The sequence below is a fragment of the Paenibacillus sp. FSL R5-0908 genome (genome assembly GCF_038006245.1).
In the GTDB taxonomy this organism is placed as follows: Bacteria; Bacillota; Bacilli; order Paenibacillales; family Paenibacillaceae; genus Paenibacillus_AQ; species Paenibacillus_AQ odorifer.
The window spans coordinates 1614295-1729637 of sequence record NZ_JBBOUV010000001.1 but is presented as its reverse complement, the minus strand read 5'-3'; the positions used below and the strand labels follow the sequence as shown (position 1 = coordinate 1729637).

The window sequence follows — 115343 nt, the reverse complement described above, 5'->3', positions numbered from 1 at the left end:
TCCATTGGAAGGTGTCATGCGGCATGCGGTTGTACTGGCTCCAGCTGATCTTCGTGGTCATAAAGGTGTCGATTCCCGACTTGCGCAGAATCTGCGGCAGTGCCCAGCTGTAGCCGAACACATCCGGCAGCCATAAATACTTGCAGTCTACCCCGAATTCCTCACGGAAAAATTTCGTGCCGTAGAGAATCTGGCGGACCAGCGATTCCCCGCTGGTCAGATTGCAGTCAGCCTCCAGCCACATTGCGCCTCCGGCCTCCCAGCGGCCTTCTTCCACCCGCTGCTTAATCTCGGCGTAGATCTCCGGGTAGTCCTGCTTGAGATAGGCATAGAGCTGCGGCTGGGTCTGCAGAAAGACGTATTCCGGAAACTGCTCCATTAACCGGAGCACGGTGGAGAATGAACGGGCCGCCTTTTCCCTGGTATGGGTAAGCCGCCACAGCCAGGCAACGTCAATATGCGTGTGGCCGATGGCCGTTACAGTAACCGGATGCTTCTGCTCCAGCCGGGTTATAGCTTCCAGCAGGCACTGCTCGGCCGCCTGGACTGAAGCATAGAATTCCCCGCTGCCGGGTTTGGACCAGTCAAGTTTATTGAACGAACGGTTCAGCGCCATCAGCAGTTCATGCTTCTCTGCCTGGTTGTCCGCGAGCTGCTTGTAGGTATCCAGCGCCGCCCGGCCCGTATAATACAGGTTGTCGGCCGCTTCATCCAGATAGGCAAGCTCCGACCGCTTGATCCGGTGCTCCTGGGGAGTCTGCTGGCCGTCGCCGTTCAGGCCTGACCATAATCTGAAGGTGAAGTCCAGCTCTCTGCCGGCGGCGTCCGCCTCCAGGAATACCTCCTGATGGTTGGAATCCACCCCTTGATAAGGCTTGCCGTCCAGAAACAGCAGTGACTCGAAGCCGCTGGCGTTGCCTCCGCCAGTCCGTCCGAAGTCGAACAAGCCTACTACCCGTTTGCCCTGCCATGCCGCAGGCACCAGCACTTTTCGCTGCAGCCACAGGTATACGTCACTGCCCGTCCAGTCATCTCCTTGATGCAGCTTCTTGTCATCCGCAATCACAGCCGGATAGACCCCATTGTTCCCGTCCATATCGTCAGCCACCGACCATTCATTGAGCGGCAGAATCTCGCGGTACCGGTAAGTCTCCAGCTCCTCCAATCTTAAGGCAAGCTTCTCTTCCGTCCAGAACATCTTCATTCTCAATCTCCTCCTCATATATAACACGTGTTATTAGGCGAGGGCAACGGTCCCGTCCCATTAAGAGCGGTGCCGCGGCCCCGCAACTACAAGCTGAGCGAAAGCAAGGTTTCATTTGAAACCTTGCCCTTATGCGCTCTCCCCTGCCCTTAGCACAGCCGGCAGCCAAATCTTGTCTGCCTGTACCTCTTCCTTCTGCCCGTTCATCTGCCTCAGGACGCAGCGGACGGCTTCTTCCCCCATGCTGACATAGGGGATTTCTACACAGCTAAGGGAAGGCAGGCTGAGACGATGGCCTTGAATCGTATTGTCTGCAGCCATAATCCGCAGATCTTCGCCGATACGCAGGCCAAGCCTGTGAGCCGCCCGGTACAGATCCGGGACGGCGCTTGACCAGTTGACCAGCAGCGGCGGCAGAGACTGTCCGGTTTGCGTCAGTCTCTGCAGGCAATCCGTCCATTCTTCCCCCCGCTCATCCACCCGCACCACCGATGGCTTCATTCCATGTGCACTGCACCAGCCGGTATAGGCATCGCGGCGGTTTCGCTCCGCCCAGTTATCCGCACTGCCTCTGTGGTACACCTCGGCATAGACCGGACACTGCTGCGGAGTCCCTTCACGCAGCAGATAATTCAGCGCCGTCTCCACACTGCCGGAATAATCGGCCAGCACGGAATATACACCGGGTACCTCCGCATACCCTTCCACAGAAACATAGGGGATTCCGGCTGCGCCTATCTTCGCAGCCCATTCCTCATCACCATAGCTGGTGTGATCAAGCGTCACAATCCCGTCGATCTTCCGCTGGTGATAGAGCTCCAGAAGCTCCGCGCGGCCCTCGCTGTTCCCTCTGTGGCGCGGAGAGCACAGCAGGATGTGATATCCGCTGCTCTCGCATTCCCGCTGCATTCCCTCCAGCAGACGGGTAAACAACGGATGGCGGGTGTCTCCGAAAGCCGCCAGACTCATGCTTCTCCCGGTCTTCATGCTGCGTGCTCCGGCATCCACATGGTAATTCAGCTCACGGATGGCCTCCAGTACAGCCTCGCGTGTCTCCGGCCCAACCCCGATTCCGGGAGTATCATTCAGCACAGCGGAAACCACACTGCGGGATACCCCCGCCCGCTTGGCTACGTCAAAGCTGGTCACTCTTTTTTTTCCCATGTCAGCACCTCAACGACAGTATAACACGTGTTATGAATACGTGTACAACATTTTTTCGGAAATTTCGCTGCACCAGGCAGAGACGGCTGCGCCGTCCATAGATGGATGACGCAGCCGTCTCTGTGTTAAAGATATGGATAATTTATTGTGTGAAGCACAGAAATTTTTGGCTTTTGATAAATACATTGCCGTCAGCGTTTTACCAATACGGCCGCCAATCCTTGAGCAACCGGACAAGCGCCTCCAGATAGAAATAATCGCCCCACAGATTGCATTCATCGATACCCCAGCCCCGCGGCTTGTTGTATACAGCATGCTTCAGAATTCCGTTCGATTCCGGGTGGTCTTCCGTCGTGTACTTCAAAGACAGGGATTCCATCATGGCCAATGCCGCAGCCTCATAACGCTCTCTGTCCGGATCTTCCGGAGACAGCTGCTTGACCAGTTCCAGCAGACCGCAGACCGCGATGGCCGAAGCCGAGCTGTCCTTCTCCTGACCGGATTCTTCAGTGAAGATCAGATCCCAGTATACGATGCCGTCCCCGGGAAGCCGTGACAGGAAATAATCGCTCAATACTTTGGACACTTCGATGAACGAAGCCTCCTTGGTATAAAGGTAGCTCAGCAAAAATCCGTACATCCCCCAGGCCTGTCCTCTGGCCCAGCAGGAATCGTCGGAGTATCCCTGATGGGTATTTCCGTATTTTGGTCCTCCGGTCAGCACATCCATATAATAGGTATGATAGCTGGTGTGATCCGGCCGGACCAGATAAGCGGCCGACTGCTTGGCGTGGCTGCGGGCCATATCCGCATACCGGGCATCGCCCGTCACCTCGGTTGCCCAGTAGAGCAGCGGCAAATTCATCAGGCAATCCATGATCATCCGTCCGCATTCCTCCGGATCATTCAAATCTCCCCAGGCCTGGATAATGCCCGCTTTGGGGAAATAGCGCTCAGTCAGCAGGTCGGCAGCCTGAAGCGCCATCGCTTTTGCTTCTTCACTGCCTGTGAGCCGGTAAGCAGCTACAGCCGACAGGCTGTACAGAAACCCAAGATCATGGGTGTTCGTTTCAATCTGTTCCTCCACCCGCCGCTTGAAGCTTGCAAGCTGCGCCTCGGCAGCATTCCGGTACTTCTCATCTTCTGTCAGCTCATAGGCCAGCCAGAGCATACCGGTCCAGAATCCCGGAGTCCAGTCTACATTGCCGGTACCTTCATAGATCAGACCTCTGCTGGCCGCCGCCGGAAACTGGCCGTCCAGCATAATCAAGCTGCGGTCCATCCGCTCCAGCACGAACTCAGCCGCCCGTTTGAAGTGTTCCTGATTCATCTTGTAACCTCCATTCATGCTTTAATCCAGGATCAGAGACGGATAGATCCAGGCATAGGATAAATAATAGCCGCTGCCGGAGTTGCGGTTTCCCACGACCGGGCGGTACGGTGCGGCGAAGCGTTCATATTCCGCATCCTGATAGATGACCGCCATCGCATCATACAGTTCTACCGGCCAAGTATCTACAGCGAGCTCAGGGAAATTCTGATCAGGTGTGAAAGGCCATTCCTCCACACGGCCGTCCACATAGCGGAACAGGGCGTCCAGCGCCAGCTTGATGCTCTTACCATCAGATGAAGTATAGTGGAACAGATCCTCACCGATTGCTTCCTGCACCAGATAAGCGGCAGCCGTCAGAGGGGCGAGGGCAAAATAGTGATACCACATTCCGTTCTGCCCTCTTTCCGCTTCTTCCGGAATAAATCCCTCTGCGGAGATAGAATTTCCGATGTGTGTCTTCAGCTCCGCTGTGATCCGCTTAAGGTTCGCGTTGTCGTCTGCAAAATGATAAAACGCCGCCTGCGCATAAAGACTCCAGTTCCACCAGTTGTTCCGGCCCGGAATGCCCGCCCAGGCCGGCAGGCAGATGTCTGTTATCCAGCGGGTAAACCGCTCTCTCGCTTTCTGCTCCCACCCCGGGTAATCCTTGATCCATATCGCTGCCCGGATCAGGCCAACCCCCAGATAAGCGGACACCAGCGGACCGTCATTCTCGGTAAATTCCTGATTGATTGCGGCCCAGCCGTCGATCATTTCCACCGCCTTCTCGGCATAAGCCGTTTTGCCGGTATAGCGATAGGCCAGGGCGGCGGCATACGCCGCCTGCGCATCCGGTTCCATTAACCGCTTGGCCTCCAGATGGCCTTCGGCATCCATATAGAACCCGGGAATTCTCCAGGTTGCAACCGCATGGCAGGATACCGTCAAGCCATGCCCGGCATCCTGCAGAAGAAGCTCCAGTGCTTCTGTCATATGTTTCATCTTCCTTTTCTGTGATTTGGCTGATCTGTCCCCGCAGCGGCAGAGTCTATTTTACGGTCCTTGCGGTAAGCCATGGGACTGATATTGAACGTCTTTTTGAATGCCTTTGAGAAGTAGGACAGATTACTGTATCCCGCTACCTGGGCAATCTCGCTGATAGGCTTGCTGCTGCCCCGCAGAAGCTGCTTGCTCAGCTCCATCTTCCGGGACAATATATATTCGGTAAGCGGCTCGCCTGTCTCTTTTTTGAACAATCTTGACAAATAAGCCGGGTTTAGGTGAACCAATTCCGCCAGTTCCATGCGCTCAATCCGCTCATCCAGATGATAATTGATATATTCCTTCACCTGATGGACAATAGAATCTTCATCCGTCTTCACGGAACGGCCGACCGCTCCAGTCACCTTGATCGCCCATTCCTCCATTTGGCGGATGGTTTTGGGGAACGATGCCGGTTCCAACACTCCAGCTTCGGCAAAGACCTCCTGCACGGATTTCCCCCGCTTATGAAGCACCAGATAGATGGACTGGAGCACACTGTGATAATACATCAGCAGCGCTTCCGCGTTGCCTCCTTCGAATTTCAAGGCGGCGAGCGATTGATGAATCCGCTCATGCAGCACTTTCTCATCGCCTTTCTCTATCAAAGCGGGCCAGGCGGATAAATCAACGGCGTGCAGCTGGTGCGTTTCTTCATTTTTCAGTTTGTACAGATGGACAGCATGGGATTTGGTAATGTTGTCATATTCCATTTTGAGCAGCGCTTCATAACTTGCTTTCATCCGTTCAATCGCTGTTTGTTCTCCTATATAACAGGAAATTCTGCAGTAGAAATGCCGACGGCAATATTGGATGAAGGCTTCACACCGCCCCGCAAGCTCATTCAGGTCTGCCACCTTCGCGGCGTCGCAATATAGAATGACAAGATTTGCGCCGATGCGGTCCTGAACCGTACAGCCCGGATCTCCCGCCAGAATGATCTCTTCTGCAACCTTGCGGATCGCGTATTCCATCAGTTCCTCATCGCGTTCCGTGAAGACCTGGGTCCACTGCTCCACGCTGATCAGAACGGGCAGCACTTCCATCCGGTCCGGATTGAACGGAACCATAAATTCCTGCAGCGCCTTGCGCAGCTGATCTGCCGATGCCGGCAGACGGGAACCCAGCACATCCTGCCAGAAACGTTCGAACAGCAGCGGTTTTTTGATCTCCCAGAAAGCCTGGGCCACCTCTTGGGCCGCCTTCAAATCCCGGTCCTCCGAAACCATGGCGATCAGTCTTTGGACAACTTCTTTCAATTCGGAGAAATTTACCGGCTTGAGCAGATAATCCTGCGTTCCCAGTTGGATCGCACGCTGCGCATACTGAAAATCCGCATGGCAGGTCAGGAAAAGGCTGGCGATATCGGGATCATGGCCACGGATCCATTCCAGCAGCTCGAAGCCGTTGCCCTCCGGCATTTCAATATCGCAGATGACGATGTCAATCGGAACCTGCCGGATGATCTCTTGCGCATCCTTGACATTGTAGGCTTCATAGACACCGGTAAAGCCCAGAGATGACCATGCCACTCCCGTCTTAAGACCTTCAACAGCATAAATTTCGTCATCCACAATCAGCAGATTAAGCATTGCGGAATTCACCTCCCTCATGTTCTCGGCTGCGGATCGGAATCCGGATGGTCACGCAGGCTCCATGCGGTTCCAGGTTAGACAGCATCAATCGTGCTTCTTCCTGGTACACCATTTTTAGACGGTTGAAGACATTCCAGATGCCGATGTGCTCATTTGTAAAAGAACGGTCCTCCATCACTGCGGAAAAATGTTCGACGAGCTCTGCAGGGAATGCCTTACCGTTGTCTGCAATTCTAATTTCACAATAATCCTGTTCTTGTTCTCTCCGTCCATACACTTGAACGTGAACCCGGAAAACATCCTTCCCGGTCGCAAATCCGTGATTCAGGGCATTCTCAACGAATGGCTGAATGGTAAGAGGCGGAATCTGAAATTCTTCCAGCGTTTCTTCGTAGGCGTATTCATATTCCAGATGTTTGGGGAAGCGCAGCTTCTGAATTTCCATATAGTGTCCGATGTTGTCCATCTCATCCCGGATCGAAATCAGCGGTTCTCTCAGCCGGGCAAAAAAGCGCAAATAATCAACCAAATGGGAAGACATCTTCTGAATAAGCTGAAATCTTTTGGTTACGGCTAAATTGTAAATAATATTAAGCGAATTAAACAAAAAATGCGGATTGATCTGCAGCTGCAGCTGCTTCAGTTCGGCTTTGTGCGAACGGATTTCTTCTTCGTACACATGTATCTTCAAATCCTGAATCTGCGAAGCCATATTGTTGAACGTGCCGCTGATCAAAGAAAATTCATGGGAAAGATCAGTCGACAGCCGGGTATCCAAATTCCCTTTGCTGATCAGCCGCATGCCCTTGATCAAATGATGGATGGGCTTGATCACCAGCTTCTGGAAGTAGATCAGAAGAATGAGCAGAATGGCTCCGGCGGCAAAAGGAATCGCAAAGCTAATCCGCTGAAACAGCGGAACCTGCTGAAGCATTACCTTCTCCGGGATCATCGCGGCGAGACCGAGATCCGAAAGACGCATCTGATGATGAACGAGCAGATACTTGTCTTTCCCCACCACGGTTTGATACAGTCCTGTCTTCTTTTGAATCGCTGCCGTCACTTCTTCCCATGCATCAGGCGGCGTAGAGGTAAGCCAGCCTCCCTTGCTGTCCAGCATAAAAGTTTTCATATGGCGCTCTTCCGATATCAGCTGAAGGGGGACCATCAGATCGTCGCTTTTAATCAAGGCTCCGACATAGGTATTTGTATCCGTCTCCACAATGCGCAGCAGAAACTGTTCATCCCCGATCCGGCAATGCCTCCAGCTGTTTTCGAATAAGCTTAGGCTTGAATCCTTCGCTCTGAAGGAGAACAGATTGCTCAAATAATTCTGTATTTGAACAGATTCTTCATAGGACTTTTGGGTGATCTGAGCTGCAATCAAATCCTCATTGAACGGAATGTAGACAAAATTCAAATAAAAGCTGCTATTATAAGAAAAATCCGCGTACATCTTGTTAATTACGGCTACACGTGTGAGTGTATATTCATCCTCATTATCCAAATTGTACACGAGGGAGCGGATATCCGGCTCCTGGTTGGCCAGCCTGTAGAGATAGCTGTTGTCATTATCCAGCGTCTGATCAATTTGATCACCGTATAGGGTCAGCAATGCGGAATTGTAATTTGCAACCTGTTCCCTGACGACCTGACTGGAGTAATAGTTGGTATACAGCAAAAAACAAACAAGCGGGAGGGTTATTATGCAAAATGCAAGAATCATTTTTATCCGTAAGGTCATAACCTGTCCCCCTCTTTTGCCGCAATTCCGGATTATTCCTGTATCCATTATAAACTAAACAGGGAAGAGCATGAGCCAATTCAGGCTCACGCTCCAGGCGGATTTATAAGCTTAGTTTACTGATTCGTCTTGGCCCATTCATCCAGTTGTTTTTGCTTCTCGGCAATAATCTTATCCAGGCCGGCATCCTTCAGCTTCTGGATGTACTGTGACATGTATTTATCCGGGTCGATTGCCCCTGTAAACAATGAAGCGTTGAACTCTGCCTTCACATTGGCACAAGCTGCGACTTCGTTCTTGACATTGGTTGGATCCCATACAAAGCCGAGTGCAGGTGATTTGGTCGAGCTGTCGTTAAAGGCTTTGAATTTCTCCCATTTCTGCGGATCTTCATTGTCCCACAGGTAAGTGTTCATTTGATTACCGAACATCCAGGCAGTACCAGGATTATATCCGCTGGTCTGGGCAGTCACGCCTTCAGGATAGCTGAGGATATTATCCGCACTCTTCACATAATGTGTTCCTTCAATACCGAAGTCGAGCAAATTGATCAGCTCTTTATCTGTATACAGCAGGTTCAGGAACATCATGGCCCGCTCTGGGTTAGCCGAGGTTCTGGAGATCGCCAGCATAGCGCCGGTTGCTTCGCCTGTAGTGGTCTGTGGCTTCAGGAAATCCTTTTGAACCAGCTCCATACCAAGAGTTGTACTCATTTCGGCATCTTTACCAGGTTTCGTCGGTGCTGCAAAGGCAAAGCCTTTACCCGCTTTCATCAGATTATACAGCTGGTCATCCTTGATGGTTGCGGCATCCTTGTTGACATAACCGGCAAGGTTCCATTTCCGCATCAGATTGATCGTATTCTTCACCTTATCGGTTTCCAGCAGGCTGACTACCTTCATGTCGCCTTTATCCGGGTCCAGTACGCCTAAAGTGTCGCTGAGGTTATCCAGGGAATATCCGCCAACCATACCGGTCAGATTCAGGGATCCGGCAGCAACGAGCGGAGTCACACCAGGCTCGCCCTCTTTGATTTTTTGGAAGACAGGAGTCAATTCATCCAGAGTGTTAATGGAGTCCAGATCAATTTGGTATTTATCAACCAGATCTTTTCTGAAGAGTATACCGGCGGATCCGGCAAATTCCTTCAGTGTGGGGACTGCAAAGCTGTGACCGTCAATCTGGCTGCCCTTCAGCCAGTCAGGGCCGAGAGTATCCTTGATTCCCTGACCGTATTGGTCCAGGAGATCATCCAGCTGCAGATACTGTCCCTTGGTTGAATTGGAGTTATAGGCCAGGTAAGAAGCGGTGAAGATTACATCGAATTTCTCATTGGAGGTGAACATGAGATTGGTTTTATCATTCCATGCACCCCAATCAATCGGTTTCAATTCGATCGTTGCATTAATCTTTTCTGTCAGATATTTATTCAGTTCATCCTGGACAAGGCCCAGGTCCTTAGCTGTAGAGGCTGGATAGTACATCACCAGTTTATAAGGATCCAATTGGGGAGCTTCAGTAGCTTGTGCAGTCTCCGTTGTAGGGGAAGCGCTTTCGGCAGGCTCCGCAGAGGTTCCCTCCTTATTATTATTCCCTGAACTGCCGCATGCGGTCAAGACAGTCGCCGTGATCATAATCAAGCTTAATAGCGTACCAACCTTCTTTTTCATAAAACTAACCTCCAGCTATAATTTTCATTAATTGTTGCTGACAGACCCCAATTTAATCGTTTACCGCTTCATGCCAATGACTCCCGAATCACCCCCCCTTTCATACTCCTCTGTTAATGAACGCCTCTTAACCCTTCACAGCACCGACTGTCAAGCCCTGTACCAGATAACGCTGGAAGAAAGGGTAGGCTAGTATAATCGGACCGATACCAATGATCGCCATCGCCATTCTCACTGTTTCAGTAGGAATGGTAGCGAGCAGGCTTGAGGTGTTTCCTGCATTCGATTGCATGGAGATAAACTGGATGTCCATCAGTGTCTTCTGCATCACATACTGCAGACTGTACAGTCTGGAATCCGAGATATAGATCAGGGAATTGAACCAGTCATTCCAGTAAGCAAGTGTGCTGAACAACCCGATGGTGGCCAGAACAGGTAGGGACAGCGGCATAATAATCTGCCACCAGATCCGGAATTCACCCGCGCCGTCGATGGTAGCCGATTCATTCAAGGCCGACGGGATGTTCTGGAAAAAGGTCCGCATAATCAGTACATTAAAGCCGTTCATCAGCAGCCCCGGCAGAATCAGCCCCAGAATGCTGTCTTTGACATCGAGGATGTTCGTGTAAACCATGTACCACGGCACAAGCCCGCCCCCGAAGAGGATGGTGAAAAAGACAAAGAATGAAAACCCGTTCCGCAGCGGGAAATCCCGGCGGGAAATCGGATAGGCATACAAAGAGGTTATCAGCAGCCCTACCACGGCTCCAATGAGCGTCACCGAAAGCGTTATGCCGTAGGCATGGAGAATATTGGCTTTGTCATGCCACAAAAAGGTATAAGCCGCAAAGCTGAATTTCTCAGGTAAGAAGGAGTATCCGGAAATAAAGATGGAATTCTCATCCGATAACGATACCGTCAGCACCAGAACGAGCGGCACTAGGATCAGAATAACCGCAATGATGAACATAATATGAAGCATTACCTGAGTCATCGAATTTCTTTTTTTGAAATGAGCAACCTGACTCCTTGCCGGAGTCAAATTTGTATCCTGCATAACGTTTCTCTCTCCCATCAGAACAAAGCATTTTCCTTGCTTATTTTCCGCACAATCAGATTCACTGTCAAAACAAGGATGAATCCAACCACAGATTGGAACAATCCGGCGGCCGACGACATTCCGATATCGCCCAGGTTCATAAGCGCGCGGTATACGTAGGTATCAATGACATTCGTTGTCTGCAGTATCGAGCCCGAGTTCATGGTCACCTGGTAGAACAACCCAAAGTCGGAAGAGAAAATCCGGCCGATCTGCATCAGCGTCATGACAATGATGACCGGTGCGATCAAAGGGAGGGTGATTTTGCTGAACTGATGCCACTTATTCGCGCCGTCAATGACGGCCGCTTCATAATATTCTTTGTCCAGGCCAATAATCGCTGCCAGATAGATGATGCTTAAGTACCCGACACTCTTCCATGTGTTGACAATAATCAGAATATACGGCCACACTTTAGGTTCGTTATACCAGCTCAGCGGCTCAATTCCAAGCCAGGGCAGGACCTTGTTATTCAGATAGCCGTAATCCGCACTGAGAAAGGCGAACACGAGATAGCCGATAATAACGGCGGAGAACAAATGCGGCAGCAGGATCACGCTTTGATAGAAACGGGCAGCCAGCTTGTTCTTAAGCTCGTTCATCAAGGCAGCCAGGCCCACCGCACCGATCAGGTTGATGACGATAAATGAAAAATTATACAAAATCGTATTTCTCGTGATTATGTAAGCATCGCTGGTACTGAACAAAAACTCAAAGTTTTTGAAGCCGATCCAATCGCTGCCCCATATCCCTTTGGCGTAGTTGATATTCTTGAAAGCAATCATTACCCCAAACATCGGCAGATAATTGTTCAAGAGCAGGTAGAGAATCCCCGGTACCATCATTAACAGCAGCACTTTGTATTTTTTGAAAAACTTTCGGACAGGCGTATGCGTCATCGTGGTTGATCACATCCTCTTTTTCTTATTGGTTATGTACTAATGATAGTCCATTGAAAGATGCGCCACACACCGCATTGGTGACCTGAATTTGTACTTTGGTGACATCTAAGTCGAAACGACTACGCCGTCCTATAAGGACGGGGTGTTTCAGCGAGAAATAGAAGGAATCGAAGCAAGCTGCAAATGACCAAAACAAAGAGCAGCCCTTCTCCAGTGACGGGAGAATGGTTGCTCTTTTGATCTTTTTGCGGTTTTGAAAATGAGAAGGGTCTGTCTCTAATCGTAGATAGACTACTTTTGGGATAGCCTCTTCCCCTCTAAGCGCAATCAGCGAAAATTACTTCGCGAGCCAGTCGTCAAGAATCAGGCGGGCTACCGCCGCCAGCGCACGGATAGTAATTTCATGCTCGTCGTACATATCTGCCTTGCTGATCTCGCTCCAGTGCGCATCCTGCGGGGTGATGCCGAAGTACCGCGCAATAATGGAGAGATCCAGAAGAGTAACCTGGGTTGCGCCGTCCACCATGGTAATAATCGCCTTGGAGAACTGCTGCAGCCCGCTGCTTAGTGCCGTCTTCGCCTGTGCCACCTGCGCTTCCGTTGCACTAGGCTGATTCACCACAGCCTGCGCTGCCGTAATCGCCGTCTGCAGCGCCGCCTTGGAGCCAGGCGTATATTGTCCCACCTTGCTGCCTTCCACGCTTCGGGCCAGCTGGCCGTTTGCAGTGCCGATCAGCGCGGTCAGCTCCGTTTTGTCGGCACCCGGAACTTGCGGTATCACTTGGCCTCTGAAGGTGTTCATTGCGCTCTGCAGGCTGCCGACAGCCCCGCCGACCGCGGCTGCATTTGCATTCGCGTCATCTGCTACTGCCTGGGCTGCATCAACCGCGGTCTGCAGTGCATCCGCTGCCGCTTGCGGATATTGCCCCGGCTGCATGCCGACGGTGCTTGCTGAGAGCAGTGCTTTCGCTTCCGCAATCAGATTGTTCAGCGCCGTCTTGTCGGCAAGCACAATCTGGCTGGTCACTGCCGCTGCGCCCGTGTCCAGTACCGTTGTCTGTCCTTCGGACACGATACTGAATTCGCTCAGGCTGACGGTTGTGCTGCTGGCCGAGGCGTCCGCCTTGACCTTGCCCGACAATTGAAACAGGCTGCCGTTTTCTGCCGCCGGAGCTTCCCCTGTGCGGACCAGCATAATCCGGATCTGTCCGGCCTCCGGCTTCACCGCCGTGCCCACCACCTGGAAGCCGCTGCGTGTAATCTGCAGCGCCCCCTCCTTGAGCAGGAGATGGCCGTTCGCATCCGTATCCGTCTCAAATTCCAGCACGGCCGGATCATAATTCACGACCAGATCGGCCGTATTGAATCCGGCTTCCGCGCTGCCCAGTCCGGTCAATCCAACCGTCCACTCCGCGTTCTGTCCGGCGTGGAGGGTGGACGGCCCCGACAGCAGGGCCGCCGATACGTCCGGACCAGACGCTGTGCGTACAGTCAACGTGATGCTCTTCGAATCCGCAGCTCCGCTGTCCGTCCACGCCGTACCATTCCAAATCTCCTTCCGGAAAGAAGCTGTGACCGTGTGGCTGCCCGCTTCCGCCGGTGTGTACACCGCTTCCGATACATGGCTGCTTTCGTTAAATGTGAATATTCCTGTTATTCCGCCGTTTTCACCCGCAGACCAGCCTGCCGGCAGAAAACGCTCATCCCCAACGACTTCTCCCGCCGCCTGCTGGCGGTCGCCCAGTGCCCTGAGAGTCACGGCTGCCCCCGGCATTGTCTGCACATCGGACGCGCTCAGGCTGTTGTTCGCAGCCACTGCGGGAATTTTCGCCGCATAACTGAACCAGTCGATATCCCCCACTGCACCGGTGGTTCTGCGGAATACGACATAAATATTCTTGATCCCGCCCACTTCCATGCGGTTGCCGCTGCTGTCTCTGAATACAATATCCATCGTTTTAAAGGTCAGCCAATCCCCTGTTTTTGCAAGTGTCACGGTGCCAAGTAGCGGACCGGTCGCGCTGCCGTCATGCACTTCAATATTGCTGTCAGTGTATGGCGTCGCATAGCGGACCTTCAAGGAGGGGACACCTGCACCAAAATCCAGATCCTTGTAAAATAAATAATCATTATTGTCCGTGGAACCGACTTTACGGATAATTTCCGTATTATTTATAGTGACATTGGCCGTAGCAGTCCCGGATTGTCCGGCATAATCCTCCGCTTCGATGCGGATGCTTCTGGAGTCCGATGCTTCTGCAGCGCTGAACCAAATGCTGTACAGCTTGGTTGTAGTCCCGTTCTCTGCTGTAATTCTCACCCTGGCTACCCCGGGAAGAGACGCTGCCTGCTCAATTGAGAATGCCGCTTTGCTGTCAGCGACTGCAGCCGAAATCACTGGAACCGCAGCATCTGCCGGAATCTTCATGGTATAGGTCGTATTAGTGCGGACAAATTGCTCAAGCTGCACCCCGTTTACTGCCAGCCATACCAGATTCGCGTTGCTGCTCAGGAGAGGAGGTTCGTTGTCATCCGTTTTATAACTGAACCAGTTGATGTAGGCGACCGTGCCTGAAGATTGTTTGGTAAAGACCAGATAGATGTTCTTAATTCCGCTCGCTCCCGTCAGCGGCACCCGGATCGTCTCGAACTGGGTCCATGATCCTGTGGCCGGCAAATCCACATAACCTAATTCGGGACCCGCTTGGCTGCCGTAGCGTATCGAGATTGAGCCGTCTGTTTCGGGGGTTGCGTAGCGGAAATCAAAATAATTAACACCCTTCCCCAGATTCAGATAATTATAAAAAACATAATCCCCGTTATCCGTGGAATTGATCGCCTGCCCGCCGCCTTCATCCGCTGTGGCCACAACGCCGATTTTCTCCCTGCCCGTGTAATCCTCTGCTTCGACCTTGACGTATCCGGGGTCCGGCAGCTCGATAACCGAGGTGCGGAGCAGCGTTGGATACACCCAGGCATGATTATGATAGAACCCCGTATCCCCGTTAATATTGCCGCCAATCGGGCGGTACGGCGATACATAGATTTCGTATTGCGGATCCTGATAAATATCCGCCAGCGCTTCGTACATATTGAGCGGAAATGAATTATTATTTAAAAATGTACTGTATACCTGCTTGCCGCCATATTCATTGGGCCACTCCGAGACATGCCCGTTCGCATAATAGAGCAGATTATCGGATGCCTTCTTCAGGCTTTTGCCGGATGGAGATTCCCAGTGAAACAGATCCTCCCCGGTCGCATGAAGAACGATTTCCGCCGAAGCCGTCATTGGAGAGAGTGCAAAATAATGGTACCACATTGAATTGGAACCACGCGTTCCCTCGGCAGGCAGAAAGCTTCTGTCGTCAATCGCTTCGTCGATTTTATTTTTCAGCTTGACTACCTCATCGTTGAAGGCAGTTTCATTATCTGTGTAATGATAGAATGCGAGCTTGGCATAACGCATCCAGTCTCCCCAGTTGTTCTCATCCTTGTGCGCGATCCATTTCGGCAGCCAAACCGCACGGATCCAGCTCTGGAATTGCGCCTGTTCCGCTGCCCTCCAGCCGGAATAGTCCTTCAGCAGGTCAGCCGCATTAATCATGCCTACCCCTACATATGCCGAAGCGAGGGGCGCATCCGTCATCCCCATTGCTTTATTGGTAACGGCCCATGCATTCATCAGCTCCACCGCTTTATCGGCATACTTGGCATCGCCCGTAAACCGGTAGGCCAGCGCTCCGGCATAGGCTGCTTGCGTATCCTGTTCCAGACCGCCCTTGGCGGCAATATGGCCCGCGGGATCAGCATAAAAACCGGGGACATTCCACGTTGCTACCGCATGGTTCTGCACAAGCAATCCGTTGTCCGCATCCCTCATCATGACATTGTAAGCCTCTTTCCACGGTGAAAGATTGGCGTTGACCTTCGCCTTGATCACAGCAAATTCATCGGCTGTGACTATGCCTCCGGGATGAGAGTACGCCAATGCGCTAACAGCAAACGAAAATACCAGAATAACCGAACATATAGTACAGAACCAAACACGAACCTGTTTCAAATGATCCACTCCTCGTCTTGTCATTTTTTTAAGACGTCTTGCGTTTTATTGAAGTTGTTCGGTGTAAGTAACGTACAGTTCTCTAGTTGGGCTATTTCATTACAGACCGGATTTTTGCAGCAGTCTCTGCACGATTACCGCAGCTTCAGCCCGGGTCAGATTCTCTTTTGGAGCTAGTATGGTACCGCTTCTTCCCGATACGATCCCGGCCTGCAGGCAATCCGTAATGCCGCTCTCTGCCCATGAAGAGACCTTGCTCTTATCCGTATACGGAAGAAGGGCAGCGGCCGGCGATTGGACAGGAAGCTGGCCCTTTAATCCCGTCTTCTCCATGGCCCTTGCAATCATCACCATTGCCTGTTCCCGTGTAATCAGCAGATCCGCCCGGAAGGAGCGGTCTTCATATCCCGTCAGCAGGCCCGCCGCCTCAGCCGATGCAGCATAGGGACGTGCCCAGGCCGGGATCTTCTCCAGATCCGAGAAGCCCGGATGGACAGCTGCAGGGAGCGATAGCGCCCGGACAAGCATCGACGCGAACTCAGCCCGGCTTACCTGCCGGTCCGGCTTAAACGTTCCATCCCCGTAACCGTTAATAAAGCCCCTGGCTGCGGCTCCGAGAATGTTCATTTCCGCCCAATGATTTTTGATATCGGTAAACATGCTGGTCATTTGCCCCACTTGAATACTCTCCCGGATATCCACCGGATAAGCGGTCATTTCCAGTTTGGAATTGACCAGCTTTACCTCTGCCAGTGACAGCTCTGCAGCTCCGGCCCCAATCCGCTGAAAAAGAAGTGTGGCCAGATCGGCATCTCCGTTCGTACCGGCAACACTGCCGATTTTCGTATGTGCAAGACGAATCCTGCCCCCGTCCACGATAGGCTCGACGCTAAACCCGGACCCTTCGCTCCGGGAATCAATCAGCTTAAGACGGGCAGAATCATAAGTAAACTGAAGATCATACGCGAAGACATCTACTAAATTAACCCCTTTAACAATGACCTGGATATTGCCTTGGCTCTCCTTGACGCTGAGTGTAAAAGTATTTGCGGGGCTGGCGCTTCCGTCTGATTGTGCATAAGACGGACTGCCAAGTCCCAGCAGCAGTATCATCAACGCAAGCACGGATACAGCGTATTTCATTTTGAATTCATCCTCTTCTGAATAGAATGGGAAGAGGATGACAAGATCGTCCTCCTCTTCCCCTTTAAGCACAATCAGCCGAAATTACTTCGCGAGCCAGTCGTCGAGAATCAGGCGGGCTACCGCCCCCAGCGCACGGATAGTAATTTCATGCTCGTCGTACATATCTGCCTTGCTGACCTCGCTCCAGTGCGCATCCTGCGAGGTGATGCCGAAGTACCGCGCAATAATGGAGAGATCCAGAAGAGTAACCTGGGTTGCGCCGTCCACCATGGTAATAATCGCCTTGGAGAACTGCTGCAGCCCGCTGCTTAGTGCCGTCTTCGCCTGTGCCACCTGCGCTTCCGTTGCACTAGGCTGATTCACCACAGCCTGCGCTGCCGCAATCGCCGTCTGCAGCGCCGCCTTGGATCCAGGCGTATATTGTCCCACCTTGCTGCCTTCCACGCTTCGGGCCAGCTGGCCGTTTGCAGTGCCGATCAGCGCGGTCAGCTCCGTTTTGTCGGCACCCGGAACTTGCGGTATCACTTGGCTTCTGAAGGTGTTCATTGCGCTCTGCAGGCTGCCGACAGCCCCGCCGACCGCGGCTGCATTTGCATTCGCGTCATCTGCTACTGCCTGGGCTGCATCAACCGCGGTCTGCAGTGCATCCGCTGCCGCTTGCGGATATTGCCCCGGCTGCATGCCGACGGTGCTTGCTGAGAGCAGTGCTTTCGCTTCCGCAATTAGATTGTTCAGCGCCGTCTTGTCGGCAAGCACAATCTGGCTGGTCACTGCCGCTGCGCCCGTGTCCAGTACCGTTGTCTGTCCTTCGGACACGATACTGAATTCGCTCAGGCTGACGGTTGTGCTGCTGGCCGAGGCGTCCGCCTTGACCTTGCCCGACAATTGAAGCAGGCTGCCGTTTTCTGCCGCCGGAGCTTCCCCTGTGCGGACCAGCATAATCCGGATCTGTCCGGCCTCCGGCTTCACCGCTGTGCCCACCACCTGGAAGCCGCTGCGTGTAATCTGCAGTGCCCCCTCCTTGAGCAGGAGATGGCCGTTCGCATCCGTATCCGTCTCAAATTCCAGCACGGCCGGATCATAATTCACGACCAGATCGGCCGTATTGAATCCGGCTTCCGCGCTGCCCAGTCCGGTCAATCCAACCGTCCACTCCGCGTTCTGTCCGGCGTGGAGGGTGGACGGCCCCGACAGCAGGGCCGCCAGCTCGCCGGACTGCGGCGCCTCTTGAAGATTATCCACTGCCTGCTGCAGCGCTGCTATAGCATCATTCAGCTGCTGCTCCGTGGTAATTGTGGCAAGTGCCGCTTCTGCTGCTGCAATGGCTTGCTGCAGCGAGGCAAAGGATTCGGCTGTATAATGGCCGTTCGCGTTATCATACGCCCGGGCGCTTGTGATAAGTGCCTGCAATTCGCTTACATTAATAGTACTTCCCTGGGAAACCTTCAAGTTGATCGTCATAGGCGTTGCATCCGTATGCCCGTCATTGGCAGCGAAGGTAACGCTGTAGGTACCCGCCTTGGGATTATTCCAGGTGAATTGACCATTCTCCAGGGAATATTGGGCTCCTGCCGGCAGATCCTTATTGGAAATCGTAATATTCACTTCATCCGTCGGGCTGACCACTTTGACCGGGAAAGATACCGGTGCATCTGTCGTTACCGGCAGGGTATAGGTGGAAATGGAGAAATTGTCAAATTCGGCTGACCAGTTATTTCCTCTGACCTTGTCACCCGATACGGCCACACCGGCATATACTGGCGCGTCAGCAACCAGACCGCTGAAGGTTACCGTACGAAGCGCAGCCGTTCCTCCTTTGCCATTTCCCCAACTGCCGTTGCTGTTTTGGATATAGCTGCTGATTTGAGTGCCCGTACGGACCATTTTCACCCAAAACGGGGTTGTCCTGTTCTTGTACGGTTCATCTTGAGTGGACTCATGACGGTTTTTAAGCACAGCCGTCCCTTCCGTTCTGGCGAAGGAATGAATTTTGAGTGGTCCAAAAATAGGACTGTAACCGTCCGTTGTAAGACCGGTCATCAGTAAACGCGGAATATCATCGGTTATTCTGTCCGTAATCATCACACCCGCGTAGTTTGCCTGTGCTGCATCCGTCAGCCGGGCAATGACCTCTCCGTCCCCGTATAAAGGCACATAGTAGAATATCGGATGCTGCTCATGCGCTTTGGAAGCGCGTGCAAAATCCAGCGTCAATCTGATTTTACCTGTCGCCTCATCCATGCTTGCACTTGATGCTATCGTTCCTTCAGCGGTCGATGCCGATACCGTGTACTGGACCTGGCTGAAATCCACGACTGGCAGGAAGGACAGCGGCATGCTATCTGTCACAGCTGTAACCGAATTGCTGGCAGGCGACAGATTGCCGGCTTTGTCAAATGCCTTTACATAATAAGTATAAGTGGTTGAAGGACTCAGACCGGTGTCGCTGAAGGAAGGCGTTGCCGAAGTGCCCACTTCCGCCTCTCCGCAATAAATCTTGTAGCCTTCAACACCTAAATTATCTGTCGAATTTGTCCATTTCAGATTCAATTGACTGCTTGACACAGGGGTTACAGTGACATTGGACGGGGCGCTAGGCGCTACCGTATCCGGCGCTGCAACCTGCAGCACAACCGACATCGGCTCTGCCTGATCCAGCCCGTCGCTTGCTGCGAAGGTTACCTTATAGGTGCCGGCCTTAGGACTGTTCCAGGTGAACTGCCCGTTTGTGAAGCTGTAATCCGCATCCCCCGGCAAATTACTTTCAGTGATGCTGACAGCCACCGTTTGCCCATCCGGGTCGGCAGTTTTGACCGGGAAGGAGATTGCCTCGCCCTCCGTCGCAGGCACCGGATAGTTCGGAAGCGAGAAGCTGTCAAATTCAGCGGACCATTTACCGCCTCTGGCCTTGTCTCCTGTCATGCCCACACCGGCATAGACCGGGGCACTATTGGCCAGACCGCTGAAGGCAACTGTCCGGAGCGGTGTGCTTGCACCCTTGCCATTTCCCCAGCTGCCATCGCTGTTTTTGATATAGCTGGATATATTCTCTCCAGTGCGTACCAGCTTCGCCCAGAACGGGGTGTTGACCTGTTTGAACACTGCGTCGGTAGCGGCATCATGCCTGTTCTTGTCAGTAGCCGCATAGGCTTCTGTTCTGGCAAGGGACTGAACTTTGAAAGTTCCCCAATCTGCACTGTAGGCATCGGTGGTCAGCCCTGTCATTAACAATCTCGGAGCATCGTCTGTTACTTTCTCCGCGACCATAACACCCGCAAAGGAAGCCAGCTCTGCACTGGTCAGCCGTGCAATGACTTCACCGCCGTCATGCAGCGGTACATAGTAGAACAGCGGGTGCTGTTCATGCGCGATCCAGGCCGGGGATAAATCCATGGTCAGCGTAATTTTGCCCGTCTTTTCATCCAGAGCCGCTTTGGATACGATATTCCCGCCGACATTCGCTTTGGATACCGTATATTGAATCTGGTTAAAGTCTTCGATCGGTAAAAATACCGGAACCGTATTCACCGTCTTAATGGTTGCAGTTTCGCTGGCCGCAGAGAGATTCTGCCTGTCATACGCTTTAACCGTGAAGTCATGCGAGACAGAAGGGGTAACACCGTTATCGGTGAAATCGGTTGTTGTGGTTCTGCCGATCTCTGTGCCGTCACGGTAAATGATATAACCGACCACGCCCACATTATCTGTGGATTTATTCCATTTCACATTGACCTGACTAAGAGAAAGCGCCTTTAAGGTTACACCGGCTGGTGCAGACGGCGCCTGGGTATCCGGTGTCGGTACCGGTGCGGGACTAGGCACAGTACCGCTGAACGGGGATAGCTGAATATAATCAAGCGGAAGCTTGTATCCCGTTGCCGTTACGTTTTTGCCTGTGCTGGTAAACCGGATGAGCTTATCGCCTCCGCCGGCAAACTCAACGTAGCCCAGGTCATAAATCTTGTCATCATCCACGGTGAAATAATAAGCGTCAAATGCATTACCCTGATTGACCCCGTCTATCGACAGCTGATAGATCCCGTTGCTCAAGGATTTCGGCACTTTGGCCGTCACATGATAGGTTCCGGCCGCAGGCACATTGACTTTATACTCAATATAGTCACCCGCCTTGGTCGCATTGAACAAATCGTATTTTCCTCCGCTGGCCGTTCGCAGACTCCGGGCCTCATGCGTCGCGGTGGAGCTTATCGATTGCACGTTCAAGGCCTCCGCTTCATGAATCCCTGCCGGCAGCGGCGGCATTGAAGCAAGAGTTCCGGATAAATGATCGGTCAGCACGCGCATCTGGATCGCATCCGTCCCGTTCACGGGGTTGAGATTCAGGTTATAGGAATCACCGAATGCCCCTCCCGACCAATAGGTTGCGTCCATGCCGTAGTCATCCAATACTTGGAGGAAATTCTCCAGCACCGGATTCCAGCGCAGATCGTCTTTAGGTGTGCCGAATTCTCCGAAATAACCTCTGACATTATTCTTGTTGCACCAGACGAGAAAATCCATGGTCCGCTGGATGCCGATCATATTCAGATCCGGATTGATGGCGATCTCCTCATCATAGGTTTTTTGATAGGTGCCAGTACGGTCATAATCAAAGTAAATATGGGCCGAATACATAAAGTTGTCGGCCGGATCGGTAATCCAGCTCGTCGGCGAATTGTTGTTGGCCTCCCATTGATAGGAGCTGGACCAGGCCGTGCCTTCAACCATGATCAGTGAGTTGTCACCATTGGCCCGGATGGCTGTAACCGCCGCCTGGGAGATATCCTTCCAGTCCATGGTTCCCATATCATGGGGCTCATTCATCAAATCGTAGGCATAAACGGCCGGATTGGATTTGAATTCACTCGAAATTTTGGTCCATATATCTGTAAAATGCTCTGTGGTCACCCCTGAGTTTGCATCTCCGATGATTTTGTCATTGTATCTGCCGTAGTTGTGAAGATCGATAATCACTTTCATGCCGGCATTACTGATTCGTCCGACTTCCGCCTTCACATTATTTAAGTAAGTGGCATCAAGCGGACCTCCAAGCACGGGCTGAAGGCGCTCCCATTTAATTGAGGTGCGGACTGTTTCAAATCCCTTGGCACCATAGTAGTCAATCATTTCTTGTGAGTTCCAATAGGAAGCATTACCGAATCCCGGTCCTGCCAAATTCACTCCGCGGGAATAGTTTATCGGCGCTGCTTCCGCTGCTGCCGGTTTCGCCGGTACTATTACCATATTCAATCCATTAAGCAGCAAAACAAAGACTAAAGAAAGCACAAGACTTTTTTTCACTTTCAAAAATTAACACCTCCATCGATTTAGATACAGCAAGCTAATCCAGGGGGACAGGTGCCATTTGTTTGTTGGCCTCACCTCCTCATAAGAATACGCTTTCAAGTTTGCTTATTTTTGAAAGGATTTGCCTTAATCCTAAAGCACTGAAAAGTTCGTGACACCCCTCTCCGGTGACCCGATTTTGTACTTTGGTGACCTTTTGGCTTCTAAGCTGATTTTTGCTGACCGTATACAGGGCATCGTCTGGTCAACATTTACAAAAGAGGGCAGAAGCACTCGTAGGTGCTTCTGCCCTCTTTTGTAAATAGTAATCTCTCGCTGGTATGAACGCTTCGCCTTTTAAAATTCATGGTTCAGCTCTAACACTACCTAGACAGCAGGAACTTGGACTGTACGCGGTTGTGTCTTATTTTCATCCGGTAGCTGATTATGGTTACTGCGAATGCGGACAATGCGATACAGGCTGCTATCCAAGGTAAACCAGACAATCCCGCGCTTCCTACAACTAACCCGCCAAGTGCTGATCCGCCTGCTATGCCGATATTGGCCGCTACAGGGTTCAGGGAGGCAGCAAAATCTCTTGAAGCCGGTGATTGTTGAACAGACAGTTCAATTAAATACAATTGGGCGGTCACGTTCAGAATATTCGATACACATGCGCTGAGGATCAAAAAGACCAGCCCTAAGACAGGAACAGGTGCTGCAAAGAAGAAGAGGATATAAATGGCTGTCTGAATCAGAAATACAATCCGCAATCTGCCCAGAGCATTACCGGACGCAACTCGTCCGCCAATCCAGGTGCTGAAGATCGTCGCCAATCCATAGGCCAGAAGAACCCAGCTAACCGAGTTGGCCGGTATCGCCATAACTTTATCCATAATGGGTCTGATATAGGTATAGATGCTGAACACTGCCGCAGTTCCAAGCACTGGGATCATGAAGGCCAGCACAATACGCCCATTAGTCAGCAGGACGAGTTGTTCTTTAAGTGATCCTTTGGTGTTCGAAAGATGAGCTGGAATAAAGATGGCGTTGAGCACCAAAGCGGCAACTCCCATTAGCGCTGTCAAGATAAAGGAGGCTTGCCACTCCATGTGCTGCCCCACAAAAGTGCCGATTGGCACACCCAGCACGTTAGCAATGCCAAATCCCCCCAGAATGTACGAAACGGAGCTTCCTTGATTGGCCGGTGCCACAACCTCACTTACGGCTGAGAGTGAAAGGGAAATGGCTAATCCGCACAAGACGGCCGTTGCAATCCTGGTAAACATTAGTAAGCCAAAGGTGTCCGAGCCCGCACTGAATAAGTTAAACAAGATAATCAGGACGATGGTCCCCTGAATGGTTTTCTTTTTCGGAAGCCGGCTCGCTATGGTCATTAATATAGGCGTTCCTACGGCATAGGCGATTGCAAAACCGGAGACCAGACTGCCGGCAACAGCCAGCGTAATTTGCAGCGATTCAGCAATTTCTGATAACAAACCCACTATGATATATTCGGTGGTTCCAAGTAAAAAAGCCATAAATGTAAAAGAAAAGACCAAACCGCGTTCATTGACTGTTGTCATAGTTACATCTCCAAAAAATCATTATATATATTGCACAAATAACAGACTATGAGCGTTTTTTATCTGGGGGTTGTTGTGTAAAACCCACATTTTAACGCCTCCATTCTCTCTCCCCCATCTCAGTTCACCACTGATAGTATCCAAGCAATTGGTGGCCAAGTTCAGTAATCGCTCAATTTCTCTCCTTTTGCTCCTCTCAATTTTACAAATGAACCGATCGGGGAACAATAAAGGTTATTGTTGTCTTTTAAAAAAATGTGATATATCTTGTCATTAAGAAGTTCACCCAAAAAATCATGTTTGAAAGTAGGGGCCCCATGCCTGAGCGCAACGATTTATTATTAACCCATGCTTCTTCGGCCTTCAACAGCCAGCTGATTTATGCCGGCAAACTAAGTGATAACCCGGAGTGGAAATTTGCGCTTCATAAACATGAAGATTTGCATGAAGTTATTTTCATTGAAGACGGGGTGGGTTCATTTGTGATTGACGGCAAGGCCTATACTGCAACAAAAGGGGATGTGCTGATATATAACCGGGGAATATTGCATCAGGAACAGTCCGATCCTGACAAACCGTTATTTACCTATTACTGCGGATTTCGGTTCAACTCTCCTATTGCCGAGCAACGTGATTGGGTCATTCACCCTGACAAGGAACCGGTCATCCGTTCGAATCCATATTCTAACGAGCTGTCGCTATTGATGCGAACATTATTTGGCGAGTTTTCGCTGCGCAATAGTGGTTACGAACAGATCTCTCAGCATTTATTCGAAGTTATCCTGCTCCTGCTTGAGCGTATGATTCTCTCACAGCATCGCACTGCAAAGGAACAGAAGACTCCTCTTGCCAATCAAATCAAAGGATATTTAGATATAAACTACAGACGTAAGCTAAGCCTTATGGATCTGGCACAACTCTTCCATATCGATACCTATTATCTGGTTCACATATACAAGAATAACTTCGGGATATCACCCATTAATTATTTGATTCAGCGTCGTATGGGAGAAGCCATGAGACTGCTGCCTAGCACGAATAAGAAGGTCTGGGAGATTGCTAAAATGGTAGGATACGATAATCCCAATTATTTCTCCATTCTGTTTACCCGTGTGATCGGTGAATCCCCCCGTAGATTCCGTGAGAATAATCAAAAGGATTTGTATGAGAATACCTGAATGCAAAAGAGGACAGCAGGCGCTGTAAAGTGCCTTTGTCCTCTTTATTTTGATGATATGAAGCTTCTGTGACCTCAGTTTTATTTAAATTCCGGCATAAAGCTCCTTAGCGGTTTTAATGAAATATTTGACTGCACTCGTTGATTCATCTAGAGACAAAACGGCAATATTAATTTCGCGGTAGACTTCAGGCTCCAGGTTACAGATAATAACATTCTCCGGTAAAGAGATAATGGACCGTTCTGTCGTAAATGTTATTTCCAAGCCTTCCTGAACCATTCTCAGGGCCGTATCCAAATGACTGACTCTATACTTCACGCGTGTGTCCGGTTCAATTCCTGCATCTTTTAGGAGGGTGGAAATTTGGGTTTCATACCCCCCTTTGACAAGCAGCAGCTACTGCCTCCGGATATCCTCCACACGAATCTGTTCCCTATGGCTCAAAGGATGGTCTGAGCTCACGGCCGCAATCATTTTATCCCTGGCAAGGGGTATGCAATGGAAGTTTTCATTAGGCGGTATAATGATTCCCACATCAACCACACGGTTGTGCAGCCAGCTTTTCACTTCATCAACGCTTCCCTCAGATAAACTGATCTGAAGATTGGGATGCTCTTCCTCCATCCTGCGAATAATTTTCGGCAGAAAATAAGTGCAGGCCGTAGGATACGCGCCGATTCGGATTTGGCCGGTTTCCAGTCATCTTTTTGCGGCTACGAACTCTTCGATTTTAGTAAATTCACTCAGTATATTTCGAAAAGAAATCAAAATGAGTTCACCCAGTTCTGTGAAAACCAATTTGTTTTTACGGTTGCGCAGAATGAGAACCGTATTTAATTCCGTTTCAATAGCTGCTACTGCCCGGCTTATAGCCGGCTGTGTCATATTTAATTTTCCCCCTGCTTTAGAAAAGCTACCTTCCTCAGATATTCTCACAATCAGTTCAATCTGCGCCTTATTCATACCAAATCTGATATCCCCCATATAACAATAATTCATTTTATTTATACTTAAATAGAATGTATCATAACTAAGAACTTAATTTCAATGTATACAAGGAGGTACACGGATGAATTTCCGCAGGCTTTTATTAATTCTAGCCGTAATACTGGCATCATTAAATCTTAGACCCGCTATAACGTCTGTCAGCCCCATACTGCAATTGCTTACAGACCAGCTGCATTTGAATTCCGCTGCCGCCAGTCTCCTCACCTCCATTCCGCTGCTGTGCATCGGAATTTGCTCACTTTTCGCCGGACGCGTAAGCGGAAGGTTCGGATTGGAGCGGACAATCGCCTTTTTCCTGCTCCTGATTGGCCTGGCAACCTTCCTGCGTTTTTTCATGAACAATTATACGAATCTGCTGCTGACGGCTTTAATAGCCGGCTCCGGTGTCGGTATAGTCAGTCCTTTGATTTCGGGCTTTATCAAACAGCATTTTCCGAACTCCGTTTCACTGATGATCGGCATATATTCTACTTCCATGGTCATTGGTGCTTCCCTGGCCATCGGCCTAACGGTTCCGCTGCAGACCCGGTTTGCCGGCTTCTGGCAAGGGGCCTTGGGATTTTGGAGCCTATTCGCAATGCTGGCGGTTCCGGTCTGGTTGCTGCTAATACGGCGGCCAATGAATCCTCCCCATACCTCTGTACAGAATCAGAACTTTTCCCTTCCGCTGAAAAATAAGCAGGCATGGCTTTTGACGGCTTTTGTCGGTCTGATTACATTTTTATTCTACTGCTTCACCGCATGGATGCCGGCTATTGTGGAGGAAAAAGGCGGGTCAGCTGCCTTTGCCGGCCTTACCGGAACCGTGTTTATGCTTGCCCAGCTGCCGGCTACCCTATTATTACCCGTTTTGTTGAGGGTATTTCCCAGCAGACGGGTCTGGATTACGTTCTTCACGCTGAGCGAGATCGCAGGCTTGTCTATACTTTGTTCCTCCAGCATAACTCCAATCGCTGCTGCTGCATGTCTTGGACTTGGAGGCGGAGGCCTTGTATCTCTTGCACTGCTGCTGCCTATCGACAAAACAGCTACTCCCGCTGAAGCAAGCACCTGGTCAGCGATGACTCAGGCTATCGGCTATACCATTGGAGCCGTCGGCCCCTCATGGCAGGTTTGCTCCACGACCTGTCACACAGCTTTACACCAACCCTATACTTGCTTATTGCGGTCGCTTGCATTGTGATTGTATTAGGCTGGAGAATCACACAACTGCCGGCTGACGCTTCCGAAGGTAAGGGCAATGCATTGTTGGTAGACTCCTCTATACGCGGATGATGCTTCATGGCCTTCCTCCGCAGCATACGGCAAGACGCCCTCCCGCAAGCGGAGAATCCGCTTGCGGGAGGGCGTCATAAATTCCGCATGGCTATTTAATTATGCCGTTGCCGGAAGCTTCACGGTACAGCTCACTTCGCGGTGAAGCTGAACCAGTCGATATCTGCCACAGCCGAGCCGCCTGCACGTTTGAATACAAGATAAATATTCTTGCTTCCGCTGACTTCAAGCGTTCCGCCGCTCGCATTCTGAAAGTTGATATCTGCGGTAGAATAGGTTTCCCAGCCCCCTGTCCTCGGCAGGCTGGCCGAGCCAAGCAGGGTTCCGGTTGCACTTCCGTCGCGCACTTCAATTCTGCTGTCGGTATATGGAGTCGTATAACGCAGCTTGAGAGAGGAGACGCCAAGACCAAAGTTGAGCCCATTGTAGTACACATAGTCATTATTGTCCGTAGAACCCACCCTGCGGATAACCTCAGTACCTATTGTAATGTCTCCAACAGTGACACCGGATTGTCCGGTATAATTCTCCGCTTCCATCCGCACCGTATTGGGATTCGTTGTATAGCTGAACCAGTTAATGTTGGCAACGGAACCCGCAGTTGGTTTGCTGAACACCAAATAAATATTTTTGATGCCGCTCGCACCCGTAAGTGGAACGCGGATCGTCTCATATTTATCCCACCCGCCGGTAGAGGGAAGTTGCGTGGAACCAAGCACAGGTCCCGTTGGACTGCCATAGCGTATGGACATCGCCCCATCCGTGGCTGGAGTGGAGTAGCGGAAATCAAAGTACTGGACACCCTTGCCCAGGTTCAAATAATTGTAATACACATAGTCTCCGTTATCCGTAGAGTTGATCATCATACCGCCGCCGGTATCGGTAGTAGCGGCAGTGCCAACCTTCTCTCTGCCAGTGAAGTTCTCCGCTTCAACCTGCACAAAGCCGGGGTCCGGAATCTCAATAATGGAGGAACGGAGCAGGGTCGGATACACCCAGGCCTGATTATGGTAGAACCCCGTATCCTCGTTGATATTACCGCCGACCGGACGGTATGGCGACACATAAATCTCGAAGTCCTTATTCTGGTAAACTTCCGCCATCGCTTCATACATATTCAGCGGGAAGTAGTTGCTGTTAATAAAAGTATTGTACACCTGCTTGCCCCCATACTCATTGGGCCACTCTGTATAGCGGCCATTAGCATAATAGAACAGGTTGTCTACCGCTTTCTTAAGGCTCTTGCCGCTTGGAGAAACCCAGGTATACAAATTTTCTCCTGTCGCATGCAGAACGATTTCTGCCGAAGCCGTCATCGGAGACAGCGCAAAGAAGTGGTACCACATTGAATTGGAGCCCCGTGTTGCCTCCGCCGGCAGGAAGCCGAGACTGTCAATAGACTGGTCAATTTTCTGCTTCAGCTTAGTGACCAGGTCATTGAAAGCAGTCTCATTATTGGCGTAATGATAATAAGCTAGCTCGGCATACATCATCCAGTCTCCCCAGTTATTGGCATCGTTGAGACGGGCATTCCATTTGGGCATCAATACGGTTTCTACCCAGTTCTTGAATACGGTCTGATCCGCTGCGCTCCAGCCGGAATAATCTGCGAGCAGATCAGCTGCATTGAGCATGCCTACACCGATATAAGCCGAGGCAAGCGGAGCGTCCGTTCCGCCGTTTGACTTGTTGACCGTGGCCCACGAGTTCATTAACGCAACCGCTTTCTGCGCATACTTGGCGTCACCTGTGAAGCGGTAGGCCAGCGCAGCCGCATAAGCAGCCTGCGTATCCTGCTCGAAACCGCCTTTGGCTGCGATATGCCCTGCCGGATCCGCATAATATCCCGGCACATTCCAATTCGCTACCGCATGGCTGTTCACAAGCAAGCCTTGATTGGCATCGTTCATCATTACAGCATAGGCTTCCTTCCAGGGCGACAAGCCGGCCGTCACCTTCGCCTTGATCACCGTGAATTCACTTGCCGTCACCGTTCCTCCCGGATGGGAGTAGGCCATAACTTCCACTGCCGACGAGAATACCATGACCACCGCAAACAAAGCACAAAACCAGCTACGAATTTGCTTCAATACAATTCACTCCTTTTGGAATAATATAAAGCGATTACATAAAACTGGAAAAATAACTACCCAGCAACCTTTTCTCCGGTGAACTATGAAATGATAACCAACTCCTCAATTAAGCGGCAAGACTCCTCCCTTCTTGGTTAAATTTGAATTATCCGCTTAGTGCCGGATTCTTACACCAGGTACCGCCGGATAAAATAACTCGGTGTGCAGCTCCAGGCGTGACAATAGCTGTTTATCAGATGGCTTCCGTAAGGCGACAGCTTGTCATCCTCCGGATTGAACACTTCCCAGAAGGTGTCCGCACCTTGCTCCACCATCTTCCCCCAATAAGCATGCATTTGCTGCACGGCCAGTTCCTTGCAGCCCGCAACAAACAGGGCTTCTATTAAATGATGGAACATGTAGGGTGTATTGGGCCGGATCGCCGGTGATTCCGCGAGGAGTCTTTCCAGCAGTCTGTGGTTACCCTTCTGGCCGAGTATTTCCGCGAGTACCATCCATACCTGCGAAGCCCAGGAAATTTGGCGCTGCTCCCCGCTGGCAAACAAGCCTGTCTGTTCATCATACAGCTCCGTGATCGCCGCCTGCGACAGCCGTTCTATCCGCTCCGCGAGCAGATCTGCGGCCTCCTGAAGATCCAGATCCAGTGCCAGCCGGTGCCCTCTTTTCAGGCAATAAATGAATACTCCCTGCGCCGCCGCCTGCTTATCCAGTTCCCCATGCCAATCGATAAAGCTTCTTGCCGCTGCAGCCTCTTCAATGATCCCTGTACTCCCCACCTTCTTATAGGCAAGTTCAAGCTGCTCCCAGGCTAAAGGCCACAGTTCCTGCAGCGTCTCCATATCGCCGGTCGCCTTATAATAATCATGCAGAGTTGCAGTGAAGAACAAGGAATAGTCGAAGAAATACGTATCATCGACATGCGGCCTCGGCTGTTCAAAGATGCAGGCTCCGGCCTCGCCTCCGGCCAGTGTCATGCCTCCGAACAGATACAGGCAGCGTTTAACCAGTTCATTATTCCGAAATGTTTCATAATTCACCAGCGCCTGGAGCCGCAAATCCCCAATCCATAATCTCCGGTCCCGTTTGGGTCCATCCTCGAATACCGTCTGCATGCAGTTCTCCAAGGTCCTCAGCGCAATCCTGTCCATCCGGCGCAGCTCCTCCGGCACACTGCCCGGCAGCGGTTCAAGTACGGAAGGATCCGCAGAGGTAACCGCTTCACAGTGAATATCCGGGAACGCCACTTTATATTTGATCGAGGTTTCCAGAACGGTAACCTTCAGGTAGCGGAAGGTATATCTGCGGGGAAGCTTGATTTCACAGGGAAGCACATCAACATTGATGATCTCCTCCTGCAGCCAGGAACGGCTGAGCCAGCCCTCATAATCCTCGAAGCTCTCCCCGATCTCGCAGGGCATTTCCCCGAATACCAGCTTGAGCCGGAGCGGCGCATCCGGGGGGCTGCCGGTCGGTTTGACCGACAGCTGCAGATATCCCACCTGATGACCGCCGAAATCAAGCACAAAGCTGTCATTTTTGCCAAATGACTGTTCTTTCAGACCTTCAATGCTTCCCGCAGCTTGCGTGCTCCAGCCTTGAAAAGCATCCTTATCTTCCACCACTTCAATAACCCGCTCCGGGTATACAATTTGTCTATGCAGTGCTGGAATCCCTTGCTCTGCCTTTTCCACATATTTGGCTGTAACGCCCATCTTGTTCCCTCCCTGGCTTCTTGCCAAACCGGTTATCCTTTTACCGAGCCTGCTGTCATTCCCGACACAATCTGCTTGTTGAACAGGATGAACAACAACAGCATCGGAACAGTAATCAGCAGAATGTTGGTGAACAGCAGGTTCCACTGTGTGACAAATTGACTTTTGAAGTTATACAGTGTAAGCTGCACAGTCACATTCTTTGCGCCCGGGAAGAAATATAACGGGTTCGTAAAATCATTAAAGATAAATACAGACTGCGTAATAATGATCGTTGAGGTTACAGGCTTCAGCAAAGGCATAATGATCGAGAAGAACAGCCGGTACTTCCCGCAGCCGTCGATGATCGCCGCCTCGTCAATTTCCCGCGGAATGGCCGCGATGAAGCTTCTGTACAGCATTACGCAGAACGGAAATCCAAGAGCCACTTCGATCAGCACAATGCCGGTCATCGTCTTGAACAAGCCAAGCCCCTGCAGCAGCCAGATCGTCGGCACGATGGAAGGCGGAATAATCAGTCCGGCCAGGACGAAGAAATTAATCCATGGCGTAGCCTTGCCTACTCTTCGCTGCATTACGAAACCGGCCATCGCACAAATGACTATCAGCAGGACAATGGACAGGATCGTCATCACTGCACTGTTGTAGAACGCCCGCAGCAGGATATAATCGCGGAAGGAGATTACTTCTTTGATATTGCTCCATAAATGATTGACAGATGGCCACTTCATATTGAGCAGTGCTGACTCTTTCTTATCCTTCATCGCATTGACAATAATGAAATAGAACGGAACCCAAAACATCACAATCGATAGCAACACCGCTATTGTCTCTACAGCAAATCCCTTGATTCTGCCGGTCATAGGTCAACCTCTTTTCTGCTCAAATACGTGGACAGAGGATATACCAGCGCAGTTACAAAAATGAACAAAATCACATTCCCTGCAGTAGCCAGTCCATAAAATCCGCCTTGATATTGTTTATATATAATAGAAGCGATCACATCGGTGGTGAAGCCGGGACCTCCTCCGGTCATGGACCAGATCAGATCAAAGGAACGCAGGCCGCCAACCAGCGACAGGATAATAACCGTATTCATGGATGGACGGCTAAGCGGAACAATAATGCTCCAGAACTTGTTGTAGCCATTACCGCCGTCAATCTGCAGCGCTTCGTAATATTCCTCAGGAATAGACATGATACCCGCGATAAAGATTACAGTGGAGAAGCCGACACCCTTCCAGACATCAACCATTGCCACCGAAAGCAGCGCAATCCGTGTATCTCCGAGCCAGTCCGGGCCGGAAATTCCAATCATCGACAAGGCTTGGTTAATGATCCCGGTCGTCGGATGCATCATCATGCTGAAGGCGATGCCGACCGCGATGGTGCTGACCAGTGTAGGGAAAAAGAGCACGGATCTGAGATAATTCCGGGTCTTGATTTTGGATGTCAGGAATACCCCCAGAAAAAGTCCAAGCACGAGCTTGAGTACACAGGATACCACCGCATAGATCAGTGTATTTCTGAAACCGATATTCAGCGAAGACTCATTGAAAAAAGTAATATAGTTGTCAAACCCGATGAATTCATAGTCGAAAAGTGTCCATCTCGTCATACTGAAAAAGAAAGACAAAAGCGTCGGCAATATGAAGATTACCAGATAAATAATGGCTGCCGGCAGTAGAAAAGAATAGGAATAAATCCGCTTTTGCACCTTGGTCATCTCGAACACTCCTTGCTATCTCTCTAAATTATGCGGCCCTGCCGTTCTCGCACAGGGCCGCATCGTTACGTAATAAGTTTTACCAGCCTTCAAGACCCAGTTGCTGAGCTTGTTTCTTCACGTCTTTGTCATATTCTTCCGCACCCTGCTGGGCGTTTTTGATGCCGGAACCGACTTCAGTCGCGATTTGCGGCAGGTTCGGTCCTTTTACCGGACTGAGGAACTCCAGAGCCGGTGCTGTTATATTTGCATCGAAGTAAGGAAGCATGTCTCTCACAACCGGTGCCACATTATCCGGCAATGCTGCACCTTTAATCCCCCAAGGGCCGGTTGGCTTGGACTGGCTTCCCCATGCGGCAAGCCCTTCAGGCGTGGTCATGAATTCCAGGAACAGCTTGGCCTGCTCGGTATGCTCACTGTTTTTGTAAATAAATGCACCGCCCGGCATCCATACCGTCAGACCATTTTTGCTCGCATCGTCGCCTGGTTGAGCGAAGAAGCCAATGTCCTGCAGCTGATCCGGGAAGTTCTGTTCAAACACCGGGACTGCAAAGGTCAGCATCGGATAATGAGCGCCCTTGCCTTCCGCCAGCATCGCAATCCCCGCGTCATAGGTTGTGGCCAGGGAGTCGGAATTCATATAGCCCTTGTCATATACCTCCTGCAGCTTTTCAAATCCGCGCAAAGCAGCCGGTGTTGTGGCAAACTTCGCTTTGTTCGCTGTATAATCCTCGGCGAAGGTCGGATTGTCGAGCTGGAGGTTATAGTAATCCGCAAGCACGATCATTTGTGCGGTCCAGTTGTCTTTGTAAGTCCCGATGACTGGAACAATTCCGGCAGCCTTGATCTTTTCATTATTGGCCATCAGATCAGCCCAGGTTTTGGGTACAGACAGTCCCAGATCGGAATACACTTTCTTGTTGTAGAACCATCCGCCGCTGTAGGTAGAGCCGTTAGGCACACCATATACCTTTCCTTCAAAAGAAACGGTTGTCTTGAACGAATCGATTACATTATCCATAAACGGCTCACTGGTAATATCCAGAAAGTTCTGACTCGGATTCAGCGTCTGCATCTGCGAGCCGGAGTTGTAGAAGAATACGTCATTCATGTCTCCGGTTGCGAGCCGAGTTTTGACAAAATTGTCTCCTTCAGCACCGCTCGGGCGAGTTTCACTCTCGACGGTAATATTGGGATATTTGGCTTCGAAGGCTTCAATAAGCGCTTTGCTGGCATTGACCGCTTCTTGGGAATTGTCCGTAAGCAGCGAGATAGTCACTTTTTCATCGGCTGCATTGGAAACGGTTTCGTTAGAAGTGCCGGCTTTATTCCCAGTATTCGTTGAAGCGCTTTCGTTGTTATTCGAATTTCCACAACCGGCAAGCATTCCACTCAGCAGCAGGGCGCCAGCGAGCATTGATGAAACTTTTCTTACGTTTGACATTTAATATCCCCCTTGATCATTCGAAGTACAAATTAGTGCAGCTTGGATATCTTACAGAGCCCGGTTTCTCTATAGGTTTATTATATAGCCGGCGCCTGTCCGCCGATATTGCCTCATTTTATAGTTTACTGTCCGTTTTTTTTGGATCGCGGATCAAGAATTTCCTGACGTCTCCTTATATTGTCCAGGCGTTTGTCCTGTGAATTTCTTGAATACCTCCGAGAAATGCCTGTAGGTATGGTATCCTACCATTTCACTGACTTCATTTACCTTGAGTCCCTTGCCCAGCAGCTTCTTGGCCAGCTCCATCCGGCAGCGGGTCAGAAATTTGATATAGCTTTCGCCTATCACTTCTTTAAACAGCACACTTAAATAAGCAGGATTCATATTGACATGCTCCGCCACTTCGACAAGCGTCAAGTCGCGGGTAATGTTGCTTTCAATATAAGCCCGCGCCTCCTCGATCGAAACATGCTTGACCCGTTCCCTTGATTCTGCCAATTCATTGGCAAAACGCTTCATCTGCTCACGGAACCAGTCGAGCATCCTGCCTTCCGCGCTCATCTCACGAATCTGGATATGCGGCAGGTAGTGCTTCTCCAGCTCCGCAATCCGATCCGCTGCCCCATTCTCTTTGTAGGCCCGCAGAGCGAGATATATCAGCTTCAGAATTTGGCTTTCGGCAATTTCCGGGTCCAGCTTCTCGGACTTAAGCCAATCAATAAACTGATCGACCTGTTCCAGCAGCTCCGCTTTGTTGCCGGCGCGGACATTCAGAATAATCGCCTCTTCCCGCTCCGACAGCCCTTCCGGCACAACAAGGAAATCCCCGATTTCCTCAACATGCAGACTGCCTTTGATCTTCAGAAAACGGGCAGACCGGAGCGCTTTTTGCGCTTCCTTGTAGCTTTGTGAAGCAAGCAGCACCGCAGGATAGGTCCTTCCTATACCGGCCATCGATTCCTCAGACGGGTGTTCGATCATATCCCAGAACCCGCCGGCGGGAAGCTCAAAATGATACACAACCAATATCCGTTCCTGACCATAGCGGAGCGGAACCGACAAAAAATCGCCATTTGCAGGCAAAACAAGCTCTTCGGTACAGACAAGGACTGTAATCCCCTGCAGTCTGTTTGCATCAGCGCCGAAGCTGTCCTTCCATTTGGGCAGGGCTTCCTCCGCCGCCAGCAGCAGATCCAGTGTCGCCTGCTCCAGCCGTTCATGCTTGCTGGCATTCCATTTTTGCTGCAGGGTTTTGATTTCCTGCTGTGAATGAAGATGATTCTTCATCTTCCCGATGGCCTTCTCGATACTCTGAATGGTAATCGGCTTCTCGAGATAGTCCTTTACTCCGAGCTGAATCGCCCGCTTCACATAATCAAATTCGTTGAACCCGCTGAAGACAATACAATAAGTATCAGGTGCTTCCCTAAGCACGATTTCAACCAGTTGCAGCCCGTCCAGCCCCGGCATCCGGATATCGGTAAAAATAATGTCAGGCTTCAAGGCCTGAAACAAAGCAAGCGCCGAATGTCCGTCAGTCGCAGTCCCGCACAGTTCAATCCCGTGGCCCGACCAGTCGATCATCGTTTGCAGGCCTTGCAGGACGATATATTCATCATCAAATACAGCAGCTTTAAGCATGATCGTTCACCTCTTTCGGCTGGAAGTAAAACCGGAATTCAACCCGCGTTCCGCCGCCAACCTCGCTTGTAATCCTAAATGTGCTGGATTCCCCGTAATACATCTTCAGCCGCTCCTTTACATTGCGCAGTCCGAACCCTTGTTCAATGGCCGCCATATCCGCAATGCCTACTCCGTCATCCTCCACCACGAAGGTGATCCAGCCATCCTTCACCTTACCGTGAAGCATAATCTTTCCGGCGCCAACCTTTGGCTCCAGACCATGATAGATCGCATTCTCCACCAGCGGCTGAATGATCAGCTTCAGCATTTCCATCCCCATTATAGCGCTGTCTACATCCTGAATGTATTCGAAACGATTGTTATACCTGATGTTCTGGATCGTCAAATAGTGCTCGATGTGCTTCAATTCTTTGTAGACAGGAATCATTTCATTGCCTTTATTCAAACTGAGCTTGAAGCTCTCCGATAAAGAAATAGCCATCTGGGCGACTTCGTGATTATTCTTCAGGGTTGCCATCCAGTAAATCGAATCCAGGGTATTGTATAAAAAATGCGGCTTGATCTGCGCCTGCAGCGCCCTAAGTTCCGCCTCCCGCTCCTTCAGCTCTGTATGAATGAGCCGTTCATTCAGCTCTTCGTTCTCGGAAGCCATCCGTTTAAAGGTCTCACCGATCACACCCACCTCATCCTGGCCAAAGGGCTCGGCGAAATCTCTCCGCCCTTTGGTCCAGTCGATCATCATTTTTTTGAGCTTCAGGAGAGGCTGTGTAATGCTGCCCGAGATAAAGAAAGAGAAGATGATGGCAATGGCGGCAATGAATGACGCAATCACAGCGGTGGCGGTGCCGATTTTGGTGGACTCCTTCAGCAGTTCTTTGGCCTGAATAACATTCAGGAACATCCAACCGGTGGTTTCATTCTTGTAATTCACGATCAGGAAGCCCTGGTCTTCCAGGCGCTTATAAATATCCGGCAGCTTGCCGGTCAGGCTCTTGGCCACCTCTGCGGAGCCGGGGGGATGGATCACCCGAATGTCGCCCTCCGAAGCATCAAGCGCAATAAACTCCCCGCCTCCGGCTCTGTTATCCGCGAATATGGCGCTGAATATGGCCCGGGATACATTCACTACCAGAATACCGGTGGGTGCTCCATTAAGGTCATCGGAATTTCTGAATAATTTGAGCGTCGAGAACGTTTTGGCTGAATCGCCAAAAACATTGTCCGGCAGAAATCTGACCTTGCCCTGAGCCTTCACCACATCCTTATACCATTTGGTTTGCTCTATAATTGCCCGCTTGTCCTTCTGCTCATAAATCCCCAGATTGTCGGAGCGTCCCAGACAATAAGGTTCAAATTCCAGGTCAATCAGACATACTGAGTCAACGTACCTGGAGCTTATAAAATTGCTGTTCATCATTCGCTGCAGCTGCCTTACAATCTCGTCCCGGATTGTATATCTATCAGAGGACGCGACATCCCGAGCATTGCGCAGACTGTCGCGGACCCCGTTGTTCAGGACAATCGATTCATTCATATTCAGGATATTGCGGTACAGCAAGTCTGCGACTTCGCTGGATGTCCGGAGCTGATCCTGATTGTTCTGCGTGTTCGTGGCCATTAGAGTTTCTTTGGAAATATCAAACGAGATATAGCCCAAAATGAACAGTGGAGGGACCGCGAGCAGGATCATCGCGGCGAGAAAGCGATTTCTGATCTTTTGAAATGGTGTTTGCAAGGCAAGTTTGATTTTTATCCAGCTGTTCTTCACAATAGCCCCCAGTGGTCTGAAATGTTGTCAGCACCATGATACTCCATCCTTTGTCCGGATTGCCAGAGGAAGCGTAAAATAACCTCACAAAGTGAGGCTGCGCTTCGATGATTATTCAGGTGATTTGCGGAGACCTCAAAACATATAAATTCTTATGTTAAAAAAGCCGTTTACGGATAAACGCCTCCATAAACGGCTTTATTGGACCCGGATGAACAAATTAACGGATATTCACAGCATCAAGCCAGGCCTTGGTGATCAGCGCATGCCCGGCAGGAGTGGCATGGACCCCGTCATGAGACCAGTAAGCCGCCTCTGCCCTGACGCATGCCTGGGCAAACAAGCCGTCCATCGGGACGAATGCCGTCTTGAATTCGCGGGACAGCTCCCGGATGATGCCGATCTTGGGGTCCAGGTCTTCCCTCCACAGCTTGTACTCAGGATGATTGGGAAATAAGAACGGTTCAATCAGCACCATTTCAGCTCCCATAGCCTTCACTTCAGTCAAGAGGCTGTGGTACAGCGCGTGAAACTCCCCGGCGCTTGTCGGATCATTCTCCGTATAACGCCGCCAGGTGTCATTGACACCGATCAGGACAGATACCAGATTCGGTTGCAACTCTATACAATCTTCCTGCCAGCGTTCCCGGAGATTCCTCGCTCTATCTCCACTCTTGCCGCGGTTGAGGAAGGTGAATTGCCGCTCGGGATACTTCGCCAGCAAGGCAGCCGAGGTCATCAGCGCATAGCCTCTCCCCAGATCGGACAGCTCCTCCCTGCTGCGGCCGGCATCGGTAAGACTGTCGCCCTGGAACAGGACCAAGGCATTTTGTTTAAGACTAATAGACATGTTTAACTCTCTCCTTGTTCAAAAATAGATTTAATAACACGTGTTATAACGCGTGTTTATCCAATTTTGTCATACCTTAATACCTTAAGCCTGCCGGCCGGATCACAGAGGCCAAATATTCACCGGAAGACTCTTCCGCGTTAAGATAACACGTGTAATTCAGTTTGTAAAGGGCAAATTCGCTCCGGCATTAGGCTGCACTGTGAGGTGAAAGATACAAATGTACGGAGCGCAGCGTTGCCGCAATAGTTAGTTTTCGGAGGCCTGGGCGGTCTGCGGCTGCAGACGGCGCAGCGCATTTCCTGCGCCCGGCTGCAGCCGGGCTGCTCCAACCGCAGCCAGCGTTGCCATGACTGCGAGCAGAAAAAAAGCGATGGAATAAGCCCCCGCCTTGCTCACCGAGCCGAAGAAAAACCGGGATAACGGCTCTCCGGCACGCAGGGCGATGGTTGCGGCAGCGATGCCGAAGGCGGCGGCCAGATTCTGCGAGGTGGACGCAAAGGCATTGGCATGCCGCACCTGCTCCGGCGGAACATCGCTGTATGCGATCGTACTGAAGCCGGTGAGCGCGGTGGAACGCGCAATGCCGCTCACCAGGGCAAGCAGCGCAATCAGCGCAATAGGCGTCGCCGCCGTAATAATTCCGCTGAGCAGCATCGTGATGGCCCCGAGCAGTGTCGAAGCGATCAGAACATTGCGAAATCCGAAGCGGTTGAGCAGAGGAGTGGTCGCAGGCTTGATCGCGATGTTCCCTATGAAGATGAACAATACAATTCCGCCCGCAAGCGTAGGACTCCAGCCAAAGATGTTCTGGAACAAAAGTGTCATCAAAAACGGCGCAGAGCCGACCATAATCCAATACAATGAGCTGCTTAGCTGAGCGGTCCGGAAGGTGCGGATCTTCAGCACCCTTAAATTCACAATGGGATGGGCAGCGCGGTAGAGATGCAGGATGGCGGCTACCGTAAAGAGTAAAGACACCGCCGACATCATCAGCCCCGAGCTCCATGAGGCCGAAGAATCAGCAAGCATATGCGCCGCATACGTCAGTCCGCCGACGCCGACCCCCATCAGCACCACTCCCGTTCCATCGAGTTTTGGTGCAGAGGAATCCGGGGGGATTCTTATCAGCTTCCAGGCAGCGGCAAATCCGGCTGCCCCTATCGGAAGATTGATAAGAAACAGCCATTTCCACGAGCCATGGGTCACAATCAGCCCTCCGAGCAGCGGCGCAATGGCAGGTGAGATCAGCCCGGGCCATACCAGATAGGACATGATCTTCATAAGATCCTTCTTCTCCGTATGCTGAAGGACCACCACCCGTCCGACCGGAACCATCATTGCCCCGCCTGCACCCTGTAATACACGCATCGCGACGAGCCCGGGCAAGCTTGTGGACAGCGCGCATCCCAGGGAAGCGAGGGTAAAAACGGCAATTGCCGCAAGAAATACCCGGCGCGTGCCGAAGTATTCGGCAAGCCAGCCGCTCAGCGGGATTAGAACGGCCAGCGTAACCATGTATGAAGTAATAACCAGACCTATTGCCGAGGAAGAAACTGCAAATGCCCGGCTCATTGCTGGAACCGCTGTAGTAACAATCGTACTGTCCAAATTTTCCATAAAGTAGCATCCGGCCACAAGCAAGGCCATATTGCGAAGCTTGGGATTGATCATTTCATTCTGCTCCTCTGCGGGCCGTTCATTTTTTCCAGCCCATGCTTTTCAGTTTATCGAGATCAAGAGATTCCTGAATATGCTGGATATGATCCCTCATAGCCTGGTACGCAGCCGCTCCATCCTGATTCTGAATGGCAGCAAAAATATTCCGGTGATAAGCTACAGATTCTTCAAAATGACGAGGATTCGTCGTATGTTCGCTGCTGAAGATCCCTCTGCTCTGGCTTACATGGCGAATCGTATCAATAATTTGCAGGAAAAAGTTATTGTGGGCGGCGGCGGCAATTCCCAGATGCACATCGTTGTCATGCTTCAAAACCGTTTCTATAGCCGCCTCATTCCGGATATAGAGCTTTATGCATTCCTCATGCCTCCGGATCGCCTCGCCTATCTTCTCAAGATCGGCGGCCGTCCGGTTCGCTGCCGCTAACTGGGCAGCATCCGCTTCAAGAACTGTTCTGGCCTCGAAAATCTCCTCAATTAACGAGCGGTCGAACAGGCTGTAGGTTCGGATCACCTTGCCGATAGCGCCGGGATTATATCCGCTGACGAAGGTTCCGTCCCCTTGCCTTGCTTCAAGGATGCCCAGCGTGGACAATGCACAAATCGCTTCGCGCAGCGGCACCCGGCTGATCCCCAGCTTCTCGGACAAACTCCGTTCATTCATTAGCTTGTCCCCGGCTTTCAGCTCTCCGCGCTCAATCTCGGAGAGGATATATTCAATGACTTGCTCCCGTACATTAGGTCTGGCCGAAGGGCACATGGAATTCTCCTTAAAAAAATAGATTGGTAATACCAATATTGGTATTACCAATCTATTTTAGATTCGGTGATTTTTCAAGAGATTGTTCCAGCGGTCATTGTACCACCTGCAGGCTACACTGCTGAAAACTAAGAAGCCTTCCTGCAGCAGGAAAAACACAGCAAGATACTATTGTCTGCCGCTTGTGCATATTCTGTCTTGATCGGAATACACGATAGGTGGTGGATAACCCATGAACACTGCGGCAGCCGGTTGCCCAGATTTCAGAGACCCGTCTTTTTTGAAACAGCATATTCTTCATACGGTTAATTTCTATGCTCCCCGGTGCATTGACCATAAGCACGGGGGATATATCAACTGCTTTCTGGATGATGGAACGGTGTGTGATCCTCTAACCAGGCAGCTGGTGGGAATGGCAAGATTTATCTACATTTTCAGTGCTGCCAGCCTGATCGGCGGGACGGAGGCAGAGGGATACCGCGCCGCCGCCGAGCATGGCCTGCGCTTCCTTCAGGAGCATCAGCAGGATCGGGAGCACGGGGGATACAATTGGACTCTATGCGGACAGCAGGTCGTGGACTCCACCAAATTTGCATACGGACACGCTTTTGCCCTGCTGGCTGCAGCCACTGCCTTCAAAGCGGGAATTGCCTGGGCGCAGCCGGTCATCGGGGAAATCTATACAGTGCTTGAAGAACATTTCTGGAGAGAAAATGACGGGCTCTATGTAGACGAAATATCTGCCGATTGGGCTGTCGTATCCCCTTACCGTGGACAGAACGCAAATATGCATATGTGCGAAGCGATGATGGCGGCTTACGAGGCCACCGGCGAACGCCATTACCTGGACCGCGCCAGGCGCCTGGCGCACTCCGTCATGTTCAAGCTGCTGCCGCAGTCGGGCGAATTAATCTGGGAACATTATAATGAGCATTGGCAGATTGACTGGAACTACAACAAGGACAATACGAAAAGCGAGTACCGCCCGTACGGCTTTATCTTCGGCCACGATATTGAGTGGAGCAAGCTGCTTCAGCTGCTCTGTCGGCATGCTCCAGAGACCTGGCTGCTGCCGCAAGCGGAAGCTTTATTCCATGCAGCGCTTGCCAAGGGCACTGACCGCAGGCACGGCGGCATCTTCTATGCGCTGGCCGCCGACGGCTCAGCCATTATCGATTCGGATAAGCTGTATTGGGTTATGGCCGAGACCATCGGAGCCTCTGCTTTATTCAGCGCCCGGACCGGCCGGCCGGAGTACGGCAATGGGTACGAAGAGATCTTTGCGTATTGCTGGAATGTGTTCATCGATCATCAGTACGGCGGCTGGTATCATCTGCTGGATTGCAAGAACCGGCGATACAGCAATATCAAAAGCCCGCCGCCCAAGACCGACTATCATCCGGTAACGAATTGCATGACTGCCCTATTGGCTTTTGGCGGACCGGATACGGCAGCCGCTCTTAAGCTGTAAGCCTCTTGCCGCCTGCTGTCTACGTAGTGACCATTTGTCCGCCGTTCACGTGAATGGTCTGGCCCGTAATGTACGATCCGTCGCCGGAGGCGAGCAGAACATAGACGGGAGCCAGCTCATAAGGCTGCCCCGCACGCTTCATCGGCACATCCGAACCCAGGGTTCTTATGGCCTCCGGCGGCTGGGTTGCCGCATTAAGCGGAGTCCAGATCGGCCCCGGAGCAACCGCATTGACACGAATGCCCTGTGTGGCCAGATTGTTGGCCATCGCCCTGGTGAAGCTGACGATCGCCCCCTTCGTGGAGGAATAGTCGATCAGATCTTCCCGTCCGATATAGGCATTCACCGATGTTGTATTCACGATACTGCTGCCCCGGCGCAGATACGGGAGAACCGCCTTGGTAAGGTTGAACATTGCAATGATGTTCACCTCGAAGGTGGTACGCAGCTGCTGCAGACTGATCTCCAGCAGCGAAGGGAGGACGAACTGCACCCCGGCGTTATTGATCAGAATGTCAATGCGGCCGAAGGCTTGCAGGGTGGAATTCACAATGTGCGCAGGGGTATCTTCACATCTTAGATCAACCGGCAGCAGCAGGGCGCGTCTGCCCAGCCGGTTCACCGCTTCGCGGGTTTCCACGGCATCCTGGTGTTCGTTCAGATACACAATCACGATGTCCGCACCCTCCTTGGCGAAGGCGACAGCCACCGCACGGCCGATCCCGCTGTCGCCTCCGGTAATGATAGCCACCTTATCCTTCAGCTTGCCGGTGCCTATATATTCAGGATTGTCGAATAGGGGACGCGGTACCATTAAGTATTCCAGGCCTGGTTGTTGGAATTGATGCTGTGGAGGAAAGCTGATAGGGATCTCCTGGCATTTTAGTTCTGTTCCAAGGCACGGCTCATTTACATTCATAGGGGTCTTCCTTTCACTTTGGCATTCTAATGAAAGTATATTCCCTCTGGGCGGTTTGGTGCCTATGCCGGAGCCAGCTGCTTCTTTCAGTTCAAACTCAAACAGCGCGTACCGGTTGGAATACCGGTACGCGCTGTTCGTTTAGTTATGTCAGAAACGGAACCAGTTCACATCCGCGACACTTCCGCTTGCAGGTTTCTTGAAGACCAGATAAACATTCTTAACACCCGATGCTCCTGTAACCGGAATACTGACGGTATTGAAGACGGACCAGCTCCCTGTGGAAGGCAGAAGGATCGAGCCCAGCAGCGTGCCGGTCGGACTGCCGGAGCGGATCTCAAACGTTCCGTTTGTATTGACGGTAGCGTATCTGACCTCTATCGCGGACACACCCCCGGAACCGAAATTCACATTATTGTAGCCGGCATAATCATTGTTGTCCGTGGAGCCGATTTTGCTGCCGCCGCCCGCATCCGCTGTAGTCGATACGCTGAGGCCGGATTGCACGGAATAGTTCTCAGCTTCGATGAGGGTCTGTGTGGTATAGCTGAACCAGTTGATATCGGCCACGCTGCCGCTTGTCGCTTTTTTGAATACCATAAAGACATTCTTGATTCCACTTGCCCCCGTGAACGGGATGTTTACCGTATTATAGACAGACCAGCTTCCCGTTGACGGCAGCAGCAGTGATCCAAGCAGCGGACCGGTGGAACTGCCCGTAAACTCCCTTTTTCCGGTCATCCAGAATATCAAGGTTGCGGTAAATATTACTCTTTGCACTTCTTGATGATATCGTCCATCTCTGACCCGAGAAAATCGATTAACATGATTTCATCGAACATGTTAACTACCCTCTCTATTTTGAAAAAACTTAAATACTCAATCTTTATTTCAAAGCTTATCTTTCAGATTTGATTTTATTCGATTTTTCAAATGACCTATGTAGATTTGTTTTGGTTCAGATGGATCATTTTTTTTGATAACAGCTTTATGAATTGAATCTATTTCTTTAGCAAAATTGTAAGCATTGGGGCCAAACCCCAAACTTCTCTTTAGTGGTCTATAGTATTTGACTAGAATTTTGGTAGCCTCATCTTTCTCATATCCCAGAAGCTTAAGTTCACGAATCACATCTTTAACATAGGGTTTGTCCATCATATGTCCACTACTTGGATTATTCATTATTTTCCTCCTGCCTCTTATGGATTAGCTTGTGACTCAAAACTGTCCGTCATCATTTAAAATATTCTTCTGAACACCACTTTATCTTTACTTCTCTACTTTTTTCATGGATTTTCAATAGCTGATTTAGAACAAAAATACGTTGAACTATGTCTTCAGCTATAAAAAATTGCCTCTTGTAATAGTTTATTTGTGTCTGATATGGACTTTGGTACTTTTCGTTATTTTCATATACGTGTAGTAGTTTAACATGAAGATCATAAATTTCTTTGTATTTCATAATAACTCCCTTCAGCTGTTAAAAAGTTTATTTTTTTGAATATGCTCTTTTTAAATTTATTTAGTCGAACTACTTTCATTTACAAAAAAGCAACCCCCTTGTTGGCAAGTCGCTTCTAAATCACTCTTTTGAAATTAGTGTTTAAATATCTTACCGCTTCGCCTTATAAAACTCATGATACAGCTTCATCAGTGCCCTTTTCTCTATCCGCGAAACATAACTCCGCGAGATCCCCAACTCCTTTGCGATTTCCCGCTGCGTCCGCTCTTCCCCACCTGTATCTAATCCAAACCGACCAACCACAACTTCCTTTTCCCGATCATCTAGTATATCAAGGTTACGATAAATTTTACTCTTCTCAATCTTCAGATCCACTTCCTTAACAATATCATCTGCTTCAGAACCAAGGATATCGATCAATGTGATTTCATTACCTTCCTTGTCTGTCCCAATCGGATCGTGAAGAGATACGTCTTTTCGTGTTTTTTTCAGAGAGCGAAGGTGCATTAATATCTCATTCTCAATACAACGTGCGGCAAAAGTAGCGAGCTTTGTACCTTTGTTCGGTCGGTAACTCTCAATGGCTTTAATTAATCCGATGGTTCCTATGGAAATTAAATCTTCCATATCTTCCCCAGTATTGTCGAATTTTTTTACTATATGTGCGACGAGACGAAGATTATGTTCAATTAATAGATTTCTAGCTTTGGCATCTCCTTCAGCCATCATCCCTAAGTATTTACTCTCATCCTGTTCCGAGAGCGGTTGTGGAAAAGCGTTGTTTCTTACATAAGAAACAAGCAAGGTTAATTCTTTAATCAGTAACGCTATTGTGCTTATTATACCTGGCAATATATCGACACCTCCCGCACTTGTACAATGAAACCGGCCAGTAGTGTTCACTACGGGTTCATGGTCTCTTTATTGTATGTGGGGAGATGCCTAGAAGTGCATGTACGTCGAAAATCTAGATAACAAAAATCAAAGAGTATCCTCATTAACCACTTTTGTTACCTTTTTCTCGTGCTTGCATGTATAGTTTCTTATTTAGCGTAAAAGGAGTATCTGTTCCTTTTTCATTTTGTGTTCCCACAAGTTCGCTTAGGCTGCCAACTATGCTGATATTAAACCCTTCTTCATCTGATTTGATGATAACGTCATCGATAAGTGATTCAACTATAAATCTTTTATCATCAAAAGCTAATTCCGCTCCTTTGCTGCTGATAAACATATTTATCCGCTCAATCAGCTTAATATTTTCCTCATGGGAAAAATGCCGTTCTTTGTGTTTTTTGATTTGCTCTTCATATCGATCAAATTCAGTCTGTAGATCATTTATCTCCCGAGTTAATTTATGGGACTCAGTAGCCAGCTCATCCTCCGAAATAACATCCCTCCGAAACATAATTTTCAACTTGTCTGTCTCTTTTCTTTTATCCTCGATCTGACCTTGGACCTTGCCTGCGGTTAATAACAATTCATCGACGACTTCTGCTACTTGACCCTCCAGCCTCTTTATATAGTCTTCTGGATTAGACAAGGCCTCCATAACCATATCCCAGATAAACTCCTCGAGTACATCCGCACGAATACTGCGAGTAGGGCAGCGATCAGTTATACCGTAAACCCTAGGAAAAAGATACAGGCAACGGTAACATCTGTACTTCACTCTAGTACCTGTCTTCTTATCTTTACGCCCTGAGTATGTAGTCCCTCCCCATTTATGACCACAATCACCACATCGAATAAGAGATCTTAACAAATAATTATTGTGCATATTTCCCGATCGAGTGTTATTCTTAACACGCTGTTGCCGCACTTGAGCGAACAATTCCACTGACACAATAGGTTCAACTTCCACCATAATCCATTCACTTCGATCCCGAACTGAATAGGTCTTTTTAGGAGCACCTGTTTGAGTTCGCTGTCCTTTGATTTTTTTCACTTTTCTACGGTTGTAATAATACTTCCCTATATAGATTTCAGAACAAAGAATTCTGGCAATGGAGCTTGCTCCCCAATTTCCATTTGCTGAACGTTTTGGCGGGACTCCCAAATCAAAAAGTTTATTGCCAATTTGACGAATCGTCATATTTTCATTTAGATACCAGTGGTATACCTTTCTCACATAATCTGCTTCCATCTGGTTTATAAGCAACTTTCCTTCAACCCAATCGTAGCCAAAGGGGGGCACGCGCATGGGCATAATTTTTTTGTCTTTCTCTACGGCCTTCAATCTTCCCCGAACCGTTCTCTTCTTAATAAGTGAAAGCTCATATTGAGCGATGACACTCATTAAGTTGAAAAACAACTGTCCTTCAGGTGTATTCTGATACTCCGTATCAACAAATATCAGTTGAACATCACGTGACTCAAATTCCCGGCACAAAAACAACTTATCTGTTAAGTCACGCGACAGTCGATCCGGATGGGTAATGATAACCCTGTCAATCAAGTGATCATTAATTGCTTGACGCAGTTCATTCATTGCCGGCCGTTCAATGTCTTCGCCGCTAAAGCCTTCTTCACGGTAAACTTTAACAGAATCAGTGTGAATACCAAGCTCAATAGCTTTGATCATACAGAGCTCGATTTGGTTTTCAAGACTGTGTCCCTCTACTACTTGCATTCCCGTTGAGACCCGTCCGTAAATTGCAGTATACAAAGAATCCCTCCTATTCAATAACTCATTTTTTTCTCTCTTCAAAACATCCTTATAGCTTAAATAGGACTATTCACATTTTTTTCGTTTTTGTAGTATGAACATCATTGGTTTCCAAAAGAGCCATCTATCTATTTTCCATCAACAGAACATACGTTCGTATATCTTTATTCTGTCCAATTGAATTAAAAATAAACCGACTGCAATTAGTCGGTTATTTGATTATTTTTTTTAAGATATAATCGATGACTTTCTCCTTAGCATTCGCTGCTTGAGTTACTCTCAATGCATTCTTACTTGTTTCTAATTTGTTTATTTCTAGACGATTATTGTTCATTTTTTTCTTTACTTTTCGTAACTTCAATCGTTTTAATCCTTTCTTCTTCTTCCTTGATCCAATGCTTTATAATCTCTAATGCCCTATCTCTGTTTTTCTGGTCATCGTTAGACAAAATAAAAAACCTCCTGATAATCAAGTTATCAGAAGGTTTTACGCTAATAGCTACTGCTTTTCATTTGTATTTTCAAAAATCCAATTTTCTAAATTCTATGGGTACACTAAATAGCATTTGGCGGTTTGCTAAACATATAATTGCTGCATTCCTTTGGCTCGGAATGGCAGTCAGTACATCTCCAAGAATACAGTCAAAATTACTATTTAATGCAGCTAACAACTCATTATATTCCCTTATATCTCCTAACTGATTAAAGCTCTCCACGAGGAAATTCCCATTCCTACATTCAACTCTGAGGAATAAAGAGTTATCAGGATTAACTCCCTTAAGAATGAAATTCCGTATCCAGACCTCTGTATCCTTCACACTATTTAACATTTTCAAAAAAGATTTCAACTTATCCTTTTCAAGACCTAAATGATGAAAGTGATACGTTACCCATTCGTTATCCTTTATACTTTCTTCCACTAACCATTCAGGAGGGACACGGAAAAGTATCGCTAATTGAGCAATGAGTTTCTGGGTAATTTTTGTATCAAAAGAACCCGATCCCAAGAACTTTTGAATTGGTGTATGACTAGCATAACCAATAATTTTGGCAGTTTCTCTATATGTCATACCAGTGGATTTGAGTAGAAATTCACGTCGTATCTTTAAAGACAATCCCTTTAAAAACCTATTATAATCATCTGCCGATAATCTTAACAACGGATTACACACAAACTGCCCCTTATTAAGGAAGTTTTCTTCATAATACTTAACGGTCATTTTTCCTCTGCCAACATTTTTCCCGGCCTCTAACATCCTACTTAAATAAGAATACTCTTCGGTTGAACTACTCATTCCCATGCTATCACCAAATATAGTGTATAAGCTGTAGGGTATCGATGCTCATTTGTATTTTCAAAAATACAAATGAGCATATCAAGTATTACTCGTCTATAATACGTAATCAATTACAAAATGCATGCTTTAACAATACATTTGTCCCAAATTGGACCTGTAGTATGAAGTAAAAAAAGAGGGAACGAATGGATTAATCCAAATAAGATTATTAGTACTCTATTAATCTCTAAATATTTGTTTTCCATAGCCCCACCTCCTTTCGTAAGTTTCTTCTACTTATTTGATCGTTTTCCGAATTTAGGAAGTAATAAAATACATTTTAGTTAATTTTGGTTTTATAAAATAACAAAAAAAGGCAGAAATCTTGATTTCTTCTGTAACGAAGAAGCAAAGTTTCCACCTTCAAAAAAGAAGGTGGAAACTAATGTTTATTTTTACCATTATCGGTCAATAACTCAAAGTATAAATAAAAAAATCTTTTTCAACTTCTAATATTAGAAGCGAAAAAGATTTACCTAATGTTATTAATGAGTTCGAACCCAACCTGTAAGGTGAATTTCCACAACGCAAATAAGCTGAGGATCAAGCCATTCGGCAATTAAGAATTAAATTCTCCTTGAGGCGCTTGCCAGGAGAGCAATTTTAGACTGTTTTTATATAGGAAAATTATATCTAACATCTAGTAATCCGTCTACTATTTCTAAGGAGGATAAATTAATGCTAAATAATTTATCAAATATTGATTTAAATAGCCCCTCTGAGCATGAAACTAATCAAAAACTCAATCATTTCATTAGCGAAATTCGTTCATATTTGGAGACAATTCAACAGAAGAATAAAGGAATAATCAACCCCAATAAACTTTCTCATCTAAAAAAATTCAACGACTTCCTTGACTCCGTATCTTTTGATGAACAGTTGGCCAATTTGAACGAACGGTATCTTAAGGACTATAAAGAAAAAATATCACAATATTCAGTATCTTATCAGACTAACCTACTAATTGTAGTTAAAAGTGTCTTTCATTTTCATAGTATATATCAATTTGATCATTTACTTACTCTTCCATCTGGTAGATCCCTAAAAAAGAATCATAATCCAAACAAAAAGCTTGAAAATCTAAAGATTTTAGATTTTGTATCTTATCTAGATAACTTTAAAAAGTTCAGCCAAACTATCAATAACAAGAAACATCTGAAAACTTTTTATAAATATCTTCAAGAACACTTTCCACATTTAAAGTTGGACGAACAGTCAGACTTCTCAAATGTGAGATTGCACCATATCAAAGAATTTGAAAAATATCAATTAGAAAGAGCTTCATTTAAAAAAATATCAAAAAAATATGTTTATTCAATATCACGCTCATTGAGAATGTTTTTCGATTATTTGAGAAAAAAAGGAATATCGAATATTAAGTATGTTCCTCCCAGTTTCCTACAAAGAGATAGTAATCGGGCGAACGAGTACGTAGAAGAAATAGATATAAGATTAATGATTGATTCTTTCTTTAAAGAAATAAGTGCAACAAACAGAAACCCAAAATTCCTATATCGAAATTTAGCCATATTCCTGATTTTGTTGAATACAGGATGTCGTCCCATTGAAGTTTGCAATCTTAGTACCTCTGATATTTGGTTATCTGAAGGAGCAATTTTGCTAAGATCTAAAAAATCAGGAAAGAGAAAATTAAAATTAGACCGTGAAGTTGTATATTATCTTAAACATTACTGTGAAATACGTCACACTTTTAATCCCAAGAGCGACATTCTTTTTCTCAAAAAAGATGGTGACGGTATGTTTCAAAGAAACATCTATAAAGTCTTCCAGGGAGTAAATAAAAAAACTTTTAATAAGATGATTAATTCCCCCAAGTCTCTCAGGCATACTTATATAACAAATGCTTTGGATAGTCTAAATGACATAAGAAAAGTAGCAGAAGCCGCAGGTCACAAAATATGGAGTTCAACAGACTACTACAGATATAGAAGTACGGAACGCTTGAAAAATAATACTATTGAATATGACCCCACAGGGTTATATGAGAGGGAGTTTGAAGATGGCCATTCAAAAAAAAGTTAATGGTCTGAGAGAATTATGTGATGCTTTAAACATAGAATTTGAGCTTTTAAAGGCTGTTCAAGAGAATAAAGAATTTGTATCGCATCAACTGCTTTCATTGAATGCGCTAAAGACCATATCCGAAGTGATCCAAGAATTTATTGAATATTTAAGAAAAAATGTAAAGCTGGGGATCATTGAAGCGAAAACTGCTGAGAGTTACATCCACTTTCTTAGACCATTTCTTCAATTCATTGAGAAAAACTACAAAACATATGATATTAGTAAGCTTGATATAGTTATATTTAACGAATATCTAATTACATGCAAGTCTTTTAAAAATAAAGATGCCGTAACAGCAGGTACTAAAAATACCTACTTAAAATTCATTCGTAAAATGCTATATTTTGCAATGGATAATGGATATTTGTTTTTAAAAGATGGAGAATACCATATAAAAAATAAGTTTCGATGGGACCGCATACCTCGTGATCCAAGGTGTATACCAGATGAGTTGGTTAAGAGGATTCTACGAGCATCCACCTTTACCAAAAACCCTTATCGTAATCACGCCATACTCTGTACACTTCTTGCAACTGGTGCACGAGTAGAGGAACTTGTAAATATAAAAATCAACGATGTTAATTTTGAAAAAGATTTCATCAAACTCACAGGCAAGTATAGAAAAACAAGACTTGTGACACTGTATCCTTTACTAAAAAAAGTTTTACTTGCCTATCTTGATCTGCGTCAAATAAGCAATCTCACATCAAACCAATACCTATTTACGACTTCATATAGAAAAAAGGAGAATGGAATGACCAAATCTTCTGTTCAGAAAATGATTTTCAAACTATTTAAGGATATAGGCTATGCCAATGAATACTCAACCCACTGTTTTAGACATACGTTTGCAGTCAATTGCCTAAAAGCCGGCATGAAGATTGAGTACATTGCGGAATTAATGGGGCATGAACATATTGAGACAACGATGATTTATACTACTATGCTTTCTGAGGATTTATTAAAAGAAGTTCAAAAATACCCTATTCCCCTTGAGGAAGTTCTTTTTACTTTATTAGGAGTTGAAGACTAGATGAGACCGTTAATCGAAGAGATAGAAAGGTTTTTAAGCAGCGCAAACTATGTAAATATCACCAAACAAAGATATCGAAAACACCTCATTGCTTTTACTGAGTATCTCTCTAAATTAATTAATGAACCTGTAGAGCAAGTCACACTAACCAAGATATACTACATCTCAATGAACGATGCTGAAGCGAATTCTATTTTTTATCAAATCGATGCTCCGATTTTAGATGAATATTTTGAGTTACATCTAGCCAAAGGATATAGGTGGTTAGCAGCCTTCAAGTCAGCCATTAGCAGTCTTTTTAAATACCTAGGTGCAAATTATAATTTTCAAAACCCTATTTATGAAATTGAGTTTCGATTAGAAGATCATAAGCCAGAACCAAAAAACAAGCGTATTTTAAATAGACAAGAAATACTAAAATTGATGATGAGTATTGTCGAGTACAGCAAAGATGTTGAGAGAGACTGTCTTCTCTTCGTCACTTTACTTTCGACCGGAGGCAGAATTGACGAGGTACTTAGTTTAAAAAAGAAAGATATTCGTACAGAAAACCATGTTTTTTTTCTAGCCAAAACGAAGAACAAAAGAAGCAAATATGTGGTCACTAGAATTGGATTAACAAAAGCGATTGAAATTTACTGTCAAAAAAAACATTTAGATACTGAAGATTATATTTTCACTAACGGAAGTAACAGTAAACCAATATCACAGAGTAGTGTCAGAAAATTATTAAATTACTATCTTGAGAAAAAAAATATCCTTCCAGCAAGAATCCATGATACAAGACGTTCATTCGCTACCATCATGTATGAGAACGGCACAGATATCGATATTATTAGACAACTCATAAATCATGAAACCATAAACTCTACAAAAATCTATATTGGGGATGGTATCGTACGTAACGAAACCATAAATATTCCACTGTACGATTCAATATTTTCAGATATGAGAAAAAAACGATTGAATAAAACAGATCGTAGTTTATGAGCAAATCATAAAGGATCCCCGACTTCAGATGAAAATAATTAAAACTAGACATTAATAGAGTTTGAATAAGATAAATACATGACATTCCAGATTTCATCTGAATTACACTTGTAATTTGTACTATTTAGATCATTTTTCACTTTAAGTACAGTGAATAAATGTCAAGAATATTATCCAATCCATCCAATAATTCTTCAACTTGTGGATCTCTCTTTGAACCCACGCAATCATTTAAGCAAGTATACGTTGTTGGAGTTGTAGAAATAAGAGGGGCTATGAAATAGTTATCTGGTAAATCAAATGTTTTATTGATTTTTTCAATTTCTTTATTGTATTTCTCAGATTCAAGACCTTCACCTTTAATGATCCGATCAATATTACGCCGGGAGACGTCAGATAATTTCGATAAAGATAATTTCGAATAACCTTTCTTCCGAATAAAGATAACCAAGTTTTTAGCAATCTTTTCACGATGATCGAAAAAATTCAGGTTCATGTTATTACTCCTCTTTTACCACGTATTATAGTTAATCTCATACAAACAAAGAGAGGTATCCTAAGCAGCCATTAATTAGCTTTCGGGACACCTCTTAAGTATTAATCAGTTTATTGTTTAAATATTCATCTAAATACACTTGATGGAATTCATCTGTAGGAAGTAATCCCAGAACTTTATATTTCCAGATCGTTCGTTGTTTAGAAGGATTGAAAACAACCTCATCATAATTATAATCGATATTAAACTTACCTGAAGAATCCAAATTCATTGTCAGATTTGTCCAAGCTTGATCAAGTGTGCCTCTAGAGCCCTCATTTAATTCAACAAAATATTCTTGTAACTCCCTACATAACCGATCATATATAAGTTCATCTACTCCATAAACTTTAGGGATACTATGACTATAAATTAGCTCCTTTTTTGTATTAGATTCGAAGTAAAAATAGATAATTCTTGAACCAGGTAATATTTCTGCGTAAAGATAAATCTTACTCCACTCATCAGGGATTATTCCTATTAGCTTATTTCCGATAAGTTGATATAGTTCTTCCGTTTTATTCACTGACATGTTAACCTCCAACTTGATTTAAGGTTCGCAATTGTTAATAGTGTATTTCACTTGAAAATAAGATGGTCTTTGTGACACTCCAGAATATACTGGTTCTATCTTAACATTTACACTTTTGTGATTTTGAAGCGCGATTCCCCACACTTCCTCCATTTGATACCATTTCACGCCAGGTCCATTAATTTGAGGGTTCATAGCAACCAAATTATCTAAATCTACAGATCCATTAAATGAAGATGCTATTAAATGTCCACCAACATCTGGTTTTTGTAAGTCTCTAATACGATCTTGTCTACCTGCTATACCTTGAGCATATTCGTTTCTAGTCGCTGAATTTAAAACAAGGCTGCCTTCAACCCTATTAATCCTACCCATGTTATCAGTAGTATAAGTATAACCGTTTTTCTATAATAAACATTCTCGGTTAACACTTTAATTCTACCACTCTTCTTATAATGATCCCCAGTCATCGCGCCAGATCTGACCTGTAGAATGTATAAAAAAAGGGAACATACGGTTTAAAGCATATAAGATTAATAGTAACCTATTTATCTGTAAATATCGGTGCAGGGATCATTGACCACTATCTTATGAACCAAGTAAATAATGGTTTTTCTAATTTAGAATCATCTACCCTTGCTTTAAAGAGTTTTTTCAGGTTTTTAACAAACAACCGTAATTTCTCTAATATTGTGCCTCAAATGTGATTCAAACTCAACGATTATAACCCAGCTGCTAAGCCAATACGAATACTCAGCAGGCATGAATTGCTAAGGTTTTTACATAGTTTAATTTCCCATAGCGATAATATGATCCGTGATACTCTCTTATTCTCATTACTTTTAACTACAGGTTGTAGAATATCTGAAATAACAGAATTGAAGGTTTCTGATATAAATTTTGAGGATGAGATGATCACAATTCTCAAAAAAAAAAAAAAATAAAATTCAACTGGTTATAGTCCTTCGCAAGGGGTTTGGCGCTCTACTACGTAAGTACCAGTCTGTAAACGAGTTAAGAGACAACGAATGCCTTTTCCCTGGAAAGGCCAAAAACATCCCTATTACTAGACAGGTCGCAAGTAATCTCTTTAAAAAATATCTCCACTTGGCCAATTTACCTGATTTGAGAATTCATAGTCTCCGGCACTCCTTCGCTACTCACATGAGAGACGAAGGTATGGATTTATTAACCTTAATGGAACTTCTAGGTCATCAGAAACTTCAAACCACTCTAAATTATACGCAGTCATATTACAGGAGGAATGCACACATACGAATAAAAGAGCATGAAGAATTTTATCGAAAGTTTCGATCTCGAAAATAAAGTGCTCTTTAGCTGCTGTAATACTTGATTTAATCTCAGATCTATTGAAATGACTAATATTCAGTAGCTTACTGCGTAAAAAATTCATGTGTACTATTGCTCATAATCAAGTCTATCCATTCCTTATGTTCCCTCCAACCGTTTAAGACACGAATTCCTTGGCACGCAAGTTTTTTCACCCACTCTGTTTCTGAACGAAGTGAATCTGTTTTGGTGGGCTGGATATCAACGATCTGAAACTCTGGTTCTAGATTGTCCATCTGAATGTTGGAAATCATCTTTTTATATGCCCTATATTTATGCGAGTCTTTTAAGTGATTAATTTTCCTGTATTCTAAATTACGAGTTTGTCCTACATAAAAAGGTATATTAGTCCGTGGATCAATAATAAGATAAGTAAAATATGGCCCTGACTCCTCATCTTCCATGGGAGAAGAGTAATTTTGAACAGTATATTTTGCAGTATCAAAATGAAAGATCGGACTTTTTGATTCTGGTAACATTTTCCCCCACCACATTTCAGCCAATTCAATCTTAGAAAATGACTTGTATACAGCCCCTTTATATCCTTCTACGTATTGTTTGGCTCCTTCTTCCCAAATATCAAAAATTCCTATTTTCTTCCCTTTAATAACAACATAAAATTTACTTCTCATAAGAACCTCTCTCAAAAACCTTAATATTTTTTAGACTTGTACTTTCTGAAATATAATTTTTATAAGCATAATCCCCCAATTTGTTAGTACTCCTGTTCTAACTTCTTTTGACGTACATGCCAAGTCTCCCACTCTTTTTTCTCATGATCGTAGGCCACTTGATTAACAATTCTGGGATAAATCTCACTTATTTCATCTACAGGATTTAATCCAAATATATGACGATGCGAGTTCTCAGCAATAAATCGATTAAGGGTCTCAGCTAACTCTCTGGTAACATTATTCATTCTTACCTTATTTCCGACCTGAGTATATAGCAATAATCTAGGTGATAACGGAAAGATGATTTCTGCCCCCTTATTTCCCCAGCCACCCTTAAAATCATAAGTTCCATCTTCATAATAATTTAGCCGAACTAATGGATTGTCACTTGTAACCCAAAGCAATTCTCCAGGAGAACGAAGTATACTCCATGTATGCTCATTCAGAACCTTATAAGTAGTAGTAAGTAAGTGACGGATAGAAAATAACCAAACTCCACGCCCCAACAATACTTCTGTTTTCAACAGTCCCAACTCAGATGCAGTGCCAATTTGCTTAGTTACTTTCATTGGAATTAATTTGCTATCATTATATTCCTTGTCTGCGGGAATAAGCTCCTCATTAGGGACAGCTTTCATTTTACTGAGAGCTTTCTGCATTGCCTCTTCAATGATGGTTGGCATCTCTAACTTCCATCGCTCCAATTTTCTATATACCTTTCAGGATTACGAATATCTTGAAGTGCAACAAATCTGAGCAGATGCTCCCATTCTTGTTTACTCAAAGACTTACCAGAACGAGCTTTAAACAAAGCAATTTGCGCGGGTGTCTCTATTTCCTGATCCATCCATACTTCAATTTCATCTGAATCAGCCCCTAGAATACTACGTGTAAATAGATGGTGGTGATTAGCTATACTCTTAATGGAAGATTGAAACCACTCCGGGACTGAACTATGCGAAACTAGAGTTCGATAAGTCCATACTCTATTATGATTATTCGCCCAGGCCTTTAAATAGGATTGTGATACATAGTGATGATTCTTTCTAAGATTCTTCAATGGACGAACCCCCATATAACCACTAATTTCATACTATTAATTACCTCGCTATTACAGCCTTTCCGCACTACTCACGTCCTTCTAACCAATAACGGACCTTTTTTGTTGAACTCATACCACTAGGAGTATCTGATAAAATTTCGATCTCTACATCTTCAATACTGAGCATAGCACTACATACTGAAGGCATCCTATTCGACAAATTCATTTCTTTATGTATTTCGCCTGAGATAAAATCGATATAAGGCAAACCTTGTTCCGTTGCATTTACAATAGTCTCAAATATGTATAGCCTTATTTCATCAGTCAGACCTCTGCTATTTATAGCTGAAGCTTTATTATTTACAGTTGAAGGTTTTTTGCGACTGTTGTTAATAGCTGTTTGATTCTCCGCAAACTTACTGATCATATCAAGCTCATGTTGAGGGAATCTGTTTGGTTCACTCATCATGTATCCGACTTGCCAAAAATACATATCAACTAGTTTCATAGGGGTATATTCATTACCTTCACTTGTTAGTAACTCTCTACACTTATTAAATTCGACTTCATTATCCAGATAAAAATCTACTATAGTAACAAGTGACTCTTGGGTAAAGGATGTTTTGCTTAATCCATGCATCTTCATTGCACTCACAAAAAAACGATCGTAAGCGGGAACAATTCCAAATAGCCCTAACAGTATTTTTGAAGCAAGTGTGTCACTAACTGAGATACTCTCTTTATCACTGATGGATAAAACATTATATGAATATGCTTCTCTCACATCTTTTATAAGTATGTCGATTCCGTCATAATATTGATATGAAAGAACATTATCATACTCAGGAGAGTAAAGCTGTGTATACCTTTCTTCCCTAAATACCCTTTTAAGAAGATATTCATGTACTCTGTAATCCTTCTGGAGTAAAAACGTCCCTCCTCTAAGCATCCCCCAACTAGCCAAATAAAAAGCCAAATGTAAACAAGCGTGATCGAATACTCTTACTTCGTTGAACATCTCATGATTCCCTTTAAAAAATCGATAGCAGTGTTGCCAAGATAAGAATCTATGATGTTTATCCATTAGAGACTGCTTATGATACTCTGACACTATATTAAATATCATCTAAGTTCCACCTCACTTTTATTTATTACATTCTACATTCATAGATGTGGTGTTAGCCCCCCCCTTGTAATATTACGCAATACAACAAACTAAGGTTATGGAGTGAGAAGGCTAATAGTTTGATATCTTCTTGCTGTATAAGCAGATGTAGAGTACTGTGAACCACACCATCTACCGGTATGCTGTGTTCGAGAACCGTTACTGTAGTCCTGATAAATAAAATAAAGGTGCTCAAGGGAAGATTGAGCACCTTTATTTTAATCATGAATAACTAAAAAACTATACTACTTTATCACTTGTTGATAGTATATCTATATACTGATCTTCAGAAATAACAACAATTAAACACTTAATGCCTTCTTCTTTTTGCTTACTAATATACCTTAATGCAGAATTGAATCTTGCCCCTCTAGATGGTTCTCCTATTGAACGAGCAGCTCCATCAAGTATTATACCAAGACCAAAGCATTGACCGTATTGATCGACCATTATTGCACCATCAATATTAGAAACTAATTCAATGACTTCATTTTCTAAAAATGCAGCCTTTACTAAAGTACCGGAATAACTTAATCTTTCTGTTTCCTCGATTGCCTTTTCGGAAATTACTATCATCGTTCCATGTCTTTGAGCTGCTGCTCGCCCTACTAAATCATCTAGTCTTGCTTTATCCACATCAGATATATCATTTCCAATCATGATATCTAACTTTGAGTATAACTCATCTCTATAACTAATTTCTGTTGGTAAATACGGCCTAAGATTTAAAAAACCTAAAAACCTCTGTCCATTTTTATCCAGTTGCCAATGTAAGTATTCATTAAACCTCACCTTGAAATAATTACTTTCTTTATTAACAGAACCGATAGCATACGCTTCATAATTATCATTAATTAATAAAGATATAGAATCATTAGTCATCTGCAATAATTTTCTAATATGCTTGTGCTCTTTAATTTCAATATTATGTTCAAGTTCTACCAAAATTCTAACTTTATGCTCATCGTCACTAACTATATTTTTCTTTGAATTAATATAAATAATACTTCCATTATTTATTTGGTTTTCGTATTTAAGAGCAGATAATATATCAAAATGAGTATAATTATCCATTAAAAATTTCTCTGAATTAACTACAGCACGTTTAAATATTTCGTCATAATTATGATTATTGTAACCCAACTCCCAACCAATCTTTAGATGCTTAATAAATGGATGTACATCCCTTGTCCAGTTTAAGTATTTTAGAAACATTATTCTATCGAACTTTATTAATACTAATTCAAATGAATAATCACTACGCGGATCAAACATATATCTACCATATTCAGTAGCATTAGAGCACCAATATACAAACTCGTCATTTTTTCTATGTAAATTTTTCTCTATTGTAAAAGAAAAATGCATTGTTTTACTTTCTAGAGACTCAATCCTTTGAAATTCATTATTTATAAAAATTTCTACCGCATCTATTATTTTTGTTTTTTCTGAGTCTTCCGGCAATACACAAACATGATGGGATTCATTTTTTTTGAAATATATATCAACTTTGTATACTTCCTTAACGCAACATTCCAAGATTTTTCTTGGTAATATTTTTGAAAATTCATCAAGTATTTTTTGTTTATTTCTTTGATATTTTTGTTCATTTATTTTATCAAGTTCTTCTTTATAGTCAAAAATTCTATCATGTAGTTTTCTTTTGTCTAGTATTCTTTTTTCCAAATCCAAACTACACCTCTTCCTAATGTCTTCCTCTTCAATTAATCCTCTACTTCTGATTTTAATAGATACTATTTCTAGAAAGAAGTACTATCTGTCATTGGAAATTAAATATATTTTATAATGGTTTTCAGCCTTATGCTTCGTTCTAATTACATAAAAATTAAATTATATAACCCTATGCTTAATTACTTTCTACTTTAGGAACCACTAATTCAGTTAATGGAGAAAAGTTGCTCTCCTCCATCTTCTTAAATGGAATGCCTTTCCTATCTGCAAGCATTGAAGTAAATTCGTCTATATCAAATAAGATCTTTTTAACACTCTTTAATTCTTTAATAGGCTCAATTTGGTTTAGAGGGCTTTCAATACTTTCAATTAATTCTTGAAGCTTCTTCTCCTCTTGTGCCCAATATTTAGCATAACTTACTCTACCAGATATATCATAGACATTAGCACCTACTAAAAAATCATCATTTATGCCACTATACCGAATTCTTTCATTCTCAGAAAGAATCATAAACAGAATTTTATTTTCGTAATTTCTGTTTTTCATTGTCTCTAAAACTTCATACATACATGCCCTTGATTTTAAATAGGAATCACTAATAATCATTACAACAAAATCATGTTCATCTATGCTGTTCATGAAATCTCTAAAACTTTCCTTATACATAACGTCACGTTCATCTCTTGAAACATGTACACCATGTGGTGTTAATACCTCTTGTAGCTTTTTATCAACTATATCAGCTATCACTCCGTCTTTGCTGCAATAGGAAAGAAACACCCTTTTATTTTTTATATTATGAGTAATAGAATCTTCATCTTCAGCATCAATTAAACAAACCTCAAGATAACTTAGAATGTAATTAATGAAAGGAGCAACTGTTTTTCTAGTAAAAGCTTGGTATTTATCCTTATACGATTTTTCACTTGTATAAAACATAACCAAACCTCTCAACTTGTTCGGATTAAGTCTGAAGAAGCTGAGCAATTGATAAACGAAAGCCACTACCATTTCATCGCCGCTAGGCAGCAAAAGTGGCCCCCATGCATTTTTTTCACTTATTGCAGTCGGAATATCAAACTGATGTACATTGCACTTTTCTATATACTCAGATAAAACTGCATCTTTCTCAATGAAATTCAGCATATCCTCAAGAAAGTTAAATTCTTCTTCGCTATCCATTGACAGAAACTGAGCCGCTATTCTTCTAAATTGCGCTGATGTTTTCCTTAAATTTTTCTTATTCATATATGACAACCTCCACATTTAGGACAGTAAGCTCCAACTAAATGATCAATCTCTCTAATTTTTAAATCGATATTGCAACATTCTAAATTAACTTTAAGATAACAATTTGAAGCCTCATATAACTCGAGATTAGAATTAACTTTTGGAATTTTCATATCCACTTTTATAAACTTATTTTTATTTAATGACTTAATCGAAGCACCTAATGTTTTTTGTATTTGATCAATAGCCCATTGTGTTATTATTTCATGGCTCTTCTCAATAACTTCTGTAGTATAAAATGTATTCAAATGATTAGGAATACCACAAACAGGACAAAACATGTGTAGAAAATCCCCATTTTTGAATTCATCTCCAAGAACCATAAAACGATTTTTACAATAGTCGCACTCTAGTTCCATAAAGCCTTGAGTGTCTAAGGGAATTAAGATATCAAATGATATGAAACTCATAATCCCACCACCATTATTTTTTAGTCTAAACTTAATCTAATCTTAATCTTAATTAAGCATAATTATCAGCTATTTAATATATAAACAAAAGTAATTGAAATCGGAATAATATCAAAAAAAGCCAAAATATCCCTTTAAATTATTGATATCCTATTTTACATTTGACGACCAGACAATCTTACTACTTAACTCTGCATTTCATCGATCTCATTATCTTAACATTGCTATCACATTCTGCAGCCTACTATCGACAACTTGACTTTTTAATGTCAGAAGTATTAAATTTACTATTCTTAAATAAAAATAGTTTGGTATCATTCAAAGGCTCTTTATAATGCCCTCAGTTCATTATTTATGCCGACTGATGATTCTCCGACTATCATAGTAGTGATCTTTAAATAATCGTTTAAAAAAGCGATGACAAATAATAGCCTGTCACCACTTTTCACAAAAACTATTCATTTATGGTCTAACCCTTACTTTTGAAGCAATTGGTTCTTTTCTCTTACTAAAAGCATATTCAATATATTTTTCAGGTTCTTTTATGAAGTCCTCCCATTTAACTAAAACGCAGTACCTGTCATCTTCAATCCATAAGCATCTATTATTAGGAATATAGTAATTATAAGAAAATTCTTTAATTGTTGTACTATCATTTATGTCTATACCATTATGCGTTTGCCCACACGTGTTGCAGTAATATAATCCCCTATAAATATTGCTATATGCTTCGGGCAGTACAACACCTAATATGCCGTTTCGGGTATTATCTTTTCCATTATACAATGATGCTTGTAATTCTCTTTTTATATATCGCTGTTCATATTCCCCGAGGTTCTCTGCGCTAAAACGTCCAATCAAATGAATGGTGACTGTTGATGTCGACAGGTAATCTTCCCGAATCTTTCGCATAATATAATCTTCATTATCAGAATCAATTGCAATATTTAATGATTTATCGATCATATCAACATTTAAAGAATTTTGGATATATTTTTTATATTCAATATTTTCGGTTTTAAATGAAATAAAACACTTCCTCCCCATATATTATCCTCCCTTATTGGTTCAATTCTTCCTTCATTCTTTTATGGAAAGCTTCCGCATAACTAGGCTTGCTAAAAGAAGCCATATTGGTTGCTTCATTAATTATTATATGTTTGTTTTGTTTTAATAAAGCAATGTACTTATTAAGATCTAAACCATCTAAAAGAACTGGCCATTTTCTCAAATAATCGGGAATATTTCTCAGTGCAGTTGATGTTACATAACTAGAAATAGGATATTCTTTTTCTGTTGCTAATCCAATTTCAAATGGAACCCACCAAGATAGCTGTGTTACCTGAGACAAGAGTGCAATTAAGTGCGTACACTCATCTAATTTACTCCTTAAATGTTTGGTCAATTCGTCACCAGTACCCGTAAGGTGTGGATCTAAAACGTCTAGGTAGGACTCAATATTATTTCGAGTTAGTTGGTGAGCTATTTCTGTGGCTTGATAAGAATCTTCTTTTTTATGCGATATAAACACTCTCGTCATTTTATTATCTCCTCGAAATATTTGAATAATATTATTTTTATTGTAATCCTAGTTTCCTTATAGAGGATATTTTATATTTACTAATTTAATGTAAATGGCCATTTTTTTAAAAGTAACTCTAATTTACTTAATTGTTCTTCTGTTGAATCTCTTTCCCATTTACTCGTAACTGCTGACTCAGAACGAACTTTAATCTCGGTGTACTTATCTAGAATTCCATTACCAAAATACGCCTCTTCTAAAGTAGCTAACACCCAATATTTATCCATCCTTATTTCGAAATTGCTTTTTAGAATGATTTCACATATTGTAATTACTTTAAATCGAGTCCTTTTAGCTAAAACATAGTCCGCAATTGAGTCATATTGATCACTAATACTCCCTCTTACATTTAACAGAAATGCAAAGTTAATACCGTTATAGTAATCATTTTTGATATAAAAACCTTTCTCATAAAATAGTATTGCTCTATCTAGCCATGGTCTCTCATTTGTTGATTCCCAAAGTCTTTTACAAACGGCACCTAAGAGTCCTAGTGTCTCTGGATCAGTTGTAGTTTCTGGATTTAAAGAAATTAATATACTATACGCTTCTAACAAAGAAGAATCTATATCAGGAGTTTTACTTTTATAAGTAGCTAGAGCGATCTTTTGTTTTATGTAGCTACTATGAGGATCTATGTCTAATGCAGCCCTAAATAAACTTTTAGCAGCAGAAAATTCACTTTTATTCATACAATCTTGAGCTAAACTAAGAATAGAACTTAAAGATTCCTTGGGATTTTCGATTGCTTCTTTTTCTAATGCCCTATTCAATACAGGAGGACTTAAATCGTGTAGGTAAGTATAAACAGGACTATCAATATTAGGGTTGGCTAAAATTGCAGCAATTGTTTCCTCGAGATCTTTGCGAAAACGATGGACTTCATCATAATCAATCCCCTTTCCTAAATGCTCATATTGACGAATAACTGTATGGTTTAAGTCGAATGGATATTTAAGCTCTTTTTCTGCAATTGCGATTGTTGTATGTGGTTTTAATGCATGCCTAATACCCAACTCATAGAAAGCATTCGGGTTGTACGTGGATAGATCCGCAATGACTATGTCGGCCGTATACAGGTGTTGATACATAGGAATATCTATCATCCCTGAGTGCTTTATTTCATCAGCACGTATACATTCAAGACCAGCTTCGATCACAGCAGGTCTTACAATATTCTGATAAGTTTTATCTAAATCAAGTTCTCTTCCTGTTGAATAATCTACCTTCACACCATACCCCATCACAACAAAGCATAATCCTTTAGACATCTTAAACCTCCAAAAAAAGACATCAGACATAGCTAAATAAATACTAATTAGCTGTACCTGATGTCTAAAAATTAAAAGTAGTTTCTGTATCAATCAACGAGAATGACATAACAAAATACCGGTTCTTTAGAACTAATTTTATATAGCAGTATACCACATAAATAAAAAAACAACGAGATATATCTCACTGCTCTCTTTATTTATGACCACAATCTTCTGTTTTTCGATTGATTAAACTGTTGTTTTCATCTTAATTTTCCCTTCAAATTGAATATATCGCCAATATAATACATTTAATGTAGAATATTAGTGTAAATAAGGACAAGAGTCCTAGGGTTCAGAGGTGAATTATTTGAAATTGTCTGAAGATCAGTATTTGAAGGAGCGCCTGGAGGATCAAATTAAGTGGTATGATACCAAAAGTACTCACTACCAAAAAACTTACAAATGGATGAAAAGAGTAGAACTTGTATCTGCTGCACTTATTCCTATTTTATCTACACAAAGCTCGGATTGGGTTTCATTCGCATTAATTGTAAGTATTCTGGGGGCTATCGTTGTAATAATTGAGGGGGTTGTTAGTTTAGGAAAATATCATGAAAATTGGATTGACTACAGAAGTATATGTGAAACCTTAAAGCAAGAAAAGTACATGTATCTCACGTTAACTGGGGTTTACAAAACAAGTCCAAATGAAGCATTTGATCTATTAGTAGAAAGAATAGAAAGTGTAATTTCAAAAGAAAATGTAAACTGGGCAAATCTTCACTCACCAAAAAAGGGAGAGAAATCAGAATGAAAATAGTCTTTATTTCTTATGATTACACTAATGATAAACATTACAAGAATCTTTTGGTTGCTTGGTCTAAAAATGAGGCAGCTCATTTCAAGAATTTCACATTTGAAGATGGCTCAACAGATATATCTATTAATTCTACTGATGTCGCCGCAATTAAACGTGCAATTTCAAGAAGAATGGCTCAATGCGACATTTTTTTATTAATTATTGGATCCAAAACAAATAAAAGCACTTGGTGTGATTGGGAAATTGAAAAAGCAAAAGAGTTAGGATTAGTGTTAGTTGCTGTTAAAGTTGATAACACTAATACTTCTCCTAATGGAATATTAGGAGCTGGCGCTACTTGGGCTAAATCATTCACTTTTCAATCCATTAGTGCTGCTTTAGGTTAATCAGTTGATTCGACAGGAGAATATGTCCTCTCAAATATTTCTGGCTTACACGGGTATTTCTCTCCGTTTATTCCCGTTATAATCCAATCTCCAGGTGAAGCAGTCAAAATTCCTTCTAAAGTATCTATCCTTAACTCTTTATCCGTTTGGTATGCTTCAACAATTATGGGATTCTTAATAAACTTTTTCATTTGAGCTCACCGTCTTTAAGTTATTTCACACTCGTTTTAGAAATGAAATCAGCACAGCTATAAGGCTAAAAGTGCTTTTAATTTTAATTTCGGACAAAATAGGAAACTCTTATTTTCTATTCTTATACATTATAACAGTTAAAATGAAGTATTGTGATCTTGCCTTTGTTCCATTTATGTATAAATTCTTAGCAATATGACATCGTTTCGTGTCCATAACCTCTTCACTATATGGGCAACGAGCCGCAAATTATGCTCAATCAACAAATTGCGGGCCTTGGCATCTCCCTCAGCCATCATCCCTAAGTATCGGCTTTCCTCCTGCTCCGAGAGCGGTTGTGGAAATGCATTATTCCTTACGTATGATACCAGCAGCGTCAGTTCTTTGATCAGCAACGCAATCGTGCTTAAGAATCCAGGCAACTTGGCGACACCTCCCGCACTTGTACAATGAAACCGATCTGTTTGCCTTACGGGTTCATGGTCATCCTTATTGTATGTGGGCGTGCGCCTAGAAGTGCCTGTACGGGGGAAATTGTACAACCACAGAAATTTATTTTTTATACGAGAAATCAGTCATACTCTACTCATTCACTTGTCTTTTAACACGATGTTGTTAGCGGTAATTCTCACTCTCTTCTGATAATAAATTCCGCTTCACTAGACGTAAGAACCTTAATGATGTCCTTATCAAAAGCAACCTTCAATATAGACTCTGGTGATTGTTCTAAAATACCGCCGCAAGAATCTCCTGACGGATCACCGTATACAGCCGAAGCCAGCCAGTGGATTCCAGGTTCAAGGAAAGTCGTCAGTGTAGGCAAAACAGTCCGGGGATGAAGCAGGTTTGTGTTGGCATTAGGCCAAATTAGCTCAGCCTTTTCATAGCCGATCAAACCCTTGACTCCGCTTGTTCCCCATGCTGTAGACACTGCCGCGCTTGTAAGGCCAATCTGCTGCTCCACCCCCGCTTCCTGACCAAGCGCAAAGCCGCCCTCTGCGGCGTCCAACGGTCGTCCGGTCTCGATCCGATGTATCCGAATATGCCAAGGCAGCCCAGCAACGATCCAGGTCCGAACCTCAACATTAGTCCATGGCTTCCAGACGGAGTGCAGCACATTGTCCACAATTCTTGTCTCCATATTCCGCCGTCTGACCCGATACAAGTTGTCCCCGCTCTCACTCAGAGCGAGCATGGAATCAAATGCACCCTGAGACAATCCCCATTCGGAACGAGGCACACTGAATCCGAAGCCTGTTGAGTATACAAATTTCTCATACTTGGCAGACGTGTGGGTGTGTTCATTCGTATATAGATGACCGCTGTTGAAGGCAGCCACATGGCCGGAAGCAGGTTCGCGGACAATGACAAGATGCGCAGGCTTCTGGACTATAACTGCAGGAATATCCGGCAGCGGCAGTTCTTCTTCCTTCCAGAATGGATGCTCCGCGCTGAGAGCCAATGGCAGGAATGTCTTTAACGCCCAGTAGGGGGAACCGGGAGCATTATAATTCTCCGCCATGACCAAGTTGGGGTAGGTATAACCAATCATCAGAACGCCTCTGGCATCAAAGATCGGCTGGCTGAACCACCAGCGCAAATTGCGCAGTACTAATCCTTTGACCACACCTACAGGGAATACTTCAACGCCTGCATAGACGAGGGCACCCCAGAAAGCAGACTGGGCAAAACGGTAGCTTAAGCTCCTTCCATAAGGAAGGGCAGATCCGTCCGGAGCGAACCAGCCCAAGAATTCGGTGGCAAAAAGCCGGGCCCGTTCTTTGAACACCTGTGAACGTTCCGGGTCCTCCTGTTCCATCAGCTTCGCGTACAGTAGCGCATAGTAATGGATGGCAAAAGGAACATAATAATCGCTATGCCCGTTAATTCCATCGCTGTACCAGCCATCACCCAGATAAAAATCATCCATTCGCTTCAGATTATTCTCCAGCTGCTCCGCGTCGTAGGGACAGCCGACTCTGCGGAATCCGACATTAACCAGCACGTTGAAGAAAAGCCAGTTGCAGTCATAGCAAGGATGGGAATTAATCTGATTCAGCCAACTGTACAATTGCTCCTGTTCCTTCTGGGTAAGTGGTGACCAGATCTGTTCAGGAATGGCGGCTAAGGCGAAACCGAAGACCGCCATCTCTACCAGACGCTGGTCATAATCTTGAACTTCACCCCAGTATTCTTCATGGGCAGGATCCGTGCCGTGGCGTATGCCATCCAGCACAGTATCCCAAAGCCCGCTTTCTCCCCCTCCTATGAGCAGGGGCACTAAGCCCCATAATACCCGGGAGAAACCTTCCATTTCTGCAGTTGCAGCCGGATAGCTGGCTCCTGTTCCGCCGATTGCCAGCCGTGCACCACCTCTGCTGTAGAGCGGCCGAAGCGGATCTGTAAGCTGTTCAAGAGCAGAGATCAGATCCTCCCGGGTCTTTAGCGGATTTTTAGCAATAGTCGTAAATGTCTTCTCAGTCTGCATTATGTGCCCCCTATTCCCAGTAGAACGGTCCGGCTTCTTTTAGCCGGGCTAGCGCTTCGACATAGAAGAAATCACCGTAGATAAGCGGAACATCTATATTCCGATTCTCAGGATAGTTACTCGTACCATGAAGAAGCAATCCTTCTTCTTCTGCATTGTCCCAAGTTCCATAATTCCTATAAAGGGATTCTGTAATTCTTATAGCCCCGTTCTGATATACATGCGCCTCCGAGTCATCTACTTGGCTAGCTAACAACAGCAAGCCACTCGCTGCACAGGCACCAGCAGAGCTATCCCGAATCTCTCCAACTTCACCGGGAGCACGGAAATCCCAATGTGGAACATGATCTTCGGGCAGACGGGTCAAGAAGAAATGCGCGACCTGCTTGGCTGCATTGAGATAACTCTGCTTGCCTGTATGATGATAGGTCAATGACAGTCCGTAGAGCGCCCAGGCTGCCCCGCGCGACCAAGCTGACTCGGGTGCAAAACCTTGCCCGCCAAGCTTTTCAACCACTTCGCCCGATTCCGGGTTGAATTTGACGATGTGATAAACCGAACCATCCGGCCGGATGAAGTGCTCCAGCACCGTATCCATATGCGCCTCAGCGATATGTCGATAACGTGGATCCCCTGTTACTTCGGAAGCCCAGAAAAGCAGGCTGGTATTCATGCAGCAATCGATAATGGCTACCCCGCTGTTATCCTCGCCTTCACTCCATGGATTCCAGGCCCGGATGTAGCGTCCTTTCAGATTGAAGCGGGCCGCCAGATAGTTGGCTGCCTTCAACGCCCGGACTCGTGATGCTTCTCTGCCCGTGAGCTTATAGTTCGCAACACTGGTCAACAGCCACATAAAGCCTAGGTCATGGTCCAGCTTCACATAACCATCCAGCACCTCGTCAAGCCGTTCTTCACACCACTCAGCAACCGCTTTCAAATCCTCATCACCACTCTCAGCATAGAGCTGCCAGAGCATTCCCGGCCAAAAGCCGGCCGTCCACCAGTTTGGTGCTTCAAGCACGTATTTGCCGCCTTGACTGGCATGGGGGAATTCTGCACCGATTCTCCGGCTGTTCGTTCTAGTCTTCTCCAAGGCTTTGCCCCAAGCCTCGTCTACCCAAGCTTGCTTTACTAATCTACTCATCTAAATCCCGCCTTTATTCGAATTAGCCTCTACCCTCTGATAGAGGACTTTTTATAAGCTCAGACCCATCTTTTATAGAAATTGAAAAGTGAATACCAGTTTGCCCACCGCGCCAAGCTGAAGCACATGGAAGTCCAGACTATACCAGAGCTTCTCCATGCCAAAATGATCCCGGTACACATGCACAGTAATCTCCGGCTCAACTTTCAGTGAATCGTATGTCACTTCAACGCCGCGAGCCGTAGTCCCCGGCAACAGCAAGGTACCCGGATGAAGAAGCTTAGGCTCACGCCAGGTGACAAACCGCTCCGTCCAGCTCGCCGGAATTCCCGCATACCGGTAGGTATCTGTCAGCTCCAGCCGAGGACGTTCCTCTTTATGCCAGACGAACGAACGGATTAAGGACTGTAGTCCTGTTACCTGATAAGCCTGTGTCAGATCCAGTGTCAGCTCATCATTCTCCTCCGCCGCCGATGCATGCAGCACTGTGGAGCTGAACTCCCGACCGGCCAGCTGATACCGGCCATCAATGATCGGCAGCGAATGACCCTGCGATCCATTGCAGTCATAGTGGTAACGGCCAGCCCCAAAATAATCAGCAGTATACTCTCCGCTCCCAAGATCGGATGCGTAGATTTCTCCCCGGCCGCTCAGAATGAAATGTCCCAGATCATTATGGTTATGCGGTTCAGCATTGTGCCCGCCCTTGGCTGCGAATCCGAATGAACCCGCCTCCGACATATGACGCGAGACAAGCCAAGCGGCATCAGGGAGAAAATAGCTGGCGGCTCGCCAAGCTTCGTCCTCCTTGCCAGCCCTGGTCCAGATCAGATTGCGGAAAGCCGGTGCAAAGCGGCTGCAATGATCTTCAGTGTAAGGAGCGCGCAAAGCAGATGGGGGTCGTTCGACATCCGTACAGACTTCCGCCAGATAATGGGACAATCCCATATGTACAAGCACCTGAGGCACTGAATCAGAGAAATTGGCTACATGACTTCCGTCAATGAAACATTTTTGTTGGAAGCGCGCGATTTGCGCTACCTTCTCTTGCTTGAACCAGTCCAGTCTGCCTGCGCTTCTGGAACAGAGCAGATCGCTATAATAAGTGAAATAACCAAACCCATAATTCCAGTACCCAAGGCCTTCCAGACAGGCACCGTCCTCACCGAACCCTTCCAGGTAATGCAACATGGCGCGCTCTGTCCTCAGCAGAATATCCGCAAGCATGGCCGGGTCCTCCACAGACAGCAAGGCAGCAGCCCCGATTGATCCCGCACAGACCGCTGCCCAATTATGCCGCGCTGTCTCCCAATCATAAGGGCCATTTACAAGAAATGGACGAAACAGTCTCCGCTCTACTTCATGGTGGATTCGGGATCTCAGAAGCTGCGAAAGTCGTTCCCCGAGCAAAAGTAAAACTTCACTTAAAGTAAATCCGGTCTCGGAAGAAAACAGATCAATATACCGGTTGATATCAGCTGCATTATGATCCGCTGGGAGATGGGCCGGAAGACACCAGGTGTACTCATCGCATATAGCCCAGAGGATGTCCTCCAGCTTCTCCAGTACTTCCGGATGATCCGGCTCCAGCAAAGCCAGAAAAACATAAGTATTCAGCCTTCTTCTCCGTTCAAAATAGACCCGTTCATATTCCAGCCTCGAACCCGTACGCGAATAAATGGAAAATAACGTATACGACAATTCAGGTATAGACTGCCCGTCCAGCCTTACCGCCTCCGCGCGGATCTCGCTGATATCTGCCTGTAGTACTCCCGATGATAACGCCCGTTTCCAAAAAGCAGCCGCATCCCCCTTTGGATAATACAAGCTCAGATCGACTGGTTTCATTTTATGCACTATTTCCAAAAGCATCTGTTTATTCATGCCTTTTTTCCTCCTTATAGATCAGTCAGATCCGCGAAGCATCTCATTCTTCACTAATATGGCTGAATACTTTTTATTCCAAGGCATGATCTCTCATAACATCCTCACCGGCTGCAATTTTTAGTGAAGTCCATTTCATCTCTTCCCCTGACCAGAAAGGATCAGAAGGGAGCAGCCCCAGCGGGAGGAATACGGAGGCGCATAAATAAAGACTGCCTGTATTGATATAGCTCTCCGCAAGCTCCGGCTGATAACCGTATACCCCCGGACGTAGCCATCCGGACTCATCCAGCGTACCCGGATATTTCATAATTCGCGTAATCACAGCTGTCAAAGCGCAGCGTACCTGTGCAGGAGGCAATGCTTCCTCCAAAAAATGCTGCAGCGCCGCCTGCGACAGCAGTTGAAACGCCCCAAAACGGTAAACGATCGAACGCCCGATAAAGGGATAGGTTCCATCCGGTGCAATGATCCGTTCGAGAACAGTAGCGTATCGCTGTGCCCGTTCCAGAATCAGCGGTTTCAATGCCGAATATTGCTCCGACTCCTGTTCAAAAAGCGCTACCACATCCACCAGCATCGGCTGAATAACAAAGCTGTTGTAATAATCCCAGTGAAAGTCCTTGCCATCCCCGTAAACCCCGTCGCCCTTATACCAATCCATAAACATATGGACCGCATAACCAACGCGCATCCGGTCATATTCAGGATCGCCGAGAATATACAAAGCGGCTTCCACCATTGCGCTGAACAGCAGCCAGTTGCTGCCGCTTGGCGCTGTCCGGCGTGTCTGCTTCAGCGCTGTTATTACATTGCCTTTGACCCGCGCACTCAGCTTGCCGGCAAGCTGCTTTGGCGCACGCACCAGCGCGTGTGCCAGGAATGCCGCATCAACCAGCGGTTGGCCTTCAGTCTTGAATTCCATATAGTCAGGTGAATTCGGATCAACAGCGGCATCAATGGCTTCCAGCATTAGCCCGGCATAACGGGCTCTAAGCTGTTCTTCCTCACCCTCAAGTCCCTCTAGCTCAAGCCAAGGGGCCATTCCGCATGCCAATCTCGCAAAAGCCTCCAAATGGGCAAACTGGCTCCGGTCACTATGAAACTTTGTAGGCAGCTGTTCCTTTAATTTCCGCTCAGCCAAAGCATTCAGCACAGGCCCCCCGATCAGCAGCATTGTATCCAGCCAGTATTTACGCTGTTCCTTCCCATTCATGCACAATTCCACCCTTTCAATTGCGTCTAATCAGCTACAGCTACTTCTCTTGCCCACCGCCTGAATCTTGTTATATTGCGTAATCTTCTACTATAGTTTAGTGTTGTATTATTGCAATGTCTTTGCGAATAATGATGTTTTATTGCGTATATTGTGATCAATCTGAAAGGGGCAATTCCAATGAAGCATGCCCAGTATTATGAACCGTTCGATGGAGATATTCTGGCAGGTATCGGAAATTCGCAGATCTCACCTACCAGGGATTTTCACATCCATGATCACTATGAAATTTTCCTATTCTTGGGCGGCAAGGTGAACGGTTTTGTAGATCAGTTCAGCTATCCCCTGCAGCGGGGCAATGTCCTGTTGTTCAACAATCACGAGATTCATAAAATCATCAATTTATCTCCGGAGCCCTATGAACGATTGACAATCCATTTCAAAGCTCCTGTTGTTTATCCCTTCTGTACCGCATCTACAAATCTGCTCGCTTGTTTCCAGAACCGCCAGCCCGGAGAGCATAATCTCGCGCAAATGGATGAACCGCTGATTGCAGAGTATACAGCCCTTGCTTCCCGCCTGATTGAGACATTAGAGAATCATCAGTACGGGAGCGAAGTTCTGGCTCTGACCTACCTGGTTCAGATCCTCGTCCTCATCAATGAGCTGTACAGCCGTACCCGATCCACCGTGCCCAGCATTATTTCCTCACATATTCAATCAGCCATGAGCTATATCGACAACCACCTGCATCTAAATCTGTCACTGGAGCAAATCGCTGGAGATCTGAACGTCGATAAATATTATCTCAGCCATCTGTTCAAACAGCAGACAGGCGGAACCATCTACCGTTACGTCTTGCTCAAAAAAATTGCGTTATCCAAGCAGCTCTTGTCCGCCGGGAACTCCGTATCCGATACCTGCTATCTGTCCGGCTTTAACGATTATGCCAATTTCATCCGTACCTTCAAGAACATCACGGGCATTCCACCCGGAAAATATGGTAAAAGAGCTGAGCTATAAAACTCAAATTCAAGGATTTTTCAAAAAAAGATGTAATCGCAACTGCGGTGAATAGTTGGACTTCCGGCTGCTGATTTCCTAAGCACTCCCCTGCCTCTCCAAATCTATAAAGAACCTGGCAGCCCGCTTAATGCAGCCTGCCAGGTTCTTTGAAATGCTACTTACAAATATCCCAGCAGATTGGAGATAACTTGTGCACCTTCTGCACGGGTCATCGTCTCTTGTGGCGCGAATTGCTTATTGCCGCGTCCCTTGATTAGTCCCGCCTGTTCGGCGATGTTTGCTGCGCTCTTCGCCCAGTCGTGAATCCGGGAATAATCACTGAACGATCCTACAGCAGGTTCATTGGTCTTGCTTCCCTGCAAATATTCATAAGCACGAACGATCATCACAGCCATTTCCTCGCGGGTAATGCTCTGATCCGGTGAGAACGAATCTGCACTTCGTCCGAGCACGATGCCAGCTCCGCTAACAGCTGCAACGGCTTCGGCATACCAGGCCTTGGAATCCACATCACCAAATGTTGAATGGCTTCCTGCCTTAAGCCCAAGCGCGCGTGCAATCATAGCAGCGAATTGTGCCCTAGTTACATCCCCTTGCGGATTAAACTCCGTACTGGAAATGCCTTCGATAATATGCTTCGCGGCCATGGTCTTAATCACATTACTGGCCCAGCTGTCACTGCTGACATCCGTGAACAGCTTATCGTATTCCAGCACCGCATACTGGCTGAAATGCCTTATTTCAGCAGTCCACTTACCATTAGTCAACGTTCCACCCATGAAATCAAGCGCACCATTCGCAGAAATATAGTAGCTGCCTAGCAAGCTTATATTGGCATCCGGATCTACGTTGAACGTAAGTTTCAACGGTTTATCAAAAGCAGTTACCGTTACAGCAGTGCCGTTCGCAGCAACAACCTCCAAGCTGAAGTGGATCACATCACTTGCCGCAGATAAATGTACGGAACCATTAACAGCCCGATTATTGATTAACTGTTCCACAGCATCTCTGGATACCTTCACTGCTGAGAGCTTAATTCGCGCCCCCTCCGTTTGACCTCCAGTAGCTTTTTCTTGAATGCTCTTCAGCACTTCTGGGGTCAGATCGATAGCAACCTTACTCCAAGCCAGACGCAGAGTGTTCTCTCCGATGATTCCTGATAGTCCTGCTGGAAGCAGCACGGATTCTGTAGCTTCAGTGAGCTGAACCGTTATTACTCCTCCAACCGGTGCCGTGAAATCCTTTCGATCAAGAACCTTTTCGGCCTGCGCAAGCGGTGTTGGCGTCGGGGACAGGGTGACTGCTGGCGTTGGTGCTACCGTCCACACTGGTGCTTCCGTTGGCGCCGGCGTAGATGTTGGTGCTGTTGTTGGCTCCGGTTCCGGCGTCGGCGTTGGTGTTGGTGTTGGTGTTGGTGTTGGCGTCACTACCGGAGGTTGCTCTGCTTCGCCCACTGTCACGGTTCTAGTCACTTCGATAGCCGCATTGCCCGCCGCATCACTCACATTATAATGATAGGTGTAGATGCCTGCCGCCTTAGTGTCCAGTGCCAGTACATTCTCCTCATTCTTCGTAATCGTTGCTACAATGTGCAACGTAATGTCGCCATCACGGTCATCTACCGCTGTGGCTCCGGCATCCGTATAGCTTGCGCCATTTTCCAGTTGAATAGATGGTTCACCAAGCAGTGTAATCACCGGCTTCATTACATCCGGATCAAATGCAATAACTACTTTTCTTGTCACTTCCTCAGCCGCATTGCCTGCAGAATCGCTGACATTATAATGGAAGGTATAAATATCAGCTTTCGCCGTATCGAGAGCAGTCAAGCCGTATACTTCACTACTAACTGTTGTAGTTATACGGTCTGTAATATCACCATCCTTGTCATCATAAGCAGTCGCTCCTGCATCTGTATATTCCGAACCGATGTGCAAATTCACTGTCGCATCACCTAACAGAGTAATCAAAGGCTGAACAGTATCCGGCTCCGGCAGCTTGATTGTTCCGCTCGCTGAACTGTCCGCTGTAGCCTCTCCCTTACTCAGTGATACCGTAAAGCTGAAGCTGCCGTTAGTCTCATCGGTTGCTTCTTGGAAGGAAGACAAGGTAATCTCACCGATCGCAACTCCGGTATCATTGAGACCGGGCAAAGCGCCTATCGTCTGCAGCAGCCAAGTCTGGACAGCTTCTTCGCTGTTTGCCGCTTCCTTCTGCACGCTGTATACCGCACCTTCTATGATACTCTTAGCCGCATTTACAGCCTGCTCATTAGCAACACTGGCTTTATCTCTAGCTACAGCCACATAGCTGATCAATGCAGCCTGATTGCCTGAATACGTATTGTTTATTGAGTATTTCACAGTACCGCTCACCGGAAGCGTGAAGTCATAGTTAATCATAGCGCCATTAGGACCTGCGACGAGGCCGGTTCGGACCGGTTTGGTCACTTCTTTCCCTTCAGCGTCAATGTAGCTGAGCGTAATATCCATCGTGCGGTTGGTGTTGTTCCACCAGTCCCGATGGAATGACGTAATCGTATATTTGCCTGCGTTCAAAGGGAGCAGGTATACAAGTGGATTGTTTTTTGTATCCGAACCATAAACACCTGTCTGACTTTTATCAGAAGGAACTACAGCACCACCAAGCCCCTTGAGGAGGTACTTAGTACTGGTATGCCCCCAAACCCCACTGCCTGTCGAAGGCTGATCCGCCTTGTTATTAAGCAAGCTGTCACCTACAAAATCCTTGATTAATGTATACGGCGGCGTGATACCGTCCACCGATACACCAGCATCGAGGAAGTATAAGAGCCCCTCCGGTACCACTTCCACATAACAAGTTGTTTTCAGATTTCCATAAGTGCCGGTTACAGCTACCCGTTCATACGGATTGTTGAAGCTGGCCGCATTTACATTCCACTTTACGGATACCAGCAATTTGGATCCGTCTGCCCGAGTGGCTTCCACCTTGTCTGGAAGATTCGGCAGTTTTCCAGTATAAGTAGCCAAATCCTGAGGAGCGACAAGCTCCCGTATATCTCCCGTAGTCAACTGGTTCTGGGCGGAGATCAGGCGTGCTTCAAGCTGAGTAACTCCTTCCTGATCCAATTTGTATAAAATAGGATTATCCAGTGCTTCCTGTGCAGCGCTCTGTGCATCTACGAAGAGCTGCCAGTCTCTGTCCGAATATTCATCCTGTTTGTTTATTTCTTTCGCGGCTGTTACCGCCGCCTGAAGAGCAGCAGTATCTACAGTACCGGTTACTTCCCCGGAAACAACCGCCACCGCATCGACAACCAAAGTTCCGCTTACCACCTTTATCTGCACATGGTGCTGGCCATATTTAAGCCCGCGGAGTGCGTACGTCTGGTACAGCTCCTTGGAAGCTAATGTATCAGCCGACAGTGCAATGACTTTTCCGTCCACCGTTACCTCAAGCTTAGCCGACCCGTTATTTGCTCCTAGAATATCCAGTCCGGTGCCTTCAAACGTATATTCCATTGCAGCGTCTACAGCCTGGCTGGTAGAAAGAGAACGCTGGTAAATGTACATGCCCGCTCCGTTTATATGGCTCCACGACCCGGTATATATCAGTTTAGGGTTCGGAGCCGCAGCCAGGTCATACATTTCAAGATTGTCTAGAAGCTCTGAATAATACGGCGTGTAGCCCTCAACCTTCTCCACCTTCAAATTATCGAAGCGGACGTGATAGTAGCCGCTGGCCAGATCTACCCGGCCGGACAATTCAGGAGTAGGATCGGTATAGGAAGCCAGCTTCACCCCATCCAGATAGGCAGTCACTTTATCGCCCGCAACCTGAACGGCGATATTATGCCATGCGTCATATGCGGTATCGAATCCGTCGATCTTCACGCCGCCGGAACCGTTCGCGGCATTTCCGCTCGCTACTGCACTATTGTTGACCAGCAGCTGCCAGCCGCCGTCGAACCAGAATTTCAGCACATACGGTGTACCGGTTATGGAGTGGGAACTGCCACCTCCCTGATAACGCGCGCCTATCGCAGCATAATTGGCTCCGCCCTGAGTATTGTTTGTTTCGAACGAAACATCAACACTGGCCTTGTAGTTCATCCACCGGTTGTCGCCGATGGCCGTTACAGGATCTCCGCTGTTCCATGTGCCGCCAAGCCCCATGGTTCCCGTGTCCAGCTGCTGCCGCAGGACATAATTGTCTGCCCCCTCTGGAAGATAGGCCTCAAATGCCCCGTTGCGGTCATGGGTATAACGCGGAATAACGCTTTGGGAACCGCCGCGGGATTCGATATAGCTCTGGGTACCCTCAGATTGACCGCCTGCACCAATCTTCACAACAGTCTGCTTGGAATAGTCAAAATCATCAGCGTACAAAATGTTGTCCCCAGTACTGTGTCCCGCTCCTGTAGCATCAGTATCCAGTACGGTACGCTCGCCTTCTACAGGCAGCGGTGTATTATATTCTTCTTTATCCTTGTTCTTCAAAGTAGACACAGTCACGGTCGAATACGGCTTAATCTTAACGGTATATACCCCGCTACCGTCTGCAGTGACGTCTCCAAGATACTGCATATAATTGCTGTTGAACGCTTCTCCTGCATCAGCGGCACGGGTTTCCCATACTTCCATGGATGGATTACCCGTATAAGCCATATTGACTGTCTGCAGCTTGTAGATTTTGGAATACTCGCTGTCGTTCACGATAACCGTCGAGAAATCTTTTTTATCAGGTGCTGCAAGGGTTATATAGCTAGGAGAACCGTTGCGGCCGCTGACCGGATTGGTGCCTGTCGCACCTGTGGAGCTGGCTTGAGGAACCGCTCGCCAGATCCCAGCAGTATTATCCTCGTTCTCCCAGCCTACATTCGCAAACCAGCTGTAATGCTGCAGAGTGACAAGACCCGCATCATAATGAATCCAGCCTGACCACGGATCGCGCATGCTGACCAATTCCTTGAAGGAATATTGTCCGCCTTCATAAAAGGAGCCAATGGCTGGCTGGTAAATAAAGTGCGTCCGGCGGGAGTTAACGAATCCTTTAATAATCGTGTTACTCATCTCCAGCGGACTGCCGACACCACCAATGCCGGTTCCTGCCACTGTAGGATCTTTCATATTGTTGTTAGGACGGAAAGAGGAATTACTGAAGGTAGACTGCGCCTCACTGTTCCAGATCTCAATATCATATTGTTCCGCGAGTTTTTTGAAATTGCCTGCGCTATCATCGTCCGTGTTGTAGTGGTATCCAGCAATCGGCACAGCTTCCCGCAGAGAAGGATCACTCACCATACTGGCACCGAAGCTGCCAATCCCGACTTCATCGGATATCACAGACTTGATCCGGTTGTACAGTTCCCGCTCTTCGGTGCTGTTGAAGCCTTCGCTGTCAGTCTTGACTCTCTCAGCGTACTGTTTAGTCCACGCCAAATCTGGAGCGTGCTCGTTGATATAAGGATTAACGTAATCGGCCATATAACCGTATTCACGATAAGCGGCCAGAATGGTTTTTTTGTACCAGGTATAGATTTTGTCGTTGTTATTCGCCCAGGCCGGAGCACTCCATCGCAGGATGCTCACTTTAAGATCAGGGTTCACTGCCTTGGCATCTGCGGCAAGCTGGAAGCCGGGATGCCGGGTAACATTTGCCTCTTCATCAGCCGTACGCATAGTCGCCGGGTCAGGTCCCGTGGAGTTATTGCGGTCATTGCCCATCTCGATTTTCACATGCGTCATGAGCGGATGTTCTCCACCGAACAAGATCTGTAGCATTTCTGCATAAGCCTCTGGATGCTCTGACTTATAGTCCAGCAAAAGCGCACTGGTGCTGTTAGCGCTTAGTACGCCAAATCCCTTGAATGTGAGGCCGTTGACATTGTCAGCTTGGATATCGTTGCCGTCAAGCAGAACCTTGACCATAGAAGCTGCGCTCTGTGTAGCCTCTTCGATCTGTTTCTTGATTCCGCCCTTGGCAACGGCGAACCAGCTCAAAATAGGTTTTTCGTCAGCAACATAGGCGTAAGTCAGCGTCATTGGACTACTAACGTCAATGTCTCCAGGAATAGTGAATTCGCCTGAAATTAGCTTAGTCACATTAGTGTTGAACTGGTCAAACAAGATGTTCTTGGTTGCCCCGCTAGCATCCTTATACTCGATCTGAGGACGTATTACACGAGAGCGGCTGCCGTACCAATCATGAAAACCGCTGCTGAGCGTATAGGTTCCAGCTTCAAGCGCTTTTAATTTATACACGATATGATTGCTGGCAGGGTCGGCACGAAGTCCGACAGTCCATAGGGACGGATCGGTAGCTGGATCGGTAAGTCCCCCGTCTTTAGAATTCTTGACCTTGTTTACGGAATCATCAAATCCCCAGTCCGCCGTACCGCTGATATACTTCTGGTCGGGTAACTGGTTGAGCAAGACGCTGCCGCTCAGCGTACGGACCGCTTCGTACAGCGGCGAGGAAGTAGGCCCGTTGCCTACGGAATCGCCCCCTCTGCCGCTATCCACAAAGTAAACCAACGGATTACTTGCGGGCGGAATAACTTCCACACTGGCAACGACCGGCCCCCCGTTTGCTGTACCGCTGACGGTCACGGCATCGTATGGCACGGCAAAGGTATCTGCTCCAATATTCCAGTTCACTGCTGTGCTCTGGCCTCCGATATCAATGCTGGCTGGCAGAGTAGTATCTGCAATTGTTGTAGCCCCCATATGGGCGGCAGCGTAGATAGAATTTACGGTAGCAGCTGAGGCTGCAGGCAGAGTGAATGCCGGAAACATCCCAACTACGAGCGCAGTAGTCATCGTTATTGAGAAAAGCCTTTTTCGAAAGTGCTTTCTGTTCATTCTCTTCTCCTCCTTTGATGGCCAATAATAAAAGAAAGCGTATTCATTTCATTGATAAATGAATAATTACTAGAGTTATACTGACCCCTTTGACTTATAAAAAAACCTAGCAGCCTATGAAGCATGCAACTGCCAGGTCAAATACGGTTCTAGCCCTTAATGCCCGATGCTGCAACACCTTGTACAAAGTACTTTTGCAGAGCCAGGAAAACAATCACAACCGGAATAATGGACACCACACTTGCAGCCATAATCAGGCCATACTCGGCGGAATATTGCGAGATGAACATTCTTAGTCCGATTTGGATGGTCTTGAGTTTCGTATCTGTCAGATAAATCATTGGCCCCAGGAAGTCATTCCAGGTAGCGACAAAGGTGAAGATCGTCAATGTAGACAATGCTGGCTTGGACAACGGCAGCATGATTCGCGCCCAAATTCCATATTCGCTCAAGCCGTCAATACGGGCAGCCTCGCATAATTCATCCGGAACACCTTGATAGAACTGGCGCATCAGAAATACTCCAAATGCCGAGAATGCCTGCAGCAGTATGATTGCCAAATGCGTGTTGTTAAGCCCCATGTAACGCATCAGGATAAATTGCGGCACCATGTAAGCCTGCCAAGGGATCGCAATTGTTGCAATATATCCAAGGAATAGAATGTTTTTTCCCCGGAAATGCAGTTTGGAGAACGCGTACGCAGCAAAGCTGGAAGTCAGTAGTTGTAGAATCGTTACGATAATCGATAATTTCGCCGTATTGTAAATAAAACGTCCCAGCGGAATCCGTGTCCAGATATCCGCGAAATTCTCCCAGCGCGGATTCTGTGGAATCCACTGCATTGGGAAGGAAAACACATCTTTGTTCATCTTGAGTGAAGAAGACAACATCCATATATACGGAACCAGCATCGCTAGTACTGTCGCAAACAACAATATATACACAAGAACCATAATGCTGATTCTAAGTCCTTTACTTTTACCAACCATATCTTTTGAATCCTCCTATTGTCCGTATTTCTTCTCGCCGCGGAACTGGACGATGGTGATGCCAAGTACCAGTAGAAATAATACAATGGCCATGGCGCTGGCATATCCGTAATCAAGCGAGCGGAACGCCGTATTGTAGATTTGATACACCATAACCCTTGTAGAATCATTCAACTGGTTATCGGCGCCGGCAAATAGGTTGATAAAGATATCGTAGACTTTGAACGAATTGATGACTAGAATCATCAGAACAAAGAAAGAGGTAGGCGCCAGTTGAGGGACCGTCACATTGCGGAATCTTCTCCACGCGCCCGCACCATCAAGTTCAGCAGCCTCATACAATTCAGGGTTGATGCCCTGAAGACCTGCCAAGTAAATAACCATGTAATAACCCATGTTTTTCCACACTGTAAACAGTATTACTGTAAACATCGCCCAGTGTTTATCCGCTGCCCAGCGGGGAAGATCCTCCAGCGGGATACCGGTAAGGGTATGCAGGATATTGTTGATCGGACCCATCGTAGGGCTGAAGATAAAGTTCCATACGGCAGCAACGGCTACCAGGGATGCTACATAAGGGAAAAAGAATACGGTTCTCATGAAATTGCGGGCCATTATCTTCTGATTAAGCAGAATCGCCAGCGCCAGCGCGACAATCATGGTGAACGGTACTACGCCAATAGTGTAAACAATGGTATTCCATAATGCTTTGTGAAATGTTGTATCTCTGATCAACCGGGTGAAATTGTCCAGCCCGATAAACTTCATTGGATTGGCCCCGTCCCATTTCACAAAAGCAAGGATAAAGGCAAAAAACATGGGTACCAGCGTAAACAGGGCAAATCCGATAAAGTTCGGCGCAATGAAGCTGTAAGCTACCAGGTTTTCCCGGACACCTTTTGACAAATGACGTTTAGGGATCTTTTTTGTACCCAATATGGTTTCGTTCTGCATTCTTTCTCCTCCAAACCTTCTAAAACTTCCCCACAAATCTATACTTTTTAATATAAAAGGCGGGCTTTCACCCGCCCTTAGAGCTGGCTCTCTTAAGGTTAATTATTCAAGAGCTGCTGTACGCGAGCATTCATATCATCCAAACCTTCGTCAATCGAAGCATTTTTAGTCATAATATTGTCATGCGCTTCATTCAAAATAACTTCGATGTCCGCGCTTTTTTCATGCATAGGCATTTCCAGATAAGTCTTAACAGTAGTCAGTGCCGCTTTGCTGTTCTCATCCGCAGGGAAGCCCTCGATGGAAGTAATGGAATTGATAACTTCATCATTCTTAATCGCTGGAATGGTTCCGGTGGAAGCAATAACTTTAGCGCCTTCTTCACCAGTCACGAATTTCATGAAATCAAGTGCTGCTTCTTTATGTTTGGATTTCTGATTTACAGCCAGAGAAGTAATTGTACCCAGGGTTGTACCGGCTTCCACACCATCCGGATGAGGGTATTTCGCAATGCCCCAGTTAGCCGATTGGGACTCGCCGCTCTTCACTTTCTCAATCTGTGTAGCGATAAACCAGCTGCCCATGTTCATAGTAGCAACGGAATTATTGTAGAATACGCCAGAATAGTGCGTGCTTGAAGTCTTCAGTGTGGCGTAATCCATTACGATGCCGTCTTCCTGTTCTTTCAGGATCCGCTCATAGGTTGGCTTCAAGAAATCGTAGTTTCCGTCAACAACAGTGTTCTTGCCGTCCAGAATACCGAACAGTTGAACCGCACTACGCCAAGTATGGTAGTGAGCTCCGTACACTTTTTCAGAACCGCTGCCGGAAGTCATTTTTCTGGCCAACTCATCATATTGCTCGAATGTCATATCATTGCTTGGATATTCCACGCCTGCTTTGTCGAACAAATCTTTATTGTAGTAGAGAATCCAGAAATCGCTGCGGAAAGGAAGCGCATACACCTCATCGTTCACTTCGATTTGTTCTACAGTACCTCCATATACCGAAGGATCAATCGCGTTGCCACTCATAAAGCTTTTAAGCGGCTCCAGGTGATTCTGTTTCACAAGGTTCGAGTAGCCCGGAATATCTTTAATTGTAAGTACATCCAGATCTGCGCCACCGGACAGTTGTGTGCTTAACATAGTCATATAGTCCGTCGACCCCAAATCGACATATTCGATCGTTACATTCGGATGCTCAGCTTTATAGGCATCGATTAGTGGCTTGTAGTAAGCGGTAGCTTCCCAATCCCACAAGGCCCATTTCAAAGTCACAGGCTCCAGGCTCGGTTCAGCGGAAGCGTTTGCAGAATTCCCCGTTGCTGGAGCTGTCGTTGCAGCAGCACCTTCGTTGTTGTTATTACCAGAACATCCAGCCAGCAGACTCATGGAGAATACTGTGGCGAGGGTTATGCCATAGAATCTTTTCAGTTTCATTTAAATATCCCCTTTTCTTCTGATTGTGTAACTACGATCGGCTCATCTGAGCTTAGTTCAAAGTTTATAGCTTTTTTCGCAAGAATGGCATGCATTATCAAACAAAGTTCATTCACTTTTCTGTGTTCTTCTTCCCTGCTCGGATTCAAACCTGTAATTTTCTATCTAAAACATGTAAAATATTCAGCTTATGTACCTCCCTCTGTATCGGAACGCAGGAATATGCTATGGTATATGAAAACGCTTTATATGTTTTCACATTTTGTAGAGGAGTGTTAAATACGGTAAGAAAATCCACCATTAAAAGTCGCATTATTCTGCTCATGGCCGTATTCGCACTGCTGATAGCGTCGCTGCTGTCTTTTTTTAGCTATGAATTAATTACTTATTATCAGCGTAAAACAACCATCCAGGCGACCGAGTTCAATCTGCAGCTGGTATCCCATATTATTGAACAGGATTTAATTGACCTGTCATCGCTGGCGATGACCTGCAGCACTAACTCTTCTACTAATACCCTGATCACGGACTATTTCAGTTCCCCTAAGGCTAGCTCTAAGGAAGCAGTTAATGTATTTAACTCGATGCAGCAGGACTTCCTGAACAACCGCTCCAACAGCTATGCCCGCCGTCTGATTGTTACGGACAGCAACGGAAAGTTTCTGCAGGTAGATAAAACCGGCACCTCTGTTCCGCTTACCATACACAATATCGGTCAAATTACCGGCCTTAGCAACGATGCCGAGGAGAAATGGGACCGGGTGATCAAGGATCCGCTCTCCAACACGAACGGAATTCCTTTTGTTTTTCCTATTTACGGCAAAGGAGCTTCCCGCGTTGGAACAGTGTACCTGTTAGCGAATACCACTGTTATTACCGACAAGCTGAAAGGGTACTCCCTGCCGAAGAATTCCCGGCTGCTGCTAACGCTCGGCAATCATCATTATCAGCTCATCGGCGATCAGGTCATCGCCATTGCAGAGCCGTATGAACCGGTGGCCTATACCAATGATAAACCTGTCGGTCCGCAAACCGAGCTGTCCATGGTCAAGCTGGAGGACGAGAAAGAGAGCCATATCGTGGTATCTTATCCCGTACGCAGCGGAGTCATTCTGTCACAGACTTTATCTAATGACCTGTTCGCTCCCAAGACAAATATATGGATTCTGGTTATGCTCGGCGTCTGTCTCCTAGTTATTGTCTTAAGCGCTATCATTACGCTGTATCTTACCCGTACCATCAGTCTTCCGGTGGAAAAACTGAAGAAGCGGATTGATAAGATCGCCCAGGGCAATTTCCTGCTGGACCGCAATATCGAATGGAACAGCGAGCTTGGCGATGTCGGCCGGGGCATTAACCGCCTGTCCCAAGATATCGTAGCGCTTATGGACAGCCGGCTCGCTGACGAGAAACAGAAGCAGGAGCTGGAATACCGGATGTTGCAGAGTCAGATTAATCCCCATTTCCTGTACAACACACTGAATTCGATCAAATGGATGGCTACAATTCAGAATGCTACCGGCATCGCGGAAATGACCACTTCACTATCCAGACTGCTGCGCAGCATCGCCAAAGACAACCGTAGACTAATGCCGCTAAAAGATGAGCTGAGCCTGCTGGATGATTATTTTCTAATTCAGAAATATCGCTATGGCAGTACGGTTTCTATGGTAAAGGAGATTGACAACGAGGAACTGCTAACCGGCCTAATTCCACGATTCACGCTCCAGCCCCTGGTCGAGAACGCCATCTTCCATGGCATTGAGCCCAAAGGCAGAGGAGAAATTCTCATTAAGGTGGCCAAAAGTGGATTCGCCGATATTCTAGTTACGATTGAAGACAATGGTGTAGGGATGAAGGAAGAAGAAATCTCCACGATTCTGTCGAATCCAGGTGAGGGAAGCAAAGAAATGCCCGAGAATATTGGACTCCGCAGCGTAAATGAACGTTTGCGCCTGGCATTTGGAGAAAATTACGGTCTTTCGATTGAGAGTGAGCCGGGCCAATATACCCGGATGAAGATTCTTCTGCCGTTCCTGCAAAAGGAATAGAGTAGCATACCAAGCAAGGATGTGATGGAATTGATCAAGTTGTTAATTGCTGATGACGAGGCGCTGGTTTGTATCGGCTTGCAGTCCATGCTGAAGTGGGAGCAATATAATATAGAAATTGTCGGCATTGCACACAACGGGGCTCAAGAGGAAGAAATGATTGACACCCTCCGTCCTGACATCGTAATCAGCGATATAAAAATGCCAATTAAAAGCGGCTTAGAAGTTGCCAGTGCGGTACGCAAAAAACACGGCCGGCTTCCGCTGTTCATCATCTTAACAAGCTACGAGGAATTCGAATACGCACGTGGAGCGATTGAAGTGCAGGCTACAGATTATCTAGTGAAGCTAGAACTGACACCAGAGGCACTTGATGCCTCCATTCGGAAAGCAATTTCCCAATTGGAGGCTTTTCAAACCCTAGACAGCTATCCTATGCTTGCTCATAGAGGCAATCTACAAGCCCAACGCGATAAATTTTTCATCCGCCTGTTCAATAACTTATTCGCAAATAAAAACCAGTACCTTTTGCAGAGAGATGATTTAAACCTTGAGCTCAAGGAACCTGCATATCTAGTCTGCACTTGCCGTATTTTGGGGCCAGACAGTGTCCCGCCCCGCGGCGATAAAATGGTTGCTCTGTGCTCAAGTACCGTCCAAATGGCCAAAGATACGCTTACTTCCATAAGACCTTGTTATGTGACCAGTCTGGACTTGCGCAATTTTGCTGTAACCCTGCCCGTCAACGGGACGGATTCACGGCAATGGATGGCAGAGATTGAAATGCTATTGACCCATATGGCCTCCATACTCCATAACTACTTCAATGTAAGGATCATCGGCGCGATCGGCTTTGCGGTCGAGGATCCTTATTTGCTGCGGGAAAGCTACCTCGCTGCGCGAAAAGCGCTTCCTGCTGCGGTTAAAGCACAGTCGTTTGTGTTTTTTGCCGAAGGAGAGTCGCTGGAGCAGGATCATCTGTTGTTTGATTTCTCCGAATTGCGTACAGAGATCCGCCGTGCTTTTGAAGAAATGGATACCCAAGCTTTATACGCCATTATCTCCAAAATGATCGAAATCTTCGACGGCCGGGCCGACCTGCTGGTTCCCGCCACTGATGCCGCCTGCAACATTCTGTACATGGCCACTTCACTGCTCGCAGACGGTGAGAACATTGTGGAACAAATTTTCGAAAATGAACCGGAGGGCTACCGGGCTATCTACCAGATGCATACGATTGAAGAGATCACCGGCTGGCTGATCCAGTTCCGGGACGGTTGCTCAGACATCCTCTCTACCCGCAGACAAAGCTACAAGGAGCAGCTCGTCAAAAATGTCCAAGAATATATTAAACGAAATCTAGGAACTAAGCTCTCGCTCAATCAAGTGGCTGATGTCTTCAATTTCAGTCCCAACTATCTGAGCCACCTTTTCTCCAAGGTTGCCAAGGTCAACTACGTGGAATATATCACGGAGATCAAAATCACGACAGCCAAAGAAATGATGGCACGCGGGGAAGGACGCATCTACGAAATCTCACAGAAGCTGGGATATGAGAGTGCCTTCTATTTCAGTAAAGTTTTCAAAAAGGTAACCGGAATTTCCCCCAGGGAATACATGCAGCAACTTAAAGCAGATTCACCATCTGACCGAAGCCTCGGAGTAAACAACCGTTCTTGAGATCAAGAGATTATTAAGAATAATCTCACTTTGCAAAAATAAAGCCAATAAATCTGCAAGGAGCAGGCCCTGTTCCTTGCAGATTTATTGGCTTGCCATCACCCTCAGCAGCATCCCTAAGTATCCCCCTTATTCCTGCAATTTTTTTATTTTTATTTTTAAACTAGCAAAATGCTAATACTCCGGTCTTTCTGCCCTAAAAGTCTACCAAAAAACCGCTTACGAGACACTTTCCCAGCTATTAAGACTACTGTTCCCATATTGACTTTTCAACATATAGTAATTAAAATAAACAACGCACACTAAATATAGTATAGATGCGATTTTTCAGTATTTATAGCTTATCCATTCAGTTTTCATACTATTTTCAATAGTTTTTAATATTTACAGGGGGACAAACACCATGCTAGTCGCGTATGATTCAAAAACAGGAAATGTCAGACGCTTCATCAGCAAACTTAAGTTGCCGGCTGTGCAGATTGAGGAGCATATGACGATTGATGAGCCCTATGTGCTTATTACATATACCACCGGCTTTGGACAGATTCCAGAAAAGGTGTCTACTTTCTTGATGAACAATAATGCCAATCTGAAAGGCATCGCCGCCAGCGGCAATAAGAACTGGGGCGAGCTGTTCGCGCACAGCGCGGACTTGATTGCAGATCGGTATAACGTGCCCGTTATCGGTAAATTTGAGTTATCAGGTACATTTGGCGATGTAGAACGGATTAAACAGGAGGTGAGCCGGGTTGCGGCATATTGAATTAAATAACATGTTAATGAAGAGAGACGAAAGTGGCTTCTTTCAGTTAGACAAAGATCTTGAGGCAGTAGCCGAATTTATGCGGGATGTAGAGCGCCGGAGTCTGGTTTTTGCGAATACAAAAGCCAAGGTTGATTATATGATTGAACAGGATTTCTACGAGAATTTTTACGAACAGTACAGCACGGCGGAAATTGAAGAAGTCTACCAGATTACCCACGCCTACAACTTCAGTTTTCCATCTTATATGGCAGCTTCGAAATTCTACACGGATTACGCTGTAAAAACCAATGACCGCAAACAATATCTGGAGCATTACCCGGACCGTGTGGCGGCAGTCGCCCTTCACCTGGGACGCGGCAATGCCGATACTGCCGGGGTACTTGCCCGTTCGATGATGGAACAGCGCCTGCAACCTGCGACACCAACCTTCTTAAATGCCGGTAAGAGCCGGCGTGGTGAGCTCGTCTCCTGCTTCCTAATCGAAATGGACGACTCGCTCAATTCCATCAACTATGTGCTGAATACCTGCATGCAGTTGTCGAAGATCGGTGGCGGTGTGGCCGTCAACCTATCCAAGCTACGCTCCCGTGGTGAGACCATCAAGGGTGTTGAGGATGCTGCGAAGGGAATTATTCCAGTACTTAAGCTGATGGAAGACGGCTTCTCCTATGCAGATCAGATGGGTCAACGTAAAGGATCAGGAGCAGCCTATTACAACATTTTTGGCTGGGACGTTCTGGAATTCCTCGACAGCAAGAAGATCAACGCCGACGAAAAAACAAGACTCAAAACCCTGTCCATCGGCCTGATTATTCCAAACCGCTTTTATAAGCTGGCGAAGGACAATGAAGCGCTGCATGTATTTGCTCCTTACAGTGTGTACAAAGCCTACGGCACGCATCTCGACGATATGGATCTGGATGATATGTATGATAAGCTGCTGGCCGATCCACGTGTCAAAAAGAAGAAAGCTATGAGCGCACGGGATATGCTGACTAAAATTGCCATGATCCAGCTGGAATCCGGCTATCCATATATCATGAACAAGAGCAATGCCAATGCGGCCCATGCCCTAAAAAACGTCGGACAGATCAAAATGTCCAACCTTTGTACTGAAATCTTTCAGCTGCAGGAGACCTCAGAAATTGCCGACTACGGACAGGAGAGTACAATCCGCCGCGATGTAAGCTGCAATCTGGCTTCCTTGAACATTGTTAACGTGATGGAACATGGCAAAATCCGTGAATCCGTACATGAGGGCATGATCGCTCTGACCGCTGTTAGCGATATGACCAGCATTTCCAATGCCCCAGGCGTAGCCAAAGCAAACAAGGAGATGCACTCTGTCGGTCTTGGCGTCATGAATCTGCACGGCTATCTGGCTAAGAACAACATTGCTTATGAAAGCGAGCAGGCCCGCGATTTTGCCCGGACCTTCTTTATGACCATGAATTTCCACTCGCTGGAGAAAAGTATGGAAATCGCTGCCGCAACGGGCCGATCTTTCCATGGATTTGAGGCTTCTGATTATGCTACGGGAGCTTATTTTGAGCGTTACCTGACTACTGATTACCGTCCGGTTACCCCAAGGGTACAAGCGTTATTCGGAGATATTTATATCCCATCCCCAGCAGACTGGGAACAATTGCGGGATGCGGTAAAAGCAAATGGCCTATACCATGCTTACCGTTTGGCGATTGCGCCAACGGCCAGCATTTCCTATATCCAAAACGCCACTTCAAGCGTTATGCCGATTGTCGAGCAGATTGAGACTCGGACTTACGCTAATTCAACTACTTATTATCCGATGCCGTACCTGCGGCCGGACAATGTATTTTTCTATAAATCGGCTTATCAGATGGACCAGTTCAAGGTGATCGATCTGATCGCGGAAATTCAGCCCCATATCGACCAAGGTATCTCGACCGTTCTGCATGTTAACAGTGATGTTTCCACCAGAGAACTGGCCCGCTCCTACCTGTATGCGGCGCATAAAGGCTTGAAGTCGCTGTATTACACCCGGACCAAAAAGCTGTCTGTCGAGGAATGCCTCACCTGCTCGATCTAAAAGGAAGGCTATAGCCGCAGAAAAGGAGATTGCAATATTATGACCGCTATCCAAGCCGTTAACTGGAACCGTCCCGACGACGATTTCTCATTGATGTTCTGGAATCAGAACATTATGCAATTCTGGACGGACGATGAAATTCCATTATCCGATGATAAAATGTCCTGGCTCACGCTCAGTGAGCAAGAAAAGGACTCCTATATGAAGGTGCTGGGCGGCCTGACACTGCTGGATACGATTCAGGGCGGAGTCGGAATGCCGCAGATTATGGAGCATGTCGAAGGCCTTCAACGTAAAGCCGTACTGGGCTTCATGGGCATGATGGAACAAATTCACGCCAAATCGTACAGCAGTATTTTCACCACTTTGTCCTCTACAGAGGAGATCGACAGTGTATTCCGCTGGGTAGAAGAGAACCCCTTCCTCCAGTTCAAAGCGGAGACCATCTCACAATATTACAAAAACATAGACTCACCAAAAGACCTGTACCTCGCCATGGCAGCCTCCGTGCTGCTCGAGAGCTACTTGTTCTACAGTGGTTTCTTCTATCCCCTATATCTGGCTGGGCAGGGCAAAATGACTTGCAGCGGTGAGATCATCGACCTTATTCTACGGGATGAGAGCATCCATGGGGTATATGTCGGTGTGCTGGCACAGGAGATCTTTGACGGACTCCCAGAAGACGAGCAACGCGAACTTCACCATACGCTGGTAGAATTGCTTCGACTGCTGCATGAGAATGAAGAGCGTTATACCGAGCAGATCTATGCCCCTATCGGATTGGTGGACGAGGTTAAGACTTTCCTAAGATACAATGCCAATAAAGCGATGATGAATCTGGGCCATGATCCGCTATTTGACGAGGAAGAGATCAACCCGATTGTTCAGAACGGGATCAGCACCCACACCAAGCAGCATGACTTCTTCTCGAAGAAAGGCAACGGATATGTCCGGGCGCTTAATGTGGAGCCACTGAAGGATGAAGATTTTCAATTTTAAATATAGATAAAACAAAAAGTGCGGAGAGCTTTCTCCGCACTTTTTGCTAACTCTATTTATTAGATTATTGCAATTTTTTCAGTACTGTTCTAGCTTCTTCATAGGTATCGTAAGCATCAGCAAAATCTCTGCCAAAAATACGTTTCAATTGCATTTTCCAAATTGGGTTTTTAGTTACATAAGCCCATCCTGCTTGGCCAGCTGCTTTCGCCATCTCACCTGTTGGAGCCAACATTGCTGCAACTTCAGGAGAAAGTACACTTGCAGATTCAGTTACATCAGTTGTACCCGTAAATTTAGGACTAACCAGCTTCATGATATTCTCAAAATCTTTCAAGTATCCTGGAACATCCTCAGCAGAAAAATCGATAGATACTACATCGATGTGGTTTTCACTTTTGTTGTACTTAATTGTGTATGACATAATTGTATTCCTCCAAGGTTTAATAGTTATTTTTTAATGATAGAAAGTAATGTATGTAACTCCAACAGACAAAAAATTTCTGCCCAGGCTTTTCAGTAACTTCTACTTTTGGCAACTGGGTTTGGAACAAACTGCCTTGTTTAAATGATGCCATATCGTTACAATCAATAGTTAATGACATCTATTTCCTGTATCGTTTTATTGCAACATCCTTTCTAATATATTTTAACTCATACCTATTACCTATATTATTATCGACAAATTTCTTTTTTTATTTATATTAAAATACAAATTTCTACAAATTCCAACATATCCATGGTTATATTTGCCTTAATTTCATTCACACTTGTGTAATTGTTATCATTTAGAAACAACTAAAAAAGGCTCTGCGTGCGCCTTCCAACTCCAGTCCATTCATCCTACAGGATTTTCGAACAGGAATACGCCGCAAAGCCTTCGATACTAGATGCTTATATAAGTAAATTAATCCGTCTAATTACTTAGTTGCGGAGTAGCCCCCGTCAATCACATGTGCTGTACCTGTAATAAATGAAGCCTCATCACTTAGAAGGAAACATGCAAAAGCTGCTACTTCCTCAGGCGTACCATATCTGCCCAAAGCCGTTCCAGAAGCGATAAGAGATTGAAGCATCTCTACATCATCAGACAACAGCTTTTCGTATCTGTTCATGGTTGGTGTAGGGATAGGACCAGGGCAAATAGCATTTACTCTGATATTACGGTGACCCACTTCTTTAGCAACCGATTTAGTCATGCCCACAATGGCGTGTTTACTTGCTGAATAAGCTGCATCATTTGCCATCCCAATAAAAATACCATGCAAGGAGGAACAGTTTAGAACGGAAGCACCGGATTTCATATGTGGTAATGCATAATGCAACATGTAGAATTGGCCATTAAGATTTGTCTGAATCACCTTTTGAAACAATATCGGATCATATTCTGTAACATCCGCATTATCTCCTGTAATTGCTGAGTTATTATAAAGGCAATCAATCTTTCCATAAGCTGCTAAGGTTTGATCTACGATATTTTTGCAGTCTGCTTCAACTGAAACGTCTGACCGCACAAACAGAGCTTCTCCACCTAAAGCTTTGATTTCTTCGACTGTGTTAGCGCCAGCATCTGATCGATTGGCAACTACTACAGTACCACCCTCTCTTGCTACTCTCAATGCTGTAGCTTTTCCGATTCCGGTACCAGCACCCGTAATAATAACTACTTTGTTTTCAAATCTGTTGCTACTCATTATGCGCACCACTTTCTTATGTCTTTTTCAGGAAGAGGATTTGAACCTCATAGACCCTAATGTCACCTGATACAATGTGGATTGGAACATTTTTGCAGAAAAATCGACAAAATTATCCTCTATATGACAACTTTATTGTATTTAATTGTATATAGCAATCAATATTTTAATCTACTTTTCCAACAATTGAGAATTTGGTTTTGATCGTCATAAAAAATACACCCCTTAGAATTTCATCAGATAAACTAGAAGTTTTATCCAATGTTAATCTAAGAGGTGTAATAAACCTCTACCTAACTCCACGAACTGGGACGTCGATTCGAACTTGACCTCCACCCGTCAGAGGAGAATTGCTAATATGCAGACTGCCCTGATGCTGCCTGACAATGGTGTCGGCAATATAAAGTCCCAATCCATAGTGACTTTTGGAGGTACGGCTACTGTCCCCTTGATAAAACTGCTTAACTGCAGATTGGAGTCCTTCACTTGTAAATCCTGATCCACTGTCTGCTACCGTTATACTCCACCGATCTTGTTTTGCCTCAACCTGCAAATAAATCACACTCTCATACGGGGAATACTCTACCGCATTAGCGAGCACATTCATCACAGCCCGATGAAGTAGCTCATTGTCTATCAACACCTCAGGGGGCAGATGATTGTCTTGGTGGAATTCTATCTGAAGACACTTAGGGACAACCAACGCATCTAACTGCGTACGAATTTGCTGGATAAAGGCTTCCGTTCTCACCCATTTAGAGCGGGGAGAAATTTGTTTCCTCGTATTAGAAATCTCAATAAGTGTTGCCATGTATTGTTCGATTTGATCCGCATTTTTAGAAATATACCCTATATATTCTTGCTGATTCTCCGCTAAATCTGAGTCTATCAGCAAGTCTGCATTTCCTTGAATAATCGTAAGAGGAGTCTTAATGTCGTGGGCAAGTGCAGAAATCTGCTCTTTTTTCATTTGTTCCAGATTCCATTGCTGTTCTAGCGACTTTTTCAATTCCTCTCTCAGCTGTTCCAGAGATGATAGCACCTCATCAATTTCACTGACCCCAGAATACACGACAGTAAAATCCAAATTCTTAGCTTCAATGTGATGTGCTGCTTCCTGCAAGGAAGCCATTTTTTGACTCAGTCTTCGAGCGAAAAATCCAGAAATCAGAATAACTTCCAGTAACATCAGAACTACAAAAAACAGCAATAACGTTAATTGCGGATTAGGCAGCGTGTTATGCAGAAAATTCGAGGTGAACTGCGGTACGATCGCATATTGCAGTACGATAACCTCATGCTCCCGCTCAATCACATCGCTGCAGTTTGTACCCAACAGATTGCAACTGCTTTGATTCTTCTGCAATATATCTAGAGCGCGTTCTTTAGGTATATTTCCTGAAATATAGTTCTCGTGTTGATCCAATACCGCATATTCCGCTCCCCAAGGGATCATTTCTTCCGTAATTTGTGGCGCACGCTGCAAAACATCCCAAGACTTTGCAATGGATTGCTCAGTATGGTTTGCTGGAACAATCATTCCATACTGCATTAAGAGAGTAAATACCCCTAAACACAGAAATGCCAATAATAGAGTACATGCACCTAATGATAATAAATATTGAATGAAGACTGTACGGAGCCGTATTCGTTTCACACCCATTTGTAGCCTATCCCCCAAACGGTTTCAATCGGTGAAACCTCCCTCTCACTCAGCTTACTGCGGATATTTTTCACATGTTCTGTAATAGTTGAGCTATCGCTTTCTTTGTCATAACCATAAACCGATTCATAAATTTGTTCTTTGGAAAAAACCTGACCTTTATTTCTAGCAAGAAATTCACATATCTGATATTCACTTTTAGTGAGATTTATTTTCTCTTTATCAACAGAAATCTCCTTTGCCGAGAGATTGAATTTCACTCCAGATGCGCTTAACATATGATTTTTCCCTCGATTTTCACGCCGCAAATGAGCGTTGACCCTAGCCTTTAACTCGCCTGCGCGAAAAGGCTTCACGATATAGTCATCTGCACCTACACTAAGTCCAAACATAATATCCGTTTCCATTGATTTAGCTGTAAGAAACAGAATCGGACAGTCTACGATATCCCTGATTTGAGTACAGAGCTCAAAACCATCGATATCTGGCATCATCACGTCCAACAGGATTAAATCAAATGTCGAGTACTCGTTCAAAGACATATGTCGTGCACTTGTTTTTACCGTAACCCTATGGTGATCTTTGCTAAGAATATTATTTACTAGCGCCAAAATATCAGGTTCATCATCTATTATTAAAATATTAGCCAGTGACCTCACTCCTATTTATTCATATGATTTCCTACCCTGAAAGTAATAAAACCATATCAAGCCTAACGCTGCAATTACCATTGTACTAATAAGTATAGCAGGTACGGAATGAAGAAGTTGCAGCTCCAATACTTCCGTTTCAATGAGCCCGTTGGGTTGTGCATAAAATAAGGGAAGTTGAATCATCCGCATCGACCAGGCCCACGGTATGTATAACCACACTTTATCGCCTACAATGGTTCCACCTACGATGGCTGCAATTAGCGTACCTGCACTACCCACCGTTAGAGAAAGTCCCATGCCTCCAGCATAACTTAAGATGAGATGAAAGATCATTAAGATTAGAGCAGTACCTACTACCCAACAAGCTCCTTGCCAAAATATTAGATATTGGATCTGCTCTATATGCAAAAATTTTTTCATGCCCAGTATTAGAACTGATGTTGAACCGAATACGATCCATATCATCGCCAAGATTATGAACCCGAGTTTTCTTATATAACACTTCGGACGTGAAAGAGCACTTAATAGATTATAGAATCCACCTGCCCCCTCCTCTAAACCACTCATTAAAGCAGAGAATAATCCTATCCCAACAGGCAACCCAAAGGCTATTAATGAAAAATAACCATCATAGATGTGAAGCTGATCCGCACGCTGTGAAAAATACCAAAGTACCATCATCGGATATAGAACAGGAACAAGGAATATCAACCAACGAATTGCAGTGTGCTTAGTCATCAACCATTCAGCTTGTAATAGTCGGAGTATCACCATCTCTATCGCACCTCTCTTCTACTAAACCAGCAGCTAGTTAAGGTGAGGGTTACCAAAAAGAATACAAGCGACACCACAATTCCAGGTAAAATAACCGAAGAGTCTCTTAGAGCATCCTGTGCTGAAAGAGCCACACCATTGGGACGCACACCAACAATGGGGCACATTAACCTTAAAGCCCAACTCCACGGAACATAAATCCATGAAGGTTGATCCGCTGCTAGTACACTCACAATCATCCCAAACAGACCTGCAAGAATAGACACTACCGCCCCAAATTGTTCGGCTAAGAAAAAATAGATTGGAATCGTCCCCAAAGAGGTCAACCAGACAACCATAGCGGCTGTTGTAATTTCAGATAAGGGTGCTGCACCCAAAGGAAACAAAAGACCAGATAGGTACATTACTGCAATAAGGAGCAGCGAAGACAGCAGCAAATAATATGACACCACAATAATTTTACTGAGCCACAGTTTAGCGATGTTAATTCCGTGACTGCTTAAGCTACGGTACCCTCCAGCCTTACGATCCTTGTTATTCGATAGTGTAGACAACAAAGCAGAACCTATGGTCATGAATAACAGCGGCCACCAATTAAAGACCATTTCCATAAAATAGTGGTCTTCAGTTTGCAGGTTCTGTTGTGTGAAAAATGAAAATAGAAGAAAAAACAGTGGCACCACGACAATCAATTTTCGCGAAAATGTTCGTTTGAATTTAATATTTTCGGATAAAAGATAGTGGATCATCTTGTTACCTCCTGTCTGTTCCGAGTCACGACTTCCATGAACAATTTCTCCAAATCATCACCGGGATATATTGCATTCTGATACCCTAGAACACCATTACTAATGATTCCAATATGATCGGCAATTTGCTCCACCTCATGAAGAATATGACTCGATAAGATGACTGTAATCCCTTGTGCAGGAAATGAGCGAATAAGCTCACGTAATTCCTGAATCCCAATCGGATCAAGCCCATTTGTCGGTTCATCCAGAATCAAGAGTCTGGGTTGATTTAACAAAGCGATCGCAATCCCGAGACGTTGCTTCATACCCATAGAGAATTGTCCCGCTCTTTTTTTGCCTGTTGTTGTTAAATCAACAATTTCAAGAACTTCCCGAATCCGAGAATCCGGTAAGTTTAATATTGTCGTATGTACCTTCAAATTTTGGGCAGCAGTCAGATTCCCGTAAAGTGGCGGGGACTCAATCAGCGCTCCAATGTGGAGTAAATCCTTACGTGTCCATGGATGACCGTCAAATAAAATCTGTCCTGACGTCGCTCGAAGAATCCCTGTTATCATTTTTAGAGTCGTCGATTTACCTGCGCCGTTTGGGCCTAACAGTCCATAAATCGAATTAGTTTTTACGGTTATGCTGATATCGTTAACCGCACGCTGCCCCCTGAAACTCTTGGATAAATTATTAGTTTGTAAAATATACTCTCCCATCCTATATCATCCTCTCATTTGCTATACGTTGATCATATATAGCAAATCTAAGGACTTTATAAGGTTTTACTGAGCTCAAATTATAAGGAATTATAACGAGCATAAAAAAGCTCGGTTCAAATTTAACATTGAACCGAGCCTGTTGAATTTTTATCATCTAATACATGACTTCAAATATTGCAAAAAAATCATGCTCTGCGAATTGTAAATTCAAAATTCATATCTAAGGATGGATTGATTTGATATTCATCAAGAACTGGAGCTCCCCAGCTGTCATCCCCGCCTACACCCATTTGACGTCCAGCAATGGTAACAACGGTATAGTGAACGTTCGGCAGCTCATAATGATGTGTCGCATTCTCCAGCTCCATTGCCGAGTAAGGCGAGATATTGGCTTCAACAGGGGCTGTAGCTGGTGCCGATATTATAATGCCTTGGCCATAATCGTTCTTTATGGATACTTCGCGCACACCTGTGCGGTTGCCCGATTCCTGCGGCACCAAATAGGACGACACATTGTCCACCGCATGATTCTGGAAGCGACACAATCTCGCCCCACACGCACGGTCGATATAATTTTCTTCCGGCCCATTTGCATACCAATCCAGCTGGTGATAATCCGCTGGCACCTTAAAGCTTAAAGCGAAGATCGGAAGCTTTGGTAAACCCGCTGCTCCATGGTAGCTTGATTTCACCTTTATGCTTCCATCGGAGAACACGGTGTAAGTTACACTTACACGTACCGCCTCTGATACACTAAGCTTATACACGTAAGTCACCGTCGCACGGTCTTTCTCCTCCACGAGCTCGAAGCTTAACGTTCTACGGGTCAAGCTTGCTGCATACCAAGGGGAAGAGTCGAAATGCATTCCTGCCCCCTTGTCATTGTCGGTCATTGCTCTCCAGAAGAGCGGTGCCGGCGGTGAAGAGATCATTTCCTGCCCTGAATATTTAACAGAAATTAATGTACCCGCCTGCTTTGAGAACATTACGGAGAAGTCGCGACCATGTACGCCAATATTCACATCTCCTTCAACCACGCGAAAATCATTCACGACAGATGTTATCTTAGCATCTGTTAAAGACTCCTCGGCTGACGTATTTGCCACTTGAAAAACATGCTGGCCAAAAGCGATTTCATAACCGCTATTCGCCCATAATGAATCTTCCTTCAGGACAAGTGAAACATCCAAGCTATACTCGCCAGGCTGATTCTTAATATCAGGTAGATCCACTTGTACATATTTTTCCTCGCCCGGATTAACCTGAACGAATACAGTTCCACGCTGGATGACCCTACCCTCATAGTTCAGAGCGTATTGTAATTCATAAGCATCCAAGCCCACAAATAAGTTTTCATTTCTGATTGTAAAACCTTGACTATCCGGGAGCAGCTTGACGTTCTGATACAGGAATTTTACTTCCTGCATTTTTGGCGACCATCTCCGATCCGCATACACAATTCCGTTACCGGAGAAGTTGTAATCGGTTGAACGGTCATCGAAGTCTCCTCCATAAGCCATGAAGGGCTTACCGTATCGATCATTTTTCACAATCACCTGATCCATATAATCCCAGATAAATCCACCCTGATACATGGGATACTTTTGCTCTAGCTCTGTGTATTTATGCAATCCCCCGACGGAATTGCCCATCGCATGCATGTATTCACAGCTAATATATGGCTTTAACGGATCTTCTGTTAAATACCTTTCGATATCTGCCGCTTTCGCATACATGCGGCTTTCCATATCGCTCGAATCATCATATTCACGGTTATGGAACACCCCTTCATAATGAACCAAACGAGTAGGATCCTTCTCTCGAAAATAATTGGCTACGTTCAGAATTACTTCTCCTGCAAAAGATTCGTTCCCACAGGACCAAATTAGAATGGAGGGGTGGTTTTTGTCTCTCTCTACCATGGAAATCGCACGATCCATCACGATATCCTGCCATTCAGGCTTATTGCCGGGGATGTTCCAAGACGGCTCAACTGCCCCCATTTTCTGCCATGATCCATGCGACTCTAAATTCATCTCGTCAATGACATAGACTCCGTATTCATCACACAACTCATACCAGAGTGTCATATTCGGATAGTGCGAGGTCCGCACAGCGTTGATGTTCGCCTGTTTTAAGGTTTTTATGTCCCACAGCATATCTTCTTTCGTAATGCTGCGTCCAAAGCGCGGATTAAACTCATGTCGGTTGACACCTTTAAATACAATACGTTTGCCGTTTAAGTGCATAATCTTATCTATCATTTCGAATTTCCGAAAACCAATTTTTTGCGGCACAACTTCTACAAGATCCCCGGAGGCGTTGTAAACAGAGACGTAAAGGGTATACAGATTAGGAGCTTCTGCGCTCCACAGCTGCACCTTTGTTGCCGCAAGCGTAAGCGAAAGGGAATCTCCTGAAACTTCACTTTCAGTACTAGCCACAAGATTATCTGCTCTATCCTTAAGCTCAAGGAGCACTTTTGAGGCAGACTTACCTATCAATTGCATGGCAGCCGTCAGCGTTCCTTGCTCAAACTTTTCATCCAAATCGGTTTGAACATGGAGATCCCGCACATGAACATCCGGCACGGTGTATAGATACACCTCACGAAAGATTCCCGAAAAGCGCCAGAAGTCCTGATCCTCCAACCAACTCCCCGTGCTGCGCTGATAAACTTCGACCGCCAGCTTATTTTCGCCTTCCGTCAAGTATGATGTTAAATCAAATTCACTCGGTGTAAAGCTATCTTCGCTATAGCCAACAAATTCCCCGTTTAGCCATATATAAAAAGCCGATTCAACTCCTTGAAAAGATATATACACCGGACGTTGCTCCCAGCCCGCAGGAACTTCAAAATATTTGACATAGCTGCCTACAGGATTGTGGTCCTCAGAGATCATCGGAGGTCTAAGATGCTCATGACCGTCCCATGGATACATCGTATTCACGTACTGTGGCTGCCCATAACCCTGAAGTTGGATATGACCGGGAACTTTAATATCCTTCCAGCCTCTGCAAGACACGTCCTCCTTATAAAATTGAACCTGTCGTTCCATGGCATTTTGGGCATAGCTAAATTTCCAGCTGCCGTTCAGGCTGTGGCGCCAGGGCATTTCTCCAAGCGCTTCGGCTTCATTTTTCGTTTGGTAATATCGATGGTCAGAATGCGCGTGCACTCTGCCTATTGCATAAATGGAAGGGTCTGATAACCATTCCAGACTTGGAGTGAGGTTTCGTTCAACCTGCTGCTTCATCTATATTTCCTCCTCTATTCATAACATGATCGCTAACTTATTTAACCGAACCCGTCATCCCAGCTACAAATTGCTTTTGCATCATGAAAAACACTAGTGCTGTCGGCAAGGTCGTAATGACAATCGCAGACATGATCAGACCATAGTCAGGGGCATAACCTGAGCCTAGATTCGAGATAAGAAGGGGCACAGTCATATTTTCTGGTGATTGCAATACGATCAAAGGCCACAGATAATTGTTCCAGCTGTTTAAAAATGTGATAATCGCAGCAGCGGCGTAAGTTGATTTCATCGTTGGCATATAAATGCGGAAGAACAATCCAAATTCCGAAAGACCATCGATGCGCCCAGCCTCCATCATATCCTTAGGAAACATTTTTGTACTTTGACGAAAGAAGAAAATTAGGAATGCTGTTGTAAATGTCGGAAGGATGACTGCCGATGCTGTATCGATACCCAGAAAAGGCACTACACTCGATACTTTTGCGAACATTTGAAATAGAGGTACCATGATCGCCGCAAATGGAATCATCATTGAAGCAAGCAAAATATTGAATACGATATCTTTACTCCGGCTACGGTACATTTCAAAACCATACCCAGCCGCCGATGCTACTAGCAGTGAAAGCACAGTAGTCACCACAGAGATTTTTGCTGAGTTCCAGAGAGCCTGCCACATATCCACTGAACTAAATAGATTGTTTATATTTTCCACTAAATGTGCACCCGGCAACAATGTCCCTTTGGTTACATCAACCGACTGGTTCGTGGCGCTTATAACCATCCAAATAAATGGAAAGATAGAGATCAGCGCAGCGATGACTAGAAATACATAAGTAAACATGCGTTTGGTTTTCATTATCTCTTATCCCCTCCTACTTTGTTCTGAATAAGCGTCAGAATGAGCACCATTACAACAATCGAATAGGAGACGGTTGCAGCGTATCCAAAGTTAGGCGTGTATTCAAAGGAAAGGTTATAAATATATTGGGAAATCGACATGGTTGCATTACCGGGTCCACCTTTCGTGATGTTAACCACCTCGTCAAACAACTGAAGGGTTCCAATGGTCGATGTGATCGTCGTGAACAAGATAATCGGCTTCAATAGGGGAATTGTAATTTTGAAAAATTGTGTAAATGCACTTGCACCATCTATATGAGCAGCCTCATATATTGATTTGTCGACATTTTGCAGTGAGGACAAATAGAAAATCATATTATAGCCAGTAAAGCGCCAAGTGATAGCGATAATGATAGTGACTTTGGCCCAGAAGGGGTCAGTAATCCATTGAATCGGTTCGCTGATTAGATGCAGATTCACCAGAAATTTATTGACGATACCTTCGGCTCCAAACATGTACTTGAAAACAACGGAGTACGCTACAAGTGAAGTTACCGTTGGCAGAAATATGGCCGTTCTGAAAAATCCTTTAAATTTCAGTCTTTCGTCATTTAGCAGCACGGCGATAAAGAGCGCCAGCACTAGCATAACTGGGACCTGAATAATCAAGTAAATAAAAGTGTTTTTGACGGCTGTAAGGAAAGTGGTGTCGCTAAACAGTCGAATATAGTTATCAAGGCCGGTAAAATGAAGATTGTTGCCTCTACCTGTCTTGAAGGATAGAATTAAAGCCTGAATCATTGGATAGAAATAGAAAATACAGATCATAATTACCGGCACAATAACGAATAACCAACCTGTCAGATGGATCTGCCGTTGACCCTTAGAGCTTTTATGTCTTTGAGAGCTTAGCCCTGGCTTTACATTTTCCACTCCACTTCACACCCTTCTGTCTGATTTATTAGAGATGAAAGCCCCTGCTGCCCATCCTTCTGTAGAAATCCAATTTACAGGAGAAGTAGAAGCAAGGGCTTAGATTGTACAGCCTAAGTGTGATTAGCGAACTTGGGTATCTGCTTGCTTCTGGGCATCTTTCAGAACAGTATCTACATCTTTTCCACCAAGATAAGATTGCACTGCTACAACCATAATGTCCTCTATTGCGTAAGTGTTCATGCCGTAGTTGACGTTAGGAATTTGCTCGGTCCATGCCGCAAAATCTGATACAACCTTTTGACCTTTGAAAAATTCATCCGCAGCTGAATAAGCTTCTCCGCTTGCTGCAGCTTTTAAAGTGCCGATAACACCAACTTTTGTATTCAACGTTTGATACAATTCAGCATCAGAAGCAAATGTTTTTGCAAGGAACTCCGCAGCTGCTTCTTTACCATCCACATTCATTACATACCAGGAGCTGCCTCCAAGGTTAGATGCATGGACAGAGCCTGCTGTTGCTGCCAGCTTAGGAAGCGGAGCTACAGCCCACTTACCGGATTGGGAAGCTTCGGCTTTAATTGAAGGGGTAATCCAGTTACCTGTTGGTACGGTTGCCACTTCACCACTATTAAATGCGCCTACAAATTGGCTCCAGTCTGAGTTAACTTTCACGATGCCGGAATCCATCATTTCTTTGTACAATACAAGTGCCTCTTTCAAAGCCGCGTTGTCTGCAATGGTCGGAGTCTGACCGTCTTCACCCGTATACCATGCACCCGCCGATTGAATCATGACCCGGATAAGACCAAGATCATTGGGATCCAGCGTGATCATGCTTTTGCCGGTTTTCTCTTTTACAGCTTTACCGATCTCGATATATTGCTTCCAGTCGATATCCTGTAGTGCATCCAGGCTGTAGCCTGCTTGCTCAAGATAGTCTGTCCGTACATACATTCCAGTCACACCAGAATCAAACGGAACACCGTATTGCTTGCCGTCAACACTGGTCGGGCCAATTTTATAATCCGCAAAATCAGAGGCTTTAACAACATCAGTCAATTCATAAAAGGAATCCGGATACGCTTGCAAAAAGCTTTGCGCACGGTAATCCTCGATCAATACAATGTTAGGAAGACCCTTCGTAGATCCAGAGTTCAGTCCTGTGTTCAGCTTTTGCACGATATCAGCCTGCGCGTTCTCTACGACGTTTACCGTTATGTCTGGATTGACTTTCGCATAAGCTTCTTTGGCAACATTCATGGCTGCAATGTTAAACGCTGGGTCCCAAGCCCAAACTGTGATTTCTTGTGGCTTACTGCTACCTTCGCTTCCGGAGTTGCCCGTTTCGTTTTTCGTTCCACCTGAGGAACATGCCGAAAGTAGAACCACACTAGCCAGCATCACGGATAATAATTTTTTCACTTCGTAACCCCCTTGATAATCTGTAAAATAATAAAGATGGAAGCGTTTTCTCTGCTGCAATTCCATATTATCATTTTGTATTCGCTTTCTTTGGCAGTATCTTTGTTAGCTTTGGTGTTATTATTGGATTCTATTTTCACTCTGAGATCGACGCTGGTACTAATTTTAGATTTTTGTAAATTTTTTAGCCTTTTAACAATGGAAGCGTAATTATGATCTTCGTACCTTCATTTCGTTTGCTTGTAATGTTAATACCGTAACTCTCTCCGTACAGCAATTTGATTCTGTCATCAACATTCCGTATACCGATCCCGGAGAACAATTGGCGTTTGTGCTTCGAGGCTGGCAACTGTTCTTCTTTCAGAAAATTAGGATCAAGGTCCATCCCGTCACCATTATCTACAACCTCACATACAAGCTGATCTTCCTGAACGGCGATCATGATTAGAATTCTTCCCTCATCTTTAAGATTGAATGCATGAAAGAACGCATTTTCGATAAAAGGCTGCAGAATTAGCTTTGGCATATGATAATCTAAGCTTTCAGGCTCCACAAAATAATTCACGCGGATCTTCTCGCCATACCTTACATGATTGATATACACATAATGCTTCAGCGATTCTAATTCCTGACTAACAGGTATAGTGGATTGAACATCACTGACAGTATTTTGCAGGAGTGAGATTAGCGAATTTATCGTGCCAGCTGCTTTTTCCTTGTTGCCCTGTTGCACCAGAAATTTGATAGAAGCCAGTGTATTGTATAAAAAATGGGGATTGATCTGCATTTGAAGGGCGGCCAGCTCCGCATTACGCTGCTGCTTCTGGGTCTCCATCAACCGATCAACATAATCATGTAGGGAATCAAGCATAAAGTTAAAGGCATTGCCTAGCTCCTTAACTTCATAACTACTAGTGGCGACATCCACGTGGTTATCGAATCCCCCCTTAGGAATACTCGACATCTGTTCAACGAGTACACGCAGGGACTTCGTCATTTTCCTTGTAATTAAAAATACAATAATAAGCGAAATGGCTACGATAGCCATGATCGTCAACGACACTGCTTTGGCATTAACCATCTGACCGGTCACAGCTTTCTTATCGATCAGGTTCACCAAATAAACATCAAATTCAGGCAAGTATTCCGAGAATACTACCCGTTCATTCCCCATCACATAGACAGATTCTCCACTGTCTACTGTGCTCTGTTCATCAACTACTTCTTGAAGCAGCTGTTGATCGGTCAGCCCAATCAGCTCTGTCCTGTTGCTGGATATGATTTGTCCTTTTGCATTCAACAACACGACATCATTACCTTCACTCGTAAAATTGGCATAGAAGGCCTTAAAATCGCTATCACGAATTGCAATGTACATAGTGCCATAGATACTGCCGGTCGAATGATCAAATAGAGCTTTAGAAGCCACTAACATGATCTCTTTCTTATGGGTTTGACCATCCTCTTTTTGATAAAGCTGGTACAGAATTTGCTGCGGATGGGCCACTGTCGCTTTCGTAATCGGGTGGTTCTTCAATTCTTCAGCAGTAGCAGACCAATACCAAGGGTCAGTTGAGTAACTTCTGCCATTCGCACCTACAATCATAATCCCCACATCAAAAGCACTGAGGTTGGAGCGGACTGCCCGCATACTTTCTGTCATCTGGTAGGTTTTGATAGCGAGTGTTAATGAATCCGTCTCTCCTCCAGACAAATAGCTGCGGATGGCACCTTTCTGAGCTGTCATTGTAGCACCCGTAGCTACAACGTTGTTGTAGGACTCCAAGTTTGTCTTCATCTGATTTAGTAGTTTGCCATTCGTTATGCTGAAGGTCTTTAAGAATAAATTTTCTGACATACGGATGGTGATAGACAAAGTCAGCAGGGATACAGCAACAATGCTTATGAGGGTCACAAGAAAAATCTTGAGAAATAGGCCCTGCTTTCTAATCTTGTTAATGATAGTTCCAATCATGGTCGCTCTACGTCCCGTCTTCGGTACTGGCTCGGAGAAATACCAGCCTGTTTCTTAAACACTTTAGTAAAATAACTCTGATCCGAATACCCCACACTAGCGCTGATATCAGAAATTGTTTTTTCCGTCGTCACGAGTAACTCCATGGCTTTCTCCAACCGGACCTTGTTCAAATATTCATTAAATCCTTCACCATTCTGAGCAGTGAAATGGCTCGATAAATAAGAAGCGTTGAAATGAAACTGCCGCGCAACCCCAGTCAACGTGATGGGATCAGCGTAATGAGTCTGAATGTATTCAAGCAATCGGGTCATATTGGGATTGATCGTTAGGTTCGTCTCACCAATCGCACGTTCAGCTTCGCGAATAAAGGCTTCAGCAACAGCGATTGCGTCTCCGGCATACATCGCTTCATCTATTTTTCGAAAGAAGTCGTATTTGGATGCCTCCAAGCCTCCAGTCTCGTACTTCATTTTTCCAAGTGTGGTCGTTACGTTAAATATGAAATTCCCCAATAACGATTTGAATTCGAAAATATCGGTCCGATAATCCATCGAACGGAGATGAACATATTCCAGAAATCCAGTAAATGCCTTCTGATATTGCTTACGTTTCAGTTGCTCCATTAATTCGCCCATATCATATTCCTGATAGGCACTCGGAAGGCTGGGCAAATGATCGTTTTCAATTAAGCTTCGATCCGGTAAGTAGAAACTGTATCGTGTAAGCTTTAAATAATTGTCTCGATAAATCTCTCCCAGCTTATTAAACTCCGTAAAGCTTTGGCTGATAACGAAATGTATTTCTCTCGTCCATTTATCCATTTCCGAGACCAGATATCGGAGCTCTATAACATGGTCGTCCCACTGTCCCGGGTTTGCATTAAGCAAATAAATAACCGAATCATTGACAAACTTCAACCGAATAAACACTGTATCACCCAAAGGGAGCGTACTAAGCCCTTTTTCTATTTTTTGTATGAGAGTTAACCTATCCCCAGAATCTTTAATATGTCTCATATCCGCTCCGAAGAAAGCAAATAGTGGGTGAGGAAACTTTGCATGAAGCAAAGCAGGTTCAAGCCCAGACTCATATCCGGTCATAAGCTTCTCGATAACTAGCAAAATTTGCTTTTCGCCAGGATCCGTTCCTTGATCGGACATCTCCATCCCTACCAATTTAGCAGTGGTTTTATTTAGGATGGATAACAAATAATCAGCTTCCAGCTTTGGCTTCAGAATGTAGTCCGCTACCCCACTTTGAAATGTGGATCGGACATAATCGTATTCACTGAAACTACTTAAGACGATTACTTCAATATGAGGGTATTTCTCCTTCACGATCTTGACCAGTTTCTCTCCGCCCATTATCGGCATAACAATATCTGTAATGATGATATGAGGGCTGACCTCATCCATCATATTTAGTGCTTCTAGACCATTAGCGGCCTCACCGACAATTCGATACCCTTCATTTTCCCAATTCAAAAGATGTTTGATTCCTTGTCTTACAAGCATCTCGTCATCAACAATCATAATATTGAATATTGGTTTCATTTCTTCCCCCTTGTAACCGTTTTCTTTCCATTTGATAGTATACAATACATCCAACAAGGAGCAAGCTTCTATACAAGTAAAGCCGTAAGCTACCTTAAAAATTGTTCATTCCAAATCATATGCCCCGCCAACAAATATGGTCAACCTCTCATTTTTCATTCCATAAAATATTCTTAAGTTTAAGGAAACGAACTTCTAGATGATACAACAAAAAAAGCCGCGATAATTGCAGCTTCTTTGTTAATGAAACAATAATCCAAATAAATTATTTATTGGCTTATAGATAAAAATAATAAGAAACAGCGGACTGGGGATGTTCAATTTTAACAACGAGCAGAAGGTCGCACCAAGACCCAAAATCCAAAAAATAAAATATACGCTAAGATCACGCACTCGGCGCTTTCGCATTAATTTAGGCAAATCAATTGCCATACAACCTACAGCAATCACCAAAAACAACAGTACTAGCATTTGACTTCACTCCTTGATTTTTTCAAGAAAAGAATTATCTGTTAGACCCACGCGGTTAATAACTGCTGAGGCTTTGTAATGGATGGGCAAGGATTTAAGGTAATCGTCACCCTTTTGTTGCTGCAACTTTGCCCAAGCTTTAGGGCTGGCATGGTAGATCGATTGTCCGAATCCCATAATATCAACATTGAAACGATCATTTACATGCTCCACAGTTTTTTGCATCCGCTCTATAATCCGCTCCTCTGTTTCCTTTTCCAAACGTTTGATAGTGCTTTCCGATTCCAAATTTTCTACACTTTGCACTTCTTCAATATTGCAAAGCGTCTTAACACTAAGGTAAATATGCGGCTCCCCATTAATGATTTTCACTTTACGTTTAGTTGTAGCCTGGATCGCTTCGATTACAATGGGCTTTCCGTCTTCCCCTGCGATCGGGCCAGAATGTGCGGTTACCTTATCGTTGATATAATTGTAACCAATCGTTTCTCCCTCGTTAAGCCAACCGATCAACTTGTCTTTTTTGAACACAGCTACAGTATGGTATTCCAATCTTGCCTTAGGCATTGTTCGCTCTACATTGCTTTTGTCCTCTCCATCTTTGGGATCTCCTATAATTTTCACTCCGGTTAGCACAGGATTCTCGCCTTCAGACAATAAATTTTCAATAAAATCATCCAGCGTGACAGCGACTGTTTTTGCTGAATCTTTATAAGAATTATCCAGGGAACTAAATAATTTATTCGCTGGTAATTTATCCATAGGTGTAAGGACATTCAAGACATTGCTGGCGGTTGTATCTCTGGCAACCATAACGTAGAAATCCATCCGGGGTTCCCGACTTCTTTTAAATACATCAAGTACCTCACCCACTCCGGTGCGGGCAAGCTCCTCCCCAATCACCAACACCCGGATATGACCGAGATAACTTGACCTAGAGCTATCCAGATTCAGCTTACGCAGCGCATCATAAAACGTAGGTACCGTAAATTTATATACAACTACTGGGACTCCACTGCCTCCCCCTCCTCCATTCGTTTGGGAGGAAATCGCAGATGGAATAACGACCTGCATCGAAACGGTATATCCTTTTTCTGCCTTGTCAATCCCTATCCCCAAGACAAAAGCTATCTCATTCAGCTCATTTCTTTCCCAACAGCCGCTTAGCACTAACGTAAATTGGAGAGCTATCATTAATCGAAGAACGCCTCTAACTAATTTTTTATTCATTTTGTTGGTTCCTTATCACTGGATGTGCTTTGACGAAACAGGTTCTGCGTCTTATTCTCAGCAGGCCTTGTCTTTAAAAACGGCCACGGAAAGCGAAAAATAGAGTCTTTTAAATCTTTGGAATTATACGGTCCGAGCGGACTCATATAAGGCATTCCGAAAGAGCGCAGACTCGACAAATGCAATACGATGATGAAAATACCGAAGAGAATTCCATATAATCCGATAAATCCGGCCAAAGCTATAAGCACAAAACGGATCATCCGCGCAGCTATAGACATTCCTGTCTCCGGAATAACAAAACTAGAAATGGCTGTTAGCGATACAATAATGACCATTGCGGATGAAATAAAACCCGCTGCTACCGCTGCTTGCCCAATCACCAACGTTCCGACAATGGAAATCGCCTGACCAATATTTTTCGGTATCCGCACCCCGGCTTCCCGCAAAATCTCATAAGTCATTTCCATAATCAGTGCCTCAACAAAAGCAGGAAAAGGAACACTCTCCCGCTGGGCAGCTAAACTAATTACAAGATTGGTTGGTATCATTTCCTGATGATAAGTAGTAATCGCAACATACAATGAAGGGGCAAGCAAAGTAATAAAAAACGAAATAAAACGAACTAATCTCAGCAATGTTCCAATATCGGCCCTTTGGTAATAATCCTCCGCTGACTGAAAAAATGCTACAAAAAATGTGGGCACCAACAGTACAAAAGGAGTTCCATCAACAAGAATGGCCACTTTTCCTTCCAAAATACCCGCTGCAATCGTATCTGGACGATCACTGTTGTATACGGTAGGAAAGGGTGTAACTGCCGTCTCTTGAATAAATTCTTCAATATATCCACTCTCGAGAATACTGTCCGTATCTATTTTATTCAGACGGCGCTTTACCTCTTGCACCAACTCTTTATTTGCGATGTTGCTTAGATACATAATAGATACACTGGTTTGAGTCACTCTGCCGATCTGAACAGTTTCCAGCCATAAATGGCTGTCTTTGATTTTTCGCCGAACCAGTGCCGTATTCGTCCGTAAATTCTCAGTGAATCCTTCCATTGGACCCCGAACAACCGACTGTGAGCTAGGCTCCCCTACATTACGATCTTCCCAGCCTGGTAAGCCGATCCGCAGGGCGCTGGCTAACCCGTCAAGCAGCAGCATTATATTACCGGACAATAAATGATGAATAAATTGGCTGTAATCGTCAATGACGGCTATATCGCCGGCTATTAATATCTGTTTCTTAATCATCTCAAACTTCTGCTCGGGAGAAAGCCCCCTCAGCTGTTCGTAAGGAATGTGTTCCTGCAAGGAATACAAAATTGAATTATGCAGCACCTGAGTATCCACAAGACCATCTATGTAAATCAAAGAAATATGAGTGTTTTCTTCTATCTGCAACTCTTTTATCACTACATCAGAGCTTTCACCCATCAATTGGTACAAATTAGCAATATTAACTTCCAACCGGCTTGATAATGTACCAATCTCCGTGTCTTTCATGATGCTGCCTCCACTTCTCCATAGATAGATGAGTATAGTTTGATGTTAATTATGATAATTATTCCTTCGGATTAAAAAATCGGGATGGCATAATTCTGGTAACTACAACCATACTAAAACTAGTCCAATAAATTTGAGGGGGTATATGAGTTTGGAGAAAGATCGAATTAGTACCAATCAAATGATTATACTCGGGCTATTCACATTTATTGGGGATATGGCGCTTGTGTATCCGGCGTTAATGATATCAGGAGCGAAACAAGATGCATGGATTGCTGCTTTGATTAGTATTCCCTTGGGACTAGTGACCATAAAACTGTTACTCTGTTTAGCAGACATTGAACCAAACAAGAATATTATCGAGCTTAGCCTACAAATTTTAGGAAAATGGGTCGGAACTGCTGTGGCCCTATTCTATTTAGGGTTCTTCCTGATTGCTGCCTCCACCTACATAAGAGAAATTGAAGATTTCATGTGTACACAGATTTACGAGAAAACACCCGGTGGGGTTATTCGTTTCATGGCCATTTTCCTGCTGGTATATGGGGTACGACTTGGCCTAGAAACATTGGGTCGGGCAGCTCAGCTTTTTTTCCCTTTATTTGCAGTTTTTTTAATCGGTCTGCTGCTCCTGCTGACCCCCGATGTCAAAATGGAACGTTTATACCCCATCTTGAACACACCAGTACCAGACATGCTTCATACTTTGATGTATGGTGTTTTTTATCCTTTTGGCGAATTGTGCGTGTTTCTAATGATATATCCTTATGCTCAGAAGAATAGCAAAACAAGCCGGGATATTTTCATAGCCTTGATCATCGGAGCTCTGGGGCTTAACCTCATCTTATTGTTTTCCCTTACCGTTCTAGGTGTTTACGCTTCTGAACATCAATTTTATGCCGCTTATATTCTTGCTCAAAAAATTAATATTGCTAATTCTCTGCAACGTATTGAAGCGCTTATGGCTACAGCATGGATTATCAGCACGTACTTCAAAACAGCAGTTTATTACTATGCTTTAACCTTAGGTACAGCCCAATTATTTAAACTCAAAAGCCACCGTCCTCTGATCATACCCACTGGATTTTTGTTATTCGGAATGTCACAGCTGATTGCCAAAGACATCATTTTCTATGTGAAGGAGATCCCCGCCTACTGGGTAGATTGGGATTTCACCTGTGCATTTGTTCTGCCGCTTATGTTGCTAATTGTGTATCAATTTAAGAAACGCCATGCTTCTAAGGTTTAACTGACACTAGATTATGGACAAGTGAAATTAAGATTGTAGCTACGAATCCCGCTTAGGCCCAACTTCGCACCCTCAAAAACGCAGACAACACAAACGGCCCCCGCATACTGCATATCGCACCGTCCAATCGATATCACTCCCAACAGGTATCTCACAAAATGAATATTTCGCCGCCCAACCTAATGGCATAGAATACTTTGTGTGCGTAGCCCATAGTCTATTGGCTAAAGCAAGAATCCGCTTACAGCCTTTTTACTAAAAAAGAAGCTGCCTCAAAAGTAGTATTCACTACTTTTGAGACAGCCTCTTTGTTCATAAGTTTCTTGTATGAAGTAAATCTATTCCTTCTTATCCAAAGAAATCGAGGATGGAGTTACATCACTGACAGGTTCTTTTGCCACTTCAAAAGTGGATCCACAGGCTGGACAAAAGCGCGCCTCAATCGCCACATTCCCACCGCATGCTTTACAATGCTTTACATCGGACAACTCAGCAATTTGCTGAAGGTTCGTCTCAATCTCCGCCTTCAATTCGAGAATACGATTGATATTAGTCTCGATTTGCTCACTTGGCAGTGGTCCTGCACCTTGAGTTACGGCTTCAAATAACAGTTTGCCCATGACCTGATACTGCTGGTCAATATCATTTTGCTTACCGTTATTTTGCAGCTTCAACCGGTTAATCTCCACCACTGTTTTTGCTTTATTCCCAGCCTCGCTTACCCCTGCTTTTACTTTGTTAAAAAAACTCATATTCAGCCCCCAATTCCGTAGTAGTCATATATAAGCATATTTCGACACCGCCAGAAGTATTCCTTTCTTTATTGTACCTAACTTCGTCCATGGTTTGTACCCTATAACCGATTTACTCACCCTTTCCCCGCCTTCCTGCGGGAACGAACCTCGACTCAGGTCTGGTATACAAAACCGCCTCCAGGCCGTTTTTTCGCATGCAAAAAGACATTAGAATGAGTACATAAGCAAACGGGTTGCAGGATTCAATAATAATCACACCCATACGAGAGGAAGAAAACAATAAATGAAAAAATTATATCGTTCCCAAAGTGATCAGAAGATAAGTGGTTTGTGCGGAGGTCTTGCTCGTTGGTCTGGTATTGATGCTACAGTAATCCGTCTCGTTGCTGTTGCCGCAGCATTGTTCAGCTTCGGAACAGTACTTATCTTCTACGTCATCGCTAGTATCATCGTTCCTAAAGAACCTTTTAACAGCTTTTCAGATGGACATGATTTCTATTAATTAATCGTCGTTTAATACAAGCCAGCCCTAATCCAACCATACAAAAGGAGAGATAGAACATGAGTCTATTAAAAAGAATTTCCACAATTACTAAAGCAGCCCTACACGAAGGTCTAAATAAATTAGAAAACCCGGTGTTGCTGACAGGTCAGTATTTACGTGATCTTGAAAATGATATTGCTAAGGCGGAACGCAATGAGCGTGATTTACAAGTAACAGCCAGTGTGTTGGAACGCCGCAAGCAAGAATACACTCAGTTAGTAGAGCAAAGTGAAGCCGAAGCCGTTCAAGCAGTTGAGCAAGGAAATGAAGAAAGAGCTCGCCTGGCACTCATAGCCAAGTTGCGGTACGTGGAACAGCTGGAAGAGTCCATAAATAGCCAAGTACAAACTAAGCAATCCCTGGCAGAGCTTGAGATCAATATCGCTAGAGCTAAAGAAGAGCGTGAACATCTCAAAGCGAAAAGAACTGAGCTTATCGCTCGCGCTCAACAAGCCACAGAAACACTCCACTCAGCTCCACGTAGTTCTACGAAAGGTCTAAATGTAGGATCAGCTTCACAAGGCTTCGAACGTATGGAAGAGAAGATTTTCGAGTGGGAAGCATTGGCGGAAAACTCCAAAAATAAATTCAATACAGGCACAGGAATAAGTCCTTCCATCGATCCTAACCTGCGTAGCGCCGTTGACATCGAAATCGAGCGAATCCGCAACCGTAAAACCAACACTGAAGTAAACACTGAGAAAAAATAAATAGGACAACAAGCCCCTTATTACTCAGCTATTGTGCTGAATAAGGGGTTTGTTTTTTACTTCTTTTCATCCCGCGAATCCATTTTTTCGTTTCCGGATCCACGCGATAAGACTCAGTGATTTTCTGCAAAGCCTTGTTGTAAGTGAAATCATCTAAGCTGTTGTTTCTCAAATAACTCATCGTAGGCTCTGGCAATTTCACATAACAAATCGAAAGCGCCCAAGAAACCGCCATTTTTACATAATAGCCTTCATGACTGACCTTATCGAGCAATGGTAAAATCCGGCTGATATACGTTTCTTCAATAAAGAAATTAAGCAGCATTACCACAGCAAATCGGATCTCATATTCTTTATCTGATGATAAGTACGGCATTATAAACTCCCATACCCGTTCTTTATTCTTTACGGTAAACTTCAGGCCTGTGCAAAAGCTATCGCATACCGACCAGTTATCGATTCTGGGAATAAAGTCAGCGATATAACGTAGGATTTCTTCAAGATCTGTCTTCACGTAACCCAGCACCATACCTTGCAGCATCACTTCTTCAAAATAATCTGTCTCGGCATGCTCCAAATAGGCTCTCCAATCACCCTTTGCAATGATTTTAGCAAGCTTGCGCAGTTCCGGTAGCCTGACGCCTATAACATTATCTATCGTCGGAATTAAGGCCGCAGAAAACTTTTGGTAGTCCACATCTGCCAAACTGAATAGCTGTTCTCTTATTGTTTTTTCCATAGTAGTACTCCTTGCCGTCCATTATTCAAAAGAAATTTCCCATAAATATATTGAAGCCACAGAACCCGAAGGAGAATAGTTCAGCCGGTATTGTTCAAATTGATCTTTGGTAAGCTTATCAAGTCCATACAGCTTCATCATCCCTCGACGAATCGCAATATCTCCCCAGCTGACCACATCCCGTCGTTCCATAGAATGGATTAACATCATTTCTGCCGTCCACTTGCCAATGCCCTTTAACGTCATAAGTTTTTGTATAACCTCTTGATCTGATAACCCAGGCAATTCCTCCAGATTAAAATCACCCTGAGCGGCCAAATTGGAAATCTCATGGATACATAGTGCCTTTTTCATCGTCATCCCACAGCTTTGAATTTCATCCGCCGTATGTAAGGCTAACTGCTGCGGAGTGATGTCTCCGAACTGAGCCAACATTCTGTTCCAAATGGTCCGAACCGCTTTTACTGAAATAAGCTGTCCTACTATAGCATAGATAAGCGCAGTA

90 protein-coding genes and 4 pseudogenes (2 of these 94 only partly in view) are annotated in these 115343 nt (G+C 45.3%); 19 read left to right on the top strand and 75 right to left on the bottom strand.

The genetic code is table 11. The features are described from left to right. The 14 genes and pseudogenes from MKZ09_RS07735 to MKZ09_RS07670 all read right to left on the bottom strand — a co-directional run. Positions 1-1198: the beginning of an alpha-mannosidase gene (locus tag MKZ09_RS07735; protein WP_076207866.1), read on the bottom strand. The gene continues 1976 nt to the left of window position 1, outside the view; only the first 1198 of its 3174 coding nucleotides appear in the window; it begins with the start codon at positions 1196-1198; its stop codon lies off the left edge, out of view. A gap of 135 nt (positions 1199-1333) precedes the next feature. Further along, entirely contained in the window at positions 1334-2368 is a 1035-nt protein-coding gene (locus MKZ09_RS07730; RefSeq protein WP_341040779.1) for a LacI family DNA-binding transcriptional regulator, read from the bottom strand. A gap of 199 nt (positions 2369-2567) precedes the next feature. Then, positions 2568-3698, bottom strand: a complete 1131-nt coding sequence (locus tag MKZ09_RS07725) for a glycoside hydrolase family 88 protein (RefSeq protein ID WP_256719301.1) — start codon at positions 3696-3698, stop codon at positions 2568-2570. A 21-nt stretch (positions 3699-3719) separates the two neighbouring features. Continuing rightward, the gene (locus MKZ09_RS07720; RefSeq protein WP_076207846.1) at positions 3720-4673 is read right to left on the bottom strand and encodes an alginate lyase family protein; all 954 of its coding nucleotides are present in this window, start codon (positions 4671-4673) and stop codon (positions 3720-3722) included. Between the two features lie 5 nt (positions 4674-4678). After that, positions 4679-6313 carry a helix-turn-helix domain-containing protein gene (locus MKZ09_RS07715; protein ID WP_076207848.1) on the bottom strand — a complete coding sequence of 545 codons (1635 nt, stop codon included), beginning with the start codon at positions 6311-6313 and terminating at the stop codon, positions 4679-4681. Further along, positions 6306-8060 carry a sensor histidine kinase gene (locus MKZ09_RS07710; protein WP_076207850.1) on the bottom strand — a complete coding sequence of 585 codons (1755 nt, stop codon included), beginning with the start codon at positions 8058-8060 and terminating at the stop codon, positions 6306-6308. Before MKZ09_RS07710 ends, MKZ09_RS07715 begins: the two co-directional genes overlap by 8 nt. A 116-nt stretch (positions 8061-8176) precedes the next feature. Further along, on the bottom strand, positions 8177-9730 hold the full coding sequence (locus MKZ09_RS07705; protein ID WP_076207852.1) for an ABC transporter substrate-binding protein: 1554 nt from the start codon (positions 9728-9730) through the stop codon (positions 8177-8179). A 127-nt stretch (positions 9731-9857) separates the two neighbouring features. Further along, the gene (locus MKZ09_RS07700) at positions 9858-10787 is read right to left on the bottom strand and encodes a carbohydrate ABC transporter permease (protein ID WP_081394398.1); all 930 of its coding nucleotides are present in this window, start codon (positions 10785-10787) and stop codon (positions 9858-9860) included. A gap of 17 nt (positions 10788-10804) precedes the next feature. Then, positions 10805-11728, bottom strand: coding sequence for an ABC transporter permease (locus tag MKZ09_RS07695; RefSeq protein ID WP_076207853.1), 924 nt, complete (start codon positions 11726-11728; stop codon positions 10805-10807). Between the two features lie 340 nt (positions 11729-12068). Further along, positions 12069-15794, bottom strand: a complete 3726-nt coding sequence (locus tag MKZ09_RS07690) for a carbohydrate-binding protein (protein ID WP_341040774.1) — start codon at positions 15792-15794, stop codon at positions 12069-12071. 99 nt (positions 15795-15893) lie between these two features. Beyond that, the gene (locus MKZ09_RS07685; protein WP_076208764.1) at positions 15894-16937 is read right to left on the bottom strand and encodes an S-layer homology domain-containing protein; all 1044 of its coding nucleotides are present in this window, start codon (positions 16935-16937) and stop codon (positions 15894-15896) included. Between the two features lie 84 nt (positions 16938-17021). Further along, positions 17022-21245: a fibronectin type III domain-containing protein gene (locus MKZ09_RS07680; protein WP_341040771.1), complete on the bottom strand. Its 4224-nt coding sequence runs from the start codon at positions 21243-21245 to the stop codon at positions 17022-17024. Between the two features lie 117 nt (positions 21246-21362). Next, positions 21363-22067, bottom strand: a pseudogene (locus MKZ09_RS34385) (glycoside hydrolase family 5 protein); the annotation flags it as partial. Between the two features lie 542 nt (positions 22068-22609). Continuing rightward, positions 22610-23812: an MFS transporter gene (locus MKZ09_RS07670; RefSeq protein WP_076208434.1), complete on the bottom strand. Its 1203-nt coding sequence runs from the start codon at positions 23810-23812 to the stop codon at positions 22610-22612. 317 nt (positions 23813-24129) lie between these two features. Between MKZ09_RS07670 and MKZ09_RS07665 the strand changes: the two genes are divergently transcribed. Next, positions 24130-24990 (top strand): helix-turn-helix transcriptional regulator, encoded by an 861-nt coding sequence (locus MKZ09_RS07665; protein ID WP_076208435.1) that lies wholly within the window; start codon positions 24130-24132, stop codon positions 24988-24990. Positions 24991-25074: 84 nt separating this feature from the next. Here the strand turns inward: MKZ09_RS07665 and MKZ09_RS07660 are convergent. Beyond that, a pseudogene (locus tag MKZ09_RS07660) lies at positions 25075-25674 on the bottom strand (LysR family transcriptional regulator substrate-binding protein). A gap of 15 nt (positions 25675-25689) precedes the next feature. After that, positions 25690-25953 (bottom strand): helix-turn-helix domain-containing protein, encoded by a 264-nt coding sequence (locus MKZ09_RS07655; protein ID WP_179089646.1) that lies wholly within the window; start codon positions 25951-25953, stop codon positions 25690-25692. A gap of 106 nt (positions 25954-26059) precedes the next feature. Here MKZ09_RS07655 and MKZ09_RS07650 point away from each other — a divergent pair, with 106 nt between their 5' ends. After that, positions 26060-27181, top strand: coding sequence for an MFS transporter (locus MKZ09_RS07650; RefSeq protein ID WP_076208436.1), 1122 nt, complete (start codon positions 26060-26062; stop codon positions 27179-27181). Positions 27182-27404: 223 nt separating this feature from the next. Here the strand turns inward: MKZ09_RS07650 and MKZ09_RS07645 are convergent, their stop codons facing one another. The 10 genes from MKZ09_RS07645 to MKZ09_RS07600 all read right to left on the bottom strand — a co-directional run bounded on the left by MKZ09_RS07645 (position 27405) and on the right by MKZ09_RS07600 (position 40953). Further along, on the bottom strand, positions 27405-29363 hold the full coding sequence (locus MKZ09_RS07645; RefSeq protein ID WP_076208437.1) for a carbohydrate-binding protein: 1959 nt from the start codon (positions 29361-29363) through the stop codon (positions 27405-27407). A gap of 170 nt (positions 29364-29533) precedes the next feature. After that, the gene (locus MKZ09_RS07640; protein WP_076208438.1) at positions 29534-31078 is read right to left on the bottom strand and encodes an alpha-L-rhamnosidase-related protein; all 1545 of its coding nucleotides are present in this window, start codon (positions 31076-31078) and stop codon (positions 29534-29536) included. Between the two features lie 32 nt (positions 31079-31110). Next, on the bottom strand, positions 31111-31881 hold the full coding sequence (locus MKZ09_RS07635; RefSeq protein ID WP_370511193.1) for a carbohydrate ABC transporter permease: 771 nt from the start codon (positions 31879-31881) through the stop codon (positions 31111-31113). Positions 31882-31937: 56 nt separating this feature from the next. Further along, positions 31938-32804, bottom strand: a complete 867-nt coding sequence (locus MKZ09_RS07630; RefSeq protein ID WP_076208440.1) for a carbohydrate ABC transporter permease — start codon at positions 32802-32804, stop codon at positions 31938-31940. A 79-nt stretch (positions 32805-32883) separates the two neighbouring features. Further along, entirely contained in the window at positions 32884-34248 is a 1365-nt protein-coding gene (locus MKZ09_RS07625) for an ABC transporter substrate-binding protein (protein WP_076208441.1), read from the bottom strand. A 153-nt stretch (positions 34249-34401) separates the two neighbouring features. After that, positions 34402-35892: a response regulator transcription factor gene (locus MKZ09_RS07620; protein WP_076208442.1), complete on the bottom strand. Its 1491-nt coding sequence runs from the start codon at positions 35890-35892 to the stop codon at positions 34402-34404. Further along, positions 35885-37663: a sensor histidine kinase gene (locus MKZ09_RS07615; RefSeq protein WP_076208443.1), complete on the bottom strand. Its 1779-nt coding sequence runs from the start codon at positions 37661-37663 to the stop codon at positions 35885-35887. Before MKZ09_RS07615 ends, MKZ09_RS07620 begins: the two co-directional genes overlap by 8 nt. A gap of 220 nt (positions 37664-37883) precedes the next feature. Continuing rightward, positions 37884-38513 carry an SGNH/GDSL hydrolase family protein gene (locus MKZ09_RS07610; protein WP_076208444.1) on the bottom strand — a complete coding sequence of 210 codons (630 nt, stop codon included), beginning with the start codon at positions 38511-38513 and terminating at the stop codon, positions 37884-37886. 249 nt (positions 38514-38762) lie between these two features. Then, a complete protein-coding gene (locus tag MKZ09_RS07605; protein ID WP_076208445.1) occupies positions 38763-40187 on the bottom strand; it encodes an MFS transporter in 1425 nt (474 codons plus the stop codon). Between the two features lie 25 nt (positions 40188-40212). Continuing rightward, on the bottom strand, positions 40213-40953 hold the full coding sequence (locus tag MKZ09_RS07600) for a FadR/GntR family transcriptional regulator (protein ID WP_076208446.1): 741 nt from the start codon (positions 40951-40953) through the stop codon (positions 40213-40215). Positions 40954-41185: 232 nt separating this feature from the next. On the opposite strand from MKZ09_RS07600, the gene MKZ09_RS07595 reads away from it, so the two are divergent. Beyond that, a complete protein-coding gene (locus MKZ09_RS07595; protein WP_076208447.1) occupies positions 41186-42424 on the top strand; it encodes an AGE family epimerase/isomerase in 1239 nt (412 codons plus the stop codon). 19 nt (positions 42425-42443) lie between these two features. Here the strand turns inward: MKZ09_RS07595 and MKZ09_RS07590 are convergent, their stop codons facing one another. From MKZ09_RS07590 to MKZ09_RS07560, 7 genes are all read right to left on the bottom strand, one after another. Next, the gene (locus MKZ09_RS07590) at positions 42444-43343 is read right to left on the bottom strand and encodes an SDR family oxidoreductase (RefSeq protein WP_076208448.1); all 900 of its coding nucleotides are present in this window, start codon (positions 43341-43343) and stop codon (positions 42444-42446) included. 150 nt (positions 43344-43493) lie between these two features. After that, entirely contained in the window at positions 43494-44123 is a 630-nt protein-coding gene (locus MKZ09_RS07585) for a carbohydrate-binding protein (RefSeq protein WP_143767398.1), read from the bottom strand. A gap of 111 nt (positions 44124-44234) precedes the next feature. Then, positions 44235-44525, bottom strand: a complete 291-nt coding sequence (locus MKZ09_RS07580) for a hypothetical protein (RefSeq protein ID WP_076208450.1) — start codon at positions 44523-44525, stop codon at positions 44235-44237. Positions 44526-44955: 430 nt separating this feature from the next. Beyond that, positions 44956-45657 carry an RNA polymerase sporulation sigma factor SigK gene (gene sigK / locus MKZ09_RS07575; protein WP_076208452.1) on the bottom strand — a complete coding sequence of 234 codons (702 nt, stop codon included), beginning with the start codon at positions 45655-45657 and terminating at the stop codon, positions 44956-44958. A 145-nt stretch (positions 45658-45802) separates the two neighbouring features. After that, complete coding sequence (locus tag MKZ09_RS07570) at positions 45803-47470, bottom strand: recombinase family protein (RefSeq protein WP_076208453.1); 1668 nt, start codon at positions 47468-47470, stop codon at positions 45803-45805. A gap of 323 nt (positions 47471-47793) precedes the next feature. After that, complete coding sequence (locus MKZ09_RS07565) at positions 47794-47919, bottom strand: hypothetical protein (RefSeq protein ID WP_256719326.1); 126 nt, start codon at positions 47917-47919, stop codon at positions 47794-47796. Between the two features lie 72 nt (positions 47920-47991). Continuing rightward, on the bottom strand, positions 47992-48765 hold the full coding sequence (locus tag MKZ09_RS07560) for a hypothetical protein (RefSeq protein ID WP_076208454.1): 774 nt from the start codon (positions 48763-48765) through the stop codon (positions 47992-47994). Positions 48766-49485: 720 nt separating this feature from the next. Here MKZ09_RS07560 and MKZ09_RS07555 point away from each other — a divergent pair. From MKZ09_RS07555 to MKZ09_RS07545, 3 genes are read left to right on the top strand one after another with little or no spacing between them, the layout of a single operon-like run. Continuing rightward, the gene (locus MKZ09_RS07555; RefSeq protein ID WP_076208455.1) at positions 49486-50850 is read left to right on the top strand and encodes a tyrosine-type recombinase/integrase; all 1365 of its coding nucleotides are present in this window, start codon (positions 49486-49488) and stop codon (positions 50848-50850) included. Then, entirely contained in the window at positions 50828-51925 is a 1098-nt protein-coding gene (locus MKZ09_RS07550) for a tyrosine-type recombinase/integrase (protein WP_076208456.1), read from the top strand. The genes MKZ09_RS07555 and MKZ09_RS07550 overlap by 23 nt, the downstream gene beginning before the upstream one ends. Then, the gene (locus MKZ09_RS07545) at positions 51926-52915 is read left to right on the top strand and encodes a tyrosine-type recombinase/integrase (RefSeq protein ID WP_076208457.1); all 990 of its coding nucleotides are present in this window, start codon (positions 51926-51928) and stop codon (positions 52913-52915) included. A gap of 136 nt (positions 52916-53051) precedes the next feature. Here MKZ09_RS07545 and MKZ09_RS07540 read toward each other — a convergent pair whose 3' ends face one another. The 3 genes and pseudogenes from MKZ09_RS07540 to MKZ09_RS07530 all read right to left on the bottom strand — a co-directional run. Next, positions 53052-53411 (bottom strand): hypothetical protein, encoded by a 360-nt coding sequence (locus MKZ09_RS07540; protein ID WP_076208458.1) that lies wholly within the window; start codon positions 53409-53411, stop codon positions 53052-53054. 94 nt (positions 53412-53505) lie between these two features. Continuing rightward, positions 53506-53976: an immunity protein YezG family protein gene (locus MKZ09_RS07535; protein ID WP_179089647.1), complete on the bottom strand. Its 471-nt coding sequence runs from the start codon at positions 53974-53976 to the stop codon at positions 53506-53508. A 24-nt stretch (positions 53977-54000) separates the two neighbouring features. Then, positions 54001-54372 (bottom strand): annotated as a pseudogene (locus tag MKZ09_RS07530) (DNA/RNA non-specific endonuclease); the annotation flags it as partial. Positions 54373-54725: 353 nt separating this feature from the next. Between MKZ09_RS07530 and MKZ09_RS34380 the strand changes: the two are divergent. Together MKZ09_RS34380 and MKZ09_RS07525 are read left to right on the top strand one after the other, a co-directional pair. Beyond that, positions 54726-54926 (top strand): tyrosine-type recombinase/integrase, encoded by a 201-nt coding sequence (locus MKZ09_RS34380; protein ID WP_081394437.1) that lies wholly within the window; start codon positions 54726-54728, stop codon positions 54924-54926. A 1-nt stretch (position 54927) separates the two neighbouring features. Further along, on the top strand, positions 54928-55308 hold the full coding sequence (locus tag MKZ09_RS07525; protein WP_081394438.1) for a tyrosine-type recombinase/integrase: 381 nt from the start codon (positions 54928-54930) through the stop codon (positions 55306-55308). Positions 55309-55376: 68 nt separating this feature from the next. Here MKZ09_RS07525 and MKZ09_RS07520 read toward each other — a convergent pair whose 3' ends face one another. From MKZ09_RS07520 to MKZ09_RS07475, 10 genes are all read right to left on the bottom strand, one after another. Continuing rightward, a complete protein-coding gene (locus MKZ09_RS07520; protein ID WP_076208462.1) occupies positions 55377-55964 on the bottom strand; it encodes a ribonuclease H1 domain-containing protein in 588 nt (195 codons plus the stop codon). Between the two features lie 83 nt (positions 55965-56047). After that, a complete protein-coding gene (locus MKZ09_RS07515) occupies positions 56048-56689 on the bottom strand; it encodes a DUF4238 domain-containing protein (RefSeq protein ID WP_076208463.1) in 642 nt (213 codons plus the stop codon). 2 nt (positions 56690-56691) lie between these two features. Then, positions 56692-57066 carry a DUF4238 domain-containing protein gene (locus MKZ09_RS07510; RefSeq protein WP_076208464.1) on the bottom strand — a complete coding sequence of 125 codons (375 nt, stop codon included), beginning with the start codon at positions 57064-57066 and terminating at the stop codon, positions 56692-56694. Between the two features lie 67 nt (positions 57067-57133). After that, a complete protein-coding gene (locus MKZ09_RS07505; RefSeq protein ID WP_143767399.1) occupies positions 57134-58066 on the bottom strand; it encodes a hypothetical protein in 933 nt (310 codons plus the stop codon). A gap of 387 nt (positions 58067-58453) precedes the next feature. Beyond that, a complete protein-coding gene (locus MKZ09_RS07500; RefSeq protein WP_341040765.1) occupies positions 58454-59905 on the bottom strand; it encodes a DNA integrity scanning protein DisA nucleotide-binding domain protein in 1452 nt (483 codons plus the stop codon). 175 nt (positions 59906-60080) lie between these two features. Next, complete coding sequence (locus tag MKZ09_RS07495; protein ID WP_076206138.1) at positions 60081-61154, bottom strand: toll/interleukin-1 receptor domain-containing protein; 1074 nt, start codon at positions 61152-61154, stop codon at positions 60081-60083. Beyond that, the gene (locus tag MKZ09_RS07490) at positions 61151-61606 is read right to left on the bottom strand and encodes a hypothetical protein (protein ID WP_076206140.1); all 456 of its coding nucleotides are present in this window, start codon (positions 61604-61606) and stop codon (positions 61151-61153) included. The genes MKZ09_RS07495 and MKZ09_RS07490 overlap by 4 nt, the downstream gene beginning before the upstream one ends. 462 nt (positions 61607-62068) lie before the next feature. Then, complete coding sequence (locus tag MKZ09_RS07485) at positions 62069-62653, bottom strand: TIR domain-containing protein (RefSeq protein ID WP_076206142.1); 585 nt, start codon at positions 62651-62653, stop codon at positions 62069-62071. A 13-nt stretch (positions 62654-62666) separates the two neighbouring features. Further along, entirely contained in the window at positions 62667-63146 is a 480-nt protein-coding gene (locus MKZ09_RS07480; RefSeq protein ID WP_076206144.1) for a toll/interleukin-1 receptor domain-containing protein, read from the bottom strand. Between the two features lie 80 nt (positions 63147-63226). After that, positions 63227-64459: a TRAFs-binding domain-containing protein gene (locus MKZ09_RS07475; protein WP_076206146.1), complete on the bottom strand. Its 1233-nt coding sequence runs from the start codon at positions 64457-64459 to the stop codon at positions 63227-63229. A 358-nt stretch (positions 64460-64817) separates the two neighbouring features. Between MKZ09_RS07475 and MKZ09_RS07470 the strand changes: the two genes are divergently transcribed. Then, complete coding sequence (locus MKZ09_RS07470; protein WP_076206280.1) at positions 64818-65258, top strand: DUF4231 domain-containing protein; 441 nt, start codon at positions 64818-64820, stop codon at positions 65256-65258. Next, the gene (locus MKZ09_RS07465; RefSeq protein ID WP_076206149.1) at positions 65255-65650 is read left to right on the top strand and encodes a TIR domain-containing protein; all 396 of its coding nucleotides are present in this window, start codon (positions 65255-65257) and stop codon (positions 65648-65650) included. Before MKZ09_RS07470 ends, MKZ09_RS07465 begins: the two co-directional genes overlap by 4 nt. Here the strand turns inward: MKZ09_RS07465 and MKZ09_RS07460 are convergent. From MKZ09_RS07460 to MKZ09_RS07435, 6 genes and pseudogenes are all read right to left on the bottom strand, one after another. Beyond that, entirely contained in the window at positions 65647-65841 is a 195-nt protein-coding gene (locus MKZ09_RS07460) for a hypothetical protein (RefSeq protein WP_076206151.1), read from the bottom strand. The genes MKZ09_RS07465 and MKZ09_RS07460 overlap by 4 nt on opposite strands. Before the next feature lie 219 nt (positions 65842-66060). After that, positions 66061-66264 (bottom strand): annotated as a pseudogene (locus tag MKZ09_RS07455) (RNA polymerase subunit sigma-70); the annotation flags it as partial. Positions 66265-66470: 206 nt separating this feature from the next. Next, complete coding sequence (locus MKZ09_RS07450; RefSeq protein ID WP_076206154.1) at positions 66471-68330, bottom strand: DUF2264 domain-containing protein; 1860 nt, start codon at positions 68328-68330, stop codon at positions 66471-66473. A gap of 10 nt (positions 68331-68340) precedes the next feature. Then, complete coding sequence (locus MKZ09_RS07445; protein ID WP_076206156.1) at positions 68341-69477, bottom strand: glycoside hydrolase family 88 protein; 1137 nt, start codon at positions 69475-69477, stop codon at positions 68341-68343. 72 nt (positions 69478-69549) lie between these two features. Continuing rightward, on the bottom strand, positions 69550-71361 hold the full coding sequence (locus MKZ09_RS07440) for a heparinase II/III family protein (RefSeq protein WP_076206159.1): 1812 nt from the start codon (positions 71359-71361) through the stop codon (positions 69550-69552). Between the two features lie 73 nt (positions 71362-71434). Beyond that, positions 71435-72577 (bottom strand): DUF2264 domain-containing protein, encoded by a 1143-nt coding sequence (locus MKZ09_RS07435; protein WP_076206162.1) that lies wholly within the window; start codon positions 72575-72577, stop codon positions 71435-71437. A gap of 180 nt (positions 72578-72757) precedes the next feature. Between MKZ09_RS07435 and MKZ09_RS07430 the strand changes: the two genes are divergently transcribed. Continuing rightward, entirely contained in the window at positions 72758-73600 is an 843-nt protein-coding gene (locus tag MKZ09_RS07430; protein WP_076206164.1) for a helix-turn-helix domain-containing protein, read from the top strand. A gap of 161 nt (positions 73601-73761) precedes the next feature. Here the strand turns inward: MKZ09_RS07430 and MKZ09_RS07425 are convergent, their stop codons facing one another. The 4 genes from MKZ09_RS07425 to MKZ09_RS07410 all read right to left on the bottom strand — a co-directional run bounded on the left by MKZ09_RS07425 (position 73762) and on the right by MKZ09_RS07410 (position 83833). After that, a complete protein-coding gene (locus MKZ09_RS07425; RefSeq protein ID WP_143767341.1) occupies positions 73762-80448 on the bottom strand; it encodes an S-layer homology domain-containing protein in 6687 nt (2228 codons plus the stop codon). A 149-nt stretch (positions 80449-80597) separates the two neighbouring features. Beyond that, on the bottom strand, positions 80598-81437 hold the full coding sequence (locus tag MKZ09_RS07420; protein WP_081383301.1) for a carbohydrate ABC transporter permease: 840 nt from the start codon (positions 81435-81437) through the stop codon (positions 80598-80600). A 15-nt stretch (positions 81438-81452) separates the two neighbouring features. Next, complete coding sequence (locus MKZ09_RS07415; RefSeq protein WP_036675858.1) at positions 81453-82391, bottom strand: carbohydrate ABC transporter permease; 939 nt, start codon at positions 82389-82391, stop codon at positions 81453-81455. 98 nt (positions 82392-82489) lie between these two features. Beyond that, positions 82490-83833 (bottom strand): ABC transporter substrate-binding protein, encoded by a 1344-nt coding sequence (locus MKZ09_RS07410; protein ID WP_076206167.1) that lies wholly within the window; start codon positions 83831-83833, stop codon positions 82490-82492. Positions 83834-84060: 227 nt separating this feature from the next. Here MKZ09_RS07410 and MKZ09_RS07405 point away from each other — a divergent pair, with 227 nt between their 5' ends. The 5 genes from MKZ09_RS07405 (at position 84061) to nrdF (ending at position 91397) form a co-directional block, all read left to right on the top strand. After that, positions 84061-85884 (top strand): sensor histidine kinase, encoded by a 1824-nt coding sequence (locus MKZ09_RS07405; RefSeq protein ID WP_081389045.1) that lies wholly within the window; start codon positions 84061-84063, stop codon positions 85882-85884. 30 nt (positions 85885-85914) lie between these two features. Then, positions 85915-87564 carry a helix-turn-helix domain-containing protein gene (locus MKZ09_RS07400; RefSeq protein ID WP_076206169.1) on the top strand — a complete coding sequence of 550 codons (1650 nt, stop codon included), beginning with the start codon at positions 85915-85917 and terminating at the stop codon, positions 87562-87564. Positions 87565-87967: 403 nt separating this feature from the next. Then, complete coding sequence (nrdI, locus tag MKZ09_RS07395) at positions 87968-88327, top strand: class Ib ribonucleoside-diphosphate reductase assembly flavoprotein NrdI (protein ID WP_076136296.1); 360 nt, start codon at positions 87968-87970, stop codon at positions 88325-88327. After that, positions 88314-90398, top strand: coding sequence for a class 1b ribonucleoside-diphosphate reductase subunit alpha (gene nrdE / locus MKZ09_RS07390; RefSeq protein WP_076136294.1), 2085 nt, complete (start codon positions 88314-88316; stop codon positions 90396-90398). Before nrdI ends, nrdE begins: the two co-directional genes overlap by 14 nt. A gap of 39 nt (positions 90399-90437) precedes the next feature. Beyond that, the gene (gene nrdF / locus MKZ09_RS07385) at positions 90438-91397 is read left to right on the top strand and encodes a class 1b ribonucleoside-diphosphate reductase subunit beta (protein WP_076099522.1); all 960 of its coding nucleotides are present in this window, start codon (positions 90438-90440) and stop codon (positions 91395-91397) included. A gap of 64 nt (positions 91398-91461) precedes the next feature. Here nrdF and MKZ09_RS07380 read toward each other — a convergent pair whose 3' ends face one another. The 16 genes from MKZ09_RS07380 to MKZ09_RS07305 form a co-directional block, all read right to left on the bottom strand. Continuing rightward, the gene (locus MKZ09_RS07380) at positions 91462-91821 is read right to left on the bottom strand and encodes a hypothetical protein (protein WP_036675871.1); all 360 of its coding nucleotides are present in this window, start codon (positions 91819-91821) and stop codon (positions 91462-91464) included. 496 nt (positions 91822-92317) lie between these two features. Continuing rightward, positions 92318-93091, bottom strand: coding sequence for an SDR family NAD(P)-dependent oxidoreductase (locus MKZ09_RS07375; RefSeq protein ID WP_036675873.1), 774 nt, complete (start codon positions 93089-93091; stop codon positions 92318-92320). 289 nt (positions 93092-93380) lie between these two features. Further along, positions 93381-94643, bottom strand: a complete 1263-nt coding sequence (locus MKZ09_RS07370) for an ATP-binding protein (protein WP_179089590.1) — start codon at positions 94641-94643, stop codon at positions 93381-93383. Between the two features lie 101 nt (positions 94644-94744). Next, a complete protein-coding gene (locus MKZ09_RS07365; RefSeq protein ID WP_076206283.1) occupies positions 94745-95404 on the bottom strand; it encodes a response regulator transcription factor in 660 nt (219 codons plus the stop codon). Positions 95405-95419: 15 nt separating this feature from the next. Then, on the bottom strand, positions 95420-96181 hold the full coding sequence (locus MKZ09_RS07360; RefSeq protein WP_076206175.1) for a lantibiotic immunity ABC transporter MutG family permease subunit: 762 nt from the start codon (positions 96179-96181) through the stop codon (positions 95420-95422). Between the two features lie 2 nt (positions 96182-96183). Continuing rightward, positions 96184-96930 carry a lantibiotic immunity ABC transporter MutE/EpiE family permease subunit gene (locus MKZ09_RS07355; protein ID WP_076206177.1) on the bottom strand — a complete coding sequence of 249 codons (747 nt, stop codon included), beginning with the start codon at positions 96928-96930 and terminating at the stop codon, positions 96184-96186. Then, a complete protein-coding gene (locus MKZ09_RS07350) occupies positions 96927-97637 on the bottom strand; it encodes a lantibiotic protection ABC transporter ATP-binding protein (RefSeq protein ID WP_076136283.1) in 711 nt (236 codons plus the stop codon). Before MKZ09_RS07350 ends, MKZ09_RS07355 begins: the two co-directional genes overlap by 4 nt. Before the next feature lie 188 nt (positions 97638-97825). After that, positions 97826-100897 carry a glycoside hydrolase family 2 TIM barrel-domain containing protein gene (locus MKZ09_RS07345; RefSeq protein WP_076206180.1) on the bottom strand — a complete coding sequence of 1024 codons (3072 nt, stop codon included), beginning with the start codon at positions 100895-100897 and terminating at the stop codon, positions 97826-97828. 37 nt (positions 100898-100934) lie between these two features. Beyond that, complete coding sequence (locus tag MKZ09_RS07340; protein ID WP_076136279.1) at positions 100935-101756, bottom strand: carbohydrate ABC transporter permease; 822 nt, start codon at positions 101754-101756, stop codon at positions 100935-100937. Beyond that, complete coding sequence (locus tag MKZ09_RS07335) at positions 101756-102568, bottom strand: carbohydrate ABC transporter permease (RefSeq protein ID WP_256719234.1); 813 nt, start codon at positions 102566-102568, stop codon at positions 101756-101758. The genes MKZ09_RS07340 and MKZ09_RS07335 overlap by 1 nt, the downstream gene beginning before the upstream one ends. 228 nt (positions 102569-102796) lie before the next feature. Continuing rightward, a complete protein-coding gene (locus tag MKZ09_RS07330) occupies positions 102797-104098 on the bottom strand; it encodes an ABC transporter substrate-binding protein (RefSeq protein WP_076206183.1) in 1302 nt (433 codons plus the stop codon). Positions 104099-104282: 184 nt separating this feature from the next. After that, on the bottom strand, positions 104283-106073 hold the full coding sequence (locus MKZ09_RS07325; RefSeq protein ID WP_076206185.1) for a sensor histidine kinase: 1791 nt from the start codon (positions 106071-106073) through the stop codon (positions 104283-104285). Then, positions 106070-107629, bottom strand: coding sequence for a response regulator transcription factor (locus tag MKZ09_RS07320; RefSeq protein ID WP_076206288.1), 1560 nt, complete (start codon positions 107627-107629; stop codon positions 106070-106072). Before MKZ09_RS07320 ends, MKZ09_RS07325 begins: the two co-directional genes overlap by 4 nt. A 240-nt stretch (positions 107630-107869) precedes the next feature. After that, positions 107870-108100 (bottom strand): hypothetical protein, encoded by a 231-nt coding sequence (locus MKZ09_RS07315; RefSeq protein ID WP_076136273.1) that lies wholly within the window; start codon positions 108098-108100, stop codon positions 107870-107872. Between the two features lie 6 nt (positions 108101-108106). After that, on the bottom strand, positions 108107-109330 hold the full coding sequence (locus MKZ09_RS07310) for a Ger(x)C family spore germination protein (RefSeq protein ID WP_076136271.1): 1224 nt from the start codon (positions 109328-109330) through the stop codon (positions 108107-108109). Further along, positions 109327-110841 (bottom strand): spore germination protein, encoded by a 1515-nt coding sequence (locus MKZ09_RS07305; RefSeq protein ID WP_076206188.1) that lies wholly within the window; start codon positions 110839-110841, stop codon positions 109327-109329. The genes MKZ09_RS07310 and MKZ09_RS07305 overlap by 4 nt, the downstream gene beginning before the upstream one ends. A gap of 145 nt (positions 110842-110986) precedes the next feature. Here MKZ09_RS07305 and MKZ09_RS07300 point away from each other — a divergent pair, with 145 nt between their 5' ends. Then, positions 110987-112090, top strand: a complete 1104-nt coding sequence (locus MKZ09_RS07300; RefSeq protein WP_076136269.1) for a GerAB/ArcD/ProY family transporter — start codon at positions 110987-110989, stop codon at positions 112088-112090. Between the two features lie 338 nt (positions 112091-112428). On the opposite strand, the gene MKZ09_RS07295 is transcribed toward MKZ09_RS07300, so the two are convergent. After that, the gene (locus MKZ09_RS07295) at positions 112429-112842 is read right to left on the bottom strand and encodes a zinc ribbon domain-containing protein (protein ID WP_036679993.1); all 414 of its coding nucleotides are present in this window, start codon (positions 112840-112842) and stop codon (positions 112429-112431) included. 286 nt (positions 112843-113128) lie between these two features. Here MKZ09_RS07295 and MKZ09_RS07290 point away from each other — a divergent pair, with 286 nt between their 5' ends. Both MKZ09_RS07290 and MKZ09_RS07285 read left to right on the top strand, forming a co-directional pair. Beyond that, positions 113129-113347 carry a PspC domain-containing protein gene (locus MKZ09_RS07290; RefSeq protein WP_038569266.1) on the top strand — a complete coding sequence of 73 codons (219 nt, stop codon included), beginning with the start codon at positions 113129-113131 and terminating at the stop codon, positions 113345-113347. A gap of 59 nt (positions 113348-113406) precedes the next feature. Then, positions 113407-114099: a PspA/IM30 family protein gene (locus tag MKZ09_RS07285; protein ID WP_076136267.1), complete on the top strand. Its 693-nt coding sequence runs from the start codon at positions 113407-113409 to the stop codon at positions 114097-114099. Positions 114100-114127: 28 nt separating this feature from the next. On the opposite strand, the gene MKZ09_RS07280 is transcribed toward MKZ09_RS07285, so the two are convergent. Both MKZ09_RS07280 and MKZ09_RS07275 read right to left on the bottom strand, forming a co-directional pair. Continuing rightward, positions 114128-114838, bottom strand: a complete 711-nt coding sequence (locus MKZ09_RS07280; protein ID WP_076206191.1) for a DNA alkylation repair protein — start codon at positions 114836-114838, stop codon at positions 114128-114130. A 21-nt stretch (positions 114839-114859) separates the two neighbouring features. Then, positions 114860-115343: the 3' portion of a DNA-3-methyladenine glycosylase family protein gene (locus tag MKZ09_RS07275; protein WP_076136263.1), read on the bottom strand. The gene runs 134 nt beyond the window's last position; the window shows 484 of its 618 coding nt (coding positions 135-618); its start codon lies beyond the right edge, outside the window — the gene reads right to left on this strand; the stop codon is at positions 114860-114862.

Coding starts and splice junctions, on each gene's coding strand:
- MKZ09_RS07730 (WP_341040779.1), bottom strand. CDS start 2,368: ATGGGAAAAAAAAGAGTGACCAGCTTTGACGTAGCCAAGCGGGCGGGG.
- MKZ09_RS07725 (WP_256719301.1), bottom strand. CDS start 3,698: ATGAATCAGGAACACTTCAAACGGGCGGCTGAGTTCGTGCTGGAGCGG.
- MKZ09_RS07720 (WP_076207846.1), bottom strand. CDS start 4,673: ATGACAGAAGCACTGGAGCTTCTTCTGCAGGATGCCGGGCATGGCTTG.
- MKZ09_RS07715 (WP_076207848.1), bottom strand. CDS start 6,313: ATGCTTAATCTGCTGATTGTGGATGACGAAATTTATGCTGTTGAAGGT.
- MKZ09_RS07710 (WP_076207850.1), bottom strand. CDS start 8,060: ATGACCTTACGGATAAAAATGATTCTTGCATTTTGCATAATAACCCTC.
- MKZ09_RS07705 (WP_076207852.1), bottom strand. CDS start 9,730: ATGAAAAAGAAGGTTGGTACGCTATTAAGCTTGATTATGATCACGGCG.
- MKZ09_RS07700 (WP_081394398.1), bottom strand. CDS start 10,787: ATGCAGGATACAAATTTGACTCCGGCAAGGAGTCAGGTTGCTCATTTC.
- MKZ09_RS07695 (WP_076207853.1), bottom strand. CDS start 11,728: ATGACGCATACGCCTGTCCGAAAGTTTTTCAAAAAATACAAAGTGCTG.
- MKZ09_RS07685 (WP_076208764.1), bottom strand. CDS start 16,937: ATGAAATACGCTGTATCCGTGCTTGCGTTGATGATACTGCTGCTGGGA.
- MKZ09_RS07680 (WP_341040771.1), bottom strand. CDS start 21,245: ATGCGCGTGCTGACCGATCATTTATCCGGAACTCTTGCTTCAATGCCG.
- MKZ09_RS07670 (WP_076208434.1), bottom strand. CDS start 23,812: ATGACAACAGTCAATGAACGCGGTTTGGTCTTTTCTTTTACATTTATG.
- MKZ09_RS07665 (WP_076208435.1), top strand. CDS start 24,130: ATGCCTGAGCGCAACGATTTATTATTAACCCATGCTTCTTCGGCCTTC.
- MKZ09_RS07655 (WP_179089646.1), bottom strand. CDS start 25,953: ATGAATAAGGCGCAGATTGAACTGATTGTGAGAATATCTGAGGAAGGT.
- MKZ09_RS07650 (WP_076208436.1), top strand. CDS start 26,060: ATGAATTTCCGCAGGCTTTTATTAATTCTAGCCGTAATACTGGCATCA.
- MKZ09_RS07640 (WP_076208438.1), bottom strand. CDS start 31,078: ATGGGCGTTACAGCCAAATATGTGGAAAAGGCAGAGCAAGGGATTCCA.
- MKZ09_RS07635 (WP_370511193.1), bottom strand. CDS start 31,881: ATGTTTTGGGTTCCGTTCTATTTCATTATTGTCAATGCGATGAAGGAT.
- MKZ09_RS07630 (WP_076208440.1), bottom strand. CDS start 32,804: ATGACCAAGGTGCAAAAGCGGATTTATTCCTATTCTTTTCTACTGCCG.
- MKZ09_RS07625 (WP_076208441.1), bottom strand. CDS start 34,248: ATGTCAAACGTAAGAAAAGTTTCATCAATGCTCGCTGGCGCCCTGCTG.
- MKZ09_RS07620 (WP_076208442.1), bottom strand. CDS start 35,892: ATGCTTAAAGCTGCTGTATTTGATGATGAATATATCGTCCTGCAAGGC.
- MKZ09_RS07610 (WP_076208444.1), bottom strand. CDS start 38,513: ATGTCTATTAGTCTTAAACAAAATGCCTTGGTCCTGTTCCAGGGCGAC.
- MKZ09_RS07605 (WP_076208445.1), bottom strand. CDS start 40,187: ATGATCAATCCCAAGCTTCGCAATATGGCCTTGCTTGTGGCCGGATGC.
- MKZ09_RS07600 (WP_076208446.1), bottom strand. CDS start 40,953: ATGTGCCCTTCGGCCAGACCTAATGTACGGGAGCAAGTCATTGAATAT.
- MKZ09_RS07595 (WP_076208447.1), top strand. CDS start 41,186: ATGAACACTGCGGCAGCCGGTTGCCCAGATTTCAGAGACCCGTCTTTT.
- MKZ09_RS07590 (WP_076208448.1), bottom strand. CDS start 43,343: ATGAATGTAAATGAGCCGTGCCTTGGAACAGAACTAAAATGCCAGGAG.
- MKZ09_RS07580 (WP_076208450.1), bottom strand. CDS start 44,525: ATGAATAATCCAAGTAGTGGACATATGATGGACAAACCCTATGTTAAA.
- MKZ09_RS07560 (WP_076208454.1), bottom strand. CDS start 48,765: ATGAGTAGTTCAACCGAAGAGTATTCTTATTTAAGTAGGATGTTAGAG.
- MKZ09_RS07555 (WP_076208455.1), top strand. CDS start 49,486: ATGCTAAATAATTTATCAAATATTGATTTAAATAGCCCCTCTGAGCAT.
- MKZ09_RS07550 (WP_076208456.1), top strand. CDS start 50,828: ATGGCCATTCAAAAAAAAGTTAATGGTCTGAGAGAATTATGTGATGCT.
- MKZ09_RS07545 (WP_076208457.1), top strand. CDS start 51,926: ATGAGACCGTTAATCGAAGAGATAGAAAGGTTTTTAAGCAGCGCAAAC.
- MKZ09_RS07540 (WP_076208458.1), bottom strand. CDS start 53,411: ATGAACCTGAATTTTTTCGATCATCGTGAAAAGATTGCTAAAAACTTG.
- MKZ09_RS07520 (WP_076208462.1), bottom strand. CDS start 55,964: ATGAGAAGTAAATTTTATGTTGTTATTAAAGGGAAGAAAATAGGAATT.
- MKZ09_RS07515 (WP_076208463.1), bottom strand. CDS start 56,689: ATGCCAACCATCATTGAAGAGGCAATGCAGAAAGCTCTCAGTAAAATG.
- MKZ09_RS07505 (WP_143767399.1), bottom strand. CDS start 58,066: ATGTTCAACGAAGTAAGAGTATTCGATCACGCTTGTTTACATTTGGCT.
- MKZ09_RS07495 (WP_076206138.1), bottom strand. CDS start 61,154: ATGAATAAGAAAAATTTAAGGAAAACATCAGCGCAATTTAGAAGAATA.
- MKZ09_RS07490 (WP_076206140.1), bottom strand. CDS start 61,606: ATGAGTTTCATATCATTTGATATCTTAATTCCCTTAGACACTCAAGGC.
- MKZ09_RS07485 (WP_076206142.1), bottom strand. CDS start 62,653: ATGGGGAGGAAGTGTTTTATTTCATTTAAAACCGAAAATATTGAATAT.
- MKZ09_RS07480 (WP_076206144.1), bottom strand. CDS start 63,146: ATGACGAGAGTGTTTATATCGCATAAAAAAGAAGATTCTTATCAAGCC.
- MKZ09_RS07475 (WP_076206146.1), bottom strand. CDS start 64,459: ATGTCTAAAGGATTATGCTTTGTTGTGATGGGGTATGGTGTGAAGGTA.
- MKZ09_RS07465 (WP_076206149.1), top strand. CDS start 65,255: ATGAAAATAGTCTTTATTTCTTATGATTACACTAATGATAAACATTAC.
- MKZ09_RS07460 (WP_076206151.1), bottom strand. CDS start 65,841: ATGAAAAAGTTTATTAAGAATCCCATAATTGTTGAAGCATACCAAACG.
- MKZ09_RS07450 (WP_076206154.1), bottom strand. CDS start 68,330: ATGCAGACTGAGAAGACATTTACGACTATTGCTAAAAATCCGCTAAAG.
- MKZ09_RS07445 (WP_076206156.1), bottom strand. CDS start 69,477: ATGAGTAGATTAGTAAAGCAAGCTTGGGTAGACGAGGCTTGGGGCAAA.
- MKZ09_RS07440 (WP_076206159.1), bottom strand. CDS start 71,361: ATGAATAAACAGATGCTTTTGGAAATAGTGCATAAAATGAAACCAGTC.
- MKZ09_RS07435 (WP_076206162.1), bottom strand. CDS start 72,577: ATGAATGGGAAGGAACAGCGTAAATACTGGCTGGATACAATGCTGCTG.
- MKZ09_RS07430 (WP_076206164.1), top strand. CDS start 72,758: ATGAAGCATGCCCAGTATTATGAACCGTTCGATGGAGATATTCTGGCA.
- MKZ09_RS07425 (WP_143767341.1), bottom strand. CDS start 80,448: ATGAACAGAAAGCACTTTCGAAAAAGGCTTTTCTCAATAACGATGACT.
- MKZ09_RS07420 (WP_081383301.1), bottom strand. CDS start 81,437: ATGGTTGGTAAAAGTAAAGGACTTAGAATCAGCATTATGGTTCTTGTG.
- MKZ09_RS07415 (WP_036675858.1), bottom strand. CDS start 82,391: ATGCAGAACGAAACCATATTGGGTACAAAAAAGATCCCTAAACGTCAT.
- MKZ09_RS07410 (WP_076206167.1), bottom strand. CDS start 83,833: ATGAAACTGAAAAGATTCTATGGCATAACCCTCGCCACAGTATTCTCC.
- MKZ09_RS07405 (WP_081389045.1), top strand. CDS start 84,061: ATGGTATATGAAAACGCTTTATATGTTTTCACATTTTGTAGAGGAGTG.
- nrdI (WP_076136296.1), top strand. CDS start 87,968: ATGCTAGTCGCGTATGATTCAAAAACAGGAAATGTCAGACGCTTCATC.
- nrdF (WP_076099522.1), top strand. CDS start 90,438: ATGACCGCTATCCAAGCCGTTAACTGGAACCGTCCCGACGACGATTTC.
- MKZ09_RS07380 (WP_036675871.1), bottom strand. CDS start 91,821: ATGTCATACACAATTAAGTACAACAAAAGTGAAAACCACATCGATGTA.
- MKZ09_RS07375 (WP_036675873.1), bottom strand. CDS start 93,091: ATGAGTAGCAACAGATTTGAAAACAAAGTAGTTATTATTACGGGTGCT.
- MKZ09_RS07370 (WP_179089590.1), bottom strand. CDS start 94,643: ATGCAGTATGGAATGATTGTTCCAGCAAACCATACTGAGCAATCCATT.
- MKZ09_RS07360 (WP_076206175.1), bottom strand. CDS start 96,181: ATGGTGATACTCCGACTATTACAAGCTGAATGGTTGATGACTAAGCAC.
- MKZ09_RS07355 (WP_076206177.1), bottom strand. CDS start 96,930: ATGATCCACTATCTTTTATCCGAAAATATTAAATTCAAACGAACATTT.
- MKZ09_RS07350 (WP_076136283.1), bottom strand. CDS start 97,637: ATGGGAGAGTATATTTTACAAACTAATAATTTATCCAAGAGTTTCAGG.
- MKZ09_RS07345 (WP_076206180.1), bottom strand. CDS start 100,897: ATGAAGCAGCAGGTTGAACGAAACCTCACTCCAAGTCTGGAATGGTTA.
- MKZ09_RS07340 (WP_076136279.1), bottom strand. CDS start 101,756: ATGAAAACCAAACGCATGTTTACTTATGTATTTCTAGTCATCGCTGCG.
- MKZ09_RS07335 (WP_256719234.1), bottom strand. CDS start 102,568: ATGATCTGTATTTTCTATTTCTATCCAATGATTCAGGCTTTAATTCTA.
- MKZ09_RS07325 (WP_076206185.1), bottom strand. CDS start 106,073: ATGATTGGAACTATCATTAACAAGATTAGAAAGCAGGGCCTATTTCTC.
- MKZ09_RS07320 (WP_076206288.1), bottom strand. CDS start 107,629: ATGAAACCAATATTCAATATTATGATTGTTGATGACGAGATGCTTGTA.
- MKZ09_RS07315 (WP_076136273.1), bottom strand. CDS start 108,100: ATGCTAGTACTGTTGTTTTTGGTGATTGCTGTAGGTTGTATGGCAATT.
- MKZ09_RS07310 (WP_076136271.1), bottom strand. CDS start 109,330: ATGAATAAAAAATTAGTTAGAGGCGTTCTTCGATTAATGATAGCTCTC.
- MKZ09_RS07305 (WP_076206188.1), bottom strand. CDS start 110,841: ATGAAAGACACGGAGATTGGTACATTATCAAGCCGGTTGGAAGTTAAT.
- MKZ09_RS07300 (WP_076136269.1), top strand. CDS start 110,987: ATGAGTTTGGAGAAAGATCGAATTAGTACCAATCAAATGATTATACTC.
- MKZ09_RS07295 (WP_036679993.1), bottom strand. CDS start 112,842: ATGAGTTTTTTTAACAAAGTAAAAGCAGGGGTAAGCGAGGCTGGGAAT.
- MKZ09_RS07290 (WP_038569266.1), top strand. CDS start 113,129: ATGAAAAAATTATATCGTTCCCAAAGTGATCAGAAGATAAGTGGTTTG.
- MKZ09_RS07285 (WP_076136267.1), top strand. CDS start 113,407: ATGAGTCTATTAAAAAGAATTTCCACAATTACTAAAGCAGCCCTACAC.
- MKZ09_RS07280 (WP_076206191.1), bottom strand. CDS start 114,838: ATGGAAAAAACAATAAGAGAACAGCTATTCAGTTTGGCAGATGTGGAC.